Origin of the sequence: Maribacter sp. MMG018 (assembly GCF_018100785.1) — a bacterium.
Taxonomy (GTDB): domain Bacteria; phylum Bacteroidota; class Bacteroidia; order Flavobacteriales; family Flavobacteriaceae; genus Maribacter.
On the sequence record NZ_JAGJEC010000001.1, the window covers coordinates 1,153,430 to 1,268,772 of the forward strand.

Genomic DNA, 115,343 nt, shown 5'->3' on the forward strand with positions numbered 1-115,343 from the left:
TCGCAAATCTTGAAGTATAACGAACTTATAGTTCCTTACGGTAAAAAATTCGAGATAAAACTATCGGATGGGTCATATGTTTATATGAATTCAGGGTCTAAATTAAGGTATCCCGTTAATTTTTTAAACGACATGCCCAGAAACGTATACCTTGATGGAGAGGCATATTTTTCTGTCGAAAAAGATGAGGACAGGCCTTTTACGGTAATAACCGATGAGATGAACACCCAGGTATACGGAACCGAGTTCAATGTATCAAGTTATAAGAACGAGGGTAATACATCTACAGTTCTGATTGAAGGTAGTGTGGGAGTTTATAAATCCAACAATCAGGAAGCTAGCAAGCCAATGACAATAGTACCGGGACAACGAGCAGTGTTCGAGAATGATGAAATAGCTGTAGACGTGGTAAATGTAGACAAGTACATAGCTTGGAAAGAAGGTCGGTTAATGTTCGAGGACGATCGCTTTGATCTGATTATTAAGGAGCTAGAAAGGCATTTTGATGTTGAGATAGAAAATAGGTATCCGAAAATTAGCAATAAGAAGTATACAGGTTCTTTTAACAGTCAAGAATCTTTAGACCATATACTTAAGATCTGTCAAGAACATACTCCGTTTATATATAAGGTAAATGGAGATAAGATAATTATAACCGAGAAAAAGTAAATAACCCTTGCCAACCAGCGAGAAACCAAAAACAACTGCCTATGAAACAAAGGTGAACGAATAATAAAATCGGAAAGTGCGCCAACACTTTCCGATAAAAAAATGATTTAAGTCGCAATTCAACCAAAATCAAATCAAAATTATGAAAAAACTAATTGACTCATTAGAAAAATGGGGTCGTATCTTTCCAAAAATTGGATTAAAAATGAAGTTTTCACTCTTGTTTATCCTGGTAGTAACTTTTCAGATAAAGGCGGGGTCAACATATTCTCAAGAAAGGATTACCCTTGATGTGAATAATGTTTCCTTGATCAAGGTTATCGAAGAGGTGGAATCGGTCTCCGAATTCAACTTTTTTTATAGCAAGAGTGACCTTAATTTAAATAGAAAGGTAAGTATCCACGCAAAAAAGGAGAAAATTGAGGACATTCTTAAAAAAATGTTCTCGGGCGATAATGTGTATTACAAGATTGTAGACACACATATTATTCTAAAAAGAAAGGAAAAGCCCCAAATTATAGACAAACAAGATGAATATAGAGACCTTGCAATACAGTTTTCCGTATCTGGAACTGTACTCGACGAAGACGGTGTTCCGTTACCTGGTGCAAGTATTGTCGAGAAAGGTACATCAAATGGGGTTCAAACTGATTTCGATGGTAATTACGCATTACAGGTGGCAGATCAGAATGCCGTTCTAGTAATATCCTATGTTGGCTTTTTAACCGTAGAGATGGCCGTAAACGGGAGCAATGTTGTAGATGTAGTATTAAAGGAAGATGCTGCCAAGTTAGACGAGGTGGTCGTTGTAGGGTACGGTACTCAGAAAAGAAAAGAGATTACTAGCTCTGTAGTAAGTGTTAAGGCAGAGGAGTTCAATAAAGGAAATGTTAGTGATCCAGTACAACTTTTGCAAGGTAAGGTAGCCGGCCTACAGGTAGGTCGTGCAGGCGGTAACCCCAACCAACCTTTTACCGTAAGGTTAAGAGGGGTGAATACGATTAGTGGAGATGCCTCCCCTCTTGTGGTTATAGATGGTATTTTAGGAGGAGCATTAGATGCTCTTGACCCTAACGATATTGCATCGATAGAAGTATTGAAAGATGCTTCGGCAGCAGCGATCTATGGGGCAAGGGCAAGTGCAGGTGTAATACTTGTTACTACCAAATCAGGTAAGGGAGCCGATCAAAAACCGGTTCTTCAATACAATACCCAGTTTTCATTCGAGGATATTTCAGAATCTCCAGAAATAGCTTCTGCAAGCGAGTATCTTTCTTTAGGAGGTCAAGACTTGGGTGCTGAAACCGTTTGGCTGGATGAAGTTACAAGAACAGGAGTTTCTCAAATTCATAATCTTTCCTATTCCGGAAGTTCATCGGGCGGTATGAACTACAGGGCTTCTGTGAACTATAGAGATGTAAAAGGTGTAATCGTAAATTCTGCCGAATTTCAACAATTGAACGCTAGATTGCGAATATCCCAAAAATTCTTTGACGATAACCTAAATATATTTGCCACGTTGGCCACGACTTCTAGAGGAGAATCTCAAGGATTTCAACATTCTTTGTCACAAGCAATATATTTTAACCCGACTGCTCCCGTATACAACCCCGACGGTACTTATTTTGAGACCCAAGATCAAGATCGTTACAATCCGGTAGCTATCAACGACCAAAATGTAAGGGATAGGGATCTGAACAGGCAGGTGATGAATATCGGTGCCGATTTAAAAATTGTAAAAGGACTCTCTTTTTCAGGAAGCTACACCTTGCAAAGGTCTACGGATTTAGTGGGCGAATATTCTAAAAGAGATGCTCTATGGGGAGGTGCCTTGGTCAATGGATGGGCCAGACGTGCCACTTCAGACAATAAGTACCAGCAGTTCGATGCTACTTTAAACTACAGTGGAGGAACAGGGGACCTTAGTTATAAGGTTATATTGGGCCAGTCGTGGAACAATGAAAACATTCAATCGGCGATTGCTTCGAATACCGATTTTATTACCGACGAATTTTCGTATAATAATTTAGCTGCCGGTCAGGGAATAAATAGAACCGGAGTGGTGTCGGCCGAATCTAATTCCGCACAACCTCAGAATTATGTAGGGTCTAGTCAACAAGAGTCTATATCCAATGCCTATTTTGTTAGAACGAACTTTAACTATAAAGATGCCGCATTTTTGTCTATGACCTATCGTAGAGAGGGCTCTTCACGATTTGGTACCAACAATAGATGGGGAGATTTTTGGGCGATCAGTGGTGGTGCCGATGTAGCTCGGATGTTCGATTTGCCCATAGATCAATTAAAGTTAAGGGCAGGATATGGGATAACAGGTACTTTGCCCAATACTTTTACTGGCTACCTAAGTACATTAAGGCTTTCGTCCGGTGGTTTTGCGAACGGTGAGTTTATTTCGGCGGTAACTGCTGCTACAGGTGCAAATCCTGATTTAAAATGGGAGGAAAAAGCAGAATTCAACTTAGGTGCAGATTTTGCCTTATTCGACCGTAGACTTTCAGGGTCGGTCGATTATTTTAAGAGAAACACCTCAGATTTGTTGAATGTTGTTAATGTACCATCTCCACCAAATGCTGTGAGCTCTCAACTTAGAAATGTAGGGGAGTTGGAAACAACAGGTATAGAGGTGCAATTGACTTATGAGGTTATAAAGAAAGAAAATTTTGATTGGACCGTAAATGCTAATCTATCCAACGCGAAGACAAAACTAATAGAATTTAATGCAGAATCTTCACAGACAATTTTAAGAAGTAGGGGGCTAGAGGGCGCCGTAGCTATAGGGAATGTTCAGCCCGTTCGTACAGAAGAGGGAGAAGAGATAGGGCAAATATATGCCCAGCCTTTTGTACGTTATGAAGCTAATGGTGATCCAATTGTTTTATTAAAAGATGGTACTGAAGCTGTTTTTGATGCTGCGGACTTTGAAGATGAGGCCGTAAATGTAGGTGATGCCCTACCTGATTTATTTGTAGGTCTTACCAACACTTTTAGATATAAAAATTTTGATTTGAATATATTTTTGAGGGGAACTTTTGGACATAGTTTGGTCAATGAATCAAGAGCTGCCTACGAAAATGTATCTGGTATCGCTATTAGAAATATCTTGGTTACCGAAGGTGAGTTTGATCAAAGTATCACGGTGCCTCATTACAGTACAAGATATGTGGAAGATGCATCTTTTGTGAAAATAGATAACCTTACTTTAGGGTATACCTTGCCAACCTTTAAGAACTCGCCATTTCAGAGTTTAAGGATTTTTGCTACTGGACAGAACTTGGCCACATTTACAGGATACAAAGGCGCCGATCCAGAAGTTAGGTATTTTGATCCTTCGAGCTCTGCAGAGGGCAGAAGAGGTAATAGTTTTAGTGGTGATCTACTGTTTCCCGGCATTGATAGGTATACCACTTTTCTACCCACACGAACCTTGACTCTAGGGTTGAATATTACATTTTAATTTATAGAACATAAAGAAATAATATAGCGATGAAAAAATTTAAGATAATATTGATTGCGATATTAGGGTTTTCCTGTATGCAGTCTTGTGAGCTAGAGCCTGAAGTTTACAGTGAGATAAGGCCAGAGAACTTTTTTGAGGATGATGAACAGTTAATTGCTTTTACATCTTCTGCCTATAGTTCGTTAAATGGATGGTTCGGCCAGTTTGTGCAAGAGCAAGGTATGATGACGGACGAAATGGCGAACCCTCTTAGGTCTAACGATGGTTGGGGAACCAATACCGATATTATGTCCCATAATTTTAGGGCTAACGATAATTGGGTCGGTGGTGTTTGGGGCATTGCTTTTTCCGGTGTTGCTACCTGCAATAGATTGATAGAGTTTTTAGAAGGATTGGATACCGATCAAAATACGGCAATTGCAGAATTACGTGCTTTAAGAGCTCTTTATCTATGGGCGGGCATGGATACTTATGGCAATATTCCTGTCGAATTACGTTTTGCGGAAGCCAACCCGACACCTTCACAAGTGTCTCCCGCCGAGGCCTTCGCTGTAATAGAAGAAGAATTGTTGGCGGCCATACCTGATCTTAACCCTAGTAAAGATCAAACTACATATGCCAAGATGAACCGTGCGGCAGGTAATATGTTACTGGCCACATTATATATTAATGCGGAAAGATATGGCGTTTCTGCAAAATGGGCAGAGGCCGCCGCCGCCGCACAAGAAGTTATCGATACTGGTGACTATTCTCTTGAATCAGGATATTTTTCCAATTTTATGATATCAAATGAAGGCTCTTCTGAGAATATCTTGGTAATCCCTTACGAGAGAAATCAAATAGATAACAGTATTGCACATGCTACTTTACACCAATCTTCGAGTCCTACTTTTGGCTTGGCATCACAACCATGGGGAGGTTATTCCGTACAAGGGGATTTTTATAATTCTTTTGACGAGAACGATAATAGAAGAGGTATGTTCATTACCGGTCAGCAATACACAAAGGATGCCGGCCCAATATGGGATGCTACGTTAGGGTTTCTCTACAGTAACCCAAAAGAGGAATATGAAATCACCGATTGTGGTGAAGACTATAATATTCTTACGAATGTTGAGAGGGCACATTGGGGTTTTCCAGAACTTGAAGATGGGCAAACGGCCGCAGACCTTTCTCCAGAAGAGTTGAAATTGGCGTGTGGTATTGTGATCATGCCGAATCCAGACCCTATTATGAGAGATGAATCTGGCAGGGCAGAAGATATGATATTGTACCGAGAAGGGGCAAGAATGGCAAAATATGAGTACGAAGTAGGTACAAATGTTGGAACAGGTTCCAATAATGATTTTCCCATTTTCAGATATGCAGAAACGATTTTGATTAGAGCGGAAGCCCTATGGCGTTTAGATAATGGTAGCGTAGAAGCTTTAAGTTTGGTCAATCAAATTAGGGATCGGGCAGGTCTGCCAACATTGGGGGCCTTGACCGAAGATGATCTTTATCAAGAGTATAGACATGAGTTGGCCTTAGAAGGTCGCGCACGTCCTATTATTATACGTTTTGGTCATTGGGAAGACGAATGGAACTGGAAATCGTCCGATCCTGCCGCACCAGGCGATACGTATGTTCCGGATGTTAAAAATAGATGGTACCCAATACCGGAAAATGAATTGAACTCTAATCCTGAATTGGTTCAAAATACAGGTTTTTAGTTTGTTGGCATATCAGTAGATATAACAACAGTATAAGTTTTGTTAGTTTGTTTTAGTTAGTAAAGACGAATAGGGGAATCCTTTTCGGGGATTCCTTTATTGTCTCTACAAGAATTAGATTAAAACGAGCCTCCATTTTATTGTGAACGGGTAATTGACAAGGGTGGCTATTATAAACCACCTATTGTTTCATATACCAAGAGGGCAACATAGGTTACAAAACCCATGTAACGAAGCCTATGTGTAGAATGCCGTCCTTTAGAAAAAGAAAAATTTAATATAAAATCTTCAATAAGCGTATGATGTCAAGATTCTTAAACATATCGTTATGCATAATTATGTGCAGTTCATGTGTTAAGAATGAATTGAAATTCAGTTTGTTGGATAATTCTAAAATAGGAATCGATTTTAAGAACACACTTACCTATACAGAAGATTTTAACGCCTATCTCTTTAAAAGCTTTTATAACGGAGCGGGCGTAGGCTTGGCAGATCTGACAAATGACGGTAACCTTGATCTGTTTTTGTGCGGTAATCAAACAGATAACAGATTGTACATAGGGGATGGTGATTTTAATTTTAAGGATGTGTCGGACCATGCTGGCATTCGAAGTTCGGGTTCATGGGCAACAGGTGTAAGCATTGTCGATATAAATGGGGATGGATGGAAAGATATTTATGTCTGTAAAAGCGGCCGTCTTGAAGATCCCAATAGACGCAATGAGCTTTTTATTAACCTGGGGTTAGATGGTAACGGATTACCCACATTTGTAGAATCTGCAAAAGAATATGGTATCGACGACCTGGGGTTTTCAATACATGCCGTTTTTTTCGATTATGATAGAGATGGCGACCTTGACATGTACCTTTCAAACAATTCCCACAACCCATCAGATGTAATAGTCGATAGTAAAAAAGGTATGCGAAACAAAAAAGATCCAGGTGGGGGAAATAAACTTTATAAGAATGAATCGGGATATTTTGTGGATGTAACCACAGATGCAGGAATATACAGTAGTGCCATTGGTTATGGCTTAGGGGTCGGTGTAGGTGATGTTGACCGTGATGGTTGGCCAGACATATATGTGGCCAATGATTTTTTTGAAAAAGATTATCTCTATATAAACCAAAGAGATGGCACTTTTAAGGAATCTATAGATACATTGACAAGTGAAATTAGTTTGGGGTCGATGGGGGTGGATATTTCAGATATGGACCACGATGGGTATCCAGAAATTTTTGTGACCGAAATGCTCCCCGATGACGAATCTAGACTAAAGACCAAGACCGTTTTTGATAATTGGGACAAATATGCCCTAAAAGTTAAAAATGGCTACCATCATCAATTTCCTAGAAATACCTTTCAATTAAATAACGGTAGGTCGTTCGATAGTAATAAAGTAAGTTTTAGCGAAATTTCAAGATATGCCGGGGTTCATGCCAGTGATTGGAGCTGGGGTGTTCAAATGGTCGATTTTGACAATGATGGAAATAAAGAAATTTTTATAACCAATGGAATTGGAAAAGATCTATTGGACCAAGATTATTTAGATTATTATGATAATCCCCAAAAACTAAGGGAAATTCTTAAAGAAAAAGGCCAGGTAATGAAGGAGCTGCTCGATAATATGCCTTCAGAACCTATTTCTAACCATTTGTACCAGCAAACCAGTTATATGGCCTATACGAATGTAGCTGAAGTTTTTGGGCTTGGTCAAGCTTCGTTTTCTAGTGGATCGGCATACGGCGATATTGATAATGATGGAGATTTGGATTTGGTGGTCAATAACATAAACAGCCAGCCCTTTGTCTACGAAAACAATCAGTTAAAAACGGAAAACCATTATGTAAGCCTTCTTTTAAAAAATAGAAATGGAGGTACGGCAATAGGTGCACAGGTGTCATTATGGTCAAATGGCAAGTTGTATTTTGAAGAGTTATACCCTATGAAAGGGTCCATGTCTACCGTAGATGACAGATTACATATTGGTTTGGGAGATCATAAGAAGATAGATACTTTAAAAATTATGTGGCCCGATGGGGATGTTCTTGTTCAAAAAAATATTTCGGCCGATCGGTCTTGGACCATTACGCAATCAGAAGACAGCGAAAGAAAGGTAAGAATAAATAAGACGCCGGAACCAAATGAAAGAATAGAAGCCGCCAAAGCCCTTAATTTGATGTTTGTTCACGAAGAAAACGAATTTATTGATTTTGACAAGGACAATATGTTGTTTCACATGCGCTCCAATGAAGGGCCCAAGATTGCCGTTGCCGATATTAATGGAGACGGGTTGGATGACTGCTATATTGGTGGTGCAAAGGGGCAAAATGGAGCTTTGTTCGTACAAGAAGCAGCTGTTTTCAAAAAAACCGATCAAGGTTTAATGACTGCCTATAAAGGAGCGGAAGATCAACATGCCGTTTTTGTGGACGTGGACAATGATGGAGATAATGATCTTTTGGTAGCTAGCGGGGGGTATGAGTTTTCTTCCGATGCGTTTGCACTTAGCGATCGATTATATCTTAATGATGGTACCGGTCATTTTGCGAAATCAAATCAGGTTTTGCCAACGGTAAGACCTACAGCTACTTCGGTTATTATATCGGCCGATTACGATGCCGATGGTGATCAAGATCTTTTCTTTGGAAGCCGTTTTATTCCGGGTATGTACGGCATACCGGCATCTAGCTATCTCTTGGAAAATGATGGTACCGGTCATTTTACCAATGTAACCGATAGCAAGGCTCCGACTTTAACGGACATTGGAATGGTAACCGATGCTGTGTGGACCGATGTGGATCGCGATGGAGATTCTGATCTTATAGTTGTTGGGGAATGGATGGCGATAAAACTATTAATCAATAATGAGGGTATTATGGAAGAACGGTCCTCGAATAATGGTTTCTTGGGGTCAAATGGTTTTTGGAACACCATTGAAGCTGCTGATTTAGATAATGATGGAGACCAAGACCTGATTGTGGGAAACATGGGCGAGAATACGATTTTTAAGGCTTCAGAAGACAGGCCCGTCGAAATGTTCGTAAACGATTTTGACAAAAATGGAAGTATAGAACAGATAATCACAACCTATACGGGAGAAAAAGCGCATCCTGTTATTTTAAAGAAAGAGATAACCAAACAATTGCCTTATTTACTTAAAAAGTACCTGAAGCATAATGCGTACAAAGAAGAGACCATTGCGGATATTTTTACAAAAAATGAATTGAAAAATTCTATTCAATATCAGGTGTATGAAACAGGTACATGTGTTTTTTGGAACGATGATGGTAACTATAGAAAAGAAAAAATGCCTTTTCGAGCCCAATTGGCGCCCACATATGCCATACATGTTTCCGATTTGGACAATGATGGTGATATGGATCTTGTAATGGGGGGTAATCAGTTTAAGGCAAAGCCACAAACGGGTATGTATGCAGCTACACAGGGCGTTACATTACAAAATAATGGGAATGGAAAATTTACGGCGCTTACCCCGAAAGGGGGTAAACTCGAAATTGCCGGTCAGGTAAGGGATTTTAACAGCTTGTCCGTTAATGGAGAAAAATATTTGCTCGTAGCAAGAAACAACGATTCAATTAAAGTGATACCGCTAAGATGAAAATACGGAAACAAATAATACTCGTTTTGGCCATATATGGTCTGGTGTCCCTATCTGGATGCAAAGATAGAAATGAAAACAGGTATGCAGATGCAATGCTCGACAGTCAACGGATAATGGAAGAAGAACTAAGAAAAGAAGAGCAAGTAGACAGTATTTTCTATGGTATTCATTTTAAGATGACACAAGGGCAGTTTCATGAACACTGTAATGAAATGCACAAAAAAGGCATTTTTAACGGAAATAGCAATTATGAGATTTTCATAAAAATTAATGAAGGTTATAAGAAACCGGTGAACTTGGTTTTTTCGCCAGTTTTTAAAGAACCTTTTGTAAAGAAATTGAAGGTTAGGTTCAGTTATGCCGATGTGAGTGTTTTTGATAAGACTTATGCATCCGATATACTTATTACAGAGGTTGTCAGAGAAATGAAAAAGTGGTATGCAGGTAATGACTTTGTAAAAATTCCGGCCAAGTACCCTTATGAAAGACCGTCCTATATTAAGATAGACGGTAACCGGAAAATTACATTGACGGAAAGTGATTCATATAGAGAGGTGATCGGAGTTTATGAAGATTTAAAACCCTTGTACTAATTAGTGCCGACAGTACCCAGAAAAAACAAGGGCCTTTACTCTTTTGATCATGAAAAAACTTCCGAGAGAAGAAGGTGGGCCTATAGAGTGTTACTATATAAATGAAATATGAAAAATGTAGAAGATCCATATAACCGTATTCTTTTGTTCCCTAATAATAGACGCTTCTATTTATTAAGCACATTATGGGTAACATTATGGGCGCTGTTCTTAGGGTCTTGTGATCAAGCACAAGATCAAAAAAAAGAGCTTGTTCTTTTTACTGCACTTAATGCCGAAGAAACGGGGTTGGATTTTGAGAATACACTTACCTATACAAATGAATTTAATATTTACAAATACCGTAATTACTATAATGGAGGTGGTGTAGGAATAGGAGATGTAAATAATGATGGCCTGCCAGATGTTTACCTTACCGCCAATCTGCTGCCTAATAGGCTTTATCTTAATAAGGGTGGACTTACGTTCGAAGATGTTACCGATGTTTCAGGGGTAGGGGGAACCAGAGAATGGTCAACAGGGGTGTCTATGATAGATGTCAATGCAGATGGATGGTTAGATATTTATGTGTGTAACTCCGGCGATGTAAAAGGGGACAATAAGCAAAACGAGTTCTTTATTAATAATGGTGATGGCACTTTTACCGACAAGGCAATGGAGATGGGCCTGGCCGATGCGGGCTATTCTACGCATGCCGCCTTTTTTGACTATGATAAAGACGGAGATCTTGATGTTTATCTGTTGAACAATTCATATCGTGCCATTGGTAGTTTTAACTTACAGAGAAATGAACGCCTTGTGAAAGACAAGTTGGGTGGTGATAAGTTGCTAAGAAACGATGATGGCAAATTCATCGATGTAAGTGAAGAAGCTGGTATATATGGAAGTGAAATAGGATTTGGTTTGGGGGTTTCGGTATCTGACTTGGATAAAAACGGATGGATGGACCTTTATATTTCCAATGATTTCTTTGAGAGAGACTACATATACATGAACAATGGCGATGGCACTTTTACAGAAAAATTGGTGCAGCAGATGAAATCTATAAGTGGGGCGTCAATGGGTTCGGATACCGGAGATTTGAACGGAGATGGCTACCCGGAAATATTTGTTTCGGAAATGTTGCCCGAAGGCGACGAGAGGTTTAAGACAACAATGACCTTTGAGAATTGGGATAAATATCAGTATAACGTAAAAAACGATTACTACCACCAGTTTACCCGAAATATGTTACATAGAAACAATGGCCCAGGATCTAACGGGGAATTGACTTTTAGCGAAATGGGAAGGTTAAGTGGGGTAGAAGCAACAGATTGGAGCTGGAGTGCATTAATAACAGATTTGGACAATAATGGTGATAAAGACCTATATATTACGAATGGTCTTGCCCAAGATATTCTAAACCAAGATTATTTACAATACATATCAAATGAAGAAATGGCCCGTATGGTCATACAAGAAGATGGGGTAGATTACGAGCAGCTGATAAATATAATTCCGGTAAACCGTATTTCAAACTATGCTTATAGTGGCGACGGAAATTTTAATTTCGAAAATGTAAGTGAAAAATGGGGGCTAAAAGAACCAAGTCATTCTAACGGAGCTGCATACGGAGATTTGGATAATGACGGTGATTTAGATCTAGTAGTCAACAATGTGAATATGCCCCTGTTCGTTTATCGTAACAACTCTGAGAAGACCGGTAACAATTATCTTAAGGTAGAGCTTAAGGGGGCGCATGGTAATAAATCTGCCATAGGGGCAAAGGTTACCTTAAAAGCAGAGGGTAAATTATTCTTTTTAGAACAGAACCCAATCAGGGGATTTCAGTCCACTATTGATGATAGACTTAATTTTGGACTTGGTGCCATTAGTAGGGTAGATACTCTGATCATTGATTGGCCCTATGGTAAACAGACCTTGTTAACTGATGTAGATAGTAATCAAAACTTAACTTTTTTAGAAGACCAATCTGAAAACAGTCAATTGGCTCATAATAAAAAGATCTGGGATCCAACATTTAAAGAAACAACCTTGGCCATTGCCGGCTATCCTCATAAAGAGAACAATTATGTAGATTTTGATAGGGATCGGTTAATATATCACATGAAATCTACAGAGGGCCCCAAGCTTTCGGTTGCCGATGTAAACGGCGATGGGTTAGATGATGTATATATGGGCGGGGCCCAAGGCTACTCTGGTACCTTATTGGTACAAACACCCAATGGTGGTTTTTTAAGAACGAACAAGAAATTACTGGAAAAGGATAAAGATGCTGAAGACATTTCTTCGCTGTTCTTCGATGCCGATGGCGATGGCGATTTGGATCTGTATGTAACCAGTGGGGGCAATGAAACCTCCGTTAATTCATTTACCCTGGTAGATAGGCTTTATCTGAACGATGGGGACGGAAACTATAGTAGGTCAAATCAAATATTGCCAGCGGGAAAGCCCGAAAGTACTTCTGTGATTCAGGCGGCCGATTTTGATAAAGACGGTGATTTAGATCTCTTTGTTGGGGTGCGATTACGTCCTAGGTTATTGGGGGTGGCACAAAATGGTTACCTATTGGTAAACGACGGAAAAGGAAACTTTAAAAATAATACCCAAGAACTGGCTCCCGAAATGTTGGGGGCGGGCATGATCACCGATGCGGTGTGGTCAGATTATGATGGTGATGGTGATGATGATCTTGTTGTGGTAGGTGAATGGATGAAGATCAAACTTTTTAAGAATACCAACGGAAAGTTTGCAGAGGTAGGTGTCGGATCTGGCCTAGACAACACCAGCGGTTGGTGGAATACCATAGAGGCCACAGATTTGGACGGTGATGGGGATATAGATTTTGTGGTGGGCAACCATGGGTTAAATTCCCGTTTCAGCGCAAGTAAAGAGAAACCTATATCGTGCTATATTAACGATTTTGATCAAAATGGTACGGTAGAGCAGATTATCTGTACCTATAATGGTGACACGGCCTACCCTACCGTACTGCGTCATGATCTGGTAATGCAGCTTCCGCATCTCAAAAAGAAGTATTTGAAATACGAATCATATAAAAATCAGACTATTGAAGATCTGTTTTCTCCAGAAATTTTAAAAGCATCCGAAATACATCAAGTGACCATGTTGGAAAGTATCTCATTGATAAACAATGGTGACGGTACTTTTCAAATACAAAAATTACCTCAAGAGGCACAAATAGCACCTTTGTATGCCATCATGGTTCAAGATTTTGATCAAGATGGAAAAAAGGATATGCTTTTGGGAGGAAATTTATATGGGGTAAAACCCGAGGTAGGCAGGTATGATGCCAGTTATGGTGCTTTTCTTAAAGGAATGGGCAACGCAGACTACAAAACGCAACATAGCATAAATACCGGGCTGCTCTTAGATGGACAAATAAGGGATTTTGCCAAGTTAAAGGTACAAGATAAATCAATACTGATTGCCGGTAGAAACAATATGGCTCCGCAACTATTTGAACTGTTGAAAATAGAAAAATGATAAGAATACGACTTAACCACTTTTGGCTTTTTTGTGCTGTAGCCTTTTTACAAGGTGCAATTAGCTCATGCCATCGCGATACCTTGTTCGAAGAGGTATCGGAAAGGGAGAGTGGTATCGATTTTTCCAATGAGATCAATGAAACCAAGTCACTGAGTATTATAGATTACCTGTATATGTATAATGGTGGGGGTGTAGCTGTGGGGGATGTCAATAACGATGGTCTTCCCGACATCTATTTTACATCCAACCAACAATCTAATAAACTATATATAAATAGAGGGGATTTCTCTTTCGAGGATGTGACCGATAGGGCCGGTGTTGCAGGGGCAATAGGTGCATCGGTGTGGACGAACGGAGTAACCATGGTAGATGTTAATGCCGATGGTTGGAAAGATATTTACGTATGTCGTTTGCATGGTTTTATGAACATGGAAGGGGGCAATCAGCTCTTTATAAATAATAGGAACGGCACATTTACCGAGAAAGCGGAGGAATATGGGTTAAATGCCCGATCCTATTCACAACAGGCTTCTTTTTTCGATTATGATCTAGATGGTGATCTTGATATGTTTTTGGTAAATATGTCCATTAAGACTCCTAATACCTATAAATCCAGCAAGTATAGAACACAACGAGATAGTTTAGGAGGAGATAGATTGTATGAGAACCAAGATGGTTTTTATTATGATATTAGCGATAAGGCCGGTATATATGGTGGGGCCATGGGGTATGGACTTTCGGTAAGTATTGGTGATATCAATAACGATAACTATCCTGACATCTACGTTGGCAATGATTTTCATGAGAACGATTACCTATATTTTAACAAGGGAGATGGAACATTTGTAGAAAGAATAAACGAATCTATAGGCCATAGTTCTACTTTTTCAATGGGTAATGATCTTGCCGATATTAATAATGATGGTTGGTTAGACATTTTCACCCTCGACATGAAGCCTTATGATGAAGAGATACTTAAAAAATCCATTTCGCCCGATTCGTATAGCATTTATAAGTTTAAACGTGATTATGGTTATCATGATCAATTTGCCAGAAATATGCTACAGGTCAATCGGGGCAATCTTTTTGGGCCATATTCTAATTTTAGCGAGGTAGGAGAGCTTTATGGTGTTGATGCCACCGATTGGAGTTGGGGAACACTCTTGGCCGACTTTGATTTAGATGGTAAGAAAGACATTTTTATTACCAATGGTATTCCCCATAGGCCCAACGATTTGGATTATATCAATTATACCTCCAGCGCATCCTTTAACTCCGATAGTTTAGACTTTAAGGAAGTAATGTCTAAAATGCCCGATGGAAAAGTACCCAATATGGCCTTTAAGAACGGCGACCATGGTTTTGAGGATGTTTCCGAAAAATGGGGCCTTGATCTAGAAGGGTACTCTAACGGTACGGTCTATGCTGATTTCGATAATGATGGCGACCTAGATCTTGTTGTTAACAACCTTGGTTCAAAGGCTAGTTTATATAGGAACACGGCAACGGATAGGGCGGATATACATTTTTTGAAAATTAAACTACAGGGTCGTGATAGCAATAAAGATGGTATTGGAACCCGGGTCTCTGTATGGGTAGGAGATACTGTTCAAATACAAGAGTTGTCACCGGTTAGAGGATGGCTCTCCTCGGTAGAACCATCATTGACCTTTGGATTAGGCGCAAATAAAAAAATAGATAGTATAGAGGTTGATTGGAAGAATGGTAAAAAACAATTGTTTCGAAACCTTGATGTGGATACAGAGATGATGTTCGATTATTCACAAGCGAAAAAAGTAGGTGTAGTAGCCAATGTGGAGCCTCCTGTTTTTAGTACGTACAAAACTACGACGGGGATAGATTTTACGCATAGGGAGAACGAATATATAGATTTCGATTACGAGGCTTTGTTACCCAAAATGATTTCTACAGAAGGTCCTAGGATAACCATGGGGGATATTAATAATGATGGCTTGGAGGACCTTTATATCGGTGGAGCAAAAAACCAAGAAGGTTCTTTGTTTATCCAACAGAACAATACTGAGTTTCCTTTTGTGAAAGTAGAGAGCGAGGTCTTTTATAAAGATCGTGCAGAAGAGGATGTCGAGGCTGTTTTTATCGATGTTAACAGTGATGGGTTTTTAGATCTATATGTTGTTAGCGGTAGTGGAGAGGTACTGAAGGATATTACTGGTAGGGACAGGCTTTATATTAACAAGGGTGATAATAGTTTTCAAAAATCACAAAACCATCCCCAACTGGGTTTTAATGGTTCATGTGTAGTAAAGGCAGATTTTAATGGAGATGGTGTAAGCGATCTGTTCGTGGGCGGGCGTTCGGTACCGGGAGCCTATGGTAAATACCCTGCAAGTAGAGTGCTATTGGGAGATGGGGTAGGTAGACTATATGATTTTACCCAAAAGATCTTTAGTAGTGATTTTAAACTAGGTATGGTTACTGATGCCGTTTGGTTAGAGAAAGAAAAAGAATTGGCGGTAGTAGGGGATTGGATGCCGATTACCTTTATTAAATTGAATAGGGGTACGGTCGGTATTCGAGAAATTGAAAATACTTCAGGTTGGTGGAATACTATAGAATTGGCCGATTTGGACAATGATGGGGATAAAGATCTTTTGGCAGGCAATAGAGGTTTAAATTCTTACCTAAAGGCGACTGCAGAATTGCCCGCCAACCTATATGTAAAAGACTTTGACCTAAACTCAAGTATAGATCCCATATTAACGCATTATAAAAATGGGATAGAAGTACCTTTCTACGGCATGGATGAACTGTCTAGACAACTGGTGGCCATAAAAAAAGTATATCGTACCTATGAAAGTTACGCCCAGGATTCTTTTAAGGAAGTTTTTGAAAATGAAGACCTGTATGGGGCCGGACGATGGCAGGTACAGACGTTTGAGTCGGTGATGTTAGAAAACCAAGGAAAAGGTTCCTTTCTTGTTAAGCCTTTGCCCATAGAAGTGCAACAATCATCTGTTCATGGTTTTATAGTAGATGATTTTGATAATGATGGTTATAAAGACATTTTAACTGTAGGGAATTTTTATGGAAATCAAGTGGGGCTAGGAAAACAAGATGCCTCGTACGGGCAATTTATAAAGGGAGAAGATCATGGTAATTGGAAAGTAGTCGATAATCGGAAATCAGGTTTTTCAATATCGGGAGAAGCCCGCGATATTGCACAGATATCAACGGCTTTTAATGAAAGGCTGATTCTTATCAGCAGAAACAATGACAAACTCAAAGTCTTTAAGGTAGATTAATTGCATGCCACACCCATGAACATCAAAGATCAAAAACCGTAACTGCGGATAGTAGAAAAATCAAATAACCAACTAATACTTCATAAACATGAACAATTCTATGCGTTTATTAATATCTATTTTAGGGCTGCTATTGGCCTCTCAAATGAATGCGCAAAATCTAAAGGACATAGTAGTAAGTGAGAGCGGAAAAGAGGTCGATGGATTGATAGGGTCATTGAATCAGAAATTGGATTTAGCCAGTCCCGTACCTGTTGTTTCCTACGAAGTGGATGGTAAAAAAGGGGATCCCCATAAGGCAATTACATTTAATGTAGTACCCGATAAAGATTTTACAAAAGGATATAAGGCTGTTGTTACGTTTACAAATAGATCTGCCGATACCGTTGCACTTTCCAATGTTGTTCCCTTGGGTATAGAGAATAAAACGGTTTATATAACCGGAAAAGGAGATAATCATTTGTCTAGGACCCATTTGTTTAGGCCCGATCGTATTCCTGTAAATGTTATCGTACCCGACAATGCATGGGAATTGGGGTATTCGGGAACAAATATCGATGGGGACCTATCAATTTGCGCACTTACCAGAAGAGACCCTGAGAGTTTAAAAAATGCTCAAGCAAAAAGATTCGAGACACTTGTTGGACCAGGTGGGTCCGTAAGTTATGTCCTATATGCCGAGCTATATAAAGGGGGGTGGCAAAATGGCCTTAGAAGAATATTTCAAGAGAGGCACTTGTACGACGTAGAGGAATTTGATAATTCGCTCTATGAAAGAGAAGACCTAAAATGGATACGGAACGCGTATGTTATTCATCTCATAATGTCTTGGGACAAAAATTTTTACGATTCTCAAAAAGGAGGCTATACGGTTAATGAATTCTTGGCAAGGGGAAGAAGATTGTATGGTGGTGATGACGCATTGGGCCTATGGCCGACATGGCCTACTTTGGGCACTGATCAAAGAAATCAGTTTGATCTATTTAGGGAACTCCCCGGCGGATTACCAAAAATAAAGCAATTGGCCAACGAATTTAGAAAAGATGGTACAGTGTTTTTTCTCTGCTATAACCCTTGGGATGAAAGCTCTAGGGAAGAAGGTCATATGTCGGGTATAGCCGACCTGATCAAAGAAACCGATGCCGATGGCGTAGTGTTGGATACCAAAGGGTCATCGAGCAAAGAATATCAAGATGCGGCAGATAGCATTAAAGAAGGAGTTATTATGTATAGTGAAGGTATGGCGGTACCTAAGGACATGCAGGGTATTGTTTCGGGCCGTGTGCATAATGCACTGTACTATCCCCCGTTTTTAAACCTTAATAAATTTATTAAGCCAGAGTTTGCTCTATTTAGGGTTGGTGAGCTTTTTAAAGAACCCATAAAAAGAGAATTCGCTTTGGCCTTTTTCAATGGGCATGGTACAGAACTGAATATTTTTGCTCCAGGTCAGCCTTCATGGGTAAACGAACAATATAAGTATCTGGGAAGAACCAGTAGAATTCTCAGGGAAAACTCTCCGAATTTTAGCTCTAGCGCATATACACCGTTGATTACGACGCTTCACGATGGTATATATGTTAACGAGTGGCCTTTGGACGAAAAGACCATATATACTGTTTTTAGTTTAATTCCAGAGGGATTCAAAGAAGTGTTGTTCGAAGTAGATGTAGAAGAAGATTTTCATTTTGTCGATTTGTGGCATCATAAAGAAGTAGATCCGGTTTTAAAGGATGACAGGTATTATATTGAAGTAGAAACCGATGCTTTTAATAAATCTTATTTAGGAAGTAATAATGAGAGCGAAGTGGATTGTATTGCCAAGCTTCCCAAACTCCTCGATACAGATTTAGAGAACGATGTGTTGCGGGTATCCGCTTCCACTGGTTCCGTCATAAAAATATGGGCAGGAGAACCATCGTACGATAAGAAGGCAGTAGAACTGGAAGTGGGCCAACACACCATAAGGTTATTGGACTACTTGGGTAGGTATGAGGGCAAAGTGGTCATACAGCTTTTTGAAAACGACATTTTACAAGATGAGAATGTCGTAAATATAAAACCAGGTACGCCCAGGCTGGCCAGCGTGGTAGAAAAAACAGAGATAAAGAAGAAGGTAAAGGGAATGGTAAGAATACCAGAGGGCCAATTTACTTTTAAAGGTACCCATGGTGATGGTTTTATACCTTATCCAATGTACAGAGAGGGGCAAGTTTTTGAAATGGACAGCTACCTAATGGACAAACACCCAGTTACCAATGCTGAATTTAAAAAATTTATCGATGCTACCGACTATCGCCCTGCCGATGAAGATAATTTTCTAAGGCATTGGACAGGTGGTAACATCCCCGAAGGGCAAAAAGATTTTCCCGTGGTCTATGTTAGTTATGAAGATGCCAAGGCCTTTGCCAAATGGGCCAAAAAAAGACTGCCTACGGAACTGGAGTGGCAATATGCAGCACAAGCGGGAGACGGCAGGGAATGGCCGTGGTCGAATAAAACAGATGATATTTATAGAGAACAGGAGTCCATTACCGCAACCTTGACCGTGTTTAAGATCAAAGGCATTGATGAAAAGTATTGCAATTTGGGAAATGGAGAGATGGATCCCATAGGTAAATATCCAAAAGGGGCCAACCCATACGGACTGGAAGATTTGGTGGGGTCCGTTTGGCAAATGACCAATGATCTGTACAAGAGTGGTTCTTATGACTACATTTTAATGAAAGGCGGCTCGTACTACAACCCGGCCTCTAGCTGGTGGTACGTGCAAGGCGGACCTAGAGAATTGCATTATAGAGAACATCTTTTAAGGGTTTCTCAAAGTTTTGAAAGAAATGCGACTGTCGGTTTTAGATGTGTAAAAGATTTGTAAAAATGAAAAGACCACTAATTATATTGTGCATTCTGTCGTTACTGGTAATTGCTTGTAACCCAAAAAATGAAAACCCTTCAAAAGAGCATGTGATTACCATTTCAAAGGCCATTCTCAAAGATAAGATTAAGGGAGCATGGGCGGCCCAGACCATCGGAGTTACCTATGGCGGGCCTACAGAGTTCGTTTATCAGAAAAGAATGATAGATGATAGTATACCCATTATCTGGACAGACACCACCTTGTATCATATGATGACCCAAAGGCCTGGGCTTTACGATGATATTTATATGGACCTGGCATTTGTTGAAGTGTTGGACAAGAAAGGATTGAACGCCTCGGCAGAGGCACATGCAGACGCGTATGCGAAATCCCGTTTTTGGTTATGGCATGCCAATCAACAAGGGCGATACAATTATTTGCAAGGATTAAAGCCGCCCCAAACTGGCCATTGGACGAATAATCCACACGCAGATGATATCGATTTTCAGATAGAGTCGGATTTTATTGGTATCATGAATCCGGGGATGCCCAATAGCGCATTGGAGTTATGTGATAAAGTAGGTCATATAATGAATTATGGAGACGGGTATTATGGAGGGGTTTTCGTAGCAGGGCTATATGCAAATGCCTTTGTATATGATAGTATTCCGTTGATTATAGATAATGCCTTAAAATTGATTCCGGCAGAGAGTTCTTTTCATCAATGTATTTCAGATGTAGTGGAATGGCATCGAAAGTTTCCCAACTATTGGAAGAAAAATTGGCAAATGACAGAGATTAAGTGGGGAGACGATGTTGGGTGTCCTTCCGGAGTATTCCATGATTATAATATTGATGCGAAAATTAATGCGGCCTACGTAGTAATAGGCTTGTTATATGGTAATGGCGATTTGTCCAAGACCATGGAGATAGCAACTAGGTGCGGACAAGATTCTGACTGTAACCCTGCTACTGCAGGTGCCATTATCGGCACTATTATCGGCTATGATAATATTCCGGAGTATTGGTCCAAAGGGTTGGCGTCTATTGAAGATATGAACTTTATGCATACCCAAATTTCATTGAACAAAGTATACGACCTAAGCTATGATCATGCTGTAGAAACCATTTTAAAAAATGGGGGCGAGGAATCGGCATCCGATCTTAAAATAATATTGCAAGAACCTAAGCCCGCTGCTCTAGAGGAGAATTTTAAGGGGCATGCCTTGGGTTCAAGGTCTAAAGTGAACAAAACAATACAATTTGCGGATGAACAAGAATATGAAATTGATTTTCAAGGTATTGGTGTAGTGTTAAAGGGTAGGGCGTGGAATACCGATTTTAAAGATAAATATGCGCTTGAAACAACTGAGGAAACATTGAATGGATATCATTTAAACGTCGATTTTTTTATCGATGGGGAATTTATAAAAACAATGGATCTTCCTCTAGATTTTGCAGAACGTTCCTATGAGTTGTTTTTTAAATATCAATTGCCGCCAGGCAGACATACCCTAAAATTAAGAGTGAAGAACCCTCACAAGAAAGTTTACCTAGACATAGGGGATATCATAACCTATCAAGAAAATAACATCTAAAAAAACAGAAAACGACCAAAATGAAATTAAATCAATACCTCTTTTTATTGCTATTTGTTTGTATGTCCAATGGCATAGCCCAAACCAAAGATAATGATCCTATCCATGTAGGTTTTTTGGGAGCAGGACTCGAGAAGGAAGAAGCAATGGCCGTTCGTAGGTTTTTGTCGGAACGAGAACAGTTTAGAACTACCTATATCAAAGACGATATAATTAGGGAAAAAGAAATTAAAAACGAAGATTATACCCATTTATGGATTCATCAAATGGAGAAAAACCATGGTGTATATAATGATAAGGCCACAGGAGATAAAATAAAAACATTCGTAAAAAACGGAGGCCACCTTATTCTTTCAATGGAGGCGGTGCGATTATTAAATGAGTGGGGTATAGAGAAAAACGCGTACCAAATAGAGAACGATACCGTTACGGACGATGGCTTTGGCAGGCCATTGGGTTTTCATGGATTTAAATCCCATCCAATTTTTGATGGAATGCACGGAGGGTCCTATCCATGGAAAAGTAAGGAAGACCATATTGTACGCAAAGTAGGGTTCTTTGGTAATCAATTGCCAGATACGACAATTGCGAAAGTACTGGGTGTGGAGTGGACCTATATTACATTTCATGAAGACAATAAACTGGTTATGGAATACCGGTTGGGAAAAGGGAGTATAATAGCAGTTGGGGCCTTTACCTATTTTGCCAAAGAGAATTATAACCGTGCACAGCTAAACAAGTTTTATGAGAATATATTGGAGTATACCGCGGGTAATATTAAAGAGGTAAAAGCCAATAATTGGGATTATTCCCCGCAAAAAGTTGTTGGGTTCACTAAAGGGCTACCAACTATTGATGCACCGGTCGCTACCGAATGGAGTTTGCCCCAAGCATCAATAGCGCTTAAAAAAGAAAAAGCCTCGGATGATGTGGTTATTCTTACCGGGCGTAGAATGATGGCCGTAGGAAAACAAAAAGGAGGGCTAGACGAAATATGGACCAATCCCTTTATGTCTTTCAGGGATGTAATTACAGGTGTTAAGTTAAAAGGGCAAAAATCGATTGTTTGGTTGAACGATCTAACACCCTCAATAACGTCTTCACCAGAGTTGTTGGTCAGGGAATATGAATTGGGGCCGGGTTCTTTAAAAGAAATAGTAACTGTTTCGCCTGATAACCCTGTAGCTGTTATTCATTATGAATGGGAGAGTAGCGAAATAGAAAAGATAGTATTGACCTATACTTCCAATTTTAGATATATGTGGCCCTATTCGGAAAGAGTCGCTTCTACGATCCGTTATACATGGTCTCCTGAAATGAATGCCGCGGTAGCTACGGCCCAATCAAATACCTTGGTCAGTATTATGGGGTTCAGTAATAGCCCTGAAAATTCTGTAATGGGGCAGTATGACGGGTTCGTGTTCAAAGATAATGGAGCGTCGGGTATAAAAACCGAGAACAAACAGGTGAGTGGTTTTTTTAGCTTCGATGCACAAAAGATGAACGGCAAGTTGAGCGCATATTTAACAGCAGATGAGCAGGGACTCGATAAAGCAGGTGATATGTATGCCGAAAGTATAAAGGACTTCGAGTTTTTGTACAAAAAGGCATCTCAATATTATAACAATTTGCTCAAGTCCAGTTTAATGTTGACCACTCCCGACAAAAAATTCAATGAAGGATATCGTTGGGCCTTACTTCACTCCGATCAGTTTTTTCAAGAAACTCCTAGTATTGGTACAACCATGGTGGCCGGACTCGGAACAACCGAGCGTGGTTGGGATGGAGGGCAAAAAATTAGTGGTAGACCCGGATATTCGTGGTATTTTGGAAGGGATGGGCAATGGTGTGCTTTTGCCGTGAATGCCTATGGAGGCCATGAACAGGTTAAAAAAATGCTCAAGGTATTTGCCAAATATCAAAGTCTGAACGGTAAAATATACCATGAACTTACCACAAGTGGCGCGGTACATTATGACGCCTCAGACGCAACACCGTTGTACGTAGTTCTTGCGGCACATTACCTTAAATATTCTGGAGATGTAGCGTTCATTAAAGAAATATGGCCTTCTATAAAAAGAGCCATGGATTTTTGTTATAGTACGGATACTGATGGTGATGGGCTTATCGAAATTACAGATGTAGGCCATGGTTGGATAGAAGGAGGGGCCTTGTTCGGCACCCATACAGAAGTGTATTTGGCAGGTTGCTGGGCGGCGGCACTGGATGCGGCATCCTATATGGCATCTACCGTAGAGGAGCCTGGGTTGGCAAGTTCATATGCCAGTGATGCAAAAGAGGTTAAAAGAAGTATAGATGATGATTTTTGGGATAGTGAAAAGGAGTATTTCTATGTTGGTAAGATGAAGGATGGGTCTTTTATGGAAGAAGAGTCTGTATTGAGTGGAGTGCCTATTTATCTAGATGCCGTTACCGATTCTGATAAGGCTATGAAAACGGCAAAGTCGTTCGCATCCAATTTTTATTCGACAGATTGGGGAGTAAGGATACTGCCCGAGAATAGTAAAAAATTTCACCCAGGTTCATATCATAGCGGAATGGTTTGGCCACTTTTTGGAGGATGGGCATCTTTGGCGGAGTATAAGACAGGAAATTATGCTAGTGCCTATAATCATATAATGAGCAATCTTTTGATCTATGAAGATTGGAACTTAGGAGGTGTAGAGGAAACTTTGAACGGTAGTGAATATAAACCGGCAGGGGTGTGTAGCCAACAAGGGTGGTCGGAAACTATGGTGTTACAACCTATTTATGAGGGAATGTTGGGGCTCTCTCCCGATGCCTTGAACCATAGTGTGTCGTTGGAACCAAATTTTCCTTGGAACTGGAACAAGGTAAAAGTAGAGAATATCAAATTCGGTGACCATAATATCAATTTTAGGCTAGATAAGACCGACAAGTCTACAACATATCATTTTTGGTCTACAGGGGGCAGTCGGGCAACATTGAATTTTTCTACAAGCTTACCTCTTGGGACCATTATAGAAAAAGTAACGATAGACGGAAAACAAACAGAGTATACAACAGAAAAAGGTGCAGAAAGTATTAAGGTGAAGTTTAGTCCTATAGCAATTGCAGACGCTGTTGAGGTCAACATTGTTCATAAAAAGGGTATCGGGGCGCTTCCAATAATAAATGACCCAAAACCGGGAGACAAGAATGTCGGAGCAAAACTTATAGGTCAAAATCTTTCGGATAAAACGTTTGTCGTGGAGGTGGAAGGTATACCTGGACATACCTATCAATTTAAGGTAATGTCGAACATGAAAATCAAAAAGATAACCAATGCAGTAGTGTTAAGTAAGGAACGAAACGAGTATATGTTAGAGTTTTCTATACCCGATTCTTCTAAAAAATATGAACGCCAACAAATTTTATTCAATTTAAAATAATGTGAAGAATGAGAAAAGCTACGATAATTTTATCCCTGTTTTTGGTATTGGCGGCAGTGCTGTGGGGGTGTAATTCGCGAACAAATACGACGCTCGATCCTAATACGGGGGATACAGGTCAAATGATTACACCTGTTCCCTTTAACCAAGTAAAATTGGAAGATAATTTTTGGCTTCCTAGGCTAAATACACAAAAAAAGACATTGGTGCCTTTTGCGTTGGATAAAACGAGGCCGGCAGTCGAAAATCTTAGCAAGGCGGCCCAATTTTTGGCCGGTGATTCTACAGATCTTCCCTTTCCGCACCGGTATATTTCCTCTGACCTTTATAAAGTGATGGAAGGTGCGGCTTTGATCCTTAGAGAAAATCCGGATCCAAAGCTTGAAAAGCGGATGGATAGTATTATAGATATTATTGCCAAGGCGCAAAAAGAAGATGGGTATTTATATGTGGCCCATATTACAGGGGTTTCAAAAGATGCTAGTCATTGGGGAGGCGCAGGTATGGGAGACAAACCGTACTCATGGGTGCTACACAGTCATGAGCTTTATAATATGGGGCATATGTACGAGGCTGCCATTGCATATTACCAATCTACGGGAAAGGTTAAATGGTTAAAAGTAGTGGAAAAAAATGCCCGACATATCAATAAGGTGTTTTTTGAAGGTGACCCTAATTATAATAATGGGGAGCCGATACTTCAAGCTCCCGGTCATGAGGAACTAGAATTGGCATTAGTAAAATTGTACAGGGTTACAGGAGAAAAACTGTACTTGGATATGTCTAAAAAGTTCTTGGATATCAGAGGCAAGACCTATAAGCCCGAAGGTAATGGAGTAATGGACCCTACCTACTCACAACAGCATAAACCGGTTGCCGAACAAGACAAGGCAGTTGGCCATGCCGTGAGAGCGGCCTATTTGTATTCGGCAATGGCAGATGTTGCCTCGTTGACGAATACCAACGAATATAACAATGCCTTGAATAATATTTGGCATGATATTACCGATACCAAAATGCATATTACAGGTGGTTTAGGAGCTATTCATGGTATAGAAGGCTTTGGGCCCGCATATGTACTGCCCAACAAAGAGGCTTATAATGAAACATGTGCCGCTGTGGGCAATGTTTTTTTTAACTATAGAATGTTCTTGCTGACCAAGGAAGCGCGGTTCATGGATGTTGCCGAAATCGCTCTTTTTAATAACTCATTGGCCGGTGTAAACATAGAGGGTAATAAGTTCTTTTATGTAAACCCGTTGGAAGCTGATGGAGAAACCCCTTTTAATCATGGGAAAGCAGGGCGCTCACCTTGGTTCGGAACAGCTTGTTGCCCATCTAATATTGCAAGGTTGATACCTCAGGTTTCAGGAATGATGTATTCTTATAACGATAATGAAATCTATACTACATTTTATGCAAGCAGCTCTTCAATAATACCACTTAAAGAAGGTGCTGTGGCTATTCAACAAAAATCAGGCTATCCTTATGACGAGAAAATAGAATTACTCTTAACGCCAAAAAAAGCTCAAAGATTTGTTCTTAAACTCAGAATACCCACCTGGACAGGAGACCAATTTGTACCGGGCAAGCTCTATAGTTATGTAAACGACAATAAAAAAGATTGGCAATTAAAGGTCAATGGAGAAGCTGTTTCCGTTGCTTTTGAAAAAGGATTCGCCATTATAGATAGGTCGTGGGAACCTGGAGATAAGGTAGAGTTGACATTACCTATGCCGGTTAGGTTTAATACGGCAATAGAAATGGTCGAGGCCGACAAAGGGCGTGTGGCGGTGACAAAAGGGCCTTTGGTATATTGTGCGGAAGGGGTCGATAACGAACAGCCTGTACAACACTTTTTAATAGATGATCTTGGACAGAACAAGGTAATAGATCAAAGAATATCTGACGGAATTTTAAAGAATGTAACAAGCGTTTCCCTTAACGGAAAAATTAGGGATGCCAAGGGTACAAGAGAAAAACAAATTAAGATGATACCCTATTATGCATGGAATAATCGAGGAGATTCATCAATGAGGGTGTGGTTTCCTACCCGGACAGAAATGGTGCAGTATAAAGATGGACAAACTCTTAAAGGAGGTAAGTACAAAAGTGTCAGGGCTTTTTCAATAGCTCAAAAAGGAAGTTTAGAAGCCATATCGGATGGTCTTAGGCCCATGTCTTCAAATGATAAAAGTATTCCTTCTTGGATCAGTGACAGTAATTCGAACGAACAATGGGTAGAAATAGATTTAGATCCATCGAAGCAGATCAGAAGTATAAATGTTTACTGGTTCGATAATGGCGATACCGTAAAAATACCTTCTCAATGGTCGTTGGAATATTTGGTGAATGATAAATGGAAAGAATTTGATCTATATGTGACGGACTCCTATTCTTTAAAAAAGGACGAATACAATGTGGTGCATCCGGCCGAGGTACTAAAATGTAATTCAATTCGAATCAATATGAAGTTAAGGGACAAAGCGGCATCAGGAATTCTGGACGTGGATGTGCAGTACGAGAATATTGGCAGTTAGTATTAAAACATAAAATAATAATAGAATCTAAAATATCGGGGAACATGAAAGAAATAAAGAAAATATATTACCCTATAATCAGCTTCGTACTTTTATTGGTCATAGGCTGTGGTGGAGAAAAAACAGGGAATGATAATTTTATGGAGGTAGAAGTGGTCAAAACACCGAGTTCGGCCAGTACCAATTTACATTATATAGGAAATAGGGCTCCTTTAAAACCAAGTGTACTAATTAAACTACCAGTAGGTAAAATTAAACCGGACGGATGGTTGTTAGAGTTTATGGAGCGTCAAAGATCTGGCTTAACGGGAAATCTGGGTAACATAAGTGCATGGCTTCAAAAAGAAAACAATGCCTGGTTAAGTGAAGACGGACAAGGAGAATGGGGCTGGGAAGAAGTTCCGTATTGGTTAAAGGGATATGCCAATATCGGTTATATCCTGGAAGATGAAGAAATGATTAAAGAATCCAAAATTTGGATTGAGGGTGCATTGAACAGTCAACAGGAAAATGGCTTTTTTGGACCTTCATTGGCATGGGAAAGCTATATGTCCGAAGAAAGTAGAACGGAAGAGAGAATGGCTGAAAAACTGAAAAAAAGAGACTATTGGGCAAATATGATCATGCTATATTGCTTGCAATCCTATTATGAGTATTCTGGTGATGAAAGGGTAATAACGCTAATGATAAATTACTTTAAGTTTCAACTTAGTGTTCCAGACGAAGACTTTTTATCTGAAAGCCAGTATTGGCAACGGGTAAGGGGAGGCGATAACCTACATAGTGTCTTATGGTTGTATAACCGTACCGGCGAACCTTGGTTATTGGACCTTGCGAAAAAGGTGCATAGAAATACGGCACCCTGGAACAAACGGGGGCATGCTCTTGAAGATATAGGAAACCCGAAAGAAATAAGGCCTGGGATGGAATGGCCAGCTTGGTACGGAGATTTAATAGATTGGCACAATGTGAATGTTGCCCAAGGTTTTAGGGAACCGGCCCAATACTATCTTGTAAGTGGGGATGAAAATGACCTAAAAGCGACCTATGACAATTTTAATATTGTTAGAAAGTATTTTGGACAAGTTCCGGGAGGAATGTTCGGGTCAGACGAAAACAGTAGACCTGGATATGATGATCCTAGACAAGGGGTAGAAACTTGTGGTATGGTAGAACAAATGAACTCCGATGAACATTTGTTAAGAATTACAGGGGATGTTTTTTGGGCAGATCATGTGGAAGATGTCGCTTTTAATACCTACCCCGCAGCTGTAGCACCAGATTTTAGAAGTCTGCGATATATAACCAGTCCCAATATGGTAATCAATGATAGTAAAAATCATAGTCCCGGTATTGATAACCCCGGACCTTATTTGATGATGAACCCTTTTAGCTCTAGATGTTGTCAACATAACCATGCCCAAGGATGGCCCTATTTTAGTGAAAATCTATGGATGGCGACTCCCGATAATGGGTTGGCAGCGGTCATATATGCCTCTAATACGGTAAATGCCTTGGTAGGCGATGGCTCTGAGGTCGTAATAAAAAGCACAGGAAACTATCCGTTCGATGATACGTTGAATTTTGATGTAAATATGGATGGAGAGGCCCGGTTCCCTTTGTATTTTAGAATTCCCGGTTGGGCCAAAGAAGCGACCGTTGCCTTAAACGAAGATGAGTTAAAAATCAAACCTGTAGCGGGTCAATATTTAAAGATCGATCGTGTGTGGAAAAATGGGGACAAGGTGACATTGGTATTGCCCAAAGAAATAGAGGTGAAAACATGGGAAGAGAATCATAATAGTGTAAGCGTAAATTACGGACCCTTGACCTTTTCTCTTAAAATAGGGGAGCAATATATAGAAAAGGGAACCGAAGAAAACGTGCAACACGATTCTAAATGGCAAAAAGGAGTTAACGTAAAAGATTGGCCATCCTATGAAATACACCCAACGACCGATTGGAATTATGGCTTGGTCTTAAATGATGATCTACCCTCTTCTTTTGAGATAGAAAAAAGGTCATGGCCTAAAAATAATTTCCCTTTTACCTCAGATACGAGTCCTATTGTCTTAAAGGTTAAAGCGAAAAAAATCAAGGATTGGAAAATCGGTCCATATGGTTTGGTCGGTGAGTTGATGGATAGTCCTGTCAGTTCAGAAGAGGGAGAAGAAACTGTAGAATTGATTCCAATGGGGGCTGCGCGTTTAAGAATTAGTGCTTTTCCTACGGTTCAATAAAATTTATGTATCCAATAAAAGATGAACAATACTCTAAAATTTTTAATGACAATATGTGCCATGGTAGGCATGTTCAATTGTGTAGGACAAGAATCGTCAAAAGGTACAATTCCATTAATAAAAAAGAAAGGGTTCCAAAAAACGATTAACGGAAAATCCGTAGAACTTTATACTTTAAGAAATAGTAGTGGGTTAGTGGCCCAAATAACAAATTATGGAGGAAAAGTAGTTTCGCTATGGTCCCCTGACAAGGATGGTAATTATGAGGATATTGTTTTGGGTTATCCTGACATAGACGGGTATTTATCGGCCAAGGAAAAATATTTTGGGGCACTTATAGGAAGGTATGGCAATCGTATCGGAAAAGGAAAATTTACTTTAGAAGGTAAAGAATACGTGCTGAACACTAATAATGGGGAAAATCATTTACATGGGGGTGATATTGGGTATGATGCAGTCGTTTGGAACGCTGTTCAACCAGATGGGCAGACGTTGGTACTAACGTACGTGTCGGCGCATATGGAGGAGGGCTACCCTGGTAATTTGGAAATTAAGGTTCGCTATCGGCTTACCGATAATAACGAACTAAAAATAGAATATTGGGCCACAACCGATCAAACTACGGTTGTTAATCTTACCCATCACTCTTTTTTTAATCTAAAAGGAGCTGGAAAAGGAGAAATTACCGATCATTTATTACAGATTAATTCCAATTATTATACACCTGTAGACAAGGGGTTGATCCCGACCGGAATTATTGCAAGTGTTGAACATAGTCCTATGGATTTTAAGAAATTGACTTTGATAGGTAAGAGGATAGAAGATGATTTTGAGCAATTGAAATTTGGACTGGGCTATGATCATAATTGGGTGCTTAACGGAAATAAACCCCTTAATTGGGCGGCAAAGGTCGTTGAACCCGTTTCGGGACGAGTAATGGAGGTATATACGAACGAACCAGGACTTCAGTTTTACAGTGGTAATTTCTTGGACGGCACTATCATTGGAAAAGCAAACAGGGCATATAAATATAGGTCAGCCTTTTGTTTGGAAACCCAGCATTTTCCAGATAGCCCAAACAACCCTCATTTTCCTTCAACAATATTAAATCCGGGAGAGGAGTATTATTCGGTATGCATCTATAAATTTTCAGTGACCGAATAGTCATTAAATTTTATGGTGATATAAAAATAAAAAGGGCAACTTTTTACGGTTGTCCTTTTTTCATTATCACAATACAGGTAATACTATACTATCATCTTTACAGATTGTATTGGTGAAGTTAGGTTCAATTTAGATTACCCCCTCGAACGTATTTCACGTTTCATAAACAATATATACGACAACAAGAAACACAGCAAGGTCAAGGCAATGAGACCCGTAAACTGGGGCCAGACCAATAAAATGCTCTGCCCTAGGGGCAAGCTGCTAGGGATGGCCCCTTGCATCTGCTCCATGGTCAAGGGGCCCAAACTACGTACCGAGGGTACCAAAATGGCCGAGGTAATTTCATCGAACAGCTCGTTTGGCATTATCTGGACTAAATAGAATTTCAGTTTTTGGTAGAAGTAGATGGCTTTTGGGGAGGCGTATTGCGAAGGTTCGTATCCCTTAATGATCAGATTGGCGATCATAGGGTAGAATATAGTGAAGAACAACCATACTGCTATGCCCGATAGTGCCGAGGTGGCCGGTTGCCGAAACCGTACCGAAAAAAGTATGGACAGGTTCAGCCAAAAGGAAACATATACAATGCTCAGTATCGTGTACACGATAATACGCATAAATTCTTCTGCCGTTGGAGGAATGCCGATGGCTATTAATCCAGAGCCCATGACCAAGAAACTTAAAGTAAAGAACATAAGGCTGATTACGATGATACCCGCCAGAAATTTGGCATTAAGAATACTGTCCCTGGGAACGGGCTGTGCCAAGATACGGCTTAAGGTTCCCCTGTTCTGCTCCGAACTTATGGCGTCGAAGCCGAGGCTTATCCCGAACAAGGGGCCTAAGAACCCTACAAAAACAAAGTAGGGAGGCAAAGTGCCGTCCGATTTGGTGAACAGGTTCAAGAAAAAGAAATTGTTTTCCGAATTATTGTTTACAAGAACCTTCATTCCGTCGGACAAAGTAGAAAAAAGAGTCCCCAAACAGGCCAAGGTTATAATGGCGAAAAGGATTATAAAACGCCAGTTGGTAATGTGGTCGGTTATTTCCTTCTGTACCATGGCCTTAAAGGGACTTAAAACCAACGAACGGTCGTTTTCGGCGGTTTCTTTCCTAAGAAAACGAAAGGGATTTGTCGGAAAATTGAATGATGGAATCTTTATGATAGTATTTAGCCTATCTATCCCCGATTTTAATAGTGTACTTTTCATATCTGTTTTTCTTCCTGAAAATATTGATGATAAATATCGTCCAGACCATATTCCTTCTTACTTAAGGAATGAAGGCCGTAACCAGAATTAACGACTAAACGGGATACCGGTACCGACATGTCCTTTTTAGACGTTATTACAAATCGCCCATCGTGCATCTGCACTTGGGCGACCCCTTCCATTTCTTCCATTTTCTGCGCCAGTTCCTTCATTGATAGGGAAGTTTTTTCCGTTTCGGCAACAGATCCTTCAAGGGTGTGGGCGTTTTTAGAGAACAATTGCTCGGCCAAGGAGCTGATTTTTCCTTCGGCCAATAATTTTCCTTTGACAAAAATGCCTACCCGATCACAGAGCTGTTGTACCTGGTGTAGATGGTGCGAAGAGAACAGAACGGTAATTCCCTTCTTTCTACTAAGATCTACGATCAGTTGAAGAAACTTTTTTACCCCCTCGGGATCAAGTCCTAAGGTGGGTTCGTCGAGTATAATTACTTTTGGCTTTTTTATCAGCACGTCCGCGAGTCCTAGGCGTTGGCGCATTCCTCGAGAATAACTGGCGACCTTCTTGTCTTTTGCTTCTGTCAAACCTACTTCGTCCAAAGTTTCCAAGGCGGTCTTTTGGGCCTCTTCTATAGGGATATTGTTAAGGCGTGCCACGTACATCAGATTTTGTAAACCAGTGTAATCGGTATAAAAACCGACATCTTCGGGTAGGTAGCCGACCTTTCTTTTTACTTCTAAAGGATATTTGCTACTGTCTATACCACATACCTTTACGCTACCGGAATCTATTTCGGTAAGCCCTAAAAGCATAAGAATGGTGGTCGATTTACCCGCCCCGTTTGGTCCTAACAACCCAAAAATCTCGCCTTTTTCTACAGAGAGCGTCAAATTATCTACCGCAACATACTCCCCGTACTTTTTCGTCAATCCAATTATTTCTATACTCTTTTCTGCCATTATCGTCTTCCGTATTTTTTAAACAGGTAATAAATGGCCCCTAATGTTCCAAGTATAATTAAGATACCTACCCAGCCCCATAACAAAGGGGTCTTTACTAAAAACCTGATAGCTGCGGTAGAGGCTACTTCAGGGGTCTTGGCCGTAATTTTTGGTAGGTAGTCTCCGGGAACGGCCTTGTCGGCAGCTTTTATGGTAGCCGTAATTTTTTCTTGTCCACCAGCTTTTATATGGGGTATGGTATCTGGTTCAATAGAAACTTCCCAGTCTTTAGGTTTGTTAGAGCTAAACGTAACATTTTTTAATTCGCTGGATCCGGTATTTCTTACCAAAAGTTCCATTTTCTTTTCTCTTCCAGAAGTAATACTGGAACTTAATAGCCCTGTGGGTGTGGTCAGCTCCATATCATAAGAGCCCTTGATCACCACTTCTAGTTCTAGTTCGGCCGTGGTATACTTATTGGTAGCCTTCAAAGGTATTTTATAAGAACCTGCTTTTACTATTGAAGAAGGGGTTACTTCTACTTTGATATTAGTCGTTTTTCCAGGTGCTATCTCCACCGCCGTCGCCTGTCTGGCATTTGGTTTAAAGGCTACGTTCCAGCCCCGAGGTGGTGCTGCCAATAGAGAATATACCTGCTTTTCGCCCGTGTGGTTCTTTAATTTTGTAGAGAAATTGAAGTTAGATTTTGAATGCCCTTCCATATTGATCTGATCGGAAGTGAACTCGGTCTTAAAAGTTCCTTCTTCCGATACGTTTATGGTAATGGGAAGTACGTCATAATTTTTTGCGATCAATCTAATATTGTACTTTCCTTTTTCTACTTTCAACGGTACGTTTACCGTTAAATCGATGTCTTTTTTTTCACCGGGCAACACAGCTATTCGTTTAATGGTATAGCCCCCGGCCTTTAAGGTAGAGCTCCAATCTTCCGGTAGGCCCGTAAGACTAATTTCAACATCCCTTAGTTGGCTGCCGTAGTTCTTCACCTGAACGGTATAATCGATAGATTCTCCCGGTGGTACCGAAATATTGGTGTACGGGGTATATAAGGTGATGCCGTTACCGGCCATGGCCACAGGGCTGTATAAAAATATAAGTGTGACAAAAACCAATAATGTTTTAAGATTTAATTTAATGGATTTCATAGTGTGTAATTTATATGTCATTAAAAAGCTAAAAGTTTGGGCCGAGATGCCGGCTGGTTTATAGTTTGTGATCTTGATTATTCTTTTTCTTTTATGAAATATTTCCTATCAACGAACAATCGTTTGTACAGACCTGTAGAATCACTCTTAACATAGGTTTCCGGATGTTGTGATGAGTGAAGCAGAAATTTGTTTTCCACGCTGTCAACATAAGCCTTAACAACAATGTTGTCCATAGATTTTCCACTAATGGTCATAGTTCTATAAGCTTCTTCTTTTGGGGTAAACCCATCTGCAAATTGAGAGCTGCTCTGATTGCGTAAAATATTGAGATAACGGGCCACTTTTATAGAGTCTGGTCGTATGCCCATAATGGTCCAGATAGAGTCTTTTTTTTGAAGGGTAAAATCTTCTTGGCCATCCTGTTCAAATTTTACTTCTGTAATGTCCTCCTTGTTCAATTTTATAAATTCAGGATTCCTCCATGTATTGAACTTACGGTCAAAGGCACTCGAAATCTGATTTTTTAGAGTGTAGCTCTCGGGTTTGTCGTTTATCCGAAAGTAGGTGTACCCTTTCATGGATGCTCCTCCGTACTGCGATGACGCTCCTTGTTCATAAGATGTTTTTCCGAAGTAGAGAGTATTTATTTTGCCTCCATCTTTTTCTTGGATCTCTAGTTTTCTGGCCAAGGAATCTGTGAGTTCATAGGTAGCCCATTTGTCCGCTGTTTTTGCGACCAGTCGTTGGGCCTTTATATCTTGTAATTGCCCAAGGGCACTTTTTACCAATGTTTGGCTCGCTTTAGATTTGATGTTGCCCTGTGAAACTTCCCATCCATTTTTCGACCTTGAAATATGAATAGGTTCTTCGGCCTTTTCGGCCGGTGGGTATATGGTAAGTTTTTCTATTGCTGAGGTATCCAATTGTATGACCTCTGGGTTAAAAGTGGTGCTACTGTTCTTTTTAAAGTAATTGGTGGAAACATAAAGCAGTACCAATACCACCAATATCGCGATCAATATCTTGTTTTTTTTCATGGGTTATGGTTTTGTTGTAGCGATCATTCGTAGTTTTCTTCCAGTCTTTTGCTGCGTTTGTTTTTGTTCATCTGCATACGTACTATGCCGTAGACAATCACCAAAATAATGGGCAAGAGAAAATTGGCATATTTTAAAGTGGTTTTGGTTCCTTCCTCTAATTTGTCCAATGGTCTGTACCGTACTCCTTTTGTCCTAAGATCTATCAATCCTGTATCGTCGCTCAACCAATCTATGGCGTTGACCATAAGGTTTATATTGTCGGCCTGTAGTGTTCGTTGACCGTCGCTAACTGGAAAATCTCCGTCGGAAACCACAAAAATGCGCGAACGGTTTCCGTTGGAATGGGTTTGCTCCAACACTCCTGCAACCACTTGGTTGGGGGCATTGAAATCATTATTGGTCCATTCTTTTTGGATATTGAAATACTGGGGTGCGGGCAGTACTCCCGAGTTATCCGATGAAAAGGCGAGCGGGGTAAAGGTGGTCAGCGAATCTTTGGCGGTAAACTTCAATGAACTGGCAAACTGCATTACCACGGCATCTAAGCCCTTGGTACTTGGGTGGTCTGCAAATTTACTGATGATGGGTGCATAGGGGAAGGCAACGTTCGTCGTAAAATTAAAGAAGCCTTGTCGCTGTTGTACCGATATATTGGCACATTGGGCATCGATGACAAAATTCGAACCTATTGTAAGTCCTTTTTCGTTCAGCCATTTTTCTACTCCCGTACCGATAGCATTGCCAAATGTGTTGTTGAGGTTTCCGTTTACCCGGTTCAGTGCAATGAACAAATTCCCCCCGTTTTCCAAAAACGCATCTAATTGCTTTAGGGTGCCATCACTGACGGTATCGGTGGGTCGTACCAAGGCCAATGTTCTTATTTCTTCAGGTGCGGGCACACTGTCGTTTAAGGTGACCGACTTAAAGTCGTACAACACGTCCAAGGCTGTTTTTACTTGTGCGAGTTCCCCAATAGTGGCCTGTCCGTAGCCCTGTAAAAGTCCTACCTCGGGTTTATCGGTTACCGATATCTTTTTTATCGAAGACGACAAAAGGTACTCCAAGGGTGCTCCCGGCTGTACAAAGGGAATAACCTCTTTACGGTCTTCCAATTGCAAAACGGCTCCCAAAAAGGCCTTTTGTTGTTTCATCTGGTCCTTTTCGCGAACGTTGATCATGACGGGGTTAATGCCAGCTTCCATAGCCTCGCGTTCCAATGCCTCGTTCTCGTTGGGGTTTATAAAGGTGTAGATAAGGTTGTCGTCGGAATGTCGCGCATACTCGATCAAGTATTCTTCGAAATTGTTTTTGGTCTTGGCGATGTCGGGCGGCAGATTCTCAGAAAAATAGGCCTTTACGGTAATAGGGTTTTCTAAGGATGCCATAATGTTTTCCGTGGCATCGCTTAGGGTATATTGCTTATCTTCTGTGAGATCCAACCTAAAAAAGTATTGTTTTGATACCAAGTTGGCAAACACCAAGATCACGATGATCAAGACAATGGTTATGTTCGTTTTTTTCATTGGATGTACTAGCGTTTATGAAATATGTCTTTTAGAAAGGGACCATTCACCTAGGTACAGCCCCAGCACGGTTATGGAAAAAAAATAGACCAGGTCTTTGGAGTCCAAAACCCCTCGTGAAACGGATTCAAAATGTGATTGAAGGTCCAAAGTATCGAAGAATTGCCCCAGGCTTCCGGTAAAGTTATGGGCCAATACCCCAAAAATAATATGGAAAAAGAGACCAATGAACAGGGTGGTCATAAAGGCCACAATCTGGTTGGTGGTAATGCTACTCGCAAAAATACCTATAGCGGTGTAGGCCATACTTAGCAGCAGTAGGCCCAAGTAACCACAAATGGTTCCGCCGTTGTCTAAATTCCCGATATTGGAAACCGTAATAACATAGGGCAAGGTGGCTGCCAAGGCAATACAGACCAGCAATATAGATCCCAGAAACTTGCCAAGGATCACTTGCCTGTCCGATACCGATTTGGTCAAGAGTAGTTCTAACGTGCCTGTTTTTCGCTCTTCGGCCAGCATTTTCATGGTAATGGCGGGAATAAAGAAGAAGAGACTCCAAGAGGCAATGTTGAAAAAGACTCGAAGGTTGGCCTGTCCTACCAAAAAAACATCGTTTCCGTAAAGCCAAGTGAAAAACCCGCTGAAGCCTAAGAAAAGAACAAGGATAATATAGGCAATGAGCGAGTCGAAAAAGGTCGCCAGTTCACGTTTGGCGATGGTCCATATGGTATGCATGTCTAATTTACCGTTAAGTTTCTAAATATGTCTTCAAGTTTGGTTTCCAAAGGAGTCAGTTCGGTCAGTACCCATTTTTTATCCACACAGAGCTTAAAGATGTTCCGTTTAGACGATTGTTGGGCGATACTTTGTACTTCGAAAAGGTTTTCTTCCCGTTCTATCAGATCCACGTCCTGTACCGTATCCAAGTCGCTTAAGGCCTTTGCAATGGTTTCGGCCTTGGCGTCTTCTATGCGCACCTTTAACACCTCGTTGCCTTGGGCTTGTTTTCTAAGGGTTTCGGGCGTTCCGTTCGCGACAATGCTGCCCCTGTTGATGATGAGGATGCGGTCGCAGGTGGCTTCCACTTCGGGTAAGATGTGCGTGCTAAGTATAACGGTCTTTTCCTTGCCCAGGTCGCGGATCAATTTTCGGATCTCGATAATCTGGTTGGGATCCAGCCCCGTAGTGGGTTCGTCCAAAATCAATATTTCGGGGTCGTGGATCATGGCTTGGGCGAGTCCCACGCGCTGACGATACCCTTTGGATAGCTCCCCTATTTTTTTGTGTTTTTCGCGGTTGAGTCCGCATAGGCCGATCATTTCCCGAATCCTATCCTTGATGTTTGCCTTTTCTACCCCTTGTAGGGCGGCACAGAACTCTAGATAGTCGATGATGGGCATATCCAGATACAAAGGATTGTTTTCCGGTAGGTAGCCAATGTGCTGTTTAAAGTTGCTCTCGGGGTCGGTCACACTTTTGCCACCGATTCGTATATCTCCCTTTTCGATGCCGATATAACCGGTGATCATTTTCATGGTGGTGGATTTTCCTGCTCCATTAGGACCAAGAAATCCGAGTACCTCTCCGGTTTTAACATCAAAGCTGATGTCGTTTACGGCTTTTTGAGGGCCGTAGGTTTTGGTTAGTTTTTCGATTTGTATATCCATGCTCGGTATGTGACGTTTAGTTCAATTGAATACGGGTTAAAGATTGCTGTACCATTTTTCTTTTAGCTTTAGTTGGCGGTTAACCTATTGGATAGAAAAGATGATTTAGCTGATCGCACGGTGTTATTTGTTTTAGGTTCTTTGGATAGATGTATTTTTAATACCCCATGGTGAAACCGCACGGTATGTATATGGCAATGTTGTTTGTCGGGAAGTCGGATCTGAAAATCGATATCTTTTCCATATCCTTCGTACGACATAGATCCACCGTAATAATCGTAGCTGTTTTTAGGATTTTTTATTTTTAGATGAAGGACCCCGTTTTGTACCCTCACGGAATGGTTATATTTAGTAAGAAAATTGGCCGAGATAAGAATATGTACACCTGTATTCTCCAATTTCATTTGAAATTTTTTGAATCTTAGCGGTGGAAAAGAATGAAGTCTTTGATGTTTTTCTTTCTTGGTTTTGTTCAATGATTCCATAACTATTTTTTTAAATTATACTTTGCTTTAAAAAAGTATTCTTCTAAAGAAACAGAATGATGAAATATTTTTTTTCGAGGGTTGAAGAGCGCTATTATACCCCTAGGTAGGGTGTTCTTATCTTAAGAAAAGGCGATTACCTTCATCTGTAGAATTTGAATTCAAAATTATTGTTCTCCGAATGAAATGTAAAAGGTAGGTGCTGTAAAAACACCGTTATAAAAGAAGGTTGTGAATCTTGCCCACTTTTTGTGTTATTTGACAATAGATTGCCTAATTTTTTTTGAATAGGCAGAACAGAAAACGCGGGCAAAAAATCGTCTTCATGTCTACTAAATGGCATAGTATCGCTATTTCAAATTCTGAATAAAAATAAAAATTTAGAAAATACACTAAAAGTTAAAAAATGTAAAAAAGACATCTTTATCTTGGTTTTTGGGGTAAGAAAAGAACCTATTTTAAACAAATGTCTTTACTAAAATGAAGAGGGAATTAAAAATTCAGCTTATACAAAGCCCCGATTTGTATGACCCGGTTTAATTGATTGTTTTCATTGTTGTTGCCATATTGTCCGTCATCGTTAAAATCAAGGTCTATAAGTCCTTGCTTGTATCGTAGTTCAAGAGCAAGTCCAAAATCGAATTCGATACCTATTCCTCCAAATACGGCTAGGTCTATCGGGGTAACTTCAAAATTGTCACCATCACTATTGATCAGGTTTATAAAATTATCATTGAAATTAAAATCTATGCTAGGGCCTAAGATGAAATGAAAATGCCCTCCTTCCGTAAATATTTTATTGGCAACACTTATATACAGGTAGTTGATGTCGATATCGTCAAGCTCGGGAATTTCAGATTTTCCTCCTTGTTTAGAATAGGTGATTTCTGGTTGTAGGGCATACGTGTCATTAAATTGTATCGCTAATGCTACACCGGCGTATGGGGCATATTTGCTATGTAGGTTAGAGTTGAGGACCTTACTGCTGTTAAGTCCCATACGTAGTGCCATTTTTGTTTTTTCTTGAGAAAATACGGTTGTAGAAGAAACAATTAAAAAAAGAATGAGCAGCTTTGTTTTCATATCAATGCTTTTTTATAATAGGATGATTTATATGATAAATAGACGTCTATTTAACTACGTTGATCATTACGGCCTCGCAACTTTTTAAGTCTGAATTTAAGATAATGTTTTCAGATTTTTTCCCGTCCGTTATTTCTATCGCTACAGTGTTTGGGGGAGAATCACCTAAATTATGGGCGTAAAGGAACAGGTCGTTAGATTTGTTAGGGTCTAATTTAATCTGAAACTCTTTTTTCCAGTAGGTCAGATAATATTTAGATACTACCGGGGTGCCGTTTAAATATATAGAAACGATATCGCCGTCCTGTCTGCCATGGTCCCATATTTTAACACTTATGGTTTCACTGTCGAAAGTAAATTCTTTGGTATATGATATTTTTCTTCCATCGAATTCTTCACGTATGTTAGGGGTAGGTGCATTGGTCTCTATAGCCGATGTCACAGTTGTTGTGGTCGATGCCGCTTTGCTTTTCTTTTTGGCCCTTCTTCTTTTTTCTTTTTTACTAAGCCCTCGTTTTTCTATTTGGGCGAGTTCATGTTTCTTTTTTAGTTCGTCCGATGCTTTATTTGTTATAGAGAAAAAAGGAGTTACGAATTTTGCAATTTGATATTTGTCTTCTGGAAACAATTCGATCCCTACAACTTGGTACCGATCTCCAGAACCTATATTTTTTGCAAGCTCTATTTCTTTTGAAATACCGTTGTTCTCAAAAGAGCCCAACTCTTGAACCACCATTTCGTTTCTGACCAGAAAAAAACGAATAGATTTATTCGGGGCTATATTTTCGGTATTCCAACGAAGGGTTACTTTTTCGGGTATATTCCAGACTGTTCCCTGTGCGGGATCTGTTATCGATATTGCCGATTTTTCTTGTTGGCAAAAGATTGCCGTTGAAAATAGACTAAAGAGTAGGGGAACAAATAAAGATTTCATATGACGAAAATAAAGCAAAATATACGAATAGCTTTTTGACCTTGATTAATAAAGAAAGAGTTTGGTTGAATCTATAACGCTATTTATATGGAAATGTTGAACACTATTAGGATTATTAAAATTTAAAATGGAATAATTCCAATATTTTGGAATTATTCCATAAATTAGCTATCCGATTTTAAGGATAGTTATGCAAAAGACCATTTTACATCTGGACCTTGATACGTTTTTTGTATCCGTAGAGCGCCTTGTCAATAGCGAATTGAAGAATAAACCGTTATTGGTAGGTGGGTTGAGCGATAGGGGCGTGGTCGCGGCCTGTAGCTATGAGACCCGCGGTTATGGGGTGCATTCCGGTATGCCCATGAAAATGGCCAAGGAACTGTGCCCCGAGGCGATTGCCATAAAGGGCAATGCGGGTACCTATAGCAACTATTCCGACATGGTTACCGAGATTATCAAGGAGCAGGTACCCCTTTTTGAAAAATCGAGTATCGATGAGTTTTACGCCGACCTAACGGGAATGGATCGTTTTTTTGGCTGCTACAAATACGCTTCGGAGCTGCGCCAACGGATCCTTAAGGAAACCGGATTGCCTATTTCTTTCGGACTTTCGGTCAACAAGGTAGTCTCTAAAGTGGCCACTAACGAGGCCAAGCCCAATAACCAATTAAAGATAGATTACGGCTTGGAAAAACCCTTTCTTGCCCCCTTGTCCATCAAAAAAATACCCATGGTGGGCGATAAGACCTACCAAATGCTCAGAAACCTGGGGCTGCGGCAGGTGCGTACCATACAAGAAATGCCCATAGATGTCATGCAACGGGTCTTGGGCAAAAACGGAAGGGTCATATGGAAAAGGGCCAATGGTATCGATCATACCCCCGTGGTTCCGTTCTGTGAGCGAAAATCGATCTCTACCGAACGCACCTTTGACAAAGACACGATAGATGTGGTGAAATTAAAGGGCATTCTCATTGCAATGACCGAGAACCTGGCCTATCAGTTGCGGCGGGGGGAAAAGTTGACGGCCTGTATCGCGGTCAAGATCAGGTACTCCGATTTCAATACCTATTCAAAACAGATGCGTATTCCCTATACCAGTGCCGATCATATTTTGATACCCAAGATCCTGGAGTTGTTCAAGACCTTGTACAACCGCAGGTTGTTGGTGCGCTTGGTGGGCATCCGCTTTAGCCACTTGGTATCGGGCAACTACCAGATCAACCTATTTGACGATACCGAAGAGATATTGAACCTGTACAATGCGATGGACCATATTCGAAAGCGCTATGGCGATAAGAGCGTGATCCGTGCCTCGGCCATGGGCGCACGAACGATTGGGAGAATGCAGAACCCCTTCGATGGCCGACCGCCGATCGTATTGGCCCATAGAAAACAATAATAGTGGTAAGGCCACTGGAATATAGTCGGATCACTTGCGATTGCCATAATCAATAGATACATCAACGAAATTGTACTTAAACTGTCATACATATTACAGCCTTCGCTACGGAACCTTTTCCGAAAAGGAGCTCTTGCAGCTGGCCCGTGAAAATGAGGTGACACAGTTGGCATTGACCGATATAAACAATACGTCGGCCTGCCTTAATTTTGTGCGTTTGGCCCCGAATTACGGGGTCAGGCCCATTCTGGGCATCGATTTTCGAAATGGTGCCGAACCCTGTTTTATCGGTATTGCCAAAAACAATGAAGGCTACCTCGAACTGAACGATTTTCTGTCGGAACACTTGTACGAAGGAAAGAAGTTTCCGGTGGTGGCGCCCAAGTTCAAACATGCCTATGTGGTATACCCCTTTGAGATGGTACTGCTCAACGAGATGTCGGTCTTTAAGGAAAACGAATACATTGGTATATCGATCGCCGACCTGCGAAAATTGCCTTTTTCGAGATTGTCCGGGTTAAAGGATAAGTTGGTGGTGCAACAGCCCGTAACCTTTCGCAACAAAAGCGATTTCAATGCACACCGCCTGCTGCGGGCCATCGACAACAATGTGCTGCTCAGCAAGCTGGACAAAAGCGAGGAGGCGAATGAGGACGAAAAGATGTTCCCCATAGGTAATTTGGCCGCGGCCTTTTCGGAGCATGCCCATATCTTGGAGAATACCGAACGGTTGATGAATTCGTGCAGCATCTATTTTGATTTTTCTTCGGATAGGGAGCCCCAAAACTTGAAAACCTATCTAGGTACGAAGGAGGCGGATGAGGCCTTGCTGGAAAAGCTCTGCCAAGAAGGCTTGTCTTACCGGTATCCCGAAGGCGGGCCGGGTATCATGGAGCGCTTGCACAAAGAGCTGGAACTGATCAAGACCATGGGCTTTGTTTCGTATTTCCTCATTAATTGGGATATCGTTTCCGAAGCCCGAAGAAGAGGGTTTTTCTACGTAGGCCGCGGTAGCGGGGCCAATAGCATCGTGGCCTATCTATTGCGTATTACCGATGTGGACCCAATGGAGCTGGACCTGTATTTTGAACGGTTTATCAATTTATATCGGGTGAATCCCCCTGATTTTGATATCGATTTTTCGCATCGCGACCGTCCCGAGATGACGAAATATATCTTTGAACGCTTTGATCATGTGGCCCTATTGGGAACCTATGTCACCTTTAAGGAGAAAGGGGTGGTCCGCGAATTGGGCAAGGTGTTCGGGTTGCCAAAAAGTGAGATCGACCTGCTTTCGGAGGGCAGGTACGATCCCCAAAAGCTCGATGAGATCTCTCGGTTGGTGTTGAAATACGGTCGCTTGATCAACGGTATGCCCAACTATCTGAGCATTCATGCAGGGGGTATTTTGATCAGTGAAAAACCACTTCACTGGTTTGCCGCTACCCACCTTCCGCCCAAAGGGTTTCCGACCGTTCAGTTCGATATGGTAATCGCAGAGGATGCAGGACTCTATAAATTTGACATCCTTGGACAGCGCGGACTCGCCAAAATACGGGAGGCGGTGGATATTATCGGCTACAACCGACCCGATGAAATAAACTCGTTCGATATTCATGATGTGCGTAGGTTTAAGACCGATCGGTCAGTGAACGCGTTGATAAAGAGTGCGCAGTGCATGGGCTGTTTTTATGTGGAATCGCCCGCCATGCGGATGCTTTTAAAGAAATTGGAGGTCGATAATTACCTCGGTTTGGTGGCGGCGAGTTCCATTATTAGGCCGGGTGTCGCCAAAAGTGGTATGATGCGGGAGTATATTTTAAGGCACCGCGACAAGGGTAGGGCAAAAGAAAGGGCGCACCCAGTTATGCTCAATATTATGCCCGAGACCTATGGGGTCATGGTCTACCAAGAAGACGTAATTAAAGTGGCCCACCATTTTGCGGACCTTAGTTTGGGGGAGGCCGATGTACTGCGACGTGGGATGAGCGGTAAGTTCCGCTCCCGCGAAGAGTTTGAAAAAGTACGGTTGAAGTTTATAGACAACTGCCGAAAAAAGGGAGAGCCCGATAGTATTATCTTCGAGGTCTGGGAGCAGATCGCCAGCTTTGCCGGCTATGCCTTTGCCAAGGGGCATTCCGCATCCTATGCGGTCGAGAGCTACCAGACCTTGTTCTTACGGGCCCGTTTTCCGTTGGAGTATATGGTGGCCGTGCTCAATAACGGAGGCGGATTTTACCGTCCCGAGTTTTATGTGCACGAGGCACGGATGTTGGGTGGCGTTATACATCCGCCCTGTATTAACAGAAGCTTTAATGCCAATGTAATCTATGGGAAGGATATTTTTCTGGGCTTTGGCTATCTGCGCGATCTGGAGCACAGGGTGTCGGAACGTATCATAAGGGAAAGGAAGGCTGGAGGACATTTTTCCTCCCTCGAGGACTTTCTCGATCGGGTAATGATTTCCATTGAACAAATTAGCATCCTGATTCGTATAGATGCCTTTCGGTTTACAGGGGCGAACAAACACCAATTGTTGTGGAAAGCGCATTTGTTCCTCAATAAAAACGCAAAAATCGACCACCCCAAGCTGTTTCCGCCCAAGCGGCAGAACTTTAAGATTCCCCAAATGCACACCACAGACCTAGAGGAGGCCTTTACCCAATTGGAACTTTTGGGTTTTTGCTTGTGCAGTCCGTTTGAACTGTTGGCCGAACCGCCCAAGAACCAGCGTTGTGCAAATGACCTGGAGCGGTTCCTGAACCGCTATATCGATATCTATGGCTATTTGGTCACCGTTAAGAATACCCGTACACACAATGGTAAACGCATGCATTTTGCCACCTTGATAGACCAACAGGGCAAGGTGTTCGATGTAGTGCTGTTTCCACCTGTAGCGGCCAAATATAGTTTTAGGGGGAAAGGGATTTACAGGTTTTACGGTAAGGTAGTGAGCGAATTCGGGTTTTTGAGTATCGAGGCCATCAAGATGCAAAAACAAGATTATGTGCAAGATCCCCGCTATGCCGATATGAAAACGAGTGCCAAGGTTTTTATAGACAATAAAGCGGATGCTTCTCGATTAAGTTCCAATTCGGAATTGGAAAATACCGATGTAGAATCGTGAATCGAGTATCTTCTTAAATCTGTAATGGACAATTTATGGTATACCGATTTTTGGTATAAAACCATTTGTGAAAATAGGTATAATTAGAGCGCAAGTAGTTTTAAAATAGGAATAGAGGCTTCCTCCTTTTAAAAGATATCAATGTATTGTTTCTTAGTACAGAAATAATAGTAAAGAATAAATGGCAAATAGTAATAAACACTTTCTCATAATCAATTTTGTTAAGATTGGGTTATTCTGATGTTGAATTTATATGGTTCTTTATGTTTTGTTAAATTTTTTCGGAAATCTGGATATATATTCGATAAAGTGTTGTTTTTATGACCCTTTATCGGAAAGACGCAAAAAGAAAAAGCCTCCGATTTCTCGAAGGCTTTTGTGAGGGTAAAAAATGAGATATGGCTAATTCCAACCTCCACCTAAAGCTTTATATATGTTCACCCTTGCGATTAATTGATCTCGTTTTGTTTCTACGAGCTCCATTTTTGACTCCAAAGCCTCTCGTTGGGTCAACAATACTTCTATATATTCTATTCTTGCCGATTTAAACAACTGCGTAGATAGATCTATAGATGCTGTAAGTGCTTCTACTTGATCGGCCTTTAGGTCGTAGGTTTTTTTAAGGTTATCTATGTTAGATAATTGATTGGCTACTTCTATATAGCCTTTTAATATAGATTTTTCATACTCATACACTGCCTGTATCTGCTTTGCATTGGCACTATTATAGGCGGCCTTAATGGCATTTCTGTTAATTAAGGGGCCTACGATATCTCCCACTGCCGAGTATAATAGTGATTCGGGTGTGCTGGTCAGGTATTTGGGTTTAAAAGCCTGTAACCCTACACCTGCTTTGATACCGACCGAAGGGTAAAAATTGGCCCTGGCCACTTTTATATCCAACTTGGCAGCGGCCAACTCGTACTCGGCCTGTCTAATATCAGGGCGATTTTGCAATAGTTGAGAAGGTATACCCGCATATATGGGGTCGATGGTATTCTCGATAAAATTATCGGAATTACGTTCTATATGCTTTGGGGTACTACCTATTAGAAAGTTGAGCTTGTTCTCTGTTTCAACGATTTCTTGTTGTACTTCAAATTTATGGCTCTGGTTTTTTAATACTTCGGCCTCGAATCTTCTAACGGCAAGTTCTGTAGCTCTTGCCGCTTGCTTTTGAAGTTTCACCATTTCGAGCGCGTTGGATTGAATTTCCAAATTTTGCTCAATAATGTTCAATTGGTTGTCCAACGCTAAAAGCTCGTAATAAGAATCGGCTATTTCTGCAATTAAACTGGTTACCATAAAGTTTTTACCCTCTATGGTGGACAAGTATTCGAGAACCGCCGCTTTTTTAGAGTTTCTTAGTTTTTTCCAAATATCGAGTTCCCAAGAAGCGGAAAGACCCACAGAGTAATCGGTTAATGGCTCTGGGAATTCTTCTCCGTCCTTTATATCCAGATTCTTCTCTACAGCACCGTTACGGGTATATTCCCCGACTTTTTCGACTTCTGCACCGGCCCCGTAATTAATAAAAGGCAGGTATTCTCCCGTTCTGGTCTTCACCTCGCTTTGCGCAATATCGATTTGTTGCAACATGATGTTCAGTTCTTGGTTGTTTACCAAGGCGGTATCTATCAAGGCGATCAGATAGGGGTCGGAGAAAAAATCGCGCCATTTAACGGTTGCCGTATTGGTGGTGTCCGTTGATTGCGTCCGATAATTGTCCGGAAGATCTATATCCTCTTCTTTTAGTGTTTTTGTCGGCACACAAGAATAGAATATTCCGATTACCAGTATACAGACGACAATTGATTTTCGATTTTTTACGATATTTTTTATTTTCTTATTCATCGTCTTTTCTTTTGGTTAATTTTTTTAAGAGCTTTTTCATTTCAAGAAGAGCTTTAGCGGTTTTGCTTTCTCCTTCGCTATTTCGTATAAACTCTTCGGAGATAGGTTCTTGGTGCTCGTCTTTGATCAGGCTTCGCCCTTCTGCCATTTTACCAAAGATGTAGTATAGTCCTGGTATGACCAATACTCCGAAAATAGTACCGATAAGCATTCCTCCCAGGGCAGAACCGCCTATGGTCCTATTTCCTATAGCTCCGGCACCGGTAGCGATTACCAATGGAACTAGACCGGCGATAAAAGCGAAAGAGGTCATAAGAATAGGTCGGAACCTTGCTTTTGAGCCTTCTATGGCAGCTTCAAGTATGGTAGCTCCCTTTCTGTGTTTTTGAACGGCAAATTCTACAATAAGTACGGCGTTCTTACCTAATAGACCTACCAACATGATAATACCTATCTGGGCATATACATCGTTGGACAATCCCATCATTTTTAATAGTGCGAAAGAACCAAAGACCCCAACGGGTAATGATAGTATTACGGCAAAAGGCAATAGGAAACTTTCGTATTGTGCGGCAAGAACAAAATACACAAAGATCAATACGACCGCAAAAATGTAGATAGATTCGTTACCTCTACTGGCTTCGTCATAAGACAAACCTTCCCATGCAATATCGTATCCCCTTGGAAGCGATTGTTCGGCAACTTCCTGTATGGCCTTAATGGCATCTCCACTGGTATACCCCGGAGCCGGAAGACCACGGATGGCCGCCGAATTATATAGGTTGTACCTGGTTACCTCATTAGGGCCTAACTTTTTCTCCATTGTCATAAATGCGGAATAAGGTACCATTTCGCCCTCTTCATTTTTAACAAAGAGTTTTTCTAGGTCTGTAGGTAATGCCCTGTATTCTGGGGCAGACTGTGTATATACCTTAAAGAAACGACCAAATCGTATAAAACCCTGCTCATAGGTACTACCGATCAAAATGTTCAGGTTTTCCATGGCCTTGCCAATAGAAACTCCTTTTTGCATGGCAATTTTGTTATTGATCTTTAAATCGTACTGAGGGTAGTTGGCCGAGAAGAAGGTAAACAATCCTGTTAATTCTTCTCTTTTGGACAAGTTTTCCATGAACTCGTTGTTAATTCTTTCGAATTCATGATAATCGGTACCATTGGTCTTGTCCAACAATCGCATAGAGAAACCACCCGAAGAACCAAAGCCAGGTACAGCGGGTGGCTCAAAGTATTCTATCACCGCTCCTAGGTCTTTTGTTTCCTCTTCCAGTTCTTCCATGATTTCATGAACAGAGTGTTGTCTTTCTGACCATGGTTTTAGGTTGATCAAACAAGTACCGGCATTAGAACCACGACCTTCGGTCATAATTTCATAACCTGCCAACGAAGAAACGGATTCAACACCCTCTGTTTCTTCGCATATTTTTTGCAATTTTCTAGCTACTTCGTTGGTACGCTCCAAAGTTGCTCCAGGAGGTGTTTGTATAATGGCATAGATCATCCCTTGATCTTCATTGGGTATAAAACCGGCCGGTAATACTTGGTTCGTAAAGAAAATACCTGCACAGAACGCTATTAAAATTCCGAAGGTGACCATTCTACGGGCCGCAATTTTATTAAGTATGCCCACATACCCACCGGTAAGTCTTTCGAACCCTTTGTTGAACCAATCTATAAAACGATCAATAGGTGTTTTCTTTTTAGGCTTACCGTGATTGTTCTTTAACATCATGGCACAAAGAACAGGGGTAAGGGTCAAGGCAACCACGGCCGATATGACTATAGATCCCGCCATGGTTATAGAAAACTGTCGGTAGAAAACCCCGACCGGACCGGTCATGAACGAAACAGGGATAAATACCGATACCATAACAAGGGTTATGGCTATAATGGCACCACCGATCTCTTGTAGCACGGCTGCGGAAGCTTTGTAGGGCGTTAAATTTTCCTCTTCCATTTTTACGTGTACGGCCTCGACCACCACAATGGCGTTATCCACTACGATACCAATGGCCAAAACCAAGGCGAATAATGTAATCAGGTTTATGGACAGCCCAAATATCTGCATTACGAAAAATGCCCCTATCAATGAAACGGGTACCGCAATAATCGGTATAAGGGTGGAACGCCAATCACCAAGGAATAGAAACACTACAATGGCCACCAAAATAAAGGCGTCTCTAAGTGTATGCAATACTTGCTCTATAGAGGCATCCAGGAAATTGGATACATCATAGCTGATCTGAAAGTCTAGCCCTGGAGGCAAGTCCGTTTCCAGTTCGGCCAATTTGTCTTTCACGGCCGCGATCACATCACTACCGTTACTGCCAAAGGTTTGCTTCAATACAATGGAAGCAGAGGGGTGACCATCTAAATTGGAATAGATGTCAAAGAATTCACTACCGAGTTCTACATCGGCGACATCCGCTAGTTTAAGAATTTCTCCTTCTTCATTGGCACGTATAATAATATTCTCGTACTCCTCGGGCTCGTCATATCGGTCTTGGTAGGTAAGCACATATTCCAATGCCTGCGATTCTTTACCGGAACTTCTACCTATTCTACCCGGCCTCGCCAAGATACTCTGGTCTTCCATAGCTTCTAGCACCTCTTCGGCAGATACGTTATAGGCCCGCATACGGTCTGGTTTTAACCATACCCGCATGGCGTATTTACGGCTACCGAGAATCTTGGCACTTGCAATACCGTTTATTCGCTGTATCTCTGGAACTATTTTAGTGTATGCGTAGTTGTACAGAAACTTTTCATCATTATGGTTTTCTTTACTGTACAGGTTTACGTACATCAACATACTGGGCTGTACGGGGGTAATAATGACCCCTTCTCTTTGTACGAGCTCGGGCAACAATGGCATTACTTGGTCTACCCTTGTCTTTACCCGTACCACGGCCTGGTTGGGGTCGGTGCCGGGCTCAAAGATGACACGTAAGGTTCCTTCACCTGCACTGGTCGCATCCGAAGCGATATATCTCATTCCCTGAACACCGTTAATGGCGGTCTCTAAGGGGATAAGGGTTGATTTTACCAAAACATCGGCGCTGGATCCTGGGTAGGCAATAAAAATATTTACTGTTGTTGGGGCAATTTGAGGAAACTGGGAAATAGGTAATTGATTAATAGCCAGTAAACCTGTAAAAACGATTATGACCGAAATGACGATAGCCAATACCGGTCTATGTATAAATTTTTTGAACATATCTTTTTAAGATTTGTGTTGACTACTCAGTGTATAAGGCCAGCTGTGAAATAACAGTGTTGGGTTCCACAAAATCGGTGTTGATTTTTTCGTTGTCCTTTACCATCCGTATGCCTTCGAGTAATATTTGATCGTTCTCGGATAATCCTTTTTCAACTACAAAAAGATGAGGTAATTCTGCTCCTATGGTAACTTCACGTTGTCTAACTACATTATCTTTATCCACGACAAAAACATACTTCTTGTTCAAGACTTCAAAAGTTGCTTTTTGGGGTATAAGCATGGCATTTTTAAAAGGTACGGTCATAAGAACGCTGCCTGTTTCGCCATGTCTTAATATTCTATCTGGATTTGGAAAAGTGGCCCTAAAGGCGATATTACCGGTTTCGTGATTAAATTCTGCTTCTATGGTCTCTACAACACCTTTTTGGTTAAATTCCTTGTTGTTGGCCAAAAGCAGGCCTACTTCTTTTTTGTTGTCCTTGTCGGTACTGGTAATGTAATCTAGGTATTCTGCTTCGGGTACATTGAAATATACCCACATTTTGCTGTTGTCGGATAGGGTGGTCAAAAGTTCTCCTTCGTCTAAAAGACTTCCTTCCCGTACATGCAAATGATCCATAATACCGTCAAAAGGCGCGCGTATATCTGTAAAACCTAGATGGGTCTTGGCAAGTGAAACTTCGGCCTTTGCCTTTTCTAAAGTGGCCTTGGCCAAAGAAAGTTCATTCTCCGATACCACGTTGCCATCGGCCAATAATTGGGTATTCTCGAATTCTATTTCGGCCATTTTGGCTTCTGCTTCTGCTTTTGAAAGGTCTGCTTGGTATACGTTTGGCATTATGTAGAACATTTTTTGCCCTTTCTTTACAGACTGGCCCTCGTCTACATATATTTCATTTAAGTAGCCTTTTTCCAAAGCTCGTACTTCTATGTGCCTTATGGCGTGTATCTGACAGACATAATCTTTGGTGATAGATGTGTCTTTTTTTATCGGTTTTGTCACCAAGAACTTTGTTTCGTCTTTGTGGTGTTCTTTTGTTTGGTTACAACTGGTTAGGCTTATCAATACGAATAAGCCCATAATCATGGGAACTTTCCTCATAATATTATATTTAGATAATTGGTTAAACTGAAAATGTTTGGGTAATACCTAGAAAGAATAGAAGGCACTACCGTATAGGCCTATTTCTTAGGTTTAATAATCGTCAAAGAGATACTGTGACGTTACAATAAAGGAGGGGTAAAGTCTATATTCTGAATATCTGAAATCTGATATGCCTACTATAAGGGATCGTAAATTTCAGTGCCTTAACACAGACTGATGATTTTTCAGTTAAAAGAGGAAGTAACCCTAAGGCCTGGGCATAAAAAAAAGCAATGGAAATATTGCTTAAAGTTTGTTTTTTTTGTGGAGGAGATATGATATGCTCTTCTTCTTTCTCTTCGTTCTCGCTGGCCTCTACGGCATGATGCTTATCGGATGAGGAAGGAGCATAGTCTATATGGGTAAGTAATCCGGTCTCGTTAAAGAGATCGGTGTTTACGATAGTAGAAGATATTTCGTGAGAAGTCTCCTTTTTTATTTCCGTACTAAAATGAACAAAGAACAACCCGCACAAGAATGCGAGTACAATTGGTAATATCCGCTTGTTTGATATTTGCTTCATTTCGCAAGCGAAAATATGGCAAGAAAACAGCGCGCACAAACACCTCCTGTTAAAAAACTGTAAAAAATATGGAAAGAAGATCAAAAAAATGATAATCGAAATTTATAAGGGTGTTTTTTTTAGAAATGATAATAGATGTGAGGTACATTTTTGTTGATGAGGAGGTTATGTGGTTGGTGGTTGGCTGTAAGTATTTCTGATTTACGAATAAAAGACCCGGCAAAATATCGGACACATAAAATTTTGATGTTTGGTAAAGGTGGTATCGATTACAATCTATAGAAAAGCATGTTTTAACTGTTTTTGGAGGGTAGTGCTATGTAATTGGATAATATAGTATAAGAAGAGGATAATTATTCAAAAATAATCGGCTGATATAATTTCTAAGTTTACAAGTGTAAAATTTGCACTTAATAACCTTTGTATTAAAATAGGGGTTTTCGGTGATGGTTTTATAGAAAAAAGCAATCAAACTAAACTTTAGAATTATGAATTTGGCCAAATTATTACCAAGAATGTTTTTGGGATCAAGTCGTCTCAAAAAGCGAAAATTGTTTTCTGTTCTTTGTCTGTTGTGTGTGCAAGTTGCGTTATCGCAACAACAGATATCTGGAACAATTACGGATGATCAAGGAATTCCGGTGGCCGGAGCGTCGGTAGCCGAGAAAAACACTACTAATGGAACAGTCTCCGATTTTGATGGAAATTTTGAAATTACCACAAACAGTTCAAATGCAGTTTTGGTATTTTCTTACTTGGGTTTTAAAACTCAAGAGATACCTGTAGGGTCGTCGTCGACAATAAATGTGGTCATGCAAGAAGATTTGGAGCAACTTTCGGAAGTTGTGGTCATAGGGTATGGAACACAAAAACGGGCCGATGTTACAAGTTCGGTGGCAACCGTAAAATCTGAAGATTTTGTACAGGGTAATGTAAAGGATGCCGCACAACTAATTCAGGGTAAAGTGGCAGGTTTGTCGGTTTCTGCCCCATCCGGTGATCCTACAGAAGGTACACAGATTAGTTTAAGGGGTACATCTTCTATTTTAGGGGGTACAAATCCTTTGGTGTTGGTCGACGGTGTTCCAGGAAGCTTAAATACCGTTGCTCCAGAGGATATAGCCTCTATAGATGTGTTAAAAGATGGTTCTGCGACCGCAATTTATGGAACAAGGGGTACCAATGGGGTTATTATCATTACGACCAAAAAAGGTAGTAATGATATGAAATCTACCATAGAGTATAACGGGTATATGTCATTGTCCACTATTGCCAATGAGTTAGATTTTTTAGATGCGAACGAACTAAGGGAGAAGTTTAATGAAGGGTACGAATTTAATGGGGCCAATTTAGAGGATTATGGAGCCAATACTGATTGGGTGGATGAAATTACACGAAATGCCTATAGCCAAGTTCATAACCTTATTTTTAGAGGGGGCAATGCTACTTCAAATTTGACGGCCTCTATAAACTATAGGGATATCGAAGGAACGTTTTTAAAGTCGAATAGTGAAAAATATACGGCGAGGGTCAGTGCAAACCATGCCATGTTCGATAATCGTTTAAAAGCCAATATAGGTGTTATATTAAGTGAGCAAACCTATAATGCCTTAGGGGACGGAAGCAGTTTTAATCCATATATCTACAGGCAGGCCCTTATAAGAAATCCTACAGAACCAGTAAAGGATGAAGAGGGTAACTGGTACGAAAGAGACGTATATTTTTATGACAACCCTGTCGCGTATATACAAGAAACGATAGGCGAGAACAAATTTAGAAATTCTAGGTTCGATTTTTCCTTAAGTTATGATTTTGGCGACCATGTAACCATGAAAGGACTTTACACACGTAAAGGAGAGACAAATATTAGAGGGTTTTATCAGACCAAGAACCATGTGTCTACCACAAAGAATGGCCAAGATGGCTATGCTTCAAGAGGTACTGACGATTATGTAGGTAATTATGGTCAGCTTACCTTAGACTATGATAATTCTTTCGGTAAGCACAAGGTAACCGGTTTGGTGGGTTACAATTATGAAGATAATACGAACCAAGGTTTTTGGGCTACCAACCGTCGTTTTCCTACAGACGGGTTTACCTACAACAATCTAGGTAGTGGACAAGGCTTACAATTGGGTGAAGCGAATATGGGCAGTTATAAAGATTCTGATAAGCTGATCGCTTTCTTTGCAAGGTTTACCTACAATTATGACAACCGTTACCTTTTAATGGCCAGTTTGCGTAGAGAAGGGTCTTCCCGTTTTGGTGAAGATAACAAATGGGGTAACTTTCCAGGAGTTTCATTGGGTTGGCGTATAGATCAAGAGTCCTTTGCCGATAATTGGGATTGGTTGTCGAACCTTAAATTAAGAACAGGTTTCGGTGTAACGGGTATTAATGCAGGTTCTAATTATCAGGCCTTGAGTGGTCTAACCTATGGGTCGTATTTTTTAAACAACGGGCAATGGGTAAGAGAATTGGTGCCCTCGAGAAATGCGAATCCCGATTTAAGATGGGAAAAGAAAGAAGAGTTCAATGTTGGGCTTGACTTCGGTATTCTTGACGAGCGTATCAATGGATCGGTAGATTATTATAATAGAACCACCAAAGACGCATTGTTTAACTATAGTGTACCAACGCCTCCTTATTTCTTCGGAACCATTGCGGCCAATGTTGCTGAAATCAATAACAAGGGATTCGAGTTCTTGTTAAATGTGACACCTGTAAAAACAGAAAATTTTGATTGGACGGCTAACCTCACCTATTCGACCAATACCAATAAAATTGTATCGCTTTCCAATGATGAGTTTCAATTGACCAACGATTTCTTTGATGAGGGGTATACCGGCGAACCCATTCAAATTAGTACACATAGGGTACAAGAAGGACAGCCCATTGGTAATTTTTATGGCTTAAAGAGCGTAGATATCAATGATGATGGTATTTGGATTATAGAAAGACCGGACGGTAGTCTGGTTCCTGCAACGGAAGCTACTACGGACGACCGACAAATTTTGGGCAACGGTTTGCCTAAATCCTATTATAGTTGGAACAATACGGTCAGGTACAAGAATTGGGACCTGATGGTCAACTTAAGGGGCGCCTTGGATTACGAGATATTGAATTTCTCGCGTATGTTCTATGAGAATCCCACAATTACCTATAATACATTGGACTCCGCTTACGATCTTGTATATGGGAAAACAGAACTGCAAGACGTTCAACGTTTTGTTAGCTACTATGTAGAAGATGGCGATTTCTTAAAAATAGATAACATTACCTTAGGATATACCTTGCCCAAAGACGCTATAAAGTTTGCCCAAACTTTTAGGATTTATGCATCGGGGCTAAACTTGGCGACTTTTACAAGTTATAAGGGTATAGATCCTGAAGTCAATAGAAGTGGATTATCGCCTGGTAATGATGAAAGAGACAAATATCCTTCTACAAGGACGTTCACCCTAGGTATCAATTTTACATTCTAAACTAAACGACTATGAAAAATATAAATAATAAAGTGTTTTCACTTAAAACAAGAATATCGATCCTAGCCGCCTGTGCCTTTTTGGTACAACTAGGATGTACAGATTTGGAGGAAGAGGTGTTTTCAGAAGTTACCGAAGCATCTTTTACACCATCACAATCCGATATTGTATCGGTAATGGCTTCTGCGTATACTCCCATGCGCTACGTAATGGGGTGGCAAGGCTGGTTTGATCTACAGGAAGAACCGGCCGATATGTTTGTAACGCCTACTAGACCAAATGGTTGGGACGATGGGGGTACCTATAAAAGAATGCATTTTCATGAATGGACCTCTACCCAATGGCAGCCAAGAAATACATGGATCAATTGCTTTAACGGTATCAATAGTGCCAATAGGGTAATATTGCAGATAGAATCTGGACAATTACCGGTAAGCGATGAACAGGCCACTGCTATTGTTGCAGAAATGAGGGCGCTAAGGGCCTTGTATTATTCTATGTTGGTAGATTCGCATGGTAATGTTCCGATCATTGCCAGTTATAGTGATGAGTTGCCGGTTCAAAGTACACGCACCGAAGTTTATAATTTTATAGTTTCTGAATTAACAGAAGTAATACCAAGCCTTACCGAAACGGTAGATGTTTCTACCTATGGCCGTATGACCAAGTGGGCGGCCTACCATGTATTGGCCAGGGTTTATTTAAATTCTGAAGTATATGCCGGTACCTCTAACTGGGACAAGGTTATCGATGCCTGTGATAAGATCATTGCCAGTGGAGCTTTTGAACTGTCGGATAGTTACTCTGATATTTTTAGTACTAATAATGAGGGCAACAGTGAATTGGTGTTTGCGATACCCTACGATCAAATTTTTGCAGGGCAGTGGAATGCCCATATGAAAATGTTGCTTCCTGATCATAGATTGGTCTTCGGAATGCAGGCCCAACCATGGGGCGGGTCTAGTTGTAACCCCCAGTTTATAGATAGTTATGAGCCAAATGATAAGCGTTTGTCGGATACTTGGTTAATGGGCGATCAACTAAATGCTTCTGATGGGAGTGTGGTTATGACCTTGGTCAAAGAGATGCCAAGTATTTATGACTGTGATTTTACCGATGGCTTTAGATGCGGAAAATATGAAATAGAACCAGGTGCTACAGGTGGACTTAGTGTAGATTTTCCATTTTTAAGATATACGGATGTGCTGATGATGAAGGCCGAGGCGCTTCTTAGGACCAATAAAAGTGATGAGGCTGCGACTATCGTAACCCAAGTACGTACACGGTCTTTTGATAACCTGGCGGATGCAACGGTTACCGGGGCAGAACTTGAAGGTGACACTACCGTGCAATACGGCACCTTGGCCGAAGATGGTACTATTGCCGATGCAGGGGACCAAACGGCTGTACCATACGGACGTTTCTTGGATGAATTGGGTTGGGAGTTTGCTGGTGAGGCCAGAAGAAGAACCGATATGATCAGATTTGGGGTCTATCAAACTAAAAGCTGGTACAACCATACGCCAAAAGGTGATTACACCACACTTTTTCCGATTGGTTTAGAAGAGTTGAATACGAATACCAATTTAGGCCAGAATCCCGGGTATTAACGAATTTTTGTGTAAGGCAAAAGTTTTAGAAAATAATTGTTTGAGTTAGTTTTTTATATAAGTGATGAAAGCGAATGGATTTCCATTCGCTTTCTGTTTTTATGGTATATGAACAGGGTATAGTGGGTTTGATAATTTGTAAGTGGTTTCTAATCGACTGTTTAAGGGCTAAGCAATTAAAACTGTGATCGATATTGTGTAGGCGGACATCCCTTTAATTCTTTGAATTTTCTGTTAAAGTTGGCAATGTTGTTGAATCCACATTGTTCTGAAATCAATGAAATGGAAAGCTCTGGCTTGTTCACGATCAATTTACAGGCATTTTCGATTCGAATTTCAATTAAAAATTGAAAAAATGTCTTGTTCGTCCGTTTTTTAAAGTAACGGCAAAATGCATTACGACTCATATTGGCAATACTGGCGACCTCCTCTAGGCTAATGGGTTCGTTAAATTTTTCCATGGCATATTTGTAGACATTGTTCATACGTTTTCCTTCATCATCTGAAAATGATTTTCTATAAACAAATGAGGATAACGGTGCTGTTTTTGCCTTTGAAACATGACTAATGATCATTAAAAGAGTAGCTATCTGTTCTACTTTGTTTTGCGATGATAACTTAAGGAACTCGTCAATGATCGTCTTCTTATTTGAAAGTACTCTCATGCCCAGTTCTGATTTTTTAAAAAAATCTTGCGTCAGCGAAAGGTCGGCGATATCAAAGAAATCTTTTCCGAAAGAATGTAGGTCAAAAAAAAGTGTGTGCATCTCAGATACAGGAGAGGCCGTAACATCACTTTTAAATACATGGGGTACAAATCCGCCGATTATCAAAAGATCATTGGCCTTGTATTCATTTATAGAATCACCTACAATTAAAGACCCCTCTCCTTTGGATATATAACTGATTTGAATTTCACCGTGCTGGTGAAGTTGATCGTAGAAAGCTTCTACTCGATCTAATTGATAAACGAGTGCTTCATTTCTCGGTTTCGGAATTTTAAAAGGAAGGACTTTCAATTTTTTTGTATTAAGTTAATTATAATTTACCCTGAAATCGGTTATTATGGTAATAAAGTACAAATAAAGCGGTGTCTGCCATAAATTACTACTTTAAAAACAATTTGATATTTCTGTATAAATTAACTTCTTATTTCTGAGTTATACATGTTAAGGGTAATATAGTATCATTATCTGTTAATATGGACTACTGCAAGACGATGGATAATCAATAGTTTTAGTGATAATTTTAAGTATGGGATTTTTTGTTCGAAAATTAAGTGTATTTTTTATACTTATAATTACCGGGGTATCTTTTTCACAGGGTACATTAAAGGATTATAAGAAGGCTATGGCCGTGGATTCTTTGTTTCGTAACAAGGTATTTAACGTGCCGTCTGCTTTTCGTTGGAGTGGAGATACCACGTTATGGTATGTGAACAACACAAAGGAAGGTAAGGAGTATATGTTGGTAGATCCGTTGCAGAAAAAACAGAAAAAATGTTTTGATCATGATGTTTTGGCAAAGCTATTGTCCGTAAAGTTTAATAAGCAGGTAGATCCAAAGAATATCGATATCAAAGAACTGGACTTTAATGACCATCGGACGGAAGTAGAATTTGTTTTTGAGGATGCTAGAATATCTTATAATATAGAGAAGGGGACATTAACGCTCTTGGAAGAGGTAGAAAGTAAAAGAAAGAAAAAAAACGAATACTGGGGAAATAGATTTGACGAAACCTCTAACCTTCCCGTATTTTCTCCTGATTCTACCAGGGTTGCTTTTGTCAAGAACAATAATCTCTATATAAAGGATATCGGTACAGAGATAGAAACTCAATTGAGCTATGATGGGGCTCCTGGATTTTTTTATTCTTCGTATATAAAATGGTCGCCGGACGGTGAAAAAATTATGGCATATAAAGTTCGTCCGGGAGACGACCGTAAAATTTACTTTGTAGAGTCTAGCCCTATAGACCGGTTGCAACCAAAATTACATTCAAGAGACTATTTAAAACCTGGGGATGAACTGCCCTTTAAAAGTCCGCAGTTGTTCTTGGTTAATAGTCGACAGCATATTCAAATACCAACGTCCGGGTTCGATCATCAATTCGGTTTGTACAATATTGAGTGGAGAGCGGATAGTAGGGCTTTTACTTTTGAATACAATCAACGCGGACATCAGGCGTACAAGGTGATAGAGGTCGACGCAAAAACAGGTCAGGTTAGTACTTTGGTCAATGAGACCAGTAAGACCTTTATAGATTATAGTAGTAAAAAGTATAGATATGATGTTGCCGATGGCAAGGAAATAATTTGGACATCTGAAAGGGACGGATGGAACCATATTTATCTGTATGATGGAGAAACAGGAAAGGTTAAAACACAACTGACCAAGGGAGAATGGGTAGTGCGCAATGTTTTGTACGTAGATGAAGAGAATAGGGAAGTTTATTTTACTGCCAGTGGATTATATAAGAACCAGGATCCATATTTTCTGCATTATTGTAAAGTAGATTTTGATGGTAAGAATTTTACGCGCTTTACCAAAGAGAACGGCAATCATAAAGTTGTTTTTTCTAATGATTATAAATACTATGTAGATCAATACTCACGAGTAGATATGCCGCCCGTTACGGTCTTAAAATCATCTAAAGATGCTAAGACCGTGATGCAACTACAGCAAGCGGACCATACCGCTTTATTAAAAGAAGACTGGATCGCCCCCGAAGTGTTCACGGCAAAAGGACGAGATGGAAAAACCGATATTTGGGGTATTATCATGCGCCCTACCAGTTTTGATCCAACTAAAAAATATCCTATTATAGAATACATTTATGCTGGTCCGCATGGTTCTTTTGTGCCCAAAGATTTTAGGGCCTATAATTGGGCTATGTCGTCATTGGCAGAGTTGGGCTTTATAGTAGTGCAGATAGATGGTATGGGAACTTCCAATAGGTCAAAGGCCTTTCACGATGTGTGCTGGAAAAACCTGAAGGATGGAGGATTCCCCGATAGAAAACTATGGATAACGGCGGCCGCAAAAAAATATCCGTACATGAATGCTGATAAAGTAGGTATTTATGGTACTTCGGCCGGGGGGCAAAATGCCGCCGCCGCTTTGGTCTTCAATTCCGATTTCTATGATGTAGCCGTTTCTTCTTGTGGCTGTCATGATAATAGGATGGATAAAATTTGGTGGAACGAGCAATTTATGGGGTACCCTGTTGGGCCTCACTATGCGGCATGTTCCAACGTGGAAAATGCATCCAATATGAATGGGCGCTTAATGCTCATTTTAGGGGAGATAGATGACAATGTAGACCCGGCATCAACAATGCAATTTGCAGATGCCCTGATAAAAGCGAATAAAGATTTTGAACTGGTTACCGTACCGGGAATGTCGCATTCCTCGGGAGGCGAATATGGAGAGCGTAAAAGAAAAGATTTTTTCGTAAAACACTTGCTGAACGTAACACCCCCTTCATGGGATAAAATTTATAAATAAAAGAACCACCAAATAAGAGATAAGAATTTAATTATGAGAGTATATAAGTTGTTTGTTTATGGTTTGCTATTTTTTTGTGCCATAGGAACTTTTACGTTAAGGGCACAAAGTGGCAATCAAATATTGGATGGTATAGGTGAGACAGGGCTGATCGCAAGGTATGTTTTTGATGGGGACTTAAAAGATTGGTCCCGTAACAACCTACATGGAAAAATGGTAGGTTCTAAGGTAGATTTTATAAAGGATGACCAGTTTGGCAACGTGCTTTCATTGCCTGCCGATAGTAAATCGTTTATTTCGATTCCAGCGGAGTCCATGATCGGCGAAGAGTCAATAAGTATCACTGGATGGGTCTACCTGTATTCTGAACAATCTGGTCAAATACTTTTTGATTTCGGAAAAAAAGAGAGTTCACATTTTTTTGTGGCTCCCGTCGGAACCAAGACCGGAGAAGGTTATTTTGCAGGGGTTTCTTTAGAAAAAGAAGAACAAAATAGCACGGTTTCGCCGGCCATAGAAATTGGCGGTTGGAATCATTTGGCCATAGTGTTCAACGCTCCTTCCAGATCTATTAGCACCTATCTTAACGGAAAAATGGTAGGTGAGACAAAGAACGTAGCGCTGGTTTTGTCAAAATTGTTTGATGCCGGTGCGGTTAAGAACAATATCTTCTCTATTGGCCGACCACTGTCAGAAACAGGTGTATATCTGAATGCAAAGTTGTACGATTTTAGAATTTATAGAATACCATTGGCTGAAAAGCAGGTTGCAAGAATTTATAATAATGCCCTTAAAGGAGGTGAAACCTCCGAATCGGAAAAAAAACCTAAGGTTGATGATCTACCCAAATTTGAAAGTGGAACCCCGCAACTGTATAACGAATATCTGGTTGAGGTACCTGATATTGAGGTAGAGACCATTGTCGGAAATCTTCCTCGTTTGCCCCGTTATGTAGATGGGGCCTATAAAGAAGGAATACAAGGCCCCAAGGTACGGGTGCTCTGGCCTGCTCCTAAAGATAATGCTGCCGTATTAACAACGGGAAGATATATCATAGAAGGTAGTATCGCAGGAACCGACATAAAGCCGAAGGCCATTGTAATAGTAAAAGAAACCCAAAATGTTTCAGTACCAATTAGAAAGTTGGAAACGTTTAGCCTAGATGAGGTTTTTTTAAAAACCGATGTTCAGGGTTATAATACAAAATTCATAGAAAATAGGGATAAGTTTATAACAACACTGGCAGAAACCAATCCCGATTCTTTTCTATATATGTTTCGAAATGCCTTTGGTCAACAACAACCCAAGGGAGCGGAACCATTAGGGGTTTGGGACAGTCAAGAGACCAAATTGCGCGGGCATGCCACGGGCCACTACCTTACGGCCATCGTACAGGCCTATGCAAGTACCGGTTATGATAAAGAGTTACAGGCCAATTTTGCCCAGAAGATGGAGTATATGGTCAATACCCTTTATGACTTGTCGCAAATGTCGGGTAGCCCCAAAGAAGCCGGGGGAACCTTTGTCTCCGATCCAACGAAAGTGCCACCAGGACCGGGCAAATCGGAATACGATTCACAACTGAGTGCAGACAGTATAAGAACCGATTATTGGAATTGGGGCAAGGGGTTCATAAGTGCTTATCCTCCTGATCAGTTTATTATGTTGGAAAATGGAGCTACCTATGGGACTAAGAAAAGCCAAATATGGGCTCCTTACTATACTTTACATAAGATTCTTGCCGGTTTAATGGATGTGTATGAGATCAGTGGTAATGAAAAAGCGCTCCATATAACCAAAGGGATGGGAGACTGGGTGTATGCACGTTTACGAGAGTTGCCAAAAGACACCCTTATCAGTATGTGGAATAGGTATATTGCGGGCGAATATGGTGGTATGAACGAAGCTATGGCCCGCCTATATCGGCTGACGAACGAGGATAAATACCTAGAAACGGCAAAATTATTCGACAATATCGAGGTATTTTATGGAGACGCGGATCACTCACATGGTTTGGCCAAGAATGTAGATACCTTTCGTGGGTTGCACGCTAACCAACATATACCCCAAATAATGGGGGCGTTAGAAATGTACCGTGGTTCTAATACTCCTGAATACTATCATGTGGCCGATAATTTTTGGTATAAGGCCACCAATGATTACATGTATAGCATTGGAGGTGTTGCCGGAGCCCGTAACCCTACCAATGCAGAATGTTTTATAGGGCAACCGGCCACTCTCTACGAAAATGGTTTGTCATCGGGCGGACAAAATGAGACCTGTGCAACCTATAACATGCTTAAGCTATCTAGAAATATTTTTCTTTATGATCAACGAGCCGAATTAATGGACTACTACGAGCGTAGTCTTTATAACCATATTTTGGCATCTGTAGCAGAGGATAGCCCCGCCAATACATACCATGTACCCTTACGACCGGGTTCTGTAAAGCACTTTGGAAATCCGCACATGAAGGGTTTTACCTGTTGTAACGGTACGGCGATCGAGAGTAGTACCAAACTTCAGAATACCATTTATTTTAAAAGTGTGGACAACCAAGCGTTGTACGTAAATCTTTATGTGCCTTCTACATTAAACTGGACTGAAAAGAATGTTGTCATAGAACAGAATACTGCTTTTCCTAAGGATGATCATACCAAGTTGACGATTAAGGGCAAGGGTAAGTTTGATTTAAATGTTCGTGTCCCCCATTGGGCGACCAAAGGATTTTTTGTAAAAATAAACGGTAAGGAAAAAAAGGTAGATGCAACACCCGGAAGTTACCTTACCATAAGTAGAAAATGGAAAAATGGTGATACCATTGAGCTATATATGCCATTTCAGTTTCATTTAGAACCGATCATGGACCAGCAAAATATTGCCAGCTTGTTTTATGGCCCTATTTTGTTGGCAGCCCAAGAAACAGCACCTAGAACAGAATGGCGTAAGGTAACTTTAGATAAAGATGATTTGGGTAGAACGATCAAGGGGAATCCTGGAGCACTCGAATTTATGATAGACGGAATAGTCTTTAAACCTTTTTATGAAACCTATGATCGCCATTCGGTGTATTTGGATGTTACCTTAAAGTAGGCCTAAAAAGTCGGACAAAAACACAATAGGATATCCTAAACATTAAAATAAATTCACAGGTTGAAACAGTCGGCTTGTATGGTCTTATATAAAAATAATAGAGTTAAGAATAATATGAAGAAAACGAATATAAAGTATTGGGTAATGTTTGCCATAGCTATAACCGCTATGTCTAAGCTAACGGCACAAAGAAGTTATTGGGACAAAATTGAGAATAGGGAATCTACGTTGGGTGTCGCAGAGGTATACCAAAAAATAAACACACCGGATTTTCAGTTAAAACTCGTTAAGGCCTCCCAAACGGTAGCCGCATTAAGACCGAACAACGAATTAGGTTTCGATTATACCCCGGGGGAACGATTGGAAATAAGGGATAAAGACAGTCTTTATCACTTGGGGGACATTAATCTGAGAATAAAGGGTGCTTCGGGAGAATGGAAAAATTATTCCACGGCAAGTAACCGTGCACCGGTTACGCCCCTTTCAATTCGTGATAGCATATTGGCAGCGGCAGACTTGGCCAATACATTGCCTAAAGATATACCTGTAACCATAAAGCGGTTTTATGAAATAGATAATGGCCAACTCGTAATGCGTTTTGAAATTACCAATAAGCAAAATACTCCTGTAGAAATAGGGGCTTTGGGGGTGCCTATGATCTTCAATAATATATTGGAAGGCAAGTCATTGACAGAGACGCATAAGCACAATGTGTTTTTTGACCCCTATATAGGAAAAGATGCAGGGTATTTAGAGGTTAAACGTCTAAGTGGCAAGGGGCCCGCTTTGTTGGTCTTGCCAAAAGAAAATATGTCGTTCGAGGCCTATCGGCCATTATTGGAGGATCCTACACCGAAGAGTATCGTGTTTGAGGGTTTTCATGAATGGATGGTGTATAGTAAGGCCTATGCGGAAAATGAATGGAAAGGTGTAGAGCAATGGAACCAACCTACTTCATATGTTCTTAGTCCCAATGAAACTAAAAATTACGCTCTAAGATTTGTGCTTTCAGAAGGGGTGAAGAACATTCAAGAAACATTGGTGAAAGAAGACCATCCCTTGGTAATAGGTGTGCCCGGTTATGTAGTTCCGCAAGATGTAAAGGCGGGGCTGTTCGTAAATTATAAAAGTGAGGTAAGTTCAATAGAGGTATATCCAAAAGGGGCTTTACAGGTGAAAGAAAACGGAACAACACCATCTGGTCTAAAGAAATACATAGTACAGGGAAAAAAATGGGGAAGAGCAAGACTTACCATTATTTATGGCGATGGTGTGGAGCAGACCGTTAATTATAAGGTCATTAAACCCGAGGCGGAAGTTATAAAGGATTTTGGACATTTTTTAACGACGGAACAATGGTACGAAAACCCGAATGATCCTTTTGGAAGAAGTCCTTCTCCCATTAGTTATGATTATGAAAAAAAGGAACAGGTAACCCAAGACAGTAGGGTGTGGATCAGTGGTTTGAGCGATGAAGGTGGTGCAGGTAGTTGGTTGGGCGCTATCATGAAACAACTTGTGCAGCCTGATAGGGGAGAAATAAAAAAACTACAACAATTCATAGATGAAACACTATGGGGAAATATACAGCATAGCGAAGGCGAAAAAAAATACGGTGTTAAAAAAAGTGTTTTTTATTACGAACCCGATTCTTTGCCCAAAGGCACCTATGATGAAAATATAGACTATACGACCTGGGCCGCATGGGACCATAAGCATGCCAATGATACCGGTAGGTCTTTTAATTATCCACATGTTGCCGCTGCCTATTGGGTAATGTACCGTTTGGCGAGGTATCATAATGGCTTGGTCGATAATAGGGAATGGGACTGGTATTTAAAAAATGCTTACCACACTATTATTGCAATGATGGACCAAGCACCATATTATGCCGAGTTTGGCCAAATGGAAGGTTCTGTGTTCTTATTTATTTTAAAGGACCTCAAGAATGAAAATTATAGTGAAATGGCTTCGGTCTTAGAGGAAAGAATGAAACAACGAGCGGATCATTGGAAAGCGTTGGACTATCCTTTTGGTAGTGAAATGCCATGGGATTCTACGGGGCAAGAAGAAGTATATACCTGGACAGACTATTTTGGGTACGAGTATAAGGCCAATATTACATTGAACGCTATATTGGCCTACATGCCAACCATGCCGCATTGGGCCTATAACGGAAACGCCAGAAGGTATTGGGATTTTTTATATGGAGGTAAAGCAGGGGAAACATCAAGGGTAGAGCGCCAGATACACCATTATGGTTCCGGTATCAATGCAATACCTGTGCTTAAACAGTATAGAAAAACACCAGACCTATATTTGCTTAAAGTTGGTTATGGGGGGCTTTTGGGCAGTATTTCCAATATTACCCAAGATGGCTTCGGCCCTGCAGCCTTTCATTCATATCCCTCATCATTAAAAATAGATGGTATCTCTGGCGATTATGGTTCCGGTTTTTATGGCTATGCCGTAAATTCTGCAACCTACATTACACAAGATGAAGAATTGGGTTGGTTGGCGTTTGGGGGCAATCTTACCCAAAAAGGCGATGTGGTTGAAGTAGAGATTACAACGGCCGCAAAATCAAAAGTGTACGTCGGGCCTAAAAAACTTTGGTTGACACTAGATGCCGGTTCGTTTAAAAAAGTGGCATACAATACCCATACAAAAGAAGTGACCGTTACCTTGAACGGCAAAACGACGTATACGCCCAATGCATATTTGAGAACGGAAAATACCATCGATTTGCCTTATACAAAGGTCAGGGGTGCCTATGAAATACCCTTGCAAAATAAACCTTTGCAAATAAGTATAAAATAGGATATACTGACTATTTTTAGGTGATTAAAGACTATGTAAAAAAGGAATCACCATTAATGATTAGTGTTTTTTTAACCCCGAGAGAAATTATACTCTTGGGGTTTTGTGCACAAAAAAAGCAAATGTAATGACTACAGAAATTTCATATATACCAGATTGTTTTATTAATGAGAATTGCAATTTTAAGTCTCTGATAGCTGTACTTAAAGAGGCTTTTTCCAATCCAAGTATACAAGTGCCAATGCGTCATCACCACGATTTCACCAACCCCAAAGAGAACATAGATTCTACTTTATTGCTCATGCCCGCTTTTAATCCGGGAAAAGAGCTTGGGGTCAAAATTGCTACCGTAAGTCCTAATAACGGCAAGTACGGGCTACCGGCAATACAGGGCATGTATATGTATATAGATGGTCATAAGGGGACCATAAAGGCCATTTTAGAAGCAAAATCCTTAACGGCGAAAAGAACGGCTGCGGCTTCTGCATTGGCCAGTAGTTTTCTTTCAAGGCCCGATGCATCTTCAATGTTAATGTTGGGTACCGGAGCCTTGTCCGTTAATTTGATCAAAGCTCATAGCAGTGTTAGGCCTATCAAGAAAGTTTATGTGTGGGGGCGTAATTTTGAAAAGGCCCAAAAAATATGCAAGGCCCTTGCAGAAGAGGTATTTGATTGTGAGCCGGTAAAGAGGTTGGAGGATGTAATTTCGGAAGTGGACATTATTTCATCGGCAACGCTATCTGAAGTTCCGCTGGTTTTCGGTAAGTGGTTAAAGAAAGGGCAACATGTAGATTTGGTAGGGGCATATAAAAAAGATACCCGTGAAGCGGATGATGAGGCCATAAAAAGGTCGAGTGTTTTTCTGGACACTTATCAGGGTGGGTTAAAAGAAAGCGGCGATATTGTAATTCCGTTGGCAAAGGGCATTCTTTCTAAAGGGGATATCAAAGCCGATTTATTCGAATTGTGCAATAAAGCGAAAGCGGGTAGGGTTGCCAATGATGAGATTACACTGTTTAAATCTGTGGGCCATGCTTTGGAGGATTTGGCGGCCGCCTCCTATTTTTATGAATTATATCGAAACCAAGAGCATTAGTGTTCATGTTCTAAATTATATAAGAACCCCAGGAGCTTCTGTTTATCGAAGGTTTTTATGACCTATAGGTTTATTGCAAAAACGAATCTTTCTGATACCTATGAATAGGAACGTATTTCTGAATAATATGTGGGGTTATTTTTCGTAATGTTTCGCCGGTAACAGGGTGTAGTCCCGGGGCCGTAAAATATTCGATCGCGCCATCCTTGTTCTTTGCATACCAAACCAATGGTTTGCCATCTTCCGAAAAAAACCGATATGCCTGGGTAACCTTTACCTTTTTTAAATTCTTGAACCTAACCTCGTCCATTGGCTCTATTTGAGTGCCATAATCGGAATATGGGGCAATATTGCACGAAATTTTAATGTAGGTCGAATCTGCCCAGGTCATACAGGTTTGAAGGTTGTCGTTAAAAGAAATACGGTCTTTAAAAAACAAGGAGGCCCAGATCAATGCGATAAGGCCCATGCCTGTAAAGATCAAGATGATTCTTTTGCGCTTGCCATTTGCTTTTTTATCTAAAGTGGTATTGTCTGGTACAGAGTCATTTTCTAGCGCTTTGGGCGAAATAATTTCAGGGTTCTTTCGTATAAAATCGGCATAATCTTTATATCCCAAATATTGGCAAAGGCAAGCAATAAGCTTTGGTTTTAAGTCTTCTTGTTGGCCGATGTTGTTTTTGTAATTGGTGTAATAATCGCGTAAGGTACGCTCACTGATCGGGTATTTATAATCTTCTTGCAATACCTCTGAAAGGTGCTGTGAAAGATGTGTTTTGGTGGTTGAGCCAATTTCTTGTGCAGCCTTTTCAAATGCGAGGATCAAAATTTTAATTGACATATAACTAATTGATTTATAAGCTTAAAGCTACTATTAAAATGGAAATTTCATGGAATTTTTTTTCTGGAAATTCTTTTCCGTCCTTTCTCCATAATGTGTGATTTTATCTGTATTACTTTGAACATAGAAATGGTGACCACTATGTATAGCTAACATAGTATTTCTAGAACATCATTTTTACGGAAATCTATAATGCGGCCGGTATTGGGCCAAATGGAAAGTAGCCGAACACCACCGCATTTGATTTCCACTTTCCACAAAAACAAGGAGTACTCCAAACTCTTTAGGGGTTGGTAAAAATGAATCCGAGAGAATCTCGGACGGCCATCCCTGTATCAATTTTTAAGACAAAAATTATGAGAAAGGTAATATGGGCCGTAATGGCAATCGTTTTTAATTCTTTGTTGTTTTCTTGTTCTACAGACCCGATAGCGGCAACGGATAGTTTATATAATGTAAGGGCTACGGAAGGTGATGATCATGATCCACCAATACCACCACCAGAAGATATACCCGATGCTTAAGGGTATTAATCGTTAATAATTCATTAATTTGAGCCGTACTATAGGTACGGCTCATTTTAGTTTTGGTTTAAATTTGGTGCTTTGAAAAATATTTTTGTCTTACTTTTTTTACTCTCTTTTACCGCATGTCAGTTAAATACCAAAAATGAAGAGAAACACCTTGCGGTACGGGACAGCCTGCTTTTTCACTATAAAAATTCATTGTCGGGCGATATGGAGCTTTCCAAAAGAAAACAAGAAATAGATAAAGCTTTTCTTCTGGCAAAAAAGCTGCCGACAGATAGCCTATACGCCCAAATTCTATATCGAAAAAGTAGCATTCACTTTGCTTTGGGGCAATACGACAGTCTTCTTTTTTATAACAAGCTTTCTTTAGAACATTCCGCAAAGACCGATAACTATCAGATGTTGTCCTATCAATATTACTTAATGGGATATTACTATTCAGAAGTTCGTAATATGACCGACAGTGCCTTTTATAATTACAACCTTTCCAAAAATTATTTTCTCAAAGTACAAGATAGTAGTAGGGTAGGTAAAAACTTGGTCATTCTGGGTACCATTCAAAAAAATAAGAACGACTATTTTGGCAGTAAGGAAACACTGACCGAGGCACTTCAATATTTAAACCCTGAAAAAGATATGGATTTTATAGCCCGTTGTTATAATACCTTGGCCACCGATCACCGAAAATTGCTTAACTATGAAGATGCGATCTTTTATTACGACAAGGCCATAAAATATACGAGTTCTGCCAGTAACAAATTTGCTTTTGAAAATAATTTGGCCACGGCCTATATAGATAATAAAGAATACGATAAGGCTATTTCTTTGTTAAGCACTTTATCAACGGATTCTCTATTGGCCAAAGACCAAAAATTATATGCCAGGGTCTTGGATAATTTGGCCTATGCCAAATGGTTGCTGTACGGTAATGTAAAAGAGAGAGAGTTTACAGAGCCTTTACGAATGCGGGTCAAAAATAAGGACAGCAGAGGCCTAATTGCCAGTTACACCCATTTAATGGAGTACTATGGTACAGAAAATCCTGAAAAATCAAAGGCGTATTATGATTCTGTGGTACGCTTGTCCAAAAAACTTAAGATACCACGGGCCGAGAGAGACGTTTTAAAATACCTGATGAATTTAGAGCCTGCCAATGTAAAGGTGCGTGACCGGTATGTGTTTTTACAAGATAGCCTTTACGAGCAAGAGTTGCGGGTAAAGACCCAATTCGCAAAATATAAATATGACGACAAGCTGAACCAAGAATCTATATTGCGGTTAGAAAAAGAGAACGCCGAAAGAAAATTGGAAGTTGCCCAGCAACGCAATCAAAAACTGATCTCTTATGGGGTTGCGGGCTTTTTAACATTGATATCCGGTTTTGGGATCTACTACTTTGTACAGCGTTCTAGACGGTTTAAACAGCAAAGTAAAACGGCAAAGTTAGAGGCCACTTATGAGACGGAAGCGGAACTGTCCAGAAAACTGCACGATGATTTTGGGGGCAAACTAAACCATGCGATGCTTTTGTTACAAAATGGAGGAGCTACCGATGAGGTGTTGAATTTGATGGACGGGCTCTATAACCAAAGTCGTAATTTTTCTAGAAAGATCAACGATGTGGATACCGGTGCCAATTATAAACAGGTATTGTTGGGCATGATGGGTAATTACTGTAGCGAAACAAAGCTGATAATAACCGGAAGTACAGAGGTAGATTGGGCAAAAATATCGGTCTTGACAAAGAAAACATTGTATAGGGTGCTTCAAGAGTTAATGATCAATATGCAAAAACATAGTGGGGCGACTTTGGTCTCCATTTCCTTTGAACAGGGCGTAAAAACGCTAAAAGTAGACTATATAGATAACGGTGTAGGTGCTACAAAAGAAGAACTAAATGTAAAAAATGGTCTATGGAATACAGAAAAGCGTATTCTTGCCATTGGAGGAACTATTATTTTTGATTCGAAGAAGGGCCATGGCTTTGAAGCCCATATTGAAATATCGAATTAAATACTACCATTATGTTCAAAAAAATACTCATAGCCGAAGATTTTCAAGATACGAACAAAGGCATTGTAGATGCGTTGGAAACAAGGCTGCAAATCGAAACCATACAAGAAGAGCTTTATTGCGATACGGCCTATAATAGGTTTAAATTGGCCCACGACAAAGGAGAACCCTTCGAATTGTTGATTACCGATCTATCTTTTAAGGAAACACATGTGAAAAGGCGCCTTACCTCTGGTAAGGAATTGATAGAGGCCGTTAGGGGCATAGATGAAACCTGTAAGGTAATCGTAAATTCTATGATAGACGATCCCGCAGAAATAAACCCACTTTTTACCGATCAAAAAATAAACGGTTATGTGTGTAAGGGGCGTTATAGCTTAAACGAGCTGGTGAACGCCATTCATGAGGTGTATCAAAATAGAACCTATGTGTCCCCGAATTTAAACTTGAACGCGGCCAATGCGGTACATGAAATGGACAAGTATGATCTTATGATATTAAAAGATCTTGCCGATGGTTTTACCAAAAAGGAAATATCCGAAAGACTCAAGAAACAAAACATCTCGCCCAATAGCGAGAGTACCATAGACAAAAAAGTAAGTAGACTGTTCGATGAATTTGGTGCCAAAAACACCCACCACCTTATTGCAAAACTTATTAAGCAGGGGAAACTATAGGTCGGTACTCCATTAGATTTATTTTACGGTAACATAAATATTTCAATCCCTTACGGATATCTGTAAGGGATTGTCGGTTAATGCCTTTAGGTTTGTGTAGAAGTCAACATTAATATAAATAATATGGCAGTTGAACATTTACCGACAAAAGAAGTTCATTTAGGAATCAAGGGAGGCAATACGGGCTGCGGTTTTGATACCACCAAAAACGCCGACCATTGGATCAACACGAGTAGCCATGTTACTTGTAAAAAGAATGGGTGTAAGAATTGATCAGTTAACAATAAAAATAGATGTCTATGCAACTCCAGAATCAATTAAAAGTTCTTGCTGAAAAAATTGAAAAGCTTAAAGAGAAAATAGATACGGAAGAATCTACTAAACATGCCTTTGTATTACCTTTTATAAATATATTGGGGTATGATACATTTGACCCCACAGAAGTGGTGCCGGAGTTTACGGCCGATCTTGGTCTAAAAAAAGGAGAGAAGGTCGATTATGCCATTTTTCAAAATGAGTTGCCGATCATTATTATCGAATGTAAAAATTGGAAAGAGAAACTAAATGCGCACAACTCACAATTGTTCCGTTATTTCCATACGACCAAAACCCGATTTGCCTTATTGACCAATGGAATAGAATATCGTTTTTATACAGATTTGGAAGCGACCAATAAAATGGATGAAAAACCTTTTCTGGAATTTGACATAACACAATTAAAAGAAAGTACGGTTCATGAAATAGCCAAGTTTCATAAATCAAATTTTGATGTAAATAAAATAGTGGACACAGCGAGTTCATTAAAGTATACAAAAGAGATCAAAAAATTGATAGCTGAAGAATTGCAATCCCCTTCCCATAATTTTGTAAAATTATTTGCGAATGAGGTTTATACCGGTCGGCTAACGGAAAAAGTAATGAGCGAATTTACAGATCTTGTGGGCAAAGCTTTCACCCAAACAATTAGTGAAAAGGTAAATGATCGCTTGAATGCAGCACTGAACAAAGAATCAGAAAATCAACAGGAAGAACTCCAAGAAGCAGAAGAAATAAGCAAAATAAACACAACGGAAGAAGAGATGGAGGGTTTCCGGATTGTAGTGGCTATTTTAAGAAGGAAACTTCCGATAGAAAGAATAGCACATAGAGATACTCAATCCTATTTCGGAATTTTATTGGATGATAATAACAGAAAGCCATTATGCAGACTTCATTTTAATGGGGGGACCAAATATTTGGGATTGATAAATGAAGATAAATCAGAGGACAGGAGACCTCTTAAGGTTTTGGAAGATTTATATCAATTTGAAAAGGAGTTATTGGAAACGGTAGATTACTATGAGAAATAGTAAATAATATATAGTATTTTTTTATGGGTTAGTACGGTTAGAATTATAGTGTAAGTTTAATTATTTGCTCTATTGGAATTGGGTTTTTTGTCTTTTATTCATTTTTTTTATTTTAACATTACGGATATCTGTAAGGAATTGGTTTTTGTTCATTTTATTTTTGAAACAAATAACAGTAAAGCACTATATAACCATTAATTATATTAGTTCTTAGGGCCAACTTATTGAAGAAGTGTTCGGGGGAAGGCTAATTTGATAAGCTTGGCCCATTTTTGTATAGGTACTTAACTTACTTCCACCTAAACCTAATGTATACGGGTAAATGATCCGATAGGTCTCTTGCCTTTTCCAGATTGTCGCAATCTTGTATAAAATCGATGACCTCGCTTTCTATTTTTTGGATCTCTGTGGGGTAAAAAATATTATCGATGGCATGGTTTCGGTATTCCTGCCCGTCACAAGACCTTTTCAAGGTCGTTTTTTGATCGGTAATTGCAGCGGTGTATCCTTTTTTCTTGAACGTATCGAATATAGGGTCGCTCTCGTTCACATTAAAATCTCCGGCCAGGATCGTACTGGTTGCACCATTGGTAATAATATAATCGGTAAGGGCGGTAATCTCTGGCTTTGGGTCTTTATTGTGTGGCCTGGAGTGAAAGTTGATTATGGTGAATCTTTTGCTTTCAACAAAAAAGTCCAATAAAAAAGGTTCTCTGTCGATGACCGTTTTTAGATCAGATAGTAATCGCCCCCTGTTCTTTATTTTTATGTGCTTGGTTTTCCATACAAAGGCATAGCGTTCGGTGGCATATTTGGGGCTTTTGGTGGGGTCGCTGATCACATAATCCCATTTGGCCCCCTTTCTGTTCAATAGATCGGATAGTTTGGCAACGGCCTGTGCGCCGCCATAACCGGCTACAACTTCTTGTATGGCCACAATATCGGCATCCCGTACCAATTCCGCTATTTGTTCTAGCTCTTCACTATTCTTTGTCTTTCCAAAATCTTGAATGTTCCACGAAATAAGGCGAATATCTTTTTGTTGCGGATACGCGCTAAACGAGAACAGCAGAAATAATAATAGAACTACTTTTTTAAACATATGGTTGTTTTTGGTCCAATACAAATCTATATAAAGTTATGCGGTCTGTTTTACGCAAAACTGTAAGTTAAAACAGGTAATGGGTACATTGTTATTGCAGGTTTAATAGAATTAAGAACTTCTTCCACTTAAGTTTTCCATCACTTTCATTACCAGCAAACCTTCTTCTGCCGAACAGGGGTTTTCGTCTTTTTCCAAAAAGTAATCTACGGTTGCGCGTATCATTGGCTCTTGTAGGTGTTTCGGATTTTTGAACGAGAATGTTTCGCTTTCTTTTTTAGTGGTAAGATGCACCCGGTCTCCAAAAAAGGAGAACGTGATATTGCCCTCGGTGCCATAAATGGTACACTCCTCTTTGTTGTTCAAAGGAGATGAGTTAAAATTCCACAGGCCCCTAAATTGTACCCCGCTTTTAAAGCACATAATACCGTTTACGATATCTTCTACCTTTTTATGGTGTGCAGAGGCTTTCGAAAAGCCAAAACTTTCCTTTATGGGACCAAAATAGTGGTACATCAGATCTATTTGATGTGGTGCCAGATCATAAAAGTAGCCTCCGCCGGAAACTTCGGGGTTCAAACGCCAATTATCCTCTGGCGATGCTATTATATCCGATTTTTTCGATTGTATTAATTGTAGGTCCACATGGGTGACCGTACCAATTTTCTTTTGGGCCAGAAGGGCCTTTACTTTTAAGAAAGCAGGCAATTTTCTACGGTAATGGGCCACCGTGAGCTTGCCTTTGCTTGCGGCTACGGCATCACATATTTTTTTGGCCTCTACGGCGTTCAAGGTCATGGGCTTTTCTAAATACACATGTTTCCCGTGGTTCAAGGCGCGTAGGGCATAGTCTAAATGCGTAGAGGGCGGAGTGGCTATATAAACGGCGTTTATATCCTCGTTTTGCAATATATCATCGGCATTGTTGGTCCAATGGGGCACTTTGTGCCGTTGGGCAAAATCTTTGGCCTTTTCGGCATTCCGTCGCATTACCATGTGTAGAGAAGAATGTTCTATGCGCTGAAAAGCGGGGCCACTTTTTATTTCGGCCACATCGCCGCAACCAATAATGCCCCAATTAATTTTGTTCATAGCCGTATTGAGGAAAGGGATAAAAAATAACTATTCCTTATCCGCTTTCCTTTTTTCGATAATGGATTCGAGTTTTTTCTTGTTGACGCCAAAAATGCCATTTTTCTCCACATCGTCCATAAAGGTGTTAATGTATTTTTGGTCGAGCGCATCGTTATCGCCATATTTCTCCCTCATTGCGGCCAACTCTTTGTGCAATTTTTCCCGAACGTCGGCATATGCGGGGTCGTCATACACGTTCTTAAGTTCTTTGGGGTCTTTTTTACGGTCGATCAACTCCCAATAATCTTGGTCAAAATAGTAATGGATCAGTTTGTATTCTTTGCTTACGATGGCGTAATGCCTGTTGACCATATGCTCGGCCGGATATTCGTAATAGTGGTAGTACACCGCCTCACGGTTCCAATCCTCCATTTTTCCGGTTAAAATAGGAAGCAGGCTTTCTCCTTGCATGTCGGTAGGTTGCTCTACCCCGGCCGCTTCTAAAAATGTTTGTGCAAAATCCAAGTTCTGTACCATCTCATCGGAGGTGGTGCCCGGAGCCACTTTTTGGGGCCATGCCACCAATAACGGAGTCTTAAAAGATTCGTCGTATACAAAACGTTTGTCGAACCAACCGTGCTCCCCTAAATAGAAACCTTGATCAGAGGTATAAACGATAATGGTGTTTTCCATTAGGTCGTTTTCCTCTAAATAATCTAAAACCCTACCTACATTTTCGTCTACTGATTTAATGGTACCCAGATAGTCTTGCATGTAACGTTGGTAACGCCATCGCATCTTGTCCTCTTCGCTCAAAGAAGGGTAGTTGTCTTTAAAATCCGCATTTACTTTATCGTAAGACGATTTAAAATTGGCAAACTGAACGGAATCCATCCTCCCTACAGAATGTTCAAAACGTAATTTATCGATACCTATCTCCGGTTCGTTCATGGCATCGATGGTTTCAGGGTAGATCTTGTTATCGCCCGTCCAGCTGAGGTGTTTTAAAATGCTCATTTCAGCCTCTTCCGCTGCCGGTCTGGTGGCATAATCATCGAAAAGTGTAGCGGGTTCGCGAAAGGTCCTGTTGGTGAACTCTTCCATATGGCGTTCTGCCATCAACCAAGATCGGTGCGGCGCTTTGTGCAGGTACATCAACAGAAAGGGATCTTCGGGGTTTCGTTCTTTTTCCAACCAATCCAAGGTCATATCGGTAATAATATCGGTTACATATCCCTTTACATTTATCTTTCCTTCGTTCTTGGTAATAAAATCCGGATTGTAATAAGCGCCCTGTCCGGGTAGAATCTTAAACTGGTCAAATCCTTTGGGGTTGTTACCAAAATGCAGTTTTCCGAACATGGCCGTTTGGTAGCCCGCCTTTTTAAGTATTTGGGGAAAGGTGACATTGGTCGTATCAAAAGGGAAATGATTGTCTATTTTTCCGTTGATGTGCGAATGTTTTCCAGTAAGAATTACGGCTCTTGACGGAGCGCATATGGAGTTGGTAACACTGGCATTGGTGAACAGCATCCCCATTTTCGCGATACGATCAATATTCGGGGTCTCTATCAAACTGGTGTCGTAGGCGGAAATAGCTTGGTATGCGTGGTCGTCCGACATAATAAAGACAATATTGGGTCTTTTTGGGGCGACTGCTTCTTTTTCTTTTTTAGGGTTGCAGCTAACTAGAAGACAAGCGGTTATTGCTAAAACACAGATGATGTTCTTCATAAATGGTAAAAGGTTGGTTATTTAAGTGAATCAAGATACATAAAATAGGGCAATTTTGTCAAGTAGGGTAGAGGTCGATACTAACAGATCGGTATGTTTTGGTCTCCTCTATTTTTACACAATATTCTTTGATGCGGATTCTTCTTTATAAGAAGAAACGTTCTCTTAAAGGGCAATTATCTGAGGATCAATATTTCTATTTTGTGTCTATAAATGGAATGAGATTCGGTATTTGTGTTCATGGAATTCGAAAATATGGATATCTTAAATTATTTTTGATCAAAAATTATACCGATGGCTTCAGGATTTTTTGCAATTCTAGATGATATAGCAACACTGTTGGACGATGTGGCAACAATGAGTAAAGTAGCGACCAAAAAAACAGCGGGCATCCTGGGGGATGATTTGGCCGTTAATGCAGAGAAGGCATCCGGTTTTGTGTCGCAACGAGAGTTACCCGTATTGTGGGCGATCACCAAAGGGTCTCTTTTGAATAAGTTGATAATTCTGCCCATAGCTTTTTTGCTAAGTGCCTTTTTGCCTTGGGCGGTGACCGTAATACTGGTTCTTGGTGGGCTCTATCTTGCTTTTGAAGGGGCAGAAAAAATATATGAATTCTTTGTGCCACATGAGCATGAACATATTACTTCCGATACCAAACCGATGACCAAGGCAGAGATTTTAGAAATGGAAAAGGTGAAGGTAAAATCTGCCATCGTAACCGATTTTATACTGTCCATAGAAATTGTGATTATAGCCTTGGGTACTGTTCTAGAGCAACCATTGGTTAATCAGATCATAGTGGTAAGTATAATAGCTCTATTGGCAACTGTGGGGGTATATGGTATTGTGGCACTAATTGTACGGATGGATGAATTTGGACTCCGGTTGATCAATCTTAACGATGAGGACGACAGCATCTCCGATAAAATCGGAAAGTTCTTTGTAAGCGCCCTGCCAAAGGTAATAAAGGCACTGTCGGTTATTGGAACCATAGCCTTGTTATTGGTTTCCGGCGGAATTTTTGTCCATAACATACATTTTCTACATGATCTCTTTCCCCAGGTGCCAAGTATACTGTTGGAGTTTTTGGCAGGTTTGATCGTTGGGTTCTTGGTGCTTTTGGTATACAAAGGGATTAAAAAATTGTTTTAGCAAGGCGGATTTTTTAAGCAAAACGGACAAAAAATATTAAGTCGATCACATGAAAAACTTTTGGGACAAAAGGTATGAAGCGGAATCGTATGCCTACGGTTTGCTTCCCAATGCTTTTTTTAAGTCGCAACTGGATAAGTTGCCAAGCGGTTCTGTGTTGTTCGCAGCTGAAGGGGAAGGTAGAAATGCCGTTTATGCTTTGCAACAAGGGTGGCATGTAGAAGCTTTCGATTATAGTGTTGCGGCAAAAAATAAAGCCGAGAAGTATGCACAAAACCTAGGGTTGGATATTAATTTTAAGGTCGCCGATGTTTTGGAGTTTCATACAGAAACAAGATTTGACGCCCTGGTCTTGTGTTATGCCCATTTTCCTATAGAAATCAGGGAAAAGGCACATCGGCATTTACTTACTTTTTTAAAACCCAATGGCACCGTAATCTTCGAGGCCTTCTCAAAGGCACAGCTCGGTAGGGCATCGGGCGGACCAAAGAACGAAGAAATGCTTTTTTCCGTTTCTGAAGTGCGTAGCGAGTTTAAAGGACTGCAATTTGATTTTTTGGAAGAGACCGAAATTCATTTGGAAGAAGGCGAGTTTCATAAGGGGGAAGCTTCCGTAATTCGTTTTGTGGGTAAAAAGGCTCCCATTACGGGTTAACATCTATTTTGCCAATATCGATAGTTTTCAAAAACATACAGGCTAAGTTTTTCTGATGTCTATATGGTAGCACCTACAATTTTGGGTGCGTTCAACCATCTTTTCATGGTTTATGGTACTATCGTAAAATCGCCCTTGCCCTTATAATTTAATGCGGAAAGAGAGGATAGTGCATATAGGTTTATTGTAAAGTTCAATATCTTTATAAGGTGTGGTAAAGGGGGTAAATAATTGAAAAACATGACCTTTGTCACATACCTAGTTTTTTTTCGAATTATTTGCCCAATATGTAACTTGGGTTACTTATAACAACCATCTGATGTCTACTTTTGTAGTCATCTTGAACATTGAAAAGATTTTAGATTATGGAAGACATGCTTTTCTACGACCGAATGCAGTTTGCGTTCACCATAACATTCCATTATTTGTTTCCTCAGTTGACGATGGGACTCTCATTGTTGATCGTCTATTTTAAATGGAAGTTTCTTCGAACCCAGGTAGAGAGTTACAATTATGCCGCAAAATTTTGGATGAAAATTTTTGCGCTAAACTTTGCTATGGGGGTGGTTACCGGTATTCCGATGGAGTTTCAGTTTGGAACCAACTGGGCCAAATTTTCAGAATTGACCGGAGGTATCATCGGTCAGACCCTTGCCATGGAAGGTATGTTTTCGTTCTTTTTAGAGTCCTCGTTTTTAGGGCTCTTTCTTTTTGGCGAAAAATTAATGGGACAAAAACTTCATTTTCTTACGGGTTTTCTTGTCTTTTTGGGCTCGTGGGCGAGTGGTTTCTTGATCATTGCCACACACTCGTGGATGCAAAACCCCGTTGGTTATGAAATACTGGAAAACGGAAAGTTCGTACTCAATAATTTCTCGGCCCTTTTTGGCAATCCATGGCTATGGCCATCATACCTGCACAATCAATTGGCCTCTGTAGTAACCGCCTCATTTGTGGTCGCCGGTATCGGTGCTTTTTATCTATTGAACAATAAGCATAGCGAATACGGAAAGCTCTTTGTAAAAACGGGGGTTATTTTTGGATTGATATCATCGGTTCTGGTCGCTTTCCCAACAGGGGACTGGACCGCCAAGAACGTTGTAAAACACCAACCTGTGACATTTGCGGCCATGGAAGGTATTTTTGAAACAGAGGACGGTGGATCTGAAATCGTGTTGATCGGCCAGCCCGATATGGAAAATAAAAAACTGGACAACAAAATAGCGGTGCCCAATATCCTTAGCTTTTTAACCTATCAAAAATGGGATGCGGAAATAAAGGGACTTAACGAGTTCGATGAAGAAAATTACCCCACCAATATACCCGGCCTTTATTATGGGTATCATATTATGGTAGGGCTCGGTACTATTTTTATAGCCCTTATGGCATTGGCGGGCGTTCAGCTTTGGCGTAAAAAATTATATAAGACCAAATGGGTGCTGTGGGCCATTATGTTCATGTTGCCCTTTCCGTATATCGCCAATACTACAGGTTGGTACACGGCAGAGCTGGGGCGTCAACCTTGGTTGGTCTATAACCTATTGAGAACATCGGAAGGGGCTTCCCCGACCGTTTCTTCCGGTAATACCCTGTTTACCCTGTTAGGTTTTGTGGGGCTGTATTTATTGTTGGGGATGTTGTTTTTAATATTGGTAGGAAAAATTATCAAAAAAGGACCTGAAATAGTAAAACTATAAATTATGGAGTTGTTCTGGTACGTAGTATTAATGGGAATGTTGGCCATGTATGTTATTTTAGATGGCTATGATTTTGGTGCGGGCATTATACATTTGTTTTTGGCCAAGACCGAGAAAGATAAAAAGGCGATCACTAATGCCATTGGTCCTTTTTGGGATGCCAATGAGGTATGGTTAATTGCGGCCGGGGGTGTTTTGTTTTTTGCCTTCCCCACCTTGTATGCCTCCTCTTTTAGCGGTTTTTACCTGCCGCTGATCATGATATTGTGGCTTTTGATATTCAGGGCCATTGGCCTAGAGCTAAGGGGGCAATACCACAATGCCATGTGGCAATCTATATGGGACAAGGCCTTTGGCATTGCCAGTTTACTTTTGGCCCTGTTCTTTGGTGTGGCCCTGGGTAACGTAGTACGTGGTGTTAATTTAGGAATGGTAGAGAACGGCGTATCGGCACATGAGGCACACTATTTCTTCTTGCCGTTATGGAACCCGACCTTTAGCCCCATGGCAGAGCATTTGGGTATTATAGATTGGTTTACGTTGCTGTTGGGCGTTATAAGCGTCTTGGCATTGACCATTCATGGTGCCAACTGGATTATCTACAAAACGAATTCCGGTCTTAACCAAAAGCTAAAGGGTCTTATTTTTAAATTGAACTTTGTACTGTTGGCCCTTGTGGTGGTATCACTTTTGGTTTGGCATGTTATAGACCCCAAGCCCTTTCGTAATTTTATAGAAACACCTTGGTTGTGGATCTTTCCGTTGATCACCTTTATAGGGTTGTTTGGATTGTTCAATGTAAAACGATGGAAAAAGGATGGTTACGGATTTTTGTTTTCTTCCCTTTTCTTGGTAGGTGGTTTTGCCTCAACGGCAGCATCTATATTTCCGAACGTATTGCCTTCCACCAATGATGTAAACCCTTCTTTGACCATTTACAATGTAGCTGCGCACGAATATGGCCTTTCGGTGGGGATGAACTGGTTTTTTATCGCCTTGTTCTTGGTCGCTGTGTATATGGTGGTACAGTACAGAATATTTAAAGGAAAGATGGACGATGTCGGCTACGGCGAACATTAAAAAATTAAAAGCCCCCATAGCAGTACGCTATAGGGGCTTTGGCTAGAGTTGATATCGCCTTTTTAAAATCTATATCCTACACCGAATCCGATTAGTAAAGGATTTATATCTACATCGGCACCCACGGTTGCACCCAAGGCAGAGGTAGCATCTACGGTAGCATCGGTACTCAAGAAAATTTTCTTAAGGTCTACGTTCAAGAACCATTTATCGTTCAAGTTATAATCCAATCCGGCCTGTAGCGCAAAACCAACGCTGTTATCGTAATCTACGTCATCTGCAACAGGGCCTTCTTTAGCGCCGTAGAAGATAGTGTAGTTTATGCCGGCACCTGCATAAGGCTTAAAGTCGCCACCGGTAAAATGGTATTGTAAGGTTAGGGTAGGGGGCAATAGCCATACAGAACCCAGGTCAATATCACCGGCTGCGGTATCGGTCGCCTCTACATCGTGTTTGGTAGTACCTAAAATTAACTCTGCGGCAATGTTTTTGGTAAAGAAGTAAGTGATGTCCAATTCAGGAATTACGGACGTAGAAATATCCACGTCTCCACCAATTGCCTCTATCGTCGCACTCTCGTCAGGGGCCACAACAACACCTCTTAATCTAACCTGCCACTTGCTATAGCTGTCATAATCCATTGTTTGATCGTCTTGTGCATTCATGCTAAACGGAATGGCCAGGGCCACAAGAAAACCCGCTACTATTTTTCTCATCGTATTAATGTTTAAATGTAAATAATGCTCAAATGTATTTCTTAGGGGGAAGCATTTTTATGAAATAAATCATGTTTTTTGGGCTATTTTTTTTGATTATAAGAGAGATGAAAGTACAGGGTGTTTTATGGGAAAGAAGGGGGGTTTTTCCCTTGAGGACGCCATAGGGTAAGCTATGGGCGGGATGGCGCGCTCGCAAAGCAGCGTTATCGCTGCTTTTCAGGGGTGTTTTGAGCAGGAAAGGGTGACGCTCGCGCTAGGGGTATAGCAAATGTTTTGTCCAGTTAGATTGTTTGTTTACTTGATTTTGTAGAAAAAATTATCTCCAAAACAACGACTGAAATATTCGGTTTCTGGTTGTTTTCCCATACTGATGCCACCCGTCTTGCTGTTGTCTGAAACCCTAAAATAACTACAGAAACCAGAGGTCAACCCCGCAAGGGTGAATTCCTTCCAGTTTGGCCCCAACTCTTCTTTGAGTTGCTCTTCCGTCATTTCGGTTAAGTCCTCTCTTGGAGACCAACCTGTTCCATTTTCAATGGATTGTTGAAAATAATAGCCAGATTCATCTTTTTTTATTACGAATTCTGTCTTTCCATTTTTTGTTGACGAATATTCGCCTAAAAGATGTTCATTCGAAAATGTCGCTTTTTCTTTTTGAGAGCAAGCTGTAATTAGTATTAAGGTCATTACGAGGGATAAATTCTTAATCATTTTTGTCTTTTTTAAATAATACTGGAATAGTGGAAATAACAATGACGCAACAACCATATATTATATTTTGAAAATTGGTGTGAAAAAGGCTGATAATTAGTGTGATAACTGCAAGTCCAGTAAGAATGAAAAGCGAAATTTTAAATTTGGTAAAATTCATACTTAACAAAAATGCAGTTAAGAGTCCGCCATAAAACAAGACTGGTTTTGTATACAGAAGAAAATGGTCTATAAAGCCCAAAGAGGCTGACGAACTTCTTTCTCCAGTTTGAACAAACACGAATTCAACTTGTGATGAATCCATTAGAATTACCCCAAATATTATCATAATATAAACAGGGGAACCTTTCCATTTTTTGTTCATATATGGGAATATTTTCTCCATTTCTAAATTTTGGATTTTTTCCGGTAATTCAGTCAACGAGACTAGAAGTAAAGAAACTACGCTGAAAATAATAGGGAAAATATAGGAATCGTAGGACAGAATGAATAAAGTAAAAACACCTAACAAAGTGAATAAAACTATTTTCACATTCTTGTTAATGTTTACTCTACTGATCAAAAGATTGATTCCTAAATAAATTAGGGAAATCGCTATGGTCGGTTTTAATATCCGCTCGTTGAAAAGCATAAAATCTGCTTGTGAAGAAAAATCAAATCTAAAGTAATTGTTTATGTAAGTCGATTTGGTGTAAAAATTAGATAGAACACCGATTATAATTAGTAAAACCCCTAAGATTTGATTTGTATTTCTTTGTTTGACCTTGCTTTTTTTGAGAGCATCTTTTATTTCCTGTGTTGTGTATTCCCTCTTTAAAAGCTCTTGCGCTATTCTTACCTTATTATACTTTTTATAGACTAAATCAGATACTACTTTTGATATTTCTTCCATTTGGTCGGTTTTTTATAATTAGCTACAACAATCGTATAGACGTATCCTTATACACCTATACCTCATTATATAGGGGTATAAAACAATAGTTTTCGGCTACCCAAATTCACTTACAATATAAAAATTTTTATACTTAATTTCTTACGTAAAAGAGTAAGTGCAACCTAGTTTTGGGTACGGGCGTGAGGCTGTCGCTAGCGGGGAATAAAAAACAAAACCGCCTTAATAAGTGGTTATGGAGGTGGTTTTTTTAATGATTAAGGGCTTGTGAATCGGTTACTTATATTGTAGCACGTTTTTTACCACTTATCTTCTTTCTCCACATCTTTGAAGTTCGTAATTTTTTGGAAAGTAAAGTCCATAATTTTAGATGGCTTATTCAAAAAATTGCTCTTAAATTCCGTGTTTCGTTTCTTTAAAGCATAAAATTCAATATCAGTCGTTTCTCCCTCTTTGGATAAGGCATCTTCGTATTTTTGAACGAATTTTATGTTTTTTAATGTTACTCGATAACGCTTTTCTTTAAATTCAATTAATGAGAAAGCCTCTACATAACTCCGAGAAACATACATGGGTGTTGACATTTCAGATATTCCATATCCTTTAAAGTCCATCGAGAGTTGGTTAATTTGAGCGGTCAGACTTTTTTCGTTTTCCGAAATGTTTTCAAACTGTCCTGAACTTTTGATTTGTTCAATTAATTGCTCTTTTGTCATGTTCGTTTCGAAGACTTTTTGCCATAATACTTGACCGTTTTCTATCTGAAAATTATCAGTTTCAGAAAGGGTAAAATTGATAAGTAATGTTGAAGAAAGAAGAACTATAATTGTTTTCATAAATGTTTTTTTTATGGACCATAACAAGCATACGCCCATCATTATACACAGATACTTCTAGAACAGTAGTTTAGCCTACCCAAGTACTCCCCCAAGATAAAAATTCTCATTATTATTTTCTTACAGAAAGGCGTAATGCCAATAAAAAGTGGGTGCTAAGGGCCCGCTTTTTTGTCTTGTGCATGTCGCCATGTATAAGCCCCTGCCTTATGTAACAAAAGTTGCTGTACGGGTGGCCGTATATGTAGAACTTTACACCATTCGTACAGGTGTCTCTAAATAGCAAACACTGTTGTGGAGGTGCTTATGTTACAAACAAACTCTAATCAAAATGGCAAAAATAGTTATACTCGGTGCAGGAATCGCTGGTCACGTAGCGGCTGCACATTTACGAAGAAAATTACCGAAAAAACATGAGGTCTTGGTGGTTTCTCCCAATAGCAACTACCAATGGATCCCATCTAATATTTGGGTGGGGATCGGAAGAATGAAATCTGAACAGATCTTGTTTCCCTTGCCCCCGCTCTATAAAAAGAAGGGCATTGGTTATAAACAGGCCAAGGTGACTACCTTTCACCCCGAGGGCGATGCCGAAACCCCAAAACCCTACGTAAACGTGGAGTATGTGGTGGGCGACCATAAGGGCAAGACCGAGAAGGTTACTTACGACTATCTTATAAATGCCACGGGCCCCAAACTGGCCTTTGATATGACCGAGGGGCTGAACCCTGGTACCAACAAGGCCTATTCGGTTTGTACCTATACCCATGCCGAGCATGCATGGCACGCCCTTAACACCTTGATCCAAGAAATGAAACAGGGCAAAAAAGCCAAAATATTAATAGGCACGGGGCACGCAAAATCTACCTGCCAAGGTGCCGCCTTCGAATATATCTTAAATGTAGAGAAAGAGCTTCGCAGACATGGGGTACGCGATATGGCCGAGGTTACGTGGATCGCCAACGAACACGAATTGGGCGATTTTGGTATGGACGGTATGCTCATGAGCTATGGCAACAACATCATGAAATCTAGCGAGATGGTAGAGATGGTGTTCGAAGACCGTGGCATTAAATGGATCATCGGGGCCGGGGTGAACAAGATAGAGGACGGCGTGGCACATTATGAGACCCTTGATGGCGAGTTCCATACCGAGACCTACGATTTTGCCATGTTGATTCCCGCTTTCTCGGGGCATGGCTTTAAGGCGTATGACAAAGACAATAACGATATTACCAAAAAACTGTTTAAGGGCTTTATGATCGTAGATGCCGATTATACCCCAAGGCCTTATGAGGAGTGGAGCGTACAAGATTGGCCAGAAACCTATCAGAACCCTACGTACGACAATATATTTGCGCCGGGCATTGCCTTTGCGCCCCCACATGCGATTTCTAAACCTAGGACCAGCAAGAACGGCACCCCCATATCACCGGCACCGCCACGTACGGGAATGCCCTCGGGTATGACCGCCAAATTGGTGGCCGATAATATTATAGATATGATCAATGGTAAAAAAGACCTGCACCATAAAGGTTCTATGGGGAATATGGGCGCTGCCTGTATCGCCTCTGCCGGTTATGGTATGACCCAAGGTAGCGGGGTGAGCATTACCACCTTCCCCATTGTGCCCGACTATCATAAATACCCCGATACCCAAGGCCGAAAATTGGGCAAGACCTTTGGATCTATAGGCTTGGCGGGCCACTGGTTAAAACTGGCCCTGCACTACGCCTTTATCTACAAGGCCAAGATGAAACCCTTCTGGTGGCTGATACCGGAATAGGTACGGGTATACGAATAGGAGAGAGAAGATAGAAATCTAAAATCTAAAAAAATGACACGTAGAATATCAAAGACAAAACGGTTTTATATGCAGAACCCCATCATTCAGTTCTTTAAGTTTATTTGGTTGAGCCTTAAAATTTTGGTGATCGTGGCCGGAGGGCATGGGGGCACCAGAAACGTAAACGGACAGTGATGGCAAAAACAATATTGATAACGATTGCCGGTACGCTGATCGGTGGGGTGGCAGGCTATCTCTATTATGCGGAAATAGGTTGTTTGAGCGGTACATGCCCCATTACCTCAAAACCCCTGAACAGTACTTTGTATGGTGGGGTCGTAGGTGGTTTGTTGTTTCATACGTTTGTAAAACAAAAGAAAAAGTAAACGCTTATAGTTCCATTTTATTTAGTTGGTTTGTAAAAGGCACTTCTGTGGTTGGAAGTGCCTTTTTGTTTCTTGTTTGTCTGTAACATTGGTTACTGTGTAGGCCGTTTTCAGAATCTAACTTTGTGGCAAATAAATGAATGCGATGAAGTATAAGTTAATAGGTCTATTGTTTTTTATCTTTTATTCGGGGTGGGCCCAGGTGGTGAAACCGATCGGTAAAGAAGAGGTGTTGGCCAAAGTGACAGAAAACAACAACACATTAAAAATTGCCCAACAAGAGGCCCTGGCGGCCAAGGGCGATTACAACCAGACCAATGCGGTGCTCTTACCTAATATTAGTGTTTCCCATACGGGTATTGCCACTACCAACCCCTTAATGGCCTTTGGTTCTAAATTGAACCAAGAAATTTTAACGGCGGCCGATTTTAACCCGGATCTTTTGAACGATCCCCGTCAGATCGAGGATTATGCCACCCGTGTTGAGGTGCAACAACCCTTGTTGAATTTCGACGGTATTTTTCAACGTAAGGCGGCCAAGGCAAAATGGACGGCTACCGAACTACAGTCGGAACGTATGCAAGATTACTTGGTCTTGGAAGTGGAAAAAGCCTATATGCAATTGCAACTCGCCTATAAAACGGTAGAGGTGTTGGAGAAGGCCCTGGAAACGGCCCAAGAAAACAAGCGTATCGCCGATAACAGCTATGCACAGGGCTACCTGCAAAAATCGGATGTGCTGGCCGTACAAGTACGGGTTACCGAGATAGAGAACCAATTGCAATATGCCAAAAGCAATGTGCTGAACGCCAGTAACTATTTATCCGTATTAATGAACGATGATACCAACGGGGTGTTGAAGCCTACCGATTCCTTGGTTGTTTTTCAGGAAACGATACCCGAGGTAGACCTGTCGGAAAACAGAAAGGATATCAGGGCCATGAACGCCGCTACCGAAGCGTACCGGCAAATGCACAAAGCGGACCAAATGGCTTTTCTGCCTAGGTTGAACGCCTTTGGTACCTACGAACTTCACGACGATAAGGCTTTTCAGGGCGATGCTAACGGATACCTCTTTGGTGCGGAACTGAAATGGAACCTTTTTGAGGGTAGCAAGCGTTTCGGAAAATCGCAAAAGAGCAAGGCGGAGTATAACAAGTCGAAACTGGAACTGGCCCAATACAAGTCGGAAAGCGAATTGGAGCTGAACAAGGCGAAACGGGGCTTGCAAGATGCCAAGAACAAACTGAAGCTTACCGAACTGGCCCTGCAGCAATCGCAAGAGTCGTTGCGTATTCGTACCAACAGGTTCGGGCAAGGTTTGGAAAAGACGACCGACCTGCTGATGGCCGAGACACAGTTCTCTCAAAAGCAACTGGAATATTACGCAACTATTTTTCAATACAACTACGCCTTGGCCTATGTTCAATTTTTAACGAAGGAATAAAAGGTTTACGGCAACAGAAAAAAGGTTCAATTATAAATAACAATCAGCCTTACGTAGAAACGGAAGGGACAAATAAAAAACGTTACACATGAAAAACAGAAAATATATACTCGCGGCGACCATTGGGGCAACCCTGTTTTTGGCCAGTTGTGGCAGTGAAGATAAAAAACCGATGGCCGACAATTCTCCGGCGGTCGCAGTGGAGGTACAAACCGTTGCCGAAGGTAACGACAATGCCTTTTTAACGGCCAGCGGAAAGGTAGAGGCGGCCAAGAGTGCCAACATAAGTACCCGTATGATGGGGTATGTGGACAAGATTTATGTAAAAGTGGGCGATAAGGTGCGCAAAGGGCAATTGTTGCTCAGCGTGAACAACGCCGATGTTTCGGCCAAGCTGGCACAGGTAAACGCAGGTATCGCGGAAGCGGAGGCGGCCTTTGCCAATGCCGAGAAAGACTACAATCGGTTTACGGCCCTGTTTAATGAAAACAGTGCCTCGCAAAAAGAGCTGGACGATATTACGGCCAATTACAACATGGCCAAGGCACGATTGGAAAGTGCCAAGCAAATGAAGAACGAGGTAAACGCCCAAATGGGCTACGCCAATATGCGCGCTCCCTTTAACGGGGTGGTGACCAATAAATTTATAAGTGCCGGTGATATGGCCAACCCGGGCATGCCCCTGTTGGAAGTGGAATCGCCGGGACAATACCAAGTATTGGCCATGGTACCCGAATCGGAGATTATGCAGATCAAGCCAAATACAGAGGTAAGCGTGCAGATAAAGGCTTTGGACAGGCAAGTAAAGGGTACCGTTACAGAGGTAAGTACTTCTTCTAAGAATACGGGAGGACAGTACTTGGTGAAAGTGGTCTTGAACAAGACCGATGCCCCCATATTGTCAGGTATGTATGCCACGGTGCAGTTTCCCGTTGCGCCACAGACCCAAAGTGCCGCGGTAATGATACCGGTAGAGGCCGTTGTGCACAATGGGCAGCTGACCGGGGTGTATACGGTAAGCCAAAACAATACGGCCCTATTGCGCTGGTTGCGTTTGGGGAGAACCATCGGTGACAAGGTAGAGGTATTGTCGGGCCTTTCCGCAGATGAACAATATATCGTCTCTGCCGAGGGGAAATTGTTCAACGGAGTAAAAATATCGAAGCAATAAACGAGTAGCGTTAGGGATTGCAACGGATACCCCACAGTGTTTTTGATCGGTCTATGATCAAGAACACGAGGAGTAGGAGAGAAAAGCCCGCCCGAACGCCCAAACAAAATACTAGAAAGAATGAAGGAAGGTTTAGCTGGCAAGATTGCCAAAATGTTTATAGGTAGCAAGTTAACGGTGCTGCTGATGATCGTTTTTATGGTCATTGGGGTGTACAGCTCGTTTTTGATCCCTAGGGAGGAGGAGCCCCAGATAGACGTGCCGATGGCCGATATTTTTGTGGGCTACCCAGGTGCGAGTCCCACCGAGGTGGAATCGCGGGTAATCAAACCCTTGGAGAAACTGATATCGAACATAAAAGGGGTGGAGTACGTGTATTCTACCTCGATGAAGGAACAGGGGATGGTGATCGTACAGTTTTACGTGGGCGAGGATATTGAACGCTCGTTCGTAAAACTCTATAACGAGATCAACAAACATATGGATATTATGCCCCAGGGCGTAACCTTTCCCTTGGTAAAAACGCGGGCCATTGACGATGTGCCCATGTTGGGACTTACCCTGTGGAGCGAAAATTACGACGGTTACCAACTTAGCCAAATGGCACAGGAACTGGAGAGCGAGATCAAGAAGGTGAACGATGTGGCCATTACCCATAAGATCGGGAACCAAGACCGACAGTTGCGGGTGGTTTTGGACAAGGACAAATTGGCCGCCAGTGGATTGGATTTTTTAACGGTCTCGGAAATGATCAAGGCGAACAACGCCCAGTTGAGCTCCGGTAGTTTTGATAAGAACGATACAGAGTTTTTGGTAAATACCGGCAATTTTTTGGCGTCGGTGGACGATGTGGAAAACTTGGTGGTGGGCGTGCAACAGAACCGCCCCATTTACCTAAAACAGATTGCCAGCATTATCGACGGCCCAGAGGTGCCACAGAGTTACGTGTCCCTCGGTTTTGGACAGGGGAGCGAAAAAGTGTCCGACTATAGGTCGGAATACCCTGCGGTAACGATTTCGGTAGCGAAAAGGAAGGGTGCCGATGCGATGAAGATCGCCGATATCGTAATCGATAAGGTAGACCATTTGCGCACTACCTTGATCCCCGATGACGTACATGTGGAAATTACCAGAAACTACGGGGAAACGGCTTCCCATAAGGTGTCGGAACTGTTGTTGCACCTTATAGGTTCTATCATTGCCGTTACCATTGTGGTGATGCTCGCCATGGGATGGCGCGGTGGTCTGGTGGTATTTTTATCGGTTCCGATAACCTTTGCCCTGACGCTGTTGAGCTATTACATGCTGGACTATACCTTGAACCGGATCACGCTTTTTGCCCTGGTCTTTGTTACGGGTATCGTGGTGGACGATTCGATCATCATCGCCGAGAACATGCACCGGCATTTTAAGATGAAACGACTGCCTTTTAAACAGGCGGCATTATACGCCATTAACGAGGTGGGGAACCCTACCATTTTGGCAACGTTTACCGTAATCGCCTCGGTATTGCCCATGGCCTTCGTGTCGGGATTAATGGGACCTTATATGGCACCGATGCCCATTGGGGCCTCTATCGCCATGATCCTATCGTTGTTCGTGGCCTTGACCATTACCCCGTATTTGGGCTATGTGTTCTTACGTGAAAAGGACAAGAAGAAAGGTGCGGAGGAGAAAAAGGAGAAGCCCCTGGAAGATACGGTCATATACAGGGTGTACCAAAAATTTGAACGCCCCTTGATCGAGAGCAAGGCAAAACGTTGGTTGTTCTTAGGTTTGACCTTCTTATTGCTCATGGGATCCATGGTCTTGTTCTTTACCAAATCGGTGGCCGTAAAAATGTTGCCCTTTGATAACAAGAACGAATTTCAGGTAGTGATCGATATGCCCGAGGGTACCACCCTGGAGCGTACGGGAGTGGTGGCACGTGAGATCGGACAGTATTTGGCCACCCGCCCCGAGGTAGTGACCTACCAGAATTATATAGGTACCTCGGCACCGATAACCTTTAACGGTCTGGTACGCCATTACGACCTTCGCGGAGGTAGCAATATGGCCGATATTCAGGTAAACCTGATCGACAAGGGCGAACGTTCGGCCCAGAGTCACGATATCGCAAAATTACTGCGCCCCGATATTCAAAAGATAGCGGCCAAGTACAATGCCAATGTAAAGTTGGTGGAAGTACCGCCCGGACCCCCAGTACTCTCTACGATCGTAGCCGAGGTCTACGGACCGGATTACGAGGAGCAGATGCAGATCGCGGACAACGTACAGCACATATTGAAAAATACCGAAGATGTAGTGGATGTCGATTGGATGGTAGAGGCCGATCAGACCGAATACCGATTTAATATTGACAAGGAAAAGGCCATGCTCTACGGGGTGGCACCACAACAGATCGCCTATACCATGAACATGGCATTGTCGAACAGGGCCATTACCAATCTGTACGACGAGGATGCCAGCAATCAGGTGGGTGTGGTGCTCGCCTTGGACGAAAAGGAAAAATCGACCGTTACCGATATTTCACAGTTAAAGGTCGCCTCTAAACATGGCAACATGGTGCCCATAGCCGATTTGGTGGATATTGAGGAAACTACGAGTGCCAAGAGCATTTACCGTAAGAACCAGAAACGTGTGGTGTATGTACTGGCCGATATGGCCGGCGATTTGGAGAGTCCTGCCTACGCCATTTTGGGAATGGAGGAAAAGTTGAAGGAAATTCCCTTGCCAGAAGGGTATACGATCAGCGAGACCTATTTGAGCCAACCCGAATTTGAGGACGACTATACCGTGAAGTGGGACGGCGAATGGCAAATTACCCTAGAGGTGTTCCGCGATTTGGGAATCGCCTTCTTAGGGGCCATAATCTTGATCTATATATTGATCGTAGGATGGTTCCAGAACTTTAAGGCCCCCGTGGTCATGATGGTGGCCATACCGCTGTCATTGATCGGTATTGTTTTGGGGCACTGGATCATGGGTGCTTTCTTTACCGCTACCTCTTTTATCGGTATGATCGCCTTGGCAGGTATTATGGTGCGTAACTCGGTATTGCTTATCGACTTTATAAACCTGCGTTTGGCGGAAGGTGTTCCTTTAAAACAAGCGGCGATAGAGGCCGGTGCCGTACGTACCACCCCTATTTTATTGACCGCCGGAACCGTGGTGATCGGCGCTTTTGTGATCTTGTTCGACCCCATTTTTCAAGGTCTGGCGATTTCGTTGATGGGCGGTACCATCGTATCTACCGTACTCACCTTGTTGGTAGTGCCCTTGGTATATTTTATGATAGAGCGCAAGAACTATCCCGAAAAGGGAAGTGAGGAAATAGCAAGTAAGATCGAAGACTAAAAAAAGAAAAAATGAAACTACTGATAGTAACCGTTGTGGAGGAATACGAAAAGGAGATCCTACGCCTCTTTAAAAAGGCGAATATCGAGAGCTATAGCGGCTCTGACATAGATGGGTATAAAAATGCGGCCTCTATGCTACGTACCGCAAGCTGGTTTCCCAGTGAAAAAGGAGGTGTGGAGTCGAGCATGTTCTTCTCCTTTACCGAAGAAGATAAGATCGATGCCCTGTTCACACTGATCAAGAAATTTAACGAAGAACTGGAAACCAACAACCCTATTAAGGCGGTGGTGGTTCCTATTGAAAAATCTATTTAACCATAAAAAAAGAATCAAATGCTGAATACATATTTTAGAGTTATCGTAGGTACATTCATTTTATTGAGTGTGGTATTGGCCGTTTACGTAAATATCAACTGGTTGTGGTTTACCGTTTTTATAGGGGTGAACATGATACAATCGGCCTTTACAAAGTGGTGCCTGCTAGAGGTTATACTCATGAAACTGGGCATTAAAAAAGAAGGAAAGGGTTGTTCGTTATAACCATATAGGAAAACCCGACACATTACACTAAGGCCTCATGCATGAGGCCTTTGTTATTTTCTTTCAACAGTAGTCATAGGATTGTTGGGCCGGTCAGGTTTCTATGATGTTATTTAGATTACTCCAGTTTTACGACCCAGTAATCCCACAGGCCTTTACCCGGGCCACTGATATCTCCGCCAGGACCCGAAACATAGCCCGATACGATGTACCCGTCATTTGTTTGTTGAATAGCGGTCGCATAATCGTTTTCTGGACCTCCCATACTTATTTCCCAAGACAGCTCACCCTCTGGGGTCAATTTAACGACCCAATAATCTAGAAACCCTCCGTTAGCGGAACCGCTTACATCAAAATCGGTCTCTCCCGCACTTCCTGCAACAATATAGCCCCCGTCTGTCGTTTGTTGAATGGAACGTGCACCATCTACCGATGAACTGCCAAGGTTGACTTCCCAAGTGATCTCTCCGGTCGTATTCAATTTAACGACCCAATAATCCCTATTTCCGTAATTGTCACTTACATCAAAATCTGAGGATTCGGAATATCCGGCCACAACATATCCTTGGTCCGAGGTTTGGTGAATGTCATAGGCGTAGTCATCCAATGAGCCTCCAAGATGGGTTTCCCATGCCAAGTTTCCCGTGGCATCCAACTTTACGACCCAATAGTCCCTCTCGCCGTAATTACCTCCTACATCACCATCGGGAGATTCTGAATATCCTGCAACAATATAACCTCCGTCCGATGTTTGCCCTATCGATTTTGCAATGTCGAACTCGCTGCCTCCAAGGGTTGTTTCCCACACCAAGGCTCCGTTACCATCCAGTTTTAATATCCAATAATCCAATCCTCCATTATTATCTTCTACATCACCATCTGAAGAGCCCGTGAAACCGGCAACGATGTATCCGCCATCTACAGTTTGCTCAACGGCATTGGCTTCGTCACCGGATCCGCCACCGTAATTGGTTTCCCAAACCAAATTTCCAGATCCATCAAGTTTAACGATCCAAACATCGGCAGCGGAGGTGTCTCCACTAATATCCTGATCATTGGAGTCGGTCATTCCTACTACGATATATCCACCATCTGCGGTTTGTTGTATGTCATTTCCGGCCTCGTCACTGGATCCACCAAGGTTGGTTTCCCATACCAAACCTCCTGCATTGTCCAGTTTTATGATCCAAAAATCACCTCCCAGATAACCTTCTGCATCATTGTTGCCCCCTACATCGCCATCATCCGAATTGGCCGTACCGGCAATAATGTAGCCGCCATCGACCGTTAGTTGCAGGGAATTGGCGATGTCAATTTTAGACCCTCCAAACGATTTTTCCCAAGCTATGGAGACGTCCTCGGCAATCTCTTCTTCATCTTCTTCCGTTGTAAAATCAAATGTACTTTCAGTGGTGTTCCCATTACCGTCAGAAGTTGTTACCGTACCGTTATAATCGGTTTGGGCGGTTAGGTTTTCTAAAAGAAATTCGGTGGTCTCCAGATTTGCCTGAACTTCGTTGTCTCCCAGAAATACGGTATAGGTTATTTTGTCCTTGTCGGGGTCTACGGCGGCATTCCAGGTCAATACTGCGCTATTGGCGGTAATTTGAGTGACTTGCACCGTAAAATTCCCGGGCTTTTCATTTTTTGGTTCGGTACTTCTATTGTCGTCATCATTGTTGCACCCAATAACGAGAATGCCAATAAGGGTTAAAACGGATAAAAAAAGTGTCTTTTTCATAGTCGATATTTTTTACCCGCAGGTATTTGTTCGGGGTGTTATAAAAATAGAAATGGGGAATCGTTTTAGTGTCCCGAAAGTTTGGGTTTCAAAGAATCTGGACTTGCTTGGGGAGTAGAGCTTGATTTCCGGTATGGAAGGTGTCAAAATTTTTTCATAGTGAAAAATGGTCGATGCCGGGGAATAAACTATTGTTGTATGAGAACATTAAGTTCAAATGCAACAGTTAGGAATTCGGTAGGATAGTGTCCTGTGAGTTTTCCTTGTTGATCCAAGTCCGCGTCAAAGGGGTAGGTAGATTCACCATCCTCGTATTCGAACGTGCCCTCCATTTTAGTATCCAAAAGCACATAATTGCCACTAAAATAATAAGGTCCCAATAGGGTACCATCGTCCAATTCTGATTGGGTATAGCCGCTTAGGGTACGATCAATATTAAAATTTATTTCCATAGTTCTATAAAGTATATTGCTTAAAGAAGTACTTGGTTGATAAGTCCCCCTAAAGGTTCCTTGAAATGGGTTGTTGATGGTCAGCGATGCCAAATCCTTACCAGCCTCGTTGTATGCAAATAGTATTACGGTATGTACGCCAATGGGCAATGAAGGGTCCCACGATAATTGTCCGGTTTCTGAATCAATTGAAAGTCCTTGGATCTTATTTTCCAATCCAAACTTGCCCCGATCACCGTTCCATTGTACTTCTGGTAAAGGGCCTTCCCCATTGTGGAAATAACTGGCAGTGAGATTTGGTGTGACACTAAGTACGGGCGCTTTAACAACGGCGTCATCATCATTTTTAGAACAGGCCGTTATGACCAGCACGATTACGAGAATAAAATATAGTTTTTGCATAAGAGTTCGTTTTTTTGATCCTACTATAGGATTCTTAATCCCATTCAAATAAAAATCTTCCTTCAGTAGCTATAATTTCTCCGGAGGCATCTTTCTCTGCACCGTAAACACCATCTATTACCGGTAGATTTGGAAGTTCGTCATAATGGTATAATTGTCCTTTCATATAGGTGGTTTCGCCATTTGAAGTGTATTCGATAGCAATATTCGGCCCTTCCAAGGTTTCCCATGTGCCCGAAGCGGAAAACGCAGGATCGGCATAGTTAATCATGCTAACAGTATGATCTTCATGAAGCGTGAGCCCATATTCAACGGGAATAGTGGTTGGGTCTATTTCTGTAGGGTTACCAGCTTCGAATCCACCACTAAAGTACCCTTGGTCAAATCGATTGCTGAATAGTATATTGGTGTCTACGGCATCTTTACTGTTTTTGGCGGTTATGGTGAGGTCAAATTCCCCTAAAGGTAAAAGACGACTCCAGAAAATGATGCCCGTTTCTTCTTCAAACTTAATGTTGTTGCTTTCAAGAATGGTAGTGGTAGAAGAAATTGAAAGTGTTCCCTTTTCGCCATACCAATCAATTTCAATAGGTGCCAAACTGCCCTGTTTTTCAAAAATAGTTTCCACCAAAGAATCGGGATACCTAAGCAATATGCCCATTTCTTCATTGGCCCCATTTTGTGAAGGACCATCATCTTTGTTACAAGATTGTATCAGGAATATACATATGAAAAGACCAAAACAAGGCCTTAAAATGCTGAGTATGGGTATTGTCTTCATTTGGGTCATATATTTTTTTTCACTACGGCCGTTGTCTATGGCGAAGAACTTGATTAGTAGTTTTCGTAACTAACGGTATAGCTAATGGTACCGACCAGAGGGTCGTCGGAAATCATTTTGAATGCGATCAGGTTTCCGTCGCCATCACGTACCTTCTCCCCATAATCGTAATAGAAGTCGATGGCCTCAAAACGGTCCAGGTCTTTTTGGTGGAAAAAATAAAGCTCATAGGGGGCCAAATAGAAAAGCAATCCATGCCATATCGCCAATGCTGGTTGTGGGTCTAGATTATGGAAAACGCCTTTTTCGTTTCCTGAAGAGGTCAATTGGAAATAATTGTTACTGATAACCATTTCCGTTAGATTACTGTCGGGGTCAAACCTCCAACCCATTGGAAAGTTAGCTAAATCCCCATCAAGTCCATAAATACGGTTATCGGGATCAAAATGGTATGTGGTGGGTTGTACGTCTCCATTTATCATGAACTCTATATCGGAAATATCATTATTTGGGTCGTAGTCAAAAGTGGTTGCAAAATTTGAATCGTTGCTTTCATTCCCTATATTTATCGTTGTGATCAAGCCTGTTTCGTTATAACGTATTTCCATTTTCAAAATATTGTCCCCATCATCCGTTTTATATAACATGTCTATTGTTGTTAATTGAAGCGAATCATTGTAATCCATGGTATATACCACTGTTCGACCATAACTGTAGACCAAAGAAATAATATTGGGCATGGGCGTAAGGGTTTTGCTAGTTACTTCAGGGGCCGGACTGTCTTTGTCCTTAGAACAGGCCACTGGCAATATGGCCGCCAGCAGTATGATAATGATATATTTTGACTTCTTTTTCATATGATTTTCCTTTACTGGATTTCATAGGTCACTTCCATGTCATAATAAAATTCGCCCGGTGGTCTGTCGTAGTATAGGCTCACCTCATAAGGTTTATTAAAAAGGGCGCCATTCTCTTTTAGCGCTACAATGTCTCCCAATTTCTTTTTTGCATTTTTTGCCAGTAACGTAGCTTGTTTAAAAGATTTGTCCAGCGCCATTTGAGTAATTATTTCCACTTCTTTATCATCGATTACAATGGCCGAACTCATATCTAAAACTTGAAAAATAGGCAGTTTAATGGCAAGGAACCGTTTCATCTCTTCTACAGATTTTGTTTCGTATAGGTACAGGGCTCCCTCTTTGTTGTACCTCATGGTTTCATAGCCAAAAGTGAAGGGGTGTTCCTTTATACTACTCCATGAAAGACCACTTTCTTCCACTTTTTTTTTAAAACGCTCCTTTAGTTCGGCAAGACTCACGTAGTCATAATCATAACTTGAGGGATTGCTTAAAGAAATGGTTGCTTTGTATGTGGGATCCGGGTCTATATAAATTATCCTAGCGGTTACCTTGATCGTATTGGCCAATTGCTGTGCAAATAATGGCGAGCAGGCGAATAGGCAGGTACATAAAAGAAGTATTGTTATCGTTGGTGTTTTCATATCTTTTTTTGTTTGTTCGTAACCCGTTTTGGTACGGGGTATCTAGAATCTGATTTAATGTTTTTTATTGATTAAAACTTGTGGTATTGTTTAGTATTCAAAAGACCAAACATCGTTATATTCAGAGCCATTGATCACCCAAAGCTTGTTGTCAAAAAAGACCGAAGAATGTTGGGCACGTTTGGGGAATTCTTGCGAAGTTTTTACCTCGAACCAATCTATACCGTTGGTGCTTCGCCAAATATCATTTTGGCGTCCAAAGTAATTTTCATCACCATATTCGGCTAAGTGTCCTGCGGTGAGCCACATCTGCTCACCATCTGTGGTCAGCCCGTGGAATCCTCTTGTAGAGAAAGGGGCTTCATCTGTTGCCAGTATCCATTGATAACCGTTATCGCTGTACCATACATCACTTTTATAGATGTTGTTTCCACCTCCTATGAGCCATATTTTATTGTCATAAACGATGGTGGCATGCCACTTTCGCTTTCCAAAGGGGGCATTGTCGGTAACCAGCACCCAATTATACCCATCGGAACTCCTCCAAATATCGGAGTGTGTTTCGAACGTGTCGGTTTTTGCATTATGGCCCAAACCTCCGATCAGCCATAAAGAGCCATTGAATGCGGTAAGAGTATGGTCCGCTCTCTTGGCGAATTGCGCCATTGGCGTAACCAAATTCCATTCAATACCATCTTCAGATGACCAAACATCGTTTTTTATACTGTTGCTAAACTCCGATCCTTTGACCAACCCACCGGAAATCCACATTTTATTTTGAAAAACGGTAGCTCCAAAAAGGCTGCGTTGCGGAAAGTTCGCTTTTTCGTTCAGGTTGTTCCATTGTGCTCCGTTGGTGCTAAAGAGTACATCATCACTTATATTGGAGGCATCTTTGATGTTTCCGCCCAGGATCCACATTTTGTCATCAAAGATCAGCGAGCTATGGTTGTATCTTGGTAATAAAATAGGGGATGGGTCGTACTTAAGGGCTTTTAAGATCTTTGTCTTTGTGGTAAAACCCATTTTTAAATCGGTAGACCCGGTGTTTTCCAAAATATCAAAATATTCTTTTTGGCAAGAGGCCAATACCAAAAGCAATACACCGAAAAAGATTGATCCTATATTATTTTTTATTGTCTTCATACGTAATGATTTTATGAGTGGACCGTTTTTATTTCTTTAAGTAAAAAAATCAAATACACCTTTCTATTGTGTTATTTGTAAGGGGTCGTTTGCTTCACTTTTTTAACTATGAAGCCTACTTTTTCGGGGTATTGGGCAGCCTATAAAAAATAGGCTGCCTTTAGCTTAGTTGTTTTCTTATTCAGGAATGTTAAAGTGTGCCACTATTTCTTCGTAGCTCATATTTGAATAGGCCGTTGCCGATTTTAAGGTAATTCCTCCAATGCCATTACTCGCTTCAACACCACCAGGAATCAAAACATAACGATACTCAGAAAAAAGAGGTGCTCCAATATTGGAGCCATCAACTGTAGCCAACCTAATATTAATGGTCTCTAGTTTGTAATAGTAGTAGTAAGACACTCCTTGATTGCCTATAAACGGTAAAGCATATACATTATCGTTGTTCCCAACCTTCCCAAAAACAAGGACAGTCCCTTGATCAACTATTTCTTGGCTTAAGCCTGCTACATCAATATCTCCATTTGCCGTGGAGGATTCAATGTTATCATCGGCATCAACTATTGGAGAATCCAACCATTCTGAATAAATAACATTGGCGGTACCTGTATCTCCTTTTTCTCCTTGTTCACCGTCTGCCCCATCTTCCCCGTCTGCCCCGGCTTCACCTTGAATGCCCTGTTCCCCTTGTGGTCCTTGGGGGCCTATGGCGCCATCTTCACCATCTTCTTTAGAGCAAGCAATGAGCATACTTGATATGAACAGTAGGCTAAGTAATTGTTTTGTGAATTTAAAAGTTTTCATAATTGTTTGTTTGTAAATTATTGGAACAAACCTAATGGATATGCAAAGTGCCGAAGTCCTAGATATTTTGATTTTAAAGAATTAGGACAAAGAACAGTGCGGGTTGTTTTGTTTGGTCTTATGGCAATTAAGACATTGTGTATAAACTGTTCTTGTACTGTACCGGAGTTAGCCCTGTATGTTTTTTAAAAGCGGAATAAAAGGCGGATTTGGAATTAAAGCCTGCTTCCAAACCCAATGAAACTACGGTGTAATGCGCAAATGCACTGGAAGTGAGGTTTTGTTTCACGTCCGCAATCCTATATTCATTGATAAAATCGATAAAGCTTTTGTTTAAAAGACTATTGATCATGCTAGATAGGTAGCAGGCAGAAATGCCCAAAACTTCTGCCACCGATGACAGGCTAAGGCAAGGGTTTCTATATAGTTTTTTAAACCGCATCAGCTCTTCCAATTTCTTAAAATACTTATGGGCGGTGCTGAACTGTGTTTTCGACTTTGTATGAAGTTCTTTGATCCGTTGGGCGCAAAGCGATGCAATAATGTTCAACAAACACAGGTGTTTTTCAGTAAAAAAGCCCGCTTCGGGATGTTCGGAGTCGATAATGCCAAAAAGATTACCGTTGATAAGAATGGGGATGCATATTTCTGAGAGGCGTGGCTCGTCATCCACGATGTACCTTGGGTCTTTGGAAGTGTCGTTAATGATTTCCGCACATTTTGTGATGGCGACACTACCGACGATACCCTCGCCCAGATCCAGTTTTATTTGATTGTAAATACACTCTTTAGATGGATTTTTAGTACCATAGGCCGCATGTTGCGTGAGTTCAAATTTAACATGGTCGTAGGTGTAAATGACGCAATCGACAAAGCCTAAACGGTGGATCACATTTTTGGTGATGCCCCAAAGTACCTCGTCAATCGATTCTTTGGTACTTAATGAGGTAGAAAAAAAACTAACGGCCCTAATTTCCTCTAGGGTACTTAACGTGTTTGGATCTTGCATAGCCAATAATTGTATTTACGGGTTAATAAATGAACACTGTTAGGTAAAGTGAGTTTGGTCTATAAAATCGTTTAAGCCTTTTTTACATCCACCCTATAGTTTAGGGGTTGGTCTTCTGAAGGATGGTGATTGGACGGGAATAGCTTGTTGGTCTATAGCATATGAATGGTGTTTGCGGTTCGATTATTTTTCTCGGGTATTAAAAATAGAATCGTTGCTTTGTTCTGTATTTCTCATTGGTGATACGCTGCGAGAAATAGTGTGTTGGCCGTGGTAATTAATGTGTATATAGAGGAATTGTCGGTTTTTTTGCTGTAAAAGCCTTCCATACAGTTATTGTACCATCTGTACAGCCATACCTACAATCTATCATGTTGTATAGCCGATATAGGGGCAGAAGGCAATAACTTGAAGAATAAAACAGGACACAGGGCATGAGAACAATAATAGTCGATGACGAGCCTGCCGCTATCAAAAATTTAGCTTGGGAGCTTCAGAAATTTTCGGACGACATTAAGGTCATAGATACTTTTACCTCTGCAAACGAGGCCCTTTCGGGTATAAATTATTTAAAACCCGATTGTGTTTTTTTAGATATAGAAATGCCCGAGATGAACGGCTTCGCATTGCTGCGGCAATTACAGTACCGCGACTTTGCCGTGGTCATTACCACGGCCTACAGTCAATATGCAATACAGGCCATAAAAGAAAGTGCCTTGGACTATCTTTTAAAACCTATAGATTCGGATGAGATCGGTATGGTGGTAGATAAGCTTAAAAAGCTTAATACCCCAGAGAATCTTCAGGAGCAGTTTCTTCAAACATTGGCAGCACTGTCCAGGGCCGATTCGCCTAAAATGGTTCAGATTCCCGTAAACGGAAAAGTGCTTTTTATTAGGGTAGAGGATATCGTTTATTGTGAATCTGACGGTAATTACTCCAAAATATTTCTTGAATCTGACAAAGAGGTCTATACCTCCAGAAAATTGAAGGACTTAGGCCTGCTGTTGCCAAAAGACTATTTTTTCCGCATTCATAATTCCTACATCGTACATACGCTTAAAGTGGTCGAATATCTGCGAACAGAAGGGTATGTGGTGCTTTGTAATAATAAAAAGATTCCGGTGTCGAGAAATAAAAAAGAGGAGTTCTTGATCAAAATGTCATATTGAGCGGATGAAGATAGCTACCATTAGGTCGTTTTTTGAGAACAGCAACCAGAACGGATTTGGTTTTTTAACGGTAGTAGTGCTGTTCTACCTCTTTATTTTCTTTTTCATTCAATTTTTTCAGCACAAAAAAAGGTATTACTTGCTGTACAGCCTTTATGCCCTTGTAAATGCGGCCAGTCTATTAAAATATATAGACGGTGTGTTTTTTTCTGATTTTTTCGATACCTCTTTGGGGGTTTGGTACCAGAGGGCCGTCCATTATCCGTCGCAATTGTTCGGCTCCCTTTTTTTTAGCTATTTTATTATAGAGATCATGCAATTGCGAAAGACCTTTCCGAAGTCGATCAAGGTAATCGATGTATTGTTCCTTGTTTCCTCTATCATTTTTTTAGTCTTATGGGGCGTGTATATGAACGATTTCTCTTCATATCTAATAGATTATTTTCATGCCTATGTGTTTTTGGTTTTAAGCTATATCACCTTCTTTTGGGCTTTTTATATGGTCGCCAAAAGCAATATGGCCATTAAATGGTACATTCTATCCGGTATGTCCATTTTGGTGGTTTCCTATTTTGCCATTTCGGTAATGTCTATGCGGGCCATGACCGCAAATAGAGAAACATTGTATATCTATTACATAGGCATATTAATAGAGAGTTTGCTTTTTGCGCTGGCCATTGGGTTGGAGCAAAAAATGGTGTATAGAGAAAAGACATTGGTACAGAAAAAGTACATTCAACAATTGGAAGAGAACCAGACTATGAAGGAGAGTATTAATAGAACGCTGTCCGAAGAACTCTTACAGACCAGAACCGAGATCGAGGATCTTTCTGCCGAGGCACAACGCGAACGCACCGAAAAACTCACCATGAAATTCGAGAACAAGTTTGCCCAATTGCGATTGAATGCCCTGCGGAGTCAAATGAGTCCACATTTTATCTTCAATGCCTTAAATTCTATCAAGTCCTATTTTATAGACAACGATCAAGAAAAGGCGATCTTTTACCTGTCCAAGTTTTCTAAACTGATCCGGTGTATATTAGAGAGTTCTAGAGAAGAGGAAATTACCTTAAAAGAAGAGCTGGACATTTTAGAAATGTACATGGCCATAGAGAACGATCGCTTTAAGAACGATATTAAGTTTAAAATATCCACGGCAGAAGGTGTAGAACTGGAAAATATAATGATTCCGGCCCTTGTTTTACAGCCTTTTATAGAGAATGCCATTTGGCACGGCCTATCAACAAAGAAAGGCGAAAAACTATTGGACTTGTCCGTCTCATATTCGAACATACCGAATACCATAGAAATTAGAATCGCCGACAATGGTGTGGGCAGGCAGGTTTCTGAAGATAGAAACCTCACAAACCCGTTAAAGAAAGAGTCGTTGGGTCTAATATTGACCAGAGATAGGCTAGATCTTTTTTCCAAAAAATTTAAAAAGCATTATAGCTACAACATAGAGGATATTGTAGATGAAACCATAGGTAGTGCATTGGGGACAGTGGTGGTGGTTGAAATTCCCGCTCCATAGGGCACTACGTTTGCTCTTGGGCCATACTACTGCTTCTTAAAATAACCGATATGTGGGTAATTACCTTGTTTAGGTACCGGTATATGGTTTTTAAATATTCACCAAAACGAAACCTCTTCTGGTTTTTTTGTAATGCTTACCGTTCCAGAAATAATAACGTTTGCCTTTAACGGTGACAATTTTATGATTTCTAGGAGCTTTCTTAACAATGGTAACCTGGGCAGGTTCTGTTGCTACATGTGTTGCACATGATGATAGGTTGAACAAGAAAAACATCGAAATTAAAATAACAAAACGTCTCATAGTCATATTATTTTGGGTTGCTATTGTTAGTAAGATTGCGGTATTCGAAAAAGGTTTAATAGTAATGATGCGGTTAGATGTGCCCTGTTTGTTTGTGGGTAGGCTCATTTTACAATTAGGGAGTTCTTGTTGTTTTAACGACGGCTTCATTTAACCAGCTCTTTGATAGTTGGTTTTATAGCACGCAATGCCCTATACATACAAAGATTGTTGCTATGAACTATATGTATTTTTTATACTATCGTTAAAGGGCAATTAAAAGAGTGATGGTTTTTACGTAGGTTTTGTGGCATCAAAAAAGAACCCGACCTTCAGGTGAAGGTCGGGTTCGATCAAAAATAAACTAACTCAAACTACTTTTTCACTAGAACTGAAATGCAAGTTTTGTAAATATTCTAGTACCATCTAAACCAAATTGAGTGGTTTGCCATGGGTATTTGAACCTGCCCACAAAATCAAGGTTTCTGTCGTTGGGCACGCCGCCATTTGAACTGTATGCGTCAGCAAAGGTATCGGGGTATACATTGAATAAGTTATTGGCACCTAATGTAAATTTGATCTTGTCCGTAAAGCCATAACTAAAACTTAAATCGGTCAACCATTTTCCGCCGTAAGTAGCATCATCGTCCGGGTTGCTCGGGTGTTTGTAGGTGACCTTACCATAATTTAGGAAAGTTAAATTAGTGGAAAATTTTCCTAGGGTATAGGTTCCTGTTGCTACGATTTTTTGTCGGGGCCTCCAAGTTTCCATTCTAGAAACATCCTCTCTTGAAAAGATATTATCTTCAAGTCCGTTTTGTGTTATAAACTGAGGAAAATTGGTTCCGGTTACCTCTGTTTTATTAAAGTTGGCACCGATACTACCATTTAACATACCCTTGCCAAGTTCTATATTGTCATATGTCAATACAATATCCAAACCAGTGGTCTTAGTATCAACTGCATTTAAGAAGAAACCTATTCTGCCTACGTTTGCATTTGCCAAAGTCTGGTCTACCGGATTGTTAGGGTCCCCGGTTGGGCCTACTTGGCCCGAAAGAACAATACGGTCATCTACCTCTATTTGATACGCATCAACGGTAAGACCTAATTTTTTGTTTATACGCCAGGTAATTCCACCACCCAGATTAAAGGAAGTCTCGGCCGTTAATCTAGGAATTCCCAAAGCCCTTAATGCAGGGTCTGCGTTATTGATGAAACCGTTTTGCTGTATACCGTCCTCGGTTAATGTTGTAGTCAATGAAGTATAAAATACTTGATGCAAGGAAGGAGCCCTAAATCCGTTACTGACCGAAGCACGGAAAGAAAGCTTATCATTGGCCGTTTTTAACCTAGTGTTTAATTTCCAACTTACGTTATCGCCAAAATCACTATAGCTTTCGTAACGTAATGCTCCACCTATCAAGAAAGTCTTGGAGATGTCAGCGGTTACATCGGTATAGACCCCTATATTATTTCTGTAATCGTTAGAAACGTTCTCTGGTTTAAAACCTCCAAAAGATTCTGAACCCGTTCTGTCGCCAACGGCATCTGGTGACTCCCCGTCACCGTACGAAGCAAATTCCCCTTCTTCGGTCACAAAACGTTCTGTTCTGTGTTCCGCACCAAAGGCAACGGTTACGGCTTTGTCGTTATTACCTTCGAATACCCGTACAATGTCCAAATTGTTTACAACATGGCTAAACTGATGTGCGCCATTGTAAAAATCACTGGGGCTACCTCCTGCAAAAGACTGGTTAAAAGAGTTTGTTATATAATAATCTATACGGTTTTGACCCATTGTAGAACTTAAGTCAACATCCCAATTGTTATAGGTGGTCTTTAAACCGACAGCTAATGTGTAGTCTCTAATTTGTGGCGACATTTCTGCCAAAAAGAATTCTTGATCTGGGTAAATTGCCTCAAAACCCGCTACCCAATAGGGTACACGTGCAAATTGTGGAGCAGAACCGTTACGGTTGGCCAAGGTACCAAAAGAATATAGCTCGGTATTGCTTTCCTCATCTAAAGTAAAGCCTGCGTTATACGAAAAATTGGTGATGGTCATGTCAGGTAATCCTACCTGAAAACCGGCACTTGGGTTTCTCTGTAAAAACCCGGCCAGGTCATCTGTGTCATAAGCATCGGGGTTAGATGCATCGGGGGCCGGAACTCCCCAGTAACCTGCCTCGTCTTCTAAACTGGTAATTTCTCCTGCTCGCTGTGATCTTTTTTGGTCAAAATAATTGAAAGTGAAATTTGCATATCCCTTTTCCGATTGTACACCGGCACCGGCCTCTATTTGTAATTGCTCACCATCCCCTTCGGTAGTTGTGCTATAACTGGTATTTAAAAATGGTTTGGAACTCTTTTTCATAACCAGGTTGATCACACCTGCAACGGCGTCCGAGCCATATTGTGCGGCCGCACCATCTCTTAACACTTCTACACTGGATAGGGCAGCGGAAGGAATTGCCTTCATGTCTACACCTACCTCACCACGACCGGGCGTAACATAACTGTAAACCAGGGCGCTGGCATTTTTTCTCTTACCATTGACCAAAACCAAGGTTCTACTGGGCAATAGCCCTCGTAAATCTGCAGGACTGAAATGAGCGGCAGCATCGGAGATAGGTTGTTGGGTAGAATTATAAGATGGTACCTTGAACATAAGCTGTTGGTCTAAAACACCTTTACCGGTAGCTGCCAATTCGGCAATTTTAAGATTGTCTACAGGTACGGGAGAGTCAAAAGATGTTCTTGGCTTTCCCCTACTACCTACTACCACTACGTCATCTAATTGCGCGGCCGCCTCTTTTAAAACGACCTCAACGGTAGTTTTTCCGTTTACGGGTACATCTGTGGTTTGAAATCCAATGTAAGATACGGTCAGTACCGCATTATCGTCCGTTACGCTAATGGTAAAGTTACCGTCAAAATCTGTGGTGGTTCCGTTGGTGGTTCCCTTTTCAAGAACACTTGCCCCACCTAGCGGATTTCCGTCCACGTCCTTTATAGTTCCTTTTATTTCTCTTTCTTGGGGTGTGTTTATTGCCGACACTCTTTTGGTCAGGACTATTTGATTTTCATTGATTCTAAAATCAAAACCAGTTTTTTTCGATAGTCGTTCCAAAACCTCCCGAATAGTTTCTCTTTGGGCCTTGAGTGACGTTTTTTGGTTGTCATCTATCTCTTTTACGCTATAGAAGAAACGATACCCTGTTTGAGATTTTATTTCCTTTAAAATTCGTTTTAGAGGAACATCGTTGTAATCAAAATCCATTTTCTTTTGTGACATAACGGAGTTTGCCGACAATTGAAACAGCATAAAAGAGGCCATAAGAAAACAGATTTTCATCTTAAAATTCAATTTTTTGCCACGCTCTATTTGCAGAACGTCGCCCTCATCACATTTTTTCATAATTTTGGGTGTCTTTGATTGTTAGTAAATAATTTATTAATGGTCGATTAGTAAAGGGGGAGTGCTCCAACACTTCCCTTTTTTTATTGGGTTATGGTAATTACATTTTGTTCAATTTTATATTTGAAAGGTGTACTTAGTGAAATCGTCTTTAAAATCGATTCTATGCCTTCGTTATCAAATTCGCCTTTATAAGTTTCTTCGTTTAAGCTGTCCAATTTGTTTATGAACTTTACATGATGCCTTCGTTCGAGCTTGGCCAAGATTTCAGAAAAAGTTAAGTTATCTATCACTAGCTTGTTTTGCATCCAAGCGGTATAAATACTGGTATCTACTTTTGACTTGCTAAAGTTGTTTCCGAACTTATCGTACCTGGCCTGAAAACTAGGTGTCAATAGCATGGCGTTTTCAGGAGTCCTGGTTTCGTATACACTTACCGAACCTTCTACTAAAGTGGTGGCGATTAAATTATCGGTCTCGTAGGATGATATATTAAACTTAGTACCAAGAACTTTAATGTCTACTTCTTGCGTGTTTACTATAAAAGGTTGTTCCTTGTTTTTGGCAACCTCAAAAAAGGCCTCTCCTTCCAGATAAACAATTCTTTCTTTATCTGAACTGATGAACTTTTGCGGAAACCGCAGTTTGGAACCAGCATTTAACCAGACCAGGGTGCCATCCGATAACTTTAGTTTAAAAGTATGGCCATAGGGGATGTAGATCTCGTTAAAAACGGTCTCGGTCTCCGTTAGTTTTTCCGTTTCGTTAAAAACAAGGGAATTACCTCCTTGGTTGGCAATGATGTTTCCTTTCGTATCGGTAACCACTTCGTTACTTTCAGAATTCAATATTTTGGTTGTTCCATCGGCCAGTTTAATTACAATTTCATTTCCCCTTGTCACTTTTGCGTCCTTGTCGGTAACGGTAATCGAAGGTTCAAAAACATCGTTTATAAGCTCTTGTTTTACTAAAATGCCAATGGCCAGTAAAATGACGATAACCGCAGCATACTTGAATACCGTGCGGAAGAGGTTAGAGGGCTGCTTTTTAGATTTTATCGTATTTAAGAATTTTTGATAAGCTAAATCGGAATCAAAGCTGTGTGATATTTCACGACCCGATTCTTTGATGCGGTTTTTAAAAAGGACCATATTGGCATCATCTTCCAATACCCACTTTTTCAAAACCTCTCTCTCTTTTGAAGAAATTGTTCTATTTATAAACTTATCTATCAGTAAATGATGTTTGATCATTCGATATCCTTTTTAACATAAAGATGCAGTAATCTTAAAAAACCCCTATGCGTTTTTAATTTTTTTTATATTTAACCTATATTCTGTTCAGAATGAACGAACAAAAATTAATTGAGAGACTTCGAAAAGGTAATGCCAGGGCATATCAATATATATTTTCGGAATATTATGATTGGCTTTGTAACTATATCTATAACCTTTGTAATGATCGTTCTTTGTCCGAAGATATTGTACAAGATGCCTTGGTTGGTTTTTGGGAAAAACGACAACAGGTTATTATCACTACATCTTTAAAAAATTACCTTTTTAGAACTTGCCATAACCAGTTTCTACAACATATCAGAAATAAAAAGATTTTATACGATACTTTGGATAAAATTAGATGGGATGTTATTTCGGAGGTAACTTTAGAAGATGATATCTACAACTTTAAACTGGACAAACTGAATAAACTTATAGATCAATTGCCACCAAGGTGCAAGGAAATATTTATTCAGAACAAATTGGAAAAAAAGAAGTATAAGGAAATAGCCATTGATATGGGAATATCTATTAAGACAGTGGAAAATCAAATGTCAAAAGCACTCCACTTTTTAAGGGCCAATGCCACTTCGTTTATGTTATAGATATTATAGAATATTTGCTTTCGCAGTTTGCTGGTTTGTCATAGTTCAAATTCGTTTGCTTGTCTATGATGAATCGGCGGAATGCCCTTTGTAGAAGACATCGTGGGAGGTGGAATAAATGATATATACGTAGAAGTTTTCCATAAACTAAAAAAGCCTCCGATTTCTCGAAGGCTTCTTGCGGTCTGGACGGGACTCGAACCCGCGACCCCCTGCGTGACAGGCAGGTATTCTAACCAACTGAACTACCAGACCGTGGCGTTTAGCGAGTGCAAATATACATCGCTTATTCAATTGCGCAAACATTTTCTTTTAATTTTTTTTCAATTATAGAAAATTGTTCCGTTCTACCAGAAAAGTATTCAATACGGTAGAAAAGTCACTTTTTACATCAATATCAATATATTTTATGCGGTATTGGGCACATTTCAGCTTTATATCATTGAAATATTGCGTAATACGCTGCTCATAGGCCTCTTTAATATTATCCGCGTATAAATCTAGATATTCACCTGTTTCAACATCTAAAAAGCGTTTGGGCGTATTGTCAAAATTAAAATGTAGCTCGTGCTCCTTGTCCATTAAATGGAACAAGACAACCTCGTGCTTGTTATATTTTAAATGCCTAAGGGCCTCAAATAGTTCCGCATCTTCTTTTTCTGTTTGAAACATGTCAGTAAACAAAAAGATAAGGCTTCTTCTTTTTATCTTTTCCGCTATCTGGTGTAGATAGGTATAGGTCTTGGTTTCTTTAGCGGGCTCTTTTGAGGTGCCTATTTTGCTAAGTTGTGCCAAGAGCATCTGAAAGTGGCGTTCACTGCCTTTTTCGGGCGCATAAAAATTGTAGTGGTCCGAGTAAACACTTAGGCCAACGGCATCTCGCTGTTTCTTAAGTACGTTCATTAGGGCGGCAATGGCCAAAATACCAAACCCTATTTTGTTGAGGTTGCCAATTTGTAGTTCGTTTACCTTGGGGTAGTACATGGAGGCGGAGTTGTCCAAGATCATGTGGCACCTTAAATTGGTCTCTTCTTCGTACCTCTTGGTGTAGAGCTTATCGGTCTTGGCAAAAAGCTTCCAGTCTATGTGTTTGGTGCTCTCCCCGTTATTATAGATCTTATGTTCGGCAAATTCCGCAGAAAAGCCATGAAACGGACTCTTGTGAATGCCGCTGATAAAACCTTCTACTACCTGGTTGGCCAAAAGCTCCAGGTTGGGGAAGAGTGCTGCCTTATTTAATTCTGATTGTAGGTTCACAGCAATAAAGATAAAATAAAAAAGGCCTGACTTCTGCCAGACCTTTCTAATAATATATTAAATTTTAACCTTATAGAAGTGCATCTATAGCGTCTGTGTACACTTTTTTAGGAGAAACACCTACTTGTCTGCTGGCTATCTCGCCATCTTTAAATACCAATACGGTAGGTATATTTCTTACACCGTACTTAGCGGCAAATTCTTGATTGGCATCTACATCGACTTTACCTACAACGGCTTTGCCTTCGTATTCGTTACTAACTTCGTCAATGATAGGGCCAACCATTCTACAAGGTCCGCACCAAGCGGCCCAAAAATCCACTACTACAGGTTTATCACTTTTTAAAACTACTTCGTCAAAAGTAGCATCTGTTATTTCTAATGCCATGATTATTGCTTTTAATGATTATGCAAATTTAGTCAAATATTATACAGTTTCCTTACAGGGCAAGTATTCGTTTTCGTTATGGCCCTATTGTTTTCTTCTATTCCTTGTTTTTTGGGGGTTCGCTTTCTTCCTTATAAATTGCTATATAGTGTGTTCGTACGCCAACGGGTACGGTATTTTCTTCTTTGGATAGCTGTACCTGCATGGCCTGTGAGGGTATTACGGGCATGTGACATTGTATACAGTTGTTGTTTTTTTTGCCCATATTGTTGTCAGGTATGCTGCATTCGACCGTAGTTTTGCTATGGCATTGCATGCATTTGGCATTAAAATAAGCGTGGTCGCCCCGTTGATTTTTATGTGGATCATGACAGGTGATACAATCCAACGAGGTAGACTCTGTAAAACATTTGCTGCTCGTGAGCAGGCCATATTGGTTTCCGTGAACATCTAGCTTGCTGTTGGGTCGGAGCGAATGATAATTTTTCGAGAAATTAGAAAGGGTATCTCCGGGTAAAAATTTAAAAGGGTTTTTAATCTGATTGTTTCTGAGTCCCGAATGGCAAGATGCGCAGAGATCTAACCTTTGCTGTCGAGATAGGGAAGCCATTTGTACCATAGAGGTATCGCGCAATTGTGGGTGGTTTCTTTTGTTTACAACATGTTGTTGGCCGGGCCCATGACATCTTTCGCAGTCTATACCCATGACCATTTTGGTAATGTCGTACTTGTTGGATACATCGGTGGGCCCCAAATTTTTGGCAAAGGTAACATGGCATTTAAGGCACTGGTCGTTAACGGCACGTAAAGGATTTAACCTATTGGTGTAATTGGGGCTGTTTATCCAAGAATTGGAGGGCACGTAGTAAGAGGCCTGTAATTGATAGAGTCCGTCTGGCTGTTGACTTAAGTATGATTGCCCCTTAGACCCTGAACCTATGATGATATCCATACTCCAATCAAACTCTCTATGGTCGCCATATTTTAATTTAGCATGTTGAAAAGGAGTACCGTTCTTGATAGTCATTAGCAAATTCGCATCTAAGAGCGATAGAGTGTTTTCGCCTTCTTCAAAACTGGCCTTTACCTTATCTAAGGTAGCGTAGGCAGAGGTGTTAAAGTGTGGGGTAAGAATATGTGATTCGTATACTTGTTGATGGCATTCCATACAAGTGGTGGATCCCACATAGCCGTTACCGTTAAAGTGATAGGCGATTACTTCGGGGTCTAAATAATCTACCTCTGGTCCCGAAAAATGGCGGTACAGTTTTAAGGTCACAAAAGCCGCTATCAGTAATGCGGATAGTACATAGATCGATTTTCTTTTCAATTTCTGCGATTCATTTGTGACCGTAATGTTTTCTAGTTCAATTTATAATGAATTTGTTCTTTTTCCAATTTTTTTAGCAGTTCAGTAGAAATTTGGACTTTTTGTTTTCTGCTGGATAACCTGATTTTTATCTGTTCTTGCATTTCATACACGACAAAGTTGAGTTGATGATCGCCCTTATGGGTAACCAGCGTATCCTTTAATTGCAGCACGTCTTCTTCTTTTAATTCGTCGATGTTTAAATTTATGGTCAACTTTTTTGCGTATGTTTCCATTACATCCTGCAGCAACATAAAACTATTGAACTGCATACGGGGATCTCCTTTTTTGCCCGTATCACGGTTTACCCATCCTTCACGAACATATAGTTTTACGTATACAAAGGAGTTGGTCATTAAAAAATGCCTGAACTTTAGGTACTCTTCCCCAAAGATCCTAAACTCAAAAGAGTCTGTGTAGTCTTCCATGGTAAAAGCGGCCCATCCCTTTCCGTTCTTTGATATTCTATGTTGCACGTCGGTGATGACCCCTGCGAATGTTAGCTCTCTGTTTACATAACTTGGTAGGTCGTTGCAGCAAGAAAGATTGGCGTTGCAAAAGGCATCGATCTCGGTTTTAAAATCATCCAAGGGGTGTCCGGAAATATAGATACCCACAACTTCTTTCTCTCTACGTAGCTTTTCCATGGTTCCCCATTCTTCACAGGGCGGAACGGTAGGTTCGGGGATAGTGACTTCACTGGCCTCGCCAAAAAGGCTTACCTGAGCGGAATTTTCGTTTTCTTGAAATTTGGCCCCGTACTTGATCACTTTTTCCAAAAAGGTGATTCCGTCCCCTTCATTATGAAAATATTGGGCCCTATGGGTGTCTCCCAACGAATCGAATCCGCCGGCAAGCGCTAGGTTTTCAAATGCCTTTTTATTAGCGGCCCTTAGATCGATCCTCTTGGCCATGTCAAAGACGGATTTAAAGGGGCCGTTTTCTTTTCGTTCCTCTACAATGGTGTCCACAGCACCTTTTCCAACACCTTTAATAGCGCCCATTCCAAAACGTACGGCACCGGCGTCGTTTACCGCAAACTTATAGTACGATTCGTTCACGTCAGGTCCAAGAACGTCGAGTCCCATACGCTTACATTCTTCCATAAAGAAGGTTACCTGCTTTATGTCGTTCATGTTGTTCGACAGAACGGCAGCCATGTATTCGGCAGGGTAGTGGGCTTTGCAATAGGCCGTTTGGTAGGCGATCCAAGCGTAGCAGGTAGAGTGCGACTTGTTAAAGGCGTAGGCGGCAAATGCCTCCCAGTCTTTCCATATCTTCTCTAGCTTGTCGACGGGGTGCCCTTTTGCGGAAGCCTGTTCAATGAACTTGGGCTTCATTTTGTCAAGTACGTGCTTTTGCTTTTTACCCATGGCCTTACGCAAGACATCGGCCTCACCCTTGGTAAAGTCTGCCAGTTTTTGCGAGAGAAGCATCACCTGCTCTTGGTATACGGTAATACCATAGGTTTCGGCCAAGTACTCTTCACAGGCATCGAGGTCATATACAATTTCTTCGGTACCGTGCTTACGGGCGATAAAGCTGGGTATGTATTCCATTGGCCCGGGGCGGTACAGGGCGTTCATGGCGATAAGATCTGCAAAGACCGTTGGTTTTAGCGCACGCATGTGCTTTTGCATACCGGGCGATTCGTATTGGAACACCCCGATCGTCTCACCGCGTTGGAAAAGCTCGTATGTTTTTTCGTCGTCCAACGGAAAATTTTCAGGATCCAGTTCAATGCCGTGCTTCGCCTTTACGATCTTAACGGTGTCCTTGATCAGGGTCAAGGTCTTTAATCCCAAGAAATCCATTTTTAACAGGCCTGCACTTTCCACCACCGAGTTGTCGAACTGGGTACAGTACATGTCGGAATCCTTGGCCAGGGCCACGGGAACGAACTTGGTAATGTCGTCGGGGGTAATGATCACCCCACAGGCGTGAATACCCGTATTACGCACAGAGCCCTCTAAAACATAGGCTTGGTTCAGGGTTTCCGATTCCAGGCCATCGCCCTCCGAAATGTTCAGGAGTTCGTTTATTTTTTCGAGTTCCTCGCTATTGAATTTGCTTCGCAGTGCCTTTTCGTCTACCCCGATTATCTTTTTCAGCTTTGACATGTTGGGTATGAGCTTTGCCATACGGTCGGCATCGCCCAAAGGCAGGTCAAGTACCCTTGCCGTATCCCGGATAGACGATTTGGCGGCCATGGTACCATAGGTAATGATCTGCGCTACCTGGTTGGCCCCGTACTTTTCTATTACATAGTCCATCACACGGCTACGTCCCTCGTCATCAAAATCGATATCGATATCGGGCATACTCACACGGTCCGGATTCAGGAAACGCTCAAAAAGCAGGTCGTACTTGATCGGGTCTAGATTGGTGATTCCCAAACAGTAGGCCACGGCGGATCCCGCTGCCGACCCACGGCCGGGTCCCACCGAAACATCCATGTTTCTTGCTGCCCTGATAAAATCCTCAACGATCAAGAAGTAGCCCGGGTAACCCGTTTTTTCGATAACCTTGAGCTCAAAATCGAGTCGCTCGTCTATTTCGGGCGTAATTTCCCCGTATCTCTTTTTCGCCCCTTCGTAGGTAATATGGCGCAGGTATTTGTTTTCCCCGCGTTTGCCACCATCCAATTTATCCTCTTCGAACTGGAACTCCTCGGGGATATCAAAAGCCGGTAAGAGTACGTCGCGCGCTAAGGTAAAGGTCTCTACCTTGTCTACGATTTCCTGTATGTTGATGATGGCCTCCGGTATATCCTTGAAGAGCTCCTTCATTTCGTCGGCGGACTTAA

General features: G+C 40.9%; 79 protein-coding genes and 1 tRNA gene (2 of these 80 running past the window's edge). 41 read left to right on the forward strand and 39 right to left on the reverse strand.

What is annotated here, in order from left to right; all coding sequences use genetic code 11:
- The 13 genes from J8L85_RS05030 to J8L85_RS05090 form a co-directional block, all read left to right on the forward strand.
- A protein-coding gene (locus tag J8L85_RS05030) for a FecR domain-containing protein (RefSeq protein WP_211015155.1) crosses the window boundary here: on the forward strand, window positions 1-669 show its 3' portion. The gene continues 543 nt to the left of window position 1, outside the view; 669 of the gene's 1,212 nt are visible here — the last part of the coding sequence; the start codon falls outside the window, past its left edge; it ends in the stop codon at window positions 667-669.
- A gap of 142 nt (window positions 670-811) precedes the next feature.
- Window positions 812-4,144, forward strand: coding sequence for a SusC/RagA family TonB-linked outer membrane protein (locus tag J8L85_RS05035; protein WP_211015157.1), 3,333 nt, complete (start codon window positions 812-814; stop codon window positions 4,142-4,144).
- A gap of 29 nt (window positions 4,145-4,173) precedes the next feature.
- Window positions 4,174-5,859: a RagB/SusD family nutrient uptake outer membrane protein gene (locus J8L85_RS05040; protein WP_211015160.1), complete on the forward strand. Its 1,686-nt coding sequence runs from the start codon at window positions 4,174-4,176 to the stop codon at window positions 5,857-5,859.
- Between the two features lie 299 nt (window positions 5,860-6,158).
- Window positions 6,159-9,482: a VCBS repeat-containing protein gene (locus J8L85_RS05045; protein ID WP_211015162.1), complete on the forward strand. Its 3,324-nt coding sequence runs from the start codon at window positions 6,159-6,161 to the stop codon at window positions 9,480-9,482.
- Window positions 9,479-10,078: a hypothetical protein gene (locus tag J8L85_RS05050; RefSeq protein ID WP_211015163.1), complete on the forward strand. Its 600-nt coding sequence runs from the start codon at window positions 9,479-9,481 to the stop codon at window positions 10,076-10,078. The genes J8L85_RS05045 and J8L85_RS05050 overlap by 4 nt, the downstream gene beginning before the upstream one ends.
- Window positions 10,079-10,186: 108 nt before the next feature.
- On the forward strand, window positions 10,187-13,585 hold the full coding sequence (locus J8L85_RS05055) for a VCBS repeat-containing protein (RefSeq protein ID WP_211015165.1): 3,399 nt from the start codon (window positions 10,187-10,189) through the stop codon (window positions 13,583-13,585).
- Window positions 13,582-16,872, forward strand: a complete 3,291-nt coding sequence (locus J8L85_RS05060) for a VCBS repeat-containing protein (protein WP_211015167.1) — start codon at window positions 13,582-13,584, stop codon at window positions 16,870-16,872. Before J8L85_RS05055 ends, J8L85_RS05060 begins: the two co-directional genes overlap by 4 nt.
- A gap of 100 nt (window positions 16,873-16,972) precedes the next feature.
- Window positions 16,973-19,747, forward strand: coding sequence for an SUMF1/EgtB/PvdO family nonheme iron enzyme (locus tag J8L85_RS05065; protein WP_211015169.1), 2,775 nt, complete (start codon window positions 16,973-16,975; stop codon window positions 19,745-19,747).
- Window positions 19,748-19,749: 2 nt separating this feature from the next.
- Window positions 19,750-21,327, forward strand: a complete 1,578-nt coding sequence (locus J8L85_RS05070; RefSeq protein WP_211015172.1) for an ADP-ribosylglycohydrolase family protein — start codon at window positions 19,750-19,752, stop codon at window positions 21,325-21,327.
- 20 nt (window positions 21,328-21,347) lie between these two features.
- Complete coding sequence (locus J8L85_RS05075; RefSeq protein WP_211015174.1) at window positions 21,348-24,740, forward strand: GH116 family glycosyl hydrolase; 3,393 nt, start codon at window positions 21,348-21,350, stop codon at window positions 24,738-24,740.
- 8 nt (window positions 24,741-24,748) lie between these two features.
- The gene (locus tag J8L85_RS05080) at window positions 24,749-27,280 is read left to right on the forward strand and encodes a beta-L-arabinofuranosidase domain-containing protein (protein WP_211015177.1); all 2,532 of its coding nucleotides are present in this window, start codon (window positions 24,749-24,751) and stop codon (window positions 27,278-27,280) included.
- A gap of 44 nt (window positions 27,281-27,324) precedes the next feature.
- Window positions 27,325-29,520 (forward strand): beta-L-arabinofuranosidase domain-containing protein, encoded by a 2,196-nt coding sequence (locus tag J8L85_RS05085; RefSeq protein ID WP_247656558.1) that lies wholly within the window; start codon window positions 27,325-27,327, stop codon window positions 29,518-29,520.
- 21 nt (window positions 29,521-29,541) lie between these two features.
- Window positions 29,542-30,684, forward strand: a complete 1,143-nt coding sequence (locus tag J8L85_RS05090; protein WP_211015179.1) for an aldose epimerase family protein — start codon at window positions 29,542-29,544, stop codon at window positions 30,682-30,684.
- Window positions 30,685-30,818: 134 nt separating this feature from the next.
- Here J8L85_RS05090 and J8L85_RS05095 read toward each other — a convergent pair whose 3' ends face one another.
- From J8L85_RS05095 to J8L85_RS05140, 10 genes are all read right to left on the reverse strand, one after another.
- Entirely contained in the window at window positions 30,819-31,898 is a 1,080-nt protein-coding gene (locus J8L85_RS05095; protein ID WP_211015181.1) for an ABC transporter permease, read from the reverse strand.
- A complete protein-coding gene (locus tag J8L85_RS05100) occupies window positions 31,895-32,857 on the reverse strand; it encodes an ABC transporter ATP-binding protein (RefSeq protein ID WP_211015183.1) in 963 nt (320 codons plus the stop codon). Before J8L85_RS05100 ends, J8L85_RS05095 begins: the two co-directional genes overlap by 4 nt.
- Window positions 32,857-34,005, reverse strand: coding sequence for an NEW3 domain-containing protein (locus J8L85_RS05105; RefSeq protein WP_211015185.1), 1,149 nt, complete (start codon window positions 34,003-34,005; stop codon window positions 32,857-32,859). The genes J8L85_RS05100 and J8L85_RS05105 overlap by 1 nt, the downstream gene beginning before the upstream one ends.
- A gap of 77 nt (window positions 34,006-34,082) precedes the next feature.
- Window positions 34,083-35,045, reverse strand: coding sequence for a DUF4340 domain-containing protein (locus tag J8L85_RS05110; protein WP_211015187.1), 963 nt, complete (start codon window positions 35,043-35,045; stop codon window positions 34,083-34,085).
- 23 nt (window positions 35,046-35,068) lie between these two features.
- Window positions 35,069-36,571, reverse strand: a complete 1,503-nt coding sequence (locus J8L85_RS05115) for a Gldg family protein (protein WP_211015189.1) — start codon at window positions 36,569-36,571, stop codon at window positions 35,069-35,071.
- Between the two features lie 15 nt (window positions 36,572-36,586).
- Window positions 36,587-37,309: an ABC transporter permease subunit gene (locus J8L85_RS05120; protein WP_247656559.1), complete on the reverse strand. Its 723-nt coding sequence runs from the start codon at window positions 37,307-37,309 to the stop codon at window positions 36,587-36,589.
- Window positions 37,310-37,311: 2 nt separating this feature from the next.
- On the reverse strand, window positions 37,312-38,241 hold the full coding sequence (locus J8L85_RS05125; protein WP_211015191.1) for an ATP-binding cassette domain-containing protein: 930 nt from the start codon (window positions 38,239-38,241) through the stop codon (window positions 37,312-37,314).
- 68 nt (window positions 38,242-38,309) lie between these two features.
- A complete protein-coding gene (locus tag J8L85_RS05130; RefSeq protein WP_211015194.1) occupies window positions 38,310-38,726 on the reverse strand; it encodes a hypothetical protein in 417 nt (138 codons plus the stop codon).
- A 492-nt stretch (window positions 38,727-39,218) separates the two neighbouring features.
- A complete protein-coding gene (locus tag J8L85_RS05135; protein WP_211015196.1) occupies window positions 39,219-39,809 on the reverse strand; it encodes a porin family protein in 591 nt (196 codons plus the stop codon).
- Between the two features lie 46 nt (window positions 39,810-39,855).
- Entirely contained in the window at window positions 39,856-40,743 is an 888-nt protein-coding gene (locus tag J8L85_RS05140; protein WP_211015197.1) for a hypothetical protein, read from the reverse strand.
- A gap of 190 nt (window positions 40,744-40,933) precedes the next feature.
- Between J8L85_RS05140 and dinB the strand changes: the two genes are divergently transcribed.
- Entirely contained in the window at window positions 40,934-42,148 is a 1,215-nt protein-coding gene (gene dinB, locus J8L85_RS05145) for a DNA polymerase IV (RefSeq protein ID WP_211015199.1), read from the forward strand.
- Window positions 42,149-42,218: 70 nt separating this feature from the next.
- Window positions 42,219-45,275, forward strand: a complete 3,057-nt coding sequence (dnaE, locus tag J8L85_RS05150) for a DNA polymerase III subunit alpha (RefSeq protein WP_211015201.1) — start codon at window positions 42,219-42,221, stop codon at window positions 45,273-45,275.
- A 402-nt stretch (window positions 45,276-45,677) separates the two neighbouring features.
- Here dnaE (J8L85_RS05150) and J8L85_RS05155 read toward each other — a convergent pair whose 3' ends face one another.
- From J8L85_RS05155 to J8L85_RS05170, 4 genes are all read right to left on the reverse strand, one after another.
- On the reverse strand, window positions 45,678-47,129 hold the full coding sequence (locus J8L85_RS05155; protein WP_211015204.1) for a TolC family protein: 1,452 nt from the start codon (window positions 47,127-47,129) through the stop codon (window positions 45,678-45,680).
- Window positions 47,122-50,364 carry an efflux RND transporter permease subunit gene (locus J8L85_RS05160; RefSeq protein ID WP_211015206.1) on the reverse strand — a complete coding sequence of 1,081 codons (3,243 nt, stop codon included), beginning with the start codon at window positions 50,362-50,364 and terminating at the stop codon, window positions 47,122-47,124. Before J8L85_RS05160 ends, J8L85_RS05155 begins: the two co-directional genes overlap by 8 nt.
- Window positions 50,365-50,386: 22 nt before the next feature.
- Window positions 50,387-51,469, reverse strand: coding sequence for an efflux RND transporter periplasmic adaptor subunit (locus J8L85_RS05165; protein ID WP_211015208.1), 1,083 nt, complete (start codon window positions 51,467-51,469; stop codon window positions 50,387-50,389).
- Window positions 51,470-51,614: 145 nt separating this feature from the next.
- On the reverse strand, window positions 51,615-52,034 hold the full coding sequence (locus J8L85_RS05170) for a hypothetical protein (RefSeq protein ID WP_211015210.1): 420 nt from the start codon (window positions 52,032-52,034) through the stop codon (window positions 51,615-51,617).
- Between the two features lie 578 nt (window positions 52,035-52,612).
- Between J8L85_RS05170 and J8L85_RS05175 the strand changes: the two genes are divergently transcribed.
- Together J8L85_RS05175 and J8L85_RS05180 are read left to right on the forward strand one after the other, a co-directional pair.
- Window positions 52,613-55,519 carry a TonB-dependent receptor gene (locus J8L85_RS05175; RefSeq protein WP_348771724.1) on the forward strand — a complete coding sequence of 969 codons (2,907 nt, stop codon included), beginning with the start codon at window positions 52,613-52,615 and terminating at the stop codon, window positions 55,517-55,519.
- Window positions 55,520-55,530: 11 nt separating this feature from the next.
- On the forward strand, window positions 55,531-57,129 hold the full coding sequence (locus J8L85_RS05180; protein WP_047246524.1) for a RagB/SusD family nutrient uptake outer membrane protein: 1,599 nt from the start codon (window positions 55,531-55,533) through the stop codon (window positions 57,127-57,129).
- 176 nt (window positions 57,130-57,305) lie between these two features.
- Here J8L85_RS05180 and J8L85_RS05185 read toward each other — a convergent pair whose 3' ends face one another.
- Window positions 57,306-58,148, reverse strand: coding sequence for an AraC family transcriptional regulator (locus J8L85_RS05185; RefSeq protein WP_211015214.1), 843 nt, complete (start codon window positions 58,146-58,148; stop codon window positions 57,306-57,308).
- Window positions 58,149-58,383: 235 nt separating this feature from the next.
- Between J8L85_RS05185 and J8L85_RS05190 the strand changes: the two genes are divergently transcribed.
- The 4 genes from J8L85_RS05190 to J8L85_RS05205 all read left to right on the forward strand — a co-directional run bounded on the left by J8L85_RS05190 (window position 58,384) and on the right by J8L85_RS05205 (window position 67,645).
- Entirely contained in the window at window positions 58,384-60,636 is a 2,253-nt protein-coding gene (locus J8L85_RS05190) for a S9 family peptidase (protein WP_211015216.1), read from the forward strand.
- A gap of 33 nt (window positions 60,637-60,669) precedes the next feature.
- Window positions 60,670-63,729 carry a beta-L-arabinofuranosidase domain-containing protein gene (locus J8L85_RS05195; protein ID WP_211015218.1) on the forward strand — a complete coding sequence of 1,020 codons (3,060 nt, stop codon included), beginning with the start codon at window positions 60,670-60,672 and terminating at the stop codon, window positions 63,727-63,729.
- Between the two features lie 114 nt (window positions 63,730-63,843).
- The gene (locus J8L85_RS05200; RefSeq protein ID WP_211015220.1) at window positions 63,844-66,549 is read left to right on the forward strand and encodes a DUF5695 domain-containing protein; all 2,706 of its coding nucleotides are present in this window, start codon (window positions 63,844-63,846) and stop codon (window positions 66,547-66,549) included.
- Window positions 66,550-66,676: 127 nt separating this feature from the next.
- Window positions 66,677-67,645, forward strand: coding sequence for an ornithine cyclodeaminase family protein (locus tag J8L85_RS05205; RefSeq protein ID WP_211015222.1), 969 nt, complete (start codon window positions 66,677-66,679; stop codon window positions 67,643-67,645).
- Between the two features lie 70 nt (window positions 67,646-67,715).
- Here the strand turns inward: J8L85_RS05205 and J8L85_RS05210 are convergent, their stop codons facing one another.
- The gene (locus J8L85_RS05210) at window positions 67,716-68,486 is read right to left on the reverse strand and encodes a hypothetical protein (protein ID WP_211015224.1); all 771 of its coding nucleotides are present in this window, start codon (window positions 68,484-68,486) and stop codon (window positions 67,716-67,718) included.
- A gap of 356 nt (window positions 68,487-68,842) precedes the next feature.
- Here J8L85_RS05210 and J8L85_RS05215 point away from each other — a divergent pair, with 356 nt between their 5' ends.
- The 5 genes from J8L85_RS05215 (at window position 68,843) to J8L85_RS05235 (ending at window position 73,055) form a co-directional block, all read left to right on the forward strand.
- Window positions 68,843-69,010, forward strand: a complete 168-nt coding sequence (locus tag J8L85_RS05215) for a hypothetical protein (RefSeq protein WP_211015226.1) — start codon at window positions 68,843-68,845, stop codon at window positions 69,008-69,010.
- A gap of 81 nt (window positions 69,011-69,091) precedes the next feature.
- Window positions 69,092-71,029 carry a hypothetical protein gene (locus J8L85_RS05220; RefSeq protein WP_211015228.1) on the forward strand — a complete coding sequence of 646 codons (1,938 nt, stop codon included), beginning with the start codon at window positions 69,092-69,094 and terminating at the stop codon, window positions 71,027-71,029.
- An 11-nt stretch (window positions 71,030-71,040) separates the two neighbouring features.
- A complete protein-coding gene (locus J8L85_RS05225) occupies window positions 71,041-71,706 on the forward strand; it encodes a response regulator transcription factor (protein ID WP_211015230.1) in 666 nt (221 codons plus the stop codon).
- A gap of 123 nt (window positions 71,707-71,829) precedes the next feature.
- A complete protein-coding gene (locus J8L85_RS05230; RefSeq protein WP_211015232.1) occupies window positions 71,830-71,979 on the forward strand; it encodes a hypothetical protein in 150 nt (49 codons plus the stop codon).
- Between the two features lie 26 nt (window positions 71,980-72,005).
- Entirely contained in the window at window positions 72,006-73,055 is a 1,050-nt protein-coding gene (locus tag J8L85_RS05235) for a type I restriction endonuclease (RefSeq protein ID WP_211015233.1), read from the forward strand.
- A 289-nt stretch (window positions 73,056-73,344) separates the two neighbouring features.
- On the opposite strand, the gene J8L85_RS05240 is transcribed toward J8L85_RS05235, so the two are convergent.
- The 3 genes from J8L85_RS05240 to J8L85_RS05250 all read right to left on the reverse strand — a co-directional run bounded on the left by J8L85_RS05240 (window position 73,345) and on the right by J8L85_RS05250 (window position 76,965).
- Complete coding sequence (locus J8L85_RS05240) at window positions 73,345-74,157, reverse strand: endonuclease/exonuclease/phosphatase family protein (protein ID WP_211015235.1); 813 nt, start codon at window positions 74,155-74,157, stop codon at window positions 73,345-73,347.
- A 111-nt stretch (window positions 74,158-74,268) separates the two neighbouring features.
- A complete protein-coding gene (locus tag J8L85_RS05245; RefSeq protein ID WP_211015237.1) occupies window positions 74,269-75,249 on the reverse strand; it encodes a Gfo/Idh/MocA family oxidoreductase in 981 nt (326 codons plus the stop codon).
- A 30-nt stretch (window positions 75,250-75,279) separates the two neighbouring features.
- Window positions 75,280-76,965 carry a sulfatase gene (locus J8L85_RS05250; protein ID WP_211015239.1) on the reverse strand — a complete coding sequence of 562 codons (1,686 nt, stop codon included), beginning with the start codon at window positions 76,963-76,965 and terminating at the stop codon, window positions 75,280-75,282.
- 294 nt (window positions 76,966-77,259) lie between these two features.
- On the opposite strand from J8L85_RS05250, the gene J8L85_RS05255 reads away from it, so the two are divergent.
- From J8L85_RS05255 to cydB, 4 genes are all read left to right on the forward strand, one after another.
- Complete coding sequence (locus J8L85_RS05255; RefSeq protein ID WP_211015241.1) at window positions 77,260-78,120, forward strand: DUF808 domain-containing protein; 861 nt, start codon at window positions 77,260-77,262, stop codon at window positions 78,118-78,120.
- A 49-nt stretch (window positions 78,121-78,169) separates the two neighbouring features.
- A complete protein-coding gene (locus J8L85_RS05260) occupies window positions 78,170-78,775 on the forward strand; it encodes a class I SAM-dependent methyltransferase (RefSeq protein WP_211015243.1) in 606 nt (201 codons plus the stop codon).
- 365 nt (window positions 78,776-79,140) lie between these two features.
- Entirely contained in the window at window positions 79,141-80,472 is a 1,332-nt protein-coding gene (locus J8L85_RS05265; RefSeq protein ID WP_211015245.1) for a cytochrome ubiquinol oxidase subunit I, read from the forward strand.
- A gap of 3 nt (window positions 80,473-80,475) precedes the next feature.
- Window positions 80,476-81,552 carry a cytochrome d ubiquinol oxidase subunit II gene (gene cydB / locus J8L85_RS05270; RefSeq protein WP_211015247.1) on the forward strand — a complete coding sequence of 359 codons (1,077 nt, stop codon included), beginning with the start codon at window positions 80,476-80,478 and terminating at the stop codon, window positions 81,550-81,552.
- A gap of 62 nt (window positions 81,553-81,614) precedes the next feature.
- Here cydB and J8L85_RS05275 read toward each other — a convergent pair whose 3' ends face one another.
- The 4 genes from J8L85_RS05275 to J8L85_RS05290 form a co-directional block, all read right to left on the reverse strand.
- Window positions 81,615-82,268, reverse strand: coding sequence for an OmpW family outer membrane protein (locus J8L85_RS05275; RefSeq protein ID WP_211015249.1), 654 nt, complete (start codon window positions 82,266-82,268; stop codon window positions 81,615-81,617).
- 297 nt (window positions 82,269-82,565) lie between these two features.
- Window positions 82,566-82,982, reverse strand: coding sequence for a hypothetical protein (locus J8L85_RS05280; protein ID WP_211015251.1), 417 nt, complete (start codon window positions 82,980-82,982; stop codon window positions 82,566-82,568).
- Complete coding sequence (locus J8L85_RS05285) at window positions 82,975-83,874, reverse strand: hypothetical protein (protein WP_211015253.1); 900 nt, start codon at window positions 83,872-83,874, stop codon at window positions 82,975-82,977. The genes J8L85_RS05280 and J8L85_RS05285 overlap by 8 nt, the downstream gene beginning before the upstream one ends.
- 299 nt (window positions 83,875-84,173) lie before the next feature.
- Window positions 84,174-84,710, reverse strand: coding sequence for a hypothetical protein (locus J8L85_RS05290; protein WP_211015255.1), 537 nt, complete (start codon window positions 84,708-84,710; stop codon window positions 84,174-84,176).
- 331 nt (window positions 84,711-85,041) lie between these two features.
- Between J8L85_RS05290 and J8L85_RS05295 the strand changes: the two genes are divergently transcribed.
- The 8 genes from J8L85_RS05295 (at window position 85,042) to J8L85_RS05330 (ending at window position 93,399) form a co-directional block, all read left to right on the forward strand.
- Window positions 85,042-86,496, forward strand: coding sequence for an FAD-dependent oxidoreductase (locus J8L85_RS05295; protein WP_211015257.1), 1,455 nt, complete (start codon window positions 85,042-85,044; stop codon window positions 86,494-86,496).
- Between the two features lie 51 nt (window positions 86,497-86,547).
- On the forward strand, window positions 86,548-86,691 hold the full coding sequence (locus tag J8L85_RS05300; protein WP_211015259.1) for a hypothetical protein: 144 nt from the start codon (window positions 86,548-86,550) through the stop codon (window positions 86,689-86,691).
- Complete coding sequence (locus J8L85_RS05305; RefSeq protein WP_211015261.1) at window positions 86,691-86,882, forward strand: DUF6132 family protein; 192 nt, start codon at window positions 86,691-86,693, stop codon at window positions 86,880-86,882. The genes J8L85_RS05300 and J8L85_RS05305 overlap by 1 nt, the downstream gene beginning before the upstream one ends.
- 145 nt (window positions 86,883-87,027) lie before the next feature.
- Window positions 87,028-88,329: a TolC family protein gene (locus tag J8L85_RS05310; RefSeq protein WP_211015263.1), complete on the forward strand. Its 1,302-nt coding sequence runs from the start codon at window positions 87,028-87,030 to the stop codon at window positions 88,327-88,329.
- A gap of 88 nt (window positions 88,330-88,417) precedes the next feature.
- On the forward strand, window positions 88,418-89,500 hold the full coding sequence (locus J8L85_RS05315) for an efflux RND transporter periplasmic adaptor subunit (protein WP_211015266.1): 1,083 nt from the start codon (window positions 88,418-88,420) through the stop codon (window positions 89,498-89,500).
- A 120-nt stretch (window positions 89,501-89,620) separates the two neighbouring features.
- Window positions 89,621-92,857 (forward strand): efflux RND transporter permease subunit, encoded by a 3,237-nt coding sequence (locus J8L85_RS05320; RefSeq protein ID WP_211015268.1) that lies wholly within the window; start codon window positions 89,621-89,623, stop codon window positions 92,855-92,857.
- Window positions 92,858-92,868: 11 nt separating this feature from the next.
- A complete protein-coding gene (locus tag J8L85_RS05325) occupies window positions 92,869-93,174 on the forward strand; it encodes a hypothetical protein (protein WP_211015270.1) in 306 nt (101 codons plus the stop codon).
- 18 nt (window positions 93,175-93,192) lie between these two features.
- Window positions 93,193-93,399, forward strand: a complete 207-nt coding sequence (locus J8L85_RS05330; protein ID WP_047246498.1) for a DUF2892 domain-containing protein — start codon at window positions 93,193-93,195, stop codon at window positions 93,397-93,399.
- Window positions 93,400-93,517: 118 nt separating this feature from the next.
- Here J8L85_RS05330 and J8L85_RS05335 read toward each other — a convergent pair whose 3' ends face one another.
- The 8 genes from J8L85_RS05335 to J8L85_RS05370 all read right to left on the reverse strand — a co-directional run bounded on the left by J8L85_RS05335 (window position 93,518) and on the right by J8L85_RS05370 (window position 101,235).
- The gene (locus tag J8L85_RS05335; protein WP_211015271.1) at window positions 93,518-95,140 is read right to left on the reverse strand and encodes a fibronectin type III domain-containing protein; all 1,623 of its coding nucleotides are present in this window, start codon (window positions 95,138-95,140) and stop codon (window positions 93,518-93,520) included.
- 188 nt (window positions 95,141-95,328) lie between these two features.
- Window positions 95,329-95,994: a hypothetical protein gene (locus J8L85_RS05340; protein WP_211015273.1), complete on the reverse strand. Its 666-nt coding sequence runs from the start codon at window positions 95,992-95,994 to the stop codon at window positions 95,329-95,331.
- A 34-nt stretch (window positions 95,995-96,028) separates the two neighbouring features.
- Window positions 96,029-96,775 carry a hypothetical protein gene (locus J8L85_RS05345; RefSeq protein ID WP_211015274.1) on the reverse strand — a complete coding sequence of 249 codons (747 nt, stop codon included), beginning with the start codon at window positions 96,773-96,775 and terminating at the stop codon, window positions 96,029-96,031.
- Window positions 96,776-96,828: 53 nt separating this feature from the next.
- Window positions 96,829-97,632, reverse strand: coding sequence for a hypothetical protein (locus tag J8L85_RS05350; RefSeq protein ID WP_211015275.1), 804 nt, complete (start codon window positions 97,630-97,632; stop codon window positions 96,829-96,831).
- A gap of 11 nt (window positions 97,633-97,643) precedes the next feature.
- Window positions 97,644-98,276 (reverse strand): hypothetical protein, encoded by a 633-nt coding sequence (locus J8L85_RS05355; protein ID WP_211015276.1) that lies wholly within the window; start codon window positions 98,274-98,276, stop codon window positions 97,644-97,646.
- A 90-nt stretch (window positions 98,277-98,366) separates the two neighbouring features.
- Window positions 98,367-99,422 (reverse strand): hypothetical protein, encoded by a 1,056-nt coding sequence (locus J8L85_RS05360; RefSeq protein ID WP_211015278.1) that lies wholly within the window; start codon window positions 99,420-99,422, stop codon window positions 98,367-98,369.
- 177 nt (window positions 99,423-99,599) lie between these two features.
- Entirely contained in the window at window positions 99,600-100,226 is a 627-nt protein-coding gene (locus J8L85_RS05365; protein ID WP_211015280.1) for a collagen-like protein, read from the reverse strand.
- Between the two features lie 127 nt (window positions 100,227-100,353).
- On the reverse strand, window positions 100,354-101,235 hold the full coding sequence (locus tag J8L85_RS05370) for a helix-turn-helix domain-containing protein (RefSeq protein ID WP_211015282.1): 882 nt from the start codon (window positions 101,233-101,235) through the stop codon (window positions 100,354-100,356).
- A 434-nt stretch (window positions 101,236-101,669) separates the two neighbouring features.
- Between J8L85_RS05370 and J8L85_RS05375 the strand changes: the two genes are divergently transcribed.
- Complete coding sequence (locus J8L85_RS05375) at window positions 101,670-102,407, forward strand: LytTR family DNA-binding domain-containing protein (RefSeq protein ID WP_211015284.1); 738 nt, start codon at window positions 101,670-101,672, stop codon at window positions 102,405-102,407.
- A 4-nt stretch (window positions 102,408-102,411) separates the two neighbouring features.
- Entirely contained in the window at window positions 102,412-103,941 is a 1,530-nt protein-coding gene (locus J8L85_RS05380; RefSeq protein ID WP_211015286.1) for a histidine kinase, read from the forward strand.
- Between the two features lie 90 nt (window positions 103,942-104,031).
- Here J8L85_RS05380 and J8L85_RS05385 read toward each other — a convergent pair whose 3' ends face one another.
- The 3 genes from J8L85_RS05385 to J8L85_RS05395 all read right to left on the reverse strand — a co-directional run bounded on the left by J8L85_RS05385 (window position 104,032) and on the right by J8L85_RS05395 (window position 108,897).
- A complete protein-coding gene (locus J8L85_RS05385) occupies window positions 104,032-104,244 on the reverse strand; it encodes a DUF6515 family protein (RefSeq protein ID WP_211016362.1) in 213 nt (70 codons plus the stop codon).
- Between the two features lie 364 nt (window positions 104,245-104,608).
- A complete protein-coding gene (locus J8L85_RS05390) occupies window positions 104,609-107,644 on the reverse strand; it encodes a TonB-dependent receptor (RefSeq protein WP_247656560.1) in 3,036 nt (1,011 codons plus the stop codon).
- Between the two features lie 83 nt (window positions 107,645-107,727).
- Window positions 107,728-108,897 carry a FecR domain-containing protein gene (locus tag J8L85_RS05395; protein WP_211015288.1) on the reverse strand — a complete coding sequence of 390 codons (1,170 nt, stop codon included), beginning with the start codon at window positions 108,895-108,897 and terminating at the stop codon, window positions 107,728-107,730.
- Between the two features lie 92 nt (window positions 108,898-108,989).
- Here J8L85_RS05395 and J8L85_RS05400 point away from each other — a divergent pair, with 92 nt between their 5' ends.
- Window positions 108,990-109,523 carry an RNA polymerase sigma-70 factor gene (locus tag J8L85_RS05400; protein WP_211015290.1) on the forward strand — a complete coding sequence of 178 codons (534 nt, stop codon included), beginning with the start codon at window positions 108,990-108,992 and terminating at the stop codon, window positions 109,521-109,523.
- Window positions 109,524-109,704: 181 nt separating this feature from the next.
- Here J8L85_RS05400 and J8L85_RS05405 read toward each other — a convergent pair.
- From J8L85_RS05405 to dnaE (J8L85_RS05425), 5 genes are all read right to left on the reverse strand, one after another.
- Window positions 109,705-109,778: transfer RNA gene (locus J8L85_RS05405), tRNA-Asp, on the reverse strand.
- Window positions 109,779-109,850: 72 nt separating this feature from the next.
- Window positions 109,851-110,780 carry a DUF58 domain-containing protein gene (locus J8L85_RS05410; protein ID WP_211015292.1) on the reverse strand — a complete coding sequence of 310 codons (930 nt, stop codon included), beginning with the start codon at window positions 110,778-110,780 and terminating at the stop codon, window positions 109,851-109,853.
- 70 nt (window positions 110,781-110,850) lie between these two features.
- Entirely contained in the window at window positions 110,851-111,168 is a 318-nt protein-coding gene (trxA, locus tag J8L85_RS05415; RefSeq protein WP_047246489.1) for a thioredoxin, read from the reverse strand.
- Window positions 111,169-111,265: 97 nt separating this feature from the next.
- On the reverse strand, window positions 111,266-112,498 hold the full coding sequence (locus J8L85_RS05420; protein WP_211015294.1) for a multiheme c-type cytochrome: 1,233 nt from the start codon (window positions 112,496-112,498) through the stop codon (window positions 111,266-111,268).
- Between the two features lie 32 nt (window positions 112,499-112,530).
- Window positions 112,531-115,343: the 3' portion of a DNA polymerase III subunit alpha gene (dnaE, locus tag J8L85_RS05425; RefSeq protein WP_211015296.1), read on the reverse strand. Its footprint extends 1,624 nt past the window's final position; 2,813 of the gene's 4,437 nt are visible here — the last part of the coding sequence; the start codon falls outside the window, past its right edge; it ends in the stop codon at window positions 112,531-112,533.

What these genes read in the sequence shown, in the direction of transcription:
- J8L85_RS05400 (WP_211015290.1), top strand. Translation starts at nt 108,990, where the DNA reads ATGAACGAACAAAAATTAATTGAGAGACTTCGAAAAGGTAATGCCAGG.
- J8L85_RS05040 (WP_211015160.1), top strand. Translation starts at nt 4,174, where the DNA reads ATGAAAAAATTTAAGATAATATTGATTGCGATATTAGGGTTTTCCTGT.
- J8L85_RS05100 (WP_211015183.1), bottom strand. Translation starts at nt 32,857, where the DNA reads ATGGCAGAAAAGAGTATAGAAATAATTGGATTGACGAAAAAGTACGGG.
- J8L85_RS05075 (WP_211015174.1), top strand. Translation starts at nt 21,348, where the DNA reads ATGAAATTAAATCAATACCTCTTTTTATTGCTATTTGTTTGTATGTCC.
- dinB (WP_211015199.1), top strand. Translation starts at nt 40,934, where the DNA reads ATGCAAAAGACCATTTTACATCTGGACCTTGATACGTTTTTTGTATCC.
- J8L85_RS05130 (WP_211015194.1), bottom strand. Translation starts at nt 38,726, where the DNA reads ATGGAATCATTGAACAAAACCAAGAAAGAAAAACATCAAAGACTTCAT.
- J8L85_RS05320 (WP_211015268.1), top strand. Translation starts at nt 89,621, where the DNA reads ATGAAGGAAGGTTTAGCTGGCAAGATTGCCAAAATGTTTATAGGTAGC.
- J8L85_RS05180 (WP_047246524.1), top strand. Translation starts at nt 55,531, where the DNA reads ATGAAAAATATAAATAATAAAGTGTTTTCACTTAAAACAAGAATATCG.
- J8L85_RS05280 (WP_211015251.1), bottom strand. Translation starts at nt 82,982, where the DNA reads ATGATTAAGAATTTATCCCTCGTAATGACCTTAATACTAATTACAGCT.
- J8L85_RS05325 (WP_211015270.1), top strand. Translation starts at nt 92,869, where the DNA reads ATGAAACTACTGATAGTAACCGTTGTGGAGGAATACGAAAAGGAGATC.
- J8L85_RS05365 (WP_211015280.1), bottom strand. Translation starts at nt 100,226, where the DNA reads ATGAAAACTTTTAAATTCACAAAACAATTACTTAGCCTACTGTTCATA.
- J8L85_RS05360 (WP_211015278.1), bottom strand. Translation starts at nt 99,422, where the DNA reads ATGAAGACAATAAAAAATAATATAGGATCAATCTTTTTCGGTGTATTG.
- cydB (WP_211015247.1), top strand. Translation starts at nt 80,476, where the DNA reads ATGGAGTTGTTCTGGTACGTAGTATTAATGGGAATGTTGGCCATGTAT.
- J8L85_RS05240 (WP_211015235.1), bottom strand. Translation starts at nt 74,157, where the DNA reads ATGTTTAAAAAAGTAGTTCTATTATTATTTCTGCTGTTCTCGTTTAGC.
- J8L85_RS05085 (WP_247656558.1), top strand. Translation starts at nt 27,325, where the DNA reads ATGAAAGAAATAAAGAAAATATATTACCCTATAATCAGCTTCGTACTT.
- J8L85_RS05340 (WP_211015273.1), bottom strand. Translation starts at nt 95,994, where the DNA reads ATGCAAAAACTATATTTTATTCTCGTAATCGTGCTGGTCATAACGGCC.
- J8L85_RS05170 (WP_211015210.1), bottom strand. Translation starts at nt 52,034, where the DNA reads ATGAAGCAAATATCAAACAAGCGGATATTACCAATTGTACTCGCATTC.
- J8L85_RS05395 (WP_211015288.1), bottom strand. Translation starts at nt 108,897, where the DNA reads ATGATCAAACATCATTTACTGATAGATAAGTTTATAAATAGAACAATT.
- J8L85_RS05260 (WP_211015243.1), top strand. Translation starts at nt 78,170, where the DNA reads ATGAAAAACTTTTGGGACAAAAGGTATGAAGCGGAATCGTATGCCTAC.
- J8L85_RS05250 (WP_211015239.1), bottom strand. Translation starts at nt 76,965, where the DNA reads ATGAAGAACATCATCTGTGTTTTAGCAATAACCGCTTGTCTTCTAGTT.
- J8L85_RS05155 (WP_211015204.1), bottom strand. Translation starts at nt 47,129, where the DNA reads ATGAATAAGAAAATAAAAAATATCGTAAAAAATCGAAAATCAATTGTC.
- J8L85_RS05345 (WP_211015274.1), bottom strand. Translation starts at nt 96,775, where the DNA reads ATGAAGACAATACCCATACTCAGCATTTTAAGGCCTTGTTTTGGTCTT.
- J8L85_RS05135 (WP_211015196.1), bottom strand. Translation starts at nt 39,809, where the DNA reads ATGAAAACAAAGCTGCTCATTCTTTTTTTAATTGTTTCTTCTACAACC.
- J8L85_RS05330 (WP_047246498.1), top strand. Translation starts at nt 93,193, where the DNA reads ATGCTGAATACATATTTTAGAGTTATCGTAGGTACATTCATTTTATTG.
- J8L85_RS05110 (WP_211015187.1), bottom strand. Translation starts at nt 35,045, where the DNA reads ATGAAAAAAAACAAGATATTGATCGCGATATTGGTGGTATTGGTACTG.
- J8L85_RS05095 (WP_211015181.1), bottom strand. Translation starts at nt 31,898, where the DNA reads ATGAAAAGTACACTATTAAAATCGGGGATAGATAGGCTAAATACTATC.
- J8L85_RS05125 (WP_211015191.1), bottom strand. Translation starts at nt 38,241, where the DNA reads ATGGATATACAAATCGAAAAACTAACCAAAACCTACGGCCCTCAAAAA.
- J8L85_RS05265 (WP_211015245.1), top strand. Translation starts at nt 79,141, where the DNA reads ATGGAAGACATGCTTTTCTACGACCGAATGCAGTTTGCGTTCACCATA.
- J8L85_RS05200 (WP_211015220.1), top strand. Translation starts at nt 63,844, where the DNA reads ATGAAGAAAACGAATATAAAGTATTGGGTAATGTTTGCCATAGCTATA.
- J8L85_RS05210 (WP_211015224.1), bottom strand. Translation starts at nt 68,486, where the DNA reads ATGTCAATTAAAATTTTGATCCTCGCATTTGAAAAGGCTGCACAAGAA.
- J8L85_RS05375 (WP_211015284.1), top strand. Translation starts at nt 101,670, where the DNA reads ATGAGAACAATAATAGTCGATGACGAGCCTGCCGCTATCAAAAATTTA.
- J8L85_RS05090 (WP_211015179.1), top strand. Translation starts at nt 29,542, where the DNA reads ATGAACAATACTCTAAAATTTTTAATGACAATATGTGCCATGGTAGGC.
- J8L85_RS05370 (WP_211015282.1), bottom strand. Translation starts at nt 101,235, where the DNA reads ATGCAAGATCCAAACACGTTAAGTACCCTAGAGGAAATTAGGGCCGTT.
- J8L85_RS05335 (WP_211015271.1), bottom strand. Translation starts at nt 95,140, where the DNA reads ATGAAAAAGACACTTTTTTTATCCGTTTTAACCCTTATTGGCATTCTC.
- J8L85_RS05290 (WP_211015255.1), bottom strand. Translation starts at nt 84,710, where the DNA reads ATGAAAACAATTATAGTTCTTCTTTCTTCAACATTACTTATCAATTTT.
- J8L85_RS05390 (WP_247656560.1), bottom strand. Translation starts at nt 107,644, where the DNA reads ATGAAAAAATGTGATGAGGGCGACGTTCTGCAAATAGAGCGTGGCAAA.
- J8L85_RS05120 (WP_247656559.1), bottom strand. Translation starts at nt 37,309, where the DNA reads ATGCATACCATATGGACCATCGCCAAACGTGAACTGGCGACCTTTTTC.
- J8L85_RS05055 (WP_211015165.1), top strand. Translation starts at nt 10,187, where the DNA reads ATGAAAAATGTAGAAGATCCATATAACCGTATTCTTTTGTTCCCTAAT.
- J8L85_RS05115 (WP_211015189.1), bottom strand. Translation starts at nt 36,571, where the DNA reads ATGAAAAAAACGAACATAACCATTGTCTTGATCATCGTGATCTTGGTG.
- J8L85_RS05305 (WP_211015261.1), top strand. Translation starts at nt 86,691, where the DNA reads ATGGCAAAAACAATATTGATAACGATTGCCGGTACGCTGATCGGTGGG.
- trxA (WP_047246489.1), bottom strand. Translation starts at nt 111,168, where the DNA reads ATGGCATTAGAAATAACAGATGCTACTTTTGACGAAGTAGTTTTAAAA.
- J8L85_RS05275 (WP_211015249.1), bottom strand. Translation starts at nt 82,268, where the DNA reads ATGAGAAAAATAGTAGCGGGTTTTCTTGTGGCCCTGGCCATTCCGTTT.
- J8L85_RS05235 (WP_211015233.1), top strand. Translation starts at nt 72,006, where the DNA reads ATGCAACTCCAGAATCAATTAAAAGTTCTTGCTGAAAAAATTGAAAAG.
- J8L85_RS05225 (WP_211015230.1), top strand. Translation starts at nt 71,041, where the DNA reads ATGTTCAAAAAAATACTCATAGCCGAAGATTTTCAAGATACGAACAAA.
- J8L85_RS05350 (WP_211015275.1), bottom strand. Translation starts at nt 97,632, where the DNA reads ATGAAAAAGAAGTCAAAATATATCATTATCATACTGCTGGCGGCCATA.
- J8L85_RS05035 (WP_211015157.1), top strand. Translation starts at nt 812, where the DNA reads ATGAAAAAACTAATTGACTCATTAGAAAAATGGGGTCGTATCTTTCCA.
- J8L85_RS05045 (WP_211015162.1), top strand. Translation starts at nt 6,159, where the DNA reads ATGATGTCAAGATTCTTAAACATATCGTTATGCATAATTATGTGCAGT.
- J8L85_RS05310 (WP_211015263.1), top strand. Translation starts at nt 87,028, where the DNA reads ATGAAGTATAAGTTAATAGGTCTATTGTTTTTTATCTTTTATTCGGGG.
- J8L85_RS05065 (WP_211015169.1), top strand. Translation starts at nt 16,973, where the DNA reads ATGCGTTTATTAATATCTATTTTAGGGCTGCTATTGGCCTCTCAAATG.
- J8L85_RS05300 (WP_211015259.1), top strand. Translation starts at nt 86,548, where the DNA reads ATGACACGTAGAATATCAAAGACAAAACGGTTTTATATGCAGAACCCC.
- J8L85_RS05050 (WP_211015163.1), top strand. Translation starts at nt 9,479, where the DNA reads ATGAAAATACGGAAACAAATAATACTCGTTTTGGCCATATATGGTCTG.
- J8L85_RS05315 (WP_211015266.1), top strand. Translation starts at nt 88,418, where the DNA reads ATGAAAAACAGAAAATATATACTCGCGGCGACCATTGGGGCAACCCTG.
- J8L85_RS05160 (WP_211015206.1), bottom strand. Translation starts at nt 50,364, where the DNA reads ATGTTCAAAAAATTTATACATAGACCGGTATTGGCTATCGTCATTTCG.
- J8L85_RS05165 (WP_211015208.1), bottom strand. Translation starts at nt 51,469, where the DNA reads ATGAGGAAAGTTCCCATGATTATGGGCTTATTCGTATTGATAAGCCTA.
- J8L85_RS05245 (WP_211015237.1), bottom strand. Translation starts at nt 75,249, where the DNA reads ATGAACAAAATTAATTGGGGCATTATTGGTTGCGGCGATGTGGCCGAA.
- J8L85_RS05205 (WP_211015222.1), top strand. Translation starts at nt 66,677, where the DNA reads ATGACTACAGAAATTTCATATATACCAGATTGTTTTATTAATGAGAAT.
- J8L85_RS05380 (WP_211015286.1), top strand. Translation starts at nt 102,412, where the DNA reads ATGAAGATAGCTACCATTAGGTCGTTTTTTGAGAACAGCAACCAGAAC.
- J8L85_RS05195 (WP_211015218.1), top strand. Translation starts at nt 60,670, where the DNA reads ATGAGAGTATATAAGTTGTTTGTTTATGGTTTGCTATTTTTTTGTGCC.
- J8L85_RS05190 (WP_211015216.1), top strand. Translation starts at nt 58,384, where the DNA reads ATGGGATTTTTTGTTCGAAAATTAAGTGTATTTTTTATACTTATAATT.
- J8L85_RS05105 (WP_211015185.1), bottom strand. Translation starts at nt 34,005, where the DNA reads ATGAAATCCATTAAATTAAATCTTAAAACATTATTGGTTTTTGTCACA.
- J8L85_RS05140 (WP_211015197.1), bottom strand. Translation starts at nt 40,743, where the DNA reads ATGAAATCTTTATTTGTTCCCCTACTCTTTAGTCTATTTTCAACGGCA.
- J8L85_RS05295 (WP_211015257.1), top strand. Translation starts at nt 85,042, where the DNA reads ATGGCAAAAATAGTTATACTCGGTGCAGGAATCGCTGGTCACGTAGCG.
- J8L85_RS05215 (WP_211015226.1), top strand. Translation starts at nt 68,843, where the DNA reads ATGAGAAAGGTAATATGGGCCGTAATGGCAATCGTTTTTAATTCTTTG.
- J8L85_RS05255 (WP_211015241.1), top strand. Translation starts at nt 77,260, where the DNA reads ATGGCTTCAGGATTTTTTGCAATTCTAGATGATATAGCAACACTGTTG.
- J8L85_RS05355 (WP_211015276.1), bottom strand. Translation starts at nt 98,276, where the DNA reads ATGAAAACACCAACGATAACAATACTTCTTTTATGTACCTGCCTATTC.
- J8L85_RS05285 (WP_211015253.1), bottom strand. Translation starts at nt 83,874, where the DNA reads ATGGAAGAAATATCAAAAGTAGTATCTGATTTAGTCTATAAAAAGTAT.
- J8L85_RS05385 (WP_211016362.1), bottom strand. Translation starts at nt 104,244, where the DNA reads ATGAGACGTTTTGTTATTTTAATTTCGATGTTTTTCTTGTTCAACCTA.
- J8L85_RS05070 (WP_211015172.1), top strand. Translation starts at nt 19,750, where the DNA reads ATGAAAAGACCACTAATTATATTGTGCATTCTGTCGTTACTGGTAATT.
- J8L85_RS05230 (WP_211015232.1), top strand. Translation starts at nt 71,830, where the DNA reads ATGGCAGTTGAACATTTACCGACAAAAGAAGTTCATTTAGGAATCAAG.
- J8L85_RS05080 (WP_211015177.1), top strand. Translation starts at nt 24,749, where the DNA reads ATGAGAAAAGCTACGATAATTTTATCCCTGTTTTTGGTATTGGCGGCA.
- J8L85_RS05060 (WP_211015167.1), top strand. Translation starts at nt 13,582, where the DNA reads ATGATAAGAATACGACTTAACCACTTTTGGCTTTTTTGTGCTGTAGCC.